The 111,060-nt window shown below is 71.8% G+C and carries 105 protein-coding genes and 2 pseudogenes (2 of these 107 cut by a window edge); 55 read left to right on the top strand and 52 right to left on the bottom strand.

Annotation, left to right across the window (positions count from 1 at the left end; all coding sequences use genetic code 11):
- Positions 1–70, bottom strand: partial view of a TetR/AcrR family transcriptional regulator gene (locus ACFY6U_RS19305; protein WP_390039681.1) — the 5' end (the start) only. Its footprint begins 644 nt before the window's first position; 70 of the gene's 714 nt are visible here — the first part of the coding sequence; it begins with the start codon at positions 68–70; the stop codon falls past the left edge of the window.
- 58 nt (positions 71–128) lie between these two features.
- On the opposite strand from ACFY6U_RS19305, the gene ACFY6U_RS19300 reads away from it, so the two are divergent.
- The 3 genes from ACFY6U_RS19300 to ACFY6U_RS19290 all read left to right on the top strand — a co-directional run bounded on the left by ACFY6U_RS19300 (position 129) and on the right by ACFY6U_RS19290 (position 2,332).
- Positions 129–806: a class II aldolase/adducin family protein gene (locus tag ACFY6U_RS19300; RefSeq protein ID WP_390039679.1), complete on the top strand. Its 678-nt coding sequence runs from the start codon at positions 129–131 to the stop codon at positions 804–806.
- Positions 803–1,732, top strand: coding sequence for a carbohydrate kinase family protein (locus tag ACFY6U_RS19295; RefSeq protein ID WP_390039677.1), 930 nt, complete (start codon positions 803–805; stop codon positions 1,730–1,732). The genes ACFY6U_RS19300 and ACFY6U_RS19295 overlap by 4 nt, the downstream gene beginning before the upstream one ends.
- A 204-nt stretch (positions 1,733–1,936) precedes the next feature.
- Complete coding sequence (locus ACFY6U_RS19290) at positions 1,937–2,332, top strand: luciferase family protein (protein WP_351494871.1); 396 nt, start codon at positions 1,937–1,939, stop codon at positions 2,330–2,332.
- 36 nt (positions 2,333–2,368) lie between these two features.
- On the opposite strand, the gene ACFY6U_RS19285 is transcribed toward ACFY6U_RS19290, so the two are convergent.
- The gene (locus tag ACFY6U_RS19285) at positions 2,369–3,148 is read right to left on the bottom strand and encodes a DeoR/GlpR family DNA-binding transcription regulator (RefSeq protein WP_390039675.1); all 780 of its coding nucleotides are present in this window, start codon (positions 3,146–3,148) and stop codon (positions 2,369–2,371) included.
- A gap of 133 nt (positions 3,149–3,281) precedes the next feature.
- On the opposite strand from ACFY6U_RS19285, the gene ACFY6U_RS19280 reads away from it, so the two are divergent.
- Positions 3,282–4,175 (top strand): SIS domain-containing protein, encoded by an 894-nt coding sequence (locus ACFY6U_RS19280; RefSeq protein ID WP_390039673.1) that lies wholly within the window; start codon positions 3,282–3,284, stop codon positions 4,173–4,175.
- Between the two features lie 2 nt (positions 4,176–4,177).
- Entirely contained in the window at positions 4,178–5,044 is an 867-nt protein-coding gene (locus ACFY6U_RS19275) for a ketose-bisphosphate aldolase (protein WP_390039672.1), read from the top strand.
- On the opposite strand, the gene ACFY6U_RS19270 is transcribed toward ACFY6U_RS19275, so the two are convergent.
- Positions 5,031–6,161: a methyltransferase gene (locus tag ACFY6U_RS19270; RefSeq protein ID WP_390039670.1), complete on the bottom strand. Its 1,131-nt coding sequence runs from the start codon at positions 6,159–6,161 to the stop codon at positions 5,031–5,033. The genes ACFY6U_RS19275 and ACFY6U_RS19270 overlap by 14 nt on opposite strands.
- 67 nt (positions 6,162–6,228) lie before the next feature.
- Here ACFY6U_RS19270 and ACFY6U_RS19265 point away from each other — a divergent pair, with 67 nt between their 5' ends.
- Together ACFY6U_RS19265 and ACFY6U_RS19260 are read left to right on the top strand one after the other, a co-directional pair.
- The gene (locus ACFY6U_RS19265) at positions 6,229–6,894 is read left to right on the top strand and encodes an alpha-ketoglutarate-dependent dioxygenase AlkB family protein (protein ID WP_390039668.1); all 666 of its coding nucleotides are present in this window, start codon (positions 6,229–6,231) and stop codon (positions 6,892–6,894) included.
- Positions 6,895–6,982: 88 nt separating this feature from the next.
- Positions 6,983–8,218: an ROK family protein gene (locus ACFY6U_RS19260; protein ID WP_390039666.1), complete on the top strand. Its 1,236-nt coding sequence runs from the start codon at positions 6,983–6,985 to the stop codon at positions 8,216–8,218.
- A gap of 18 nt (positions 8,219–8,236) precedes the next feature.
- Here ACFY6U_RS19260 and ilvY read toward each other — a convergent pair whose 3' ends face one another.
- The gene (gene ilvY / locus ACFY6U_RS19255) at positions 8,237–9,091 is read right to left on the bottom strand and encodes an HTH-type transcriptional activator IlvY (protein ID WP_390039664.1); all 855 of its coding nucleotides are present in this window, start codon (positions 9,089–9,091) and stop codon (positions 8,237–8,239) included.
- Between the two features lie 88 nt (positions 9,092–9,179).
- Between ilvY and ACFY6U_RS19250 the strand changes: the two genes are divergently transcribed.
- Positions 9,180–10,652 carry a ketol-acid reductoisomerase gene (locus ACFY6U_RS19250; protein ID WP_390039662.1) on the top strand — a complete coding sequence of 491 codons (1,473 nt, stop codon included), beginning with the start codon at positions 9,180–9,182 and terminating at the stop codon, positions 10,650–10,652.
- Positions 10,653–10,749: 97 nt separating this feature from the next.
- Here the strand turns inward: ACFY6U_RS19250 and ACFY6U_RS19245 are convergent.
- A pseudogene (locus tag ACFY6U_RS19245) lies at positions 10,750–11,089 on the bottom strand (phosphotriesterase); the annotation flags it as partial.
- A gap of 519 nt (positions 11,090–11,608) precedes the next feature.
- The gene (locus tag ACFY6U_RS19240) at positions 11,609–12,568 is read right to left on the bottom strand and encodes a helix-turn-helix domain-containing protein (RefSeq protein WP_390039660.1); all 960 of its coding nucleotides are present in this window, start codon (positions 12,566–12,568) and stop codon (positions 11,609–11,611) included.
- Positions 12,569–12,809: 241 nt separating this feature from the next.
- Between ACFY6U_RS19240 and ACFY6U_RS19235 the strand changes: the two genes are divergently transcribed.
- From ACFY6U_RS19235 to ACFY6U_RS19220, 4 genes are all read left to right on the top strand, one after another.
- Positions 12,810–13,655: an SDR family oxidoreductase gene (locus ACFY6U_RS19235; RefSeq protein WP_390039658.1), complete on the top strand. Its 846-nt coding sequence runs from the start codon at positions 12,810–12,812 to the stop codon at positions 13,653–13,655.
- A 20-nt stretch (positions 13,656–13,675) separates the two neighbouring features.
- Complete coding sequence (locus ACFY6U_RS19230) at positions 13,676–14,158, top strand: nitroreductase family deazaflavin-dependent oxidoreductase (RefSeq protein WP_390039656.1); 483 nt, start codon at positions 13,676–13,678, stop codon at positions 14,156–14,158.
- Between the two features lie 365 nt (positions 14,159–14,523).
- Entirely contained in the window at positions 14,524–15,504 is a 981-nt protein-coding gene (locus ACFY6U_RS19225) for an aldo/keto reductase (protein WP_390039654.1), read from the top strand.
- Positions 15,505–15,595: 91 nt separating this feature from the next.
- Positions 15,596–16,135 (top strand): NAD(P)H-dependent oxidoreductase, encoded by a 540-nt coding sequence (locus ACFY6U_RS19220; RefSeq protein WP_390039652.1) that lies wholly within the window; start codon positions 15,596–15,598, stop codon positions 16,133–16,135.
- A 255-nt stretch (positions 16,136–16,390) separates the two neighbouring features.
- Here ACFY6U_RS19220 and ACFY6U_RS19215 read toward each other — a convergent pair.
- The 4 genes and pseudogenes from ACFY6U_RS19215 to ACFY6U_RS19200 form a co-directional block, all read right to left on the bottom strand.
- Positions 16,391–16,540, bottom strand: a pseudogene (locus ACFY6U_RS19215) (phosphotriesterase); the annotation flags it as partial.
- Positions 16,537–17,121: a DUF4865 family protein gene (locus ACFY6U_RS19210; RefSeq protein WP_390039651.1), complete on the bottom strand. Its 585-nt coding sequence runs from the start codon at positions 17,119–17,121 to the stop codon at positions 16,537–16,539. The pseudogene ACFY6U_RS19215 and the gene ACFY6U_RS19210, both read right to left, overlap by 4 nt.
- A 24-nt stretch (positions 17,122–17,145) precedes the next feature.
- Positions 17,146–17,526, bottom strand: a complete 381-nt coding sequence (locus ACFY6U_RS19205; protein ID WP_390039649.1) for a cupin domain-containing protein — start codon at positions 17,524–17,526, stop codon at positions 17,146–17,148.
- 5 nt (positions 17,527–17,531) lie between these two features.
- Positions 17,532–18,101 carry a TetR/AcrR family transcriptional regulator gene (locus ACFY6U_RS19200; protein ID WP_390039648.1) on the bottom strand — a complete coding sequence of 190 codons (570 nt, stop codon included), beginning with the start codon at positions 18,099–18,101 and terminating at the stop codon, positions 17,532–17,534.
- A 160-nt stretch (positions 18,102–18,261) separates the two neighbouring features.
- On the opposite strand from ACFY6U_RS19200, the gene ACFY6U_RS19195 reads away from it, so the two are divergent.
- A complete protein-coding gene (locus ACFY6U_RS19195) occupies positions 18,262–18,552 on the top strand; it encodes an SHOCT domain-containing protein (RefSeq protein ID WP_390039729.1) in 291 nt (96 codons plus the stop codon).
- A 49-nt stretch (positions 18,553–18,601) separates the two neighbouring features.
- On the opposite strand, the gene ACFY6U_RS19190 is transcribed toward ACFY6U_RS19195, so the two are convergent.
- Together ACFY6U_RS19190 and ACFY6U_RS19185 are read right to left on the bottom strand one after the other, a co-directional pair.
- The gene (locus ACFY6U_RS19190; RefSeq protein ID WP_390039646.1) at positions 18,602–19,201 is read right to left on the bottom strand and encodes an ATP-binding protein; all 600 of its coding nucleotides are present in this window, start codon (positions 19,199–19,201) and stop codon (positions 18,602–18,604) included.
- Between the two features lie 214 nt (positions 19,202–19,415).
- The gene (locus ACFY6U_RS19185; protein ID WP_217544805.1) at positions 19,416–19,739 is read right to left on the bottom strand and encodes a hypothetical protein; all 324 of its coding nucleotides are present in this window, start codon (positions 19,737–19,739) and stop codon (positions 19,416–19,418) included.
- 367 nt (positions 19,740–20,106) lie between these two features.
- On the opposite strand from ACFY6U_RS19185, the gene ACFY6U_RS19180 reads away from it, so the two are divergent.
- Positions 20,107–21,231, top strand: a complete 1,125-nt coding sequence (locus tag ACFY6U_RS19180; protein ID WP_390039644.1) for a PLP-dependent cysteine synthase family protein — start codon at positions 20,107–20,109, stop codon at positions 21,229–21,231.
- Positions 21,232–21,235: 4 nt separating this feature from the next.
- On the opposite strand, the gene ACFY6U_RS19175 is transcribed toward ACFY6U_RS19180, so the two are convergent.
- Together ACFY6U_RS19175 and ACFY6U_RS19170 are read right to left on the bottom strand one after the other, a co-directional pair.
- A complete protein-coding gene (locus tag ACFY6U_RS19175; RefSeq protein ID WP_390039642.1) occupies positions 21,236–21,706 on the bottom strand; it encodes an SRPBCC family protein in 471 nt (156 codons plus the stop codon).
- 88 nt (positions 21,707–21,794) lie between these two features.
- Positions 21,795–22,613, bottom strand: coding sequence for a DeoR/GlpR family DNA-binding transcription regulator (locus ACFY6U_RS19170; protein ID WP_351494892.1), 819 nt, complete (start codon positions 22,611–22,613; stop codon positions 21,795–21,797).
- Between the two features lie 401 nt (positions 22,614–23,014).
- Between ACFY6U_RS19170 and ACFY6U_RS19165 the strand changes: the two genes are divergently transcribed.
- The gene (locus tag ACFY6U_RS19165) at positions 23,015–25,264 is read left to right on the top strand and encodes a hypothetical protein (protein WP_390039727.1); all 2,250 of its coding nucleotides are present in this window, start codon (positions 23,015–23,017) and stop codon (positions 25,262–25,264) included.
- On the opposite strand, the gene ACFY6U_RS19160 is transcribed toward ACFY6U_RS19165, so the two are convergent.
- From ACFY6U_RS19160 to ACFY6U_RS19145, 4 genes are all read right to left on the bottom strand, one after another.
- Complete coding sequence (locus tag ACFY6U_RS19160; protein ID WP_390039640.1) at positions 25,265–27,703, bottom strand: right-handed parallel beta-helix repeat-containing protein; 2,439 nt, start codon at positions 27,701–27,703, stop codon at positions 25,265–25,267.
- Between the two features lie 174 nt (positions 27,704–27,877).
- Positions 27,878–28,483, bottom strand: a complete 606-nt coding sequence (locus ACFY6U_RS19155; RefSeq protein ID WP_390039638.1) for a hypothetical protein — start codon at positions 28,481–28,483, stop codon at positions 27,878–27,880.
- Between the two features lie 207 nt (positions 28,484–28,690).
- On the bottom strand, positions 28,691–29,515 hold the full coding sequence (locus tag ACFY6U_RS19150; RefSeq protein ID WP_390039636.1) for an MOSC domain-containing protein: 825 nt from the start codon (positions 29,513–29,515) through the stop codon (positions 28,691–28,693).
- 42 nt (positions 29,516–29,557) lie between these two features.
- Complete coding sequence (locus tag ACFY6U_RS19145; RefSeq protein WP_351494900.1) at positions 29,558–30,016, bottom strand: DUF6643 family protein; 459 nt, start codon at positions 30,014–30,016, stop codon at positions 29,558–29,560.
- Positions 30,017–30,295: 279 nt separating this feature from the next.
- Between ACFY6U_RS19145 and ACFY6U_RS19140 the strand changes: the two genes are divergently transcribed.
- Entirely contained in the window at positions 30,296–31,645 is a 1,350-nt protein-coding gene (locus ACFY6U_RS19140) for a TerD family protein (RefSeq protein WP_390039633.1), read from the top strand.
- Between the two features lie 13 nt (positions 31,646–31,658).
- Here ACFY6U_RS19140 and ACFY6U_RS19135 read toward each other — a convergent pair whose 3' ends face one another.
- Positions 31,659–32,852, bottom strand: coding sequence for a glycosyltransferase (locus ACFY6U_RS19135; RefSeq protein ID WP_390039631.1), 1,194 nt, complete (start codon positions 32,850–32,852; stop codon positions 31,659–31,661).
- 39 nt (positions 32,853–32,891) lie between these two features.
- Between ACFY6U_RS19135 and ACFY6U_RS19130 the strand changes: the two genes are divergently transcribed.
- A complete protein-coding gene (locus ACFY6U_RS19130; protein ID WP_390039629.1) occupies positions 32,892–33,683 on the top strand; it encodes a glutamate racemase in 792 nt (263 codons plus the stop codon).
- Between the two features lie 89 nt (positions 33,684–33,772).
- A complete protein-coding gene (locus tag ACFY6U_RS19125) occupies positions 33,773–34,330 on the top strand; it encodes a hypothetical protein (RefSeq protein ID WP_390039627.1) in 558 nt (185 codons plus the stop codon).
- 151 nt (positions 34,331–34,481) lie between these two features.
- Here ACFY6U_RS19125 and ACFY6U_RS19120 read toward each other — a convergent pair whose 3' ends face one another.
- Entirely contained in the window at positions 34,482–35,510 is a 1,029-nt protein-coding gene (locus tag ACFY6U_RS19120; protein ID WP_390039625.1) for an O-antigen ligase family protein, read from the bottom strand.
- A gap of 185 nt (positions 35,511–35,695) precedes the next feature.
- On the opposite strand from ACFY6U_RS19120, the gene lnt reads away from it, so the two are divergent.
- The 4 genes from lnt to ACFY6U_RS19100 all read left to right on the top strand — a co-directional run bounded on the left by lnt (position 35,696) and on the right by ACFY6U_RS19100 (position 40,761).
- Complete coding sequence (lnt, locus tag ACFY6U_RS19115) at positions 35,696–37,309, top strand: apolipoprotein N-acyltransferase (RefSeq protein WP_390039623.1); 1,614 nt, start codon at positions 35,696–35,698, stop codon at positions 37,307–37,309.
- A gap of 67 nt (positions 37,310–37,376) precedes the next feature.
- The gene (locus ACFY6U_RS19110; protein WP_390039621.1) at positions 37,377–37,856 is read left to right on the top strand and encodes an NUDIX domain-containing protein; all 480 of its coding nucleotides are present in this window, start codon (positions 37,377–37,379) and stop codon (positions 37,854–37,856) included.
- 54 nt (positions 37,857–37,910) lie between these two features.
- Positions 37,911–38,717, top strand: coding sequence for a 3-hydroxybutyrate dehydrogenase (locus ACFY6U_RS19105; RefSeq protein ID WP_390039619.1), 807 nt, complete (start codon positions 37,911–37,913; stop codon positions 38,715–38,717).
- A 76-nt stretch (positions 38,718–38,793) separates the two neighbouring features.
- Positions 38,794–40,761, top strand: coding sequence for a helix-turn-helix domain-containing protein (locus tag ACFY6U_RS19100; RefSeq protein WP_390039617.1), 1,968 nt, complete (start codon positions 38,794–38,796; stop codon positions 40,759–40,761).
- 32 nt (positions 40,762–40,793) lie between these two features.
- Here ACFY6U_RS19100 and ACFY6U_RS19095 read toward each other — a convergent pair whose 3' ends face one another.
- From ACFY6U_RS19095 to ACFY6U_RS19065, 7 genes are all read right to left on the bottom strand, one after another.
- On the bottom strand, positions 40,794–42,170 hold the full coding sequence (locus ACFY6U_RS19095) for an MFS transporter (protein WP_390039616.1): 1,377 nt from the start codon (positions 42,168–42,170) through the stop codon (positions 40,794–40,796).
- Positions 42,171–42,390: 220 nt separating this feature from the next.
- Positions 42,391–43,251 (bottom strand): 3-hydroxybutyryl-CoA dehydrogenase, encoded by an 861-nt coding sequence (locus tag ACFY6U_RS19090; RefSeq protein WP_390039614.1) that lies wholly within the window; start codon positions 43,249–43,251, stop codon positions 42,391–42,393.
- 29 nt (positions 43,252–43,280) lie between these two features.
- Entirely contained in the window at positions 43,281–46,511 is a 3,231-nt protein-coding gene (icmF, locus tag ACFY6U_RS19085) for a fused isobutyryl-CoA mutase/GTPase IcmF (RefSeq protein ID WP_390039612.1), read from the bottom strand.
- Between the two features lie 81 nt (positions 46,512–46,592).
- Positions 46,593–47,558: a PDR/VanB family oxidoreductase gene (locus ACFY6U_RS19080; RefSeq protein ID WP_390039610.1), complete on the bottom strand. Its 966-nt coding sequence runs from the start codon at positions 47,556–47,558 to the stop codon at positions 46,593–46,595.
- Between the two features lie 19 nt (positions 47,559–47,577).
- Positions 47,578–48,768 carry an acetyl-CoA C-acyltransferase gene (locus ACFY6U_RS19075; protein ID WP_390039608.1) on the bottom strand — a complete coding sequence of 397 codons (1,191 nt, stop codon included), beginning with the start codon at positions 48,766–48,768 and terminating at the stop codon, positions 47,578–47,580.
- Positions 48,769–48,797: 29 nt separating this feature from the next.
- The gene (locus ACFY6U_RS19070) at positions 48,798–49,403 is read right to left on the bottom strand and encodes a histidine phosphatase family protein (RefSeq protein ID WP_390039606.1); all 606 of its coding nucleotides are present in this window, start codon (positions 49,401–49,403) and stop codon (positions 48,798–48,800) included.
- 38 nt (positions 49,404–49,441) lie between these two features.
- Positions 49,442–50,980 carry an AMP-binding protein gene (locus tag ACFY6U_RS19065; RefSeq protein WP_390039604.1) on the bottom strand — a complete coding sequence of 513 codons (1,539 nt, stop codon included), beginning with the start codon at positions 50,978–50,980 and terminating at the stop codon, positions 49,442–49,444.
- A gap of 194 nt (positions 50,981–51,174) precedes the next feature.
- Here ACFY6U_RS19065 and ACFY6U_RS19060 point away from each other — a divergent pair, with 194 nt between their 5' ends.
- The 3 genes from ACFY6U_RS19060 (at position 51,175) to ACFY6U_RS19050 (ending at position 54,046) form a co-directional block, all read left to right on the top strand.
- Entirely contained in the window at positions 51,175–52,413 is a 1,239-nt protein-coding gene (locus tag ACFY6U_RS19060; RefSeq protein ID WP_390039602.1) for an acyl-CoA dehydrogenase family protein, read from the top strand.
- Between the two features lie 67 nt (positions 52,414–52,480).
- Entirely contained in the window at positions 52,481–53,245 is a 765-nt protein-coding gene (locus ACFY6U_RS19055; protein ID WP_390039600.1) for an SDR family NAD(P)-dependent oxidoreductase, read from the top strand.
- A 3-nt stretch (positions 53,246–53,248) separates the two neighbouring features.
- Positions 53,249–54,046, top strand: coding sequence for a ThuA domain-containing protein (locus tag ACFY6U_RS19050; protein ID WP_390039598.1), 798 nt, complete (start codon positions 53,249–53,251; stop codon positions 54,044–54,046).
- Between the two features lie 36 nt (positions 54,047–54,082).
- Here ACFY6U_RS19050 and ACFY6U_RS19045 read toward each other — a convergent pair whose 3' ends face one another.
- The 4 genes from ACFY6U_RS19045 to ACFY6U_RS19030 are packed head-to-tail and all read right to left on the bottom strand — an operon-like array spanning position 54,083 to position 58,937.
- Positions 54,083–55,126: an NAD(P)-dependent alcohol dehydrogenase gene (locus ACFY6U_RS19045; RefSeq protein ID WP_390039596.1), complete on the bottom strand. Its 1,044-nt coding sequence runs from the start codon at positions 55,124–55,126 to the stop codon at positions 54,083–54,085.
- A complete protein-coding gene (locus ACFY6U_RS19040) occupies positions 55,123–56,259 on the bottom strand; it encodes an ABC transporter permease (protein ID WP_390039594.1) in 1,137 nt (378 codons plus the stop codon). Before ACFY6U_RS19040 ends, ACFY6U_RS19045 begins: the two co-directional genes overlap by 4 nt.
- Positions 56,260–56,286: 27 nt before the next feature.
- Positions 56,287–57,798, bottom strand: a complete 1,512-nt coding sequence (locus tag ACFY6U_RS19035; protein WP_390039592.1) for a sugar ABC transporter ATP-binding protein — start codon at positions 57,796–57,798, stop codon at positions 56,287–56,289.
- On the bottom strand, positions 57,795–58,937 hold the full coding sequence (locus tag ACFY6U_RS19030) for a sugar ABC transporter substrate-binding protein (protein ID WP_390039590.1): 1,143 nt from the start codon (positions 58,935–58,937) through the stop codon (positions 57,795–57,797). Before ACFY6U_RS19030 ends, ACFY6U_RS19035 begins: the two co-directional genes overlap by 4 nt.
- A 450-nt stretch (positions 58,938–59,387) precedes the next feature.
- On the opposite strand from ACFY6U_RS19030, the gene ACFY6U_RS19025 reads away from it, so the two are divergent.
- Genes ACFY6U_RS19025 through ACFY6U_RS19010 form a run of 4 tightly spaced genes read left to right on the top strand, consistent with a single transcriptional unit; the run spans position 59,388 to position 62,363 of the window.
- On the top strand, positions 59,388–60,794 hold the full coding sequence (locus ACFY6U_RS19025) for an SRPBCC family protein (protein ID WP_390039588.1): 1,407 nt from the start codon (positions 59,388–59,390) through the stop codon (positions 60,792–60,794).
- Between the two features lie 8 nt (positions 60,795–60,802).
- Positions 60,803–61,105, top strand: a complete 303-nt coding sequence (locus tag ACFY6U_RS19020; RefSeq protein ID WP_390039586.1) for a 2Fe-2S iron-sulfur cluster-binding protein — start codon at positions 60,803–60,805, stop codon at positions 61,103–61,105.
- 6 nt (positions 61,106–61,111) lie between these two features.
- Positions 61,112–61,327, top strand: coding sequence for a transposase (locus ACFY6U_RS19015; RefSeq protein ID WP_351488019.1), 216 nt, complete (start codon positions 61,112–61,114; stop codon positions 61,325–61,327).
- 4 nt (positions 61,328–61,331) lie between these two features.
- Positions 61,332–62,363 (top strand): NADP-dependent oxidoreductase, encoded by a 1,032-nt coding sequence (locus ACFY6U_RS19010; protein WP_390039584.1) that lies wholly within the window; start codon positions 61,332–61,334, stop codon positions 62,361–62,363.
- A gap of 52 nt (positions 62,364–62,415) precedes the next feature.
- On the opposite strand, the gene ACFY6U_RS19005 is transcribed toward ACFY6U_RS19010, so the two are convergent.
- From ACFY6U_RS19005 to ACFY6U_RS18990, 4 genes are all read right to left on the bottom strand, one after another.
- Positions 62,416–62,730 carry a putative quinol monooxygenase gene (locus ACFY6U_RS19005; protein ID WP_390039582.1) on the bottom strand — a complete coding sequence of 105 codons (315 nt, stop codon included), beginning with the start codon at positions 62,728–62,730 and terminating at the stop codon, positions 62,416–62,418.
- Between the two features lie 70 nt (positions 62,731–62,800).
- Positions 62,801–64,537 carry a PEP-utilizing enzyme gene (locus ACFY6U_RS19000; protein WP_390039580.1) on the bottom strand — a complete coding sequence of 579 codons (1,737 nt, stop codon included), beginning with the start codon at positions 64,535–64,537 and terminating at the stop codon, positions 62,801–62,803.
- Positions 64,538–64,568: 31 nt separating this feature from the next.
- The gene (locus ACFY6U_RS18995) at positions 64,569–65,360 is read right to left on the bottom strand and encodes an SDR family NAD(P)-dependent oxidoreductase (RefSeq protein ID WP_351564154.1); all 792 of its coding nucleotides are present in this window, start codon (positions 65,358–65,360) and stop codon (positions 64,569–64,571) included.
- A gap of 29 nt (positions 65,361–65,389) precedes the next feature.
- Positions 65,390–66,673 (bottom strand): aromatic ring-hydroxylating dioxygenase subunit alpha, encoded by a 1,284-nt coding sequence (locus ACFY6U_RS18990; protein ID WP_390039578.1) that lies wholly within the window; start codon positions 66,671–66,673, stop codon positions 65,390–65,392.
- Between the two features lie 155 nt (positions 66,674–66,828).
- On the opposite strand from ACFY6U_RS18990, the gene ACFY6U_RS18985 reads away from it, so the two are divergent.
- The 4 genes from ACFY6U_RS18985 to ACFY6U_RS18970 all read left to right on the top strand — a co-directional run bounded on the left by ACFY6U_RS18985 (position 66,829) and on the right by ACFY6U_RS18970 (position 70,775).
- Positions 66,829–67,284, top strand: coding sequence for a VOC family protein (locus ACFY6U_RS18985; protein ID WP_390039576.1), 456 nt, complete (start codon positions 66,829–66,831; stop codon positions 67,282–67,284).
- A gap of 97 nt (positions 67,285–67,381) precedes the next feature.
- Entirely contained in the window at positions 67,382–68,383 is a 1,002-nt protein-coding gene (locus ACFY6U_RS18980; RefSeq protein ID WP_390039574.1) for a thiamine pyrophosphate-dependent dehydrogenase E1 component subunit alpha, read from the top strand.
- Between the two features lie 5 nt (positions 68,384–68,388).
- The gene (locus ACFY6U_RS18975) at positions 68,389–69,414 is read left to right on the top strand and encodes an alpha-ketoacid dehydrogenase subunit beta (protein ID WP_351487998.1); all 1,026 of its coding nucleotides are present in this window, start codon (positions 68,389–68,391) and stop codon (positions 69,412–69,414) included.
- 5 nt (positions 69,415–69,419) lie between these two features.
- A complete protein-coding gene (locus tag ACFY6U_RS18970) occupies positions 69,420–70,775 on the top strand; it encodes a 2-oxo acid dehydrogenase subunit E2 (protein ID WP_390039572.1) in 1,356 nt (451 codons plus the stop codon).
- A gap of 8 nt (positions 70,776–70,783) precedes the next feature.
- Here the strand turns inward: ACFY6U_RS18970 and ACFY6U_RS18965 are convergent, their stop codons facing one another.
- Positions 70,784–71,389 carry a TetR/AcrR family transcriptional regulator gene (locus ACFY6U_RS18965; RefSeq protein ID WP_390039570.1) on the bottom strand — a complete coding sequence of 202 codons (606 nt, stop codon included), beginning with the start codon at positions 71,387–71,389 and terminating at the stop codon, positions 70,784–70,786.
- Between the two features lie 140 nt (positions 71,390–71,529).
- On the opposite strand from ACFY6U_RS18965, the gene ACFY6U_RS18960 reads away from it, so the two are divergent.
- Entirely contained in the window at positions 71,530–72,186 is a 657-nt protein-coding gene (locus tag ACFY6U_RS18960) for a TetR/AcrR family transcriptional regulator (RefSeq protein ID WP_351487992.1), read from the top strand.
- Positions 72,187–72,192: 6 nt separating this feature from the next.
- Here ACFY6U_RS18960 and ACFY6U_RS18955 read toward each other — a convergent pair whose 3' ends face one another.
- The 8 genes from ACFY6U_RS18955 to ACFY6U_RS18920 form a co-directional block, all read right to left on the bottom strand.
- Positions 72,193–72,543: an SDR family NAD(P)-dependent oxidoreductase gene (locus ACFY6U_RS18955; protein WP_390039568.1), complete on the bottom strand. Its 351-nt coding sequence runs from the start codon at positions 72,541–72,543 to the stop codon at positions 72,193–72,195.
- 124 nt (positions 72,544–72,667) lie between these two features.
- The gene (locus ACFY6U_RS18950) at positions 72,668–72,868 is read right to left on the bottom strand and encodes an SDR family NAD(P)-dependent oxidoreductase (RefSeq protein ID WP_390039566.1); all 201 of its coding nucleotides are present in this window, start codon (positions 72,866–72,868) and stop codon (positions 72,668–72,670) included.
- Between the two features lie 44 nt (positions 72,869–72,912).
- Entirely contained in the window at positions 72,913–74,067 is a 1,155-nt protein-coding gene (locus ACFY6U_RS18945; protein ID WP_390039564.1) for a thiolase family protein, read from the bottom strand.
- Positions 74,064–74,483, bottom strand: coding sequence for a Zn-ribbon domain-containing OB-fold protein (locus ACFY6U_RS18940; protein WP_390039562.1), 420 nt, complete (start codon positions 74,481–74,483; stop codon positions 74,064–74,066). Before ACFY6U_RS18940 ends, ACFY6U_RS18945 begins: the two co-directional genes overlap by 4 nt.
- Positions 74,484–74,501: 18 nt before the next feature.
- The gene (locus ACFY6U_RS18935) at positions 74,502–75,620 is read right to left on the bottom strand and encodes an acyl-CoA dehydrogenase family protein (RefSeq protein ID WP_390039560.1); all 1,119 of its coding nucleotides are present in this window, start codon (positions 75,618–75,620) and stop codon (positions 74,502–74,504) included.
- Entirely contained in the window at positions 75,617–78,211 is a 2,595-nt protein-coding gene (locus ACFY6U_RS18930) for a putative PEP-binding protein (RefSeq protein ID WP_390039558.1), read from the bottom strand. Before ACFY6U_RS18930 ends, ACFY6U_RS18935 begins: the two co-directional genes overlap by 4 nt.
- Positions 78,208–78,840 carry a hypothetical protein gene (locus tag ACFY6U_RS18925; protein WP_390039556.1) on the bottom strand — a complete coding sequence of 211 codons (633 nt, stop codon included), beginning with the start codon at positions 78,838–78,840 and terminating at the stop codon, positions 78,208–78,210. The genes ACFY6U_RS18930 and ACFY6U_RS18925 overlap by 4 nt, the downstream gene beginning before the upstream one ends.
- Before the next feature lie 94 nt (positions 78,841–78,934).
- The gene (locus ACFY6U_RS18920; protein ID WP_390039554.1) at positions 78,935–79,771 is read right to left on the bottom strand and encodes an enoyl-CoA hydratase/isomerase family protein; all 837 of its coding nucleotides are present in this window, start codon (positions 79,769–79,771) and stop codon (positions 78,935–78,937) included.
- A 117-nt stretch (positions 79,772–79,888) separates the two neighbouring features.
- Between ACFY6U_RS18920 and ACFY6U_RS18915 the strand changes: the two genes are divergently transcribed.
- Entirely contained in the window at positions 79,889–81,109 is a 1,221-nt protein-coding gene (locus tag ACFY6U_RS18915; RefSeq protein WP_390039552.1) for an acyl-CoA dehydrogenase family protein, read from the top strand.
- 129 nt (positions 81,110–81,238) lie between these two features.
- Here ACFY6U_RS18915 and ACFY6U_RS18910 read toward each other — a convergent pair whose 3' ends face one another.
- Positions 81,239–81,811 (bottom strand): hypothetical protein, encoded by a 573-nt coding sequence (locus ACFY6U_RS18910; protein ID WP_390039550.1) that lies wholly within the window; start codon positions 81,809–81,811, stop codon positions 81,239–81,241.
- A 158-nt stretch (positions 81,812–81,969) separates the two neighbouring features.
- Between ACFY6U_RS18910 and ACFY6U_RS18905 the strand changes: the two genes are divergently transcribed.
- Positions 81,970–84,798 (top strand): NACHT domain-containing protein, encoded by a 2,829-nt coding sequence (locus tag ACFY6U_RS18905; RefSeq protein ID WP_390039548.1) that lies wholly within the window; start codon positions 81,970–81,972, stop codon positions 84,796–84,798.
- Between the two features lie 438 nt (positions 84,799–85,236).
- Complete coding sequence (locus ACFY6U_RS18900) at positions 85,237–85,551, top strand: hypothetical protein (RefSeq protein WP_390039546.1); 315 nt, start codon at positions 85,237–85,239, stop codon at positions 85,549–85,551.
- Positions 85,552–85,847: 296 nt separating this feature from the next.
- On the opposite strand, the gene ACFY6U_RS18895 is transcribed toward ACFY6U_RS18900, so the two are convergent.
- The 3 genes from ACFY6U_RS18895 to ACFY6U_RS18885 all read right to left on the bottom strand — a co-directional run bounded on the left by ACFY6U_RS18895 (position 85,848) and on the right by ACFY6U_RS18885 (position 89,874).
- On the bottom strand, positions 85,848–87,116 hold the full coding sequence (locus ACFY6U_RS18895) for an MFS transporter (RefSeq protein WP_390039544.1): 1,269 nt from the start codon (positions 87,114–87,116) through the stop codon (positions 85,848–85,850).
- Positions 87,117–87,769: 653 nt separating this feature from the next.
- On the bottom strand, positions 87,770–88,948 hold the full coding sequence (locus ACFY6U_RS18890) for a DUF2235 domain-containing protein (protein WP_390039542.1): 1,179 nt from the start codon (positions 88,946–88,948) through the stop codon (positions 87,770–87,772).
- A gap of 14 nt (positions 88,949–88,962) precedes the next feature.
- Entirely contained in the window at positions 88,963–89,874 is a 912-nt protein-coding gene (locus tag ACFY6U_RS18885) for a DUF6424 family protein (protein WP_390039725.1), read from the bottom strand.
- A gap of 461 nt (positions 89,875–90,335) precedes the next feature.
- Here ACFY6U_RS18885 and ACFY6U_RS18880 point away from each other — a divergent pair, with 461 nt between their 5' ends.
- The 3 genes from ACFY6U_RS18880 to ACFY6U_RS18870 all read left to right on the top strand — a co-directional run bounded on the left by ACFY6U_RS18880 (position 90,336) and on the right by ACFY6U_RS18870 (position 92,942).
- Positions 90,336–90,626, top strand: a complete 291-nt coding sequence (locus ACFY6U_RS18880) for an ROK family protein (RefSeq protein ID WP_390039540.1) — start codon at positions 90,336–90,338, stop codon at positions 90,624–90,626.
- 156 nt (positions 90,627–90,782) lie between these two features.
- Positions 90,783–91,538 (top strand): IclR family transcriptional regulator, encoded by a 756-nt coding sequence (locus ACFY6U_RS18875; protein ID WP_390039538.1) that lies wholly within the window; start codon positions 90,783–90,785, stop codon positions 91,536–91,538.
- Between the two features lie 99 nt (positions 91,539–91,637).
- Positions 91,638–92,942 (top strand): PP2C family protein-serine/threonine phosphatase, encoded by a 1,305-nt coding sequence (locus ACFY6U_RS18870; RefSeq protein ID WP_390039536.1) that lies wholly within the window; start codon positions 91,638–91,640, stop codon positions 92,940–92,942.
- A gap of 32 nt (positions 92,943–92,974) precedes the next feature.
- Here ACFY6U_RS18870 and ACFY6U_RS18865 read toward each other — a convergent pair whose 3' ends face one another.
- Positions 92,975–93,391, bottom strand: coding sequence for an ATP-binding protein (locus ACFY6U_RS18865; RefSeq protein ID WP_390039534.1), 417 nt, complete (start codon positions 93,389–93,391; stop codon positions 92,975–92,977).
- Between the two features lie 201 nt (positions 93,392–93,592).
- Here ACFY6U_RS18865 and ACFY6U_RS18860 point away from each other — a divergent pair, with 201 nt between their 5' ends.
- The 8 genes from ACFY6U_RS18860 to ACFY6U_RS18825 all read left to right on the top strand — a co-directional run bounded on the left by ACFY6U_RS18860 (position 93,593) and on the right by ACFY6U_RS18825 (position 102,096).
- A complete protein-coding gene (locus ACFY6U_RS18860) occupies positions 93,593–94,360 on the top strand; it encodes an IclR family transcriptional regulator (RefSeq protein ID WP_351487952.1) in 768 nt (255 codons plus the stop codon).
- A gap of 55 nt (positions 94,361–94,415) precedes the next feature.
- Positions 94,416–95,936 carry a glycerol kinase GlpK gene (gene glpK / locus ACFY6U_RS18855; protein WP_390039532.1) on the top strand — a complete coding sequence of 507 codons (1,521 nt, stop codon included), beginning with the start codon at positions 94,416–94,418 and terminating at the stop codon, positions 95,934–95,936.
- Positions 95,937–96,112: 176 nt separating this feature from the next.
- Positions 96,113–96,508, top strand: a complete 396-nt coding sequence (locus tag ACFY6U_RS18850; protein WP_390039530.1) for a hypothetical protein — start codon at positions 96,113–96,115, stop codon at positions 96,506–96,508.
- A 59-nt stretch (positions 96,509–96,567) separates the two neighbouring features.
- A complete protein-coding gene (locus ACFY6U_RS18845) occupies positions 96,568–97,797 on the top strand; it encodes an acyl-CoA dehydrogenase family protein (RefSeq protein WP_390039529.1) in 1,230 nt (409 codons plus the stop codon).
- Positions 97,794–98,783: a hypothetical protein gene (locus ACFY6U_RS18840; protein ID WP_390039527.1), complete on the top strand. Its 990-nt coding sequence runs from the start codon at positions 97,794–97,796 to the stop codon at positions 98,781–98,783. The genes ACFY6U_RS18845 and ACFY6U_RS18840 overlap by 4 nt, the downstream gene beginning before the upstream one ends.
- Entirely contained in the window at positions 98,780–99,745 is a 966-nt protein-coding gene (locus ACFY6U_RS18835; protein WP_390039525.1) for a HesA/MoeB/ThiF family protein, read from the top strand. The genes ACFY6U_RS18840 and ACFY6U_RS18835 overlap by 4 nt, the downstream gene beginning before the upstream one ends.
- Positions 99,746–99,882: 137 nt before the next feature.
- Positions 99,883–101,310: an MFS transporter gene (locus tag ACFY6U_RS18830; protein ID WP_390039523.1), complete on the top strand. Its 1,428-nt coding sequence runs from the start codon at positions 99,883–99,885 to the stop codon at positions 101,308–101,310.
- Between the two features lie 51 nt (positions 101,311–101,361).
- On the top strand, positions 101,362–102,096 hold the full coding sequence (locus ACFY6U_RS18825) for a LuxR C-terminal-related transcriptional regulator (RefSeq protein WP_390039521.1): 735 nt from the start codon (positions 101,362–101,364) through the stop codon (positions 102,094–102,096).
- 75 nt (positions 102,097–102,171) lie between these two features.
- Here ACFY6U_RS18825 and ACFY6U_RS18820 read toward each other — a convergent pair whose 3' ends face one another.
- On the bottom strand, positions 102,172–102,696 hold the full coding sequence (locus tag ACFY6U_RS18820; RefSeq protein ID WP_390039519.1) for a helix-turn-helix domain-containing protein: 525 nt from the start codon (positions 102,694–102,696) through the stop codon (positions 102,172–102,174).
- 319 nt (positions 102,697–103,015) lie between these two features.
- Here ACFY6U_RS18820 and ACFY6U_RS18815 point away from each other — a divergent pair, with 319 nt between their 5' ends.
- Positions 103,016–103,195, top strand: a complete 180-nt coding sequence (locus tag ACFY6U_RS18815) for a hypothetical protein (protein ID WP_351487929.1) — start codon at positions 103,016–103,018, stop codon at positions 103,193–103,195.
- Complete coding sequence (locus tag ACFY6U_RS18810; protein WP_390039517.1) at positions 103,176–104,438, top strand: beta-ketoacyl-[acyl-carrier-protein] synthase family protein; 1,263 nt, start codon at positions 103,176–103,178, stop codon at positions 104,436–104,438. The genes ACFY6U_RS18815 and ACFY6U_RS18810 overlap by 20 nt, the downstream gene beginning before the upstream one ends.
- Here the strand turns inward: ACFY6U_RS18810 and ACFY6U_RS18805 are convergent.
- Together ACFY6U_RS18805 and ACFY6U_RS18800 are read right to left on the bottom strand one after the other, a co-directional pair.
- Complete coding sequence (locus tag ACFY6U_RS18805) at positions 104,428–106,164, bottom strand: alpha/beta fold hydrolase (protein WP_390039515.1); 1,737 nt, start codon at positions 106,162–106,164, stop codon at positions 104,428–104,430. The two genes, ACFY6U_RS18810 and ACFY6U_RS18805, sit on opposite strands and share 11 nt — an antisense overlap.
- Positions 106,165–106,432: 268 nt before the next feature.
- Positions 106,433–107,344: a LysR family transcriptional regulator gene (locus ACFY6U_RS18800; RefSeq protein ID WP_390039513.1), complete on the bottom strand. Its 912-nt coding sequence runs from the start codon at positions 107,342–107,344 to the stop codon at positions 106,433–106,435.
- Positions 107,345–107,481: 137 nt separating this feature from the next.
- Here ACFY6U_RS18800 and ACFY6U_RS18795 point away from each other — a divergent pair, with 137 nt between their 5' ends.
- The 5 genes from ACFY6U_RS18795 to ACFY6U_RS18775 all read left to right on the top strand — a co-directional run.
- Positions 107,482–107,565: a putative leader peptide gene (locus ACFY6U_RS18795; protein ID WP_350760414.1), complete on the top strand. Its 84-nt coding sequence runs from the start codon at positions 107,482–107,484 to the stop codon at positions 107,563–107,565.
- 127 nt (positions 107,566–107,692) lie between these two features.
- Complete coding sequence (gene sfnG / locus ACFY6U_RS18790) at positions 107,693–108,814, top strand: dimethylsulfone monooxygenase SfnG (protein WP_390039511.1); 1,122 nt, start codon at positions 107,693–107,695, stop codon at positions 108,812–108,814.
- A 39-nt stretch (positions 108,815–108,853) separates the two neighbouring features.
- Positions 108,854–109,411, top strand: coding sequence for an NADPH-dependent FMN reductase (gene ssuE, locus ACFY6U_RS18785; RefSeq protein ID WP_390039509.1), 558 nt, complete (start codon positions 108,854–108,856; stop codon positions 109,409–109,411).
- A gap of 6 nt (positions 109,412–109,417) precedes the next feature.
- On the top strand, positions 109,418–110,602 hold the full coding sequence (locus ACFY6U_RS18780) for an SfnB family sulfur acquisition oxidoreductase (RefSeq protein WP_390039508.1): 1,185 nt from the start codon (positions 109,418–109,420) through the stop codon (positions 110,600–110,602).
- A gap of 29 nt (positions 110,603–110,631) precedes the next feature.
- Positions 110,632–111,060 carry the beginning of an LLM class flavin-dependent oxidoreductase gene (locus ACFY6U_RS18775; protein ID WP_390039506.1) on the top strand. The gene runs 714 nt beyond the window's last position, so only the first 429 of its 1,143 coding nucleotides appear in the window; the start codon lies at positions 110,632–110,634; its stop codon lies off the right edge, out of view.

The raw sequence follows: 111,060 nt of genomic DNA, 5'->3' as shown, positions 1-111,060 counted from the left end.
CTTTGCTGCGGGCCTGTTGGGGAGTACGGCGCAGCACGGCCCCGGTCTCCTCGGCGGCCGGCCCGCTCACGTGACCACCCCTGAATCTGAACGTGACTTTGTTTCAGGTTTACGTTACCGTCGCGGCCATGACGGACTCAAGCTCCGCGCTGGTGCAGGAGCGGGCCGCGGTGGCGGACGTCTGCCGACGCCTGGGGGCGGCGGGCCTGCTGATCGGCACGGCGGGCAACGTCAGCGTGCGGGTGGGGGACCTGGTCGCGGTCACCGCGACCGGCGCGGTGCTCGCCCAACTCACCGCGGGCCAGGTGACGGTGGTCGATCTGGACGGCAAGGTCGTCGCCGGGACCCTGCAGCCGACCTCCGAACTCGACCTGCACCTGGGGGTCTACCGGCGCTACGGCGCCGGCGCGGTCGTCCACACGCACGCCCCCATGGCCACCGCCCTCTCCTGCGTCCTCGACGAACTGCCCTGCATCCACTATCAGTTGCTCGCCCTCGGCGGCACTGTGCGAGTGGCGCCGTACGCCACCTTCGGCACCCCGGAACTCGCCGAGTCGGTACTCATCGCACTCGACGGCCGCAGTGCCGCGCTGATGGCCAACCACGGCTCGGTCGCCGTCGGCCCGACCCTCGACAAGGCCGTCGAGAACGCCCTGCTGCTCGAATGGGCCTGCGGTGTCTACCAGCACGCGGCGGCCCTCGGAACGCCCCGCGTCCTGGACGAGCGGCAGCAACTCGCGGTGATCGAGGCCGCGATAGCCCGGAACTACGGCACCACCCGATCCCTGCAGGAGGGCAAGCCATGAGAGTCGTCACGATGGGCGTGCACGTGCTGGACGTGCTGGTCCGGCCGGTGGACGCGATACCCGAGGGTCAGGGCGCCACCCTGGTCGAGGACATCAGGATGACCGCGGCCGGGACCGCCGGCGGCACCGCACTGAGCCTCGCCAAGCTCGGCGCCACCGTGCGGAGTGCCGGGGCCGTCGGTGCCGACGCGACCGGCGACATGCTGGTCCAACTGCTCGGCAGGGCCGGGATCGACACCGCCTTCCTCGTCCGCCGTGCCGACACCGCCACCTCGGCGAGCGTGCTGCCCATCCGCCCCAACGGCGACCGGCCCTCCCTGCACCTGCTCGGCGCCAACATCACCTATGGCGTCGACGACGTGCCCTGGGACGCCCTCGCCGAGGCCGACCATCTCCACCTCGGCGGCCCGGAGTTGATCGGCGTCGAGGCCGCCGCGCGCATCCTGCACTTCGCCAAGGAGCACGGCGTGACGACCTCCGTGGACCTGCTCGCGCCCGGCGTGCTCGGCGGCTTCGAGCAGATCGCGGCCGCGCTGCCGTACGTCGACCACCTCCTCCCCAACGACGACCAGGTACTGGGCTTCTCCGGCGAGGACGACCTGCTGGCGGGCGCGAAGAAGCTGGTCGGCGCCGGCGCCGGGCTGGTCGCGGTCACCCGGGGCGGTGACGGCGCGCTGCTGGTCACCGCCGAGGGTGCCGAGCCGGTGCCCGCCTTCGAGATCGACGTCGTCGACACCACCGGTTGCGGCGACGCCTTCTCGGCCGGATTCGTCTACGGCATCGGGCTGGGCCGCACCCCGCACGACTCCGCCGTCCTCGGCAACGCCGTGGCGGCCCTGGTCGCCCAGGGTCTCGGCAGCGATCACGGGGACTTCGACCTCGCCGCCGCCGACGCGTTCGCGGCGACGGCCGTCAGGCGCGCGTAGGGCAGGTGTCGGACCTGCGTGCAACGTGACGCCGGCCACGGCCGTCCCGGACGCCCGAGAGGTACCTTCCGTCCCTCGAACCACTGAATTCCTGCGGATATGCACTCGTCCCGGGTGTCTGTGTTCGGACGGAGTCCGGCAACAGCTCGGTTAATAACTGCTCGCTAGTTGGTTACCGGAGAGTGAGCGGGCCATGATGGCCCCATGACGTTGGCCTCGCGCGCTCTGGCGCAACTGGCGACCTGGCCCGACCTGACCCAGGCCGTACCGAGCTGCGGTCTGGGGCAGGCCGTGAGCTCGGTGCAGGGCGAGATCGCGCACTTCCACTCCGACCGCGACGTGGACCTGCGTCTCACCACCCACGCCATCCGGCACTTCGCCAAGGACCTCAAGGGCACGGGGGCGATCCGGATCGTCCCGGGCTCGCAGTGGGTGACCATACGACTCGACGCCGCGAGCGACGTCGACCTGCTGCTGACCCTCGTAAGTGTCGCCCTCCAGGCCCAGCAGAGCTGGCCCGACCCGGCCGACCGGCCGGTGTTCGGCTGCAACGACCAGCGGGGCGCGGGATTCGTCAGCGCCGACACCAGCGGGATGTGACAGCGAGCCGAGTCGCAGGGCCGTACCGCGTCACACTCACACGGCCAGGACCCGGATCCCCGCCTCCTCGAACCGGCGCACCGTCTCCGGCGCCGCCGCCGCGTCCGTCACCAGCGTGTCCACCAGTTCCGCCGCGCAGATCCGGGCGAACGCCCGCCCGCCCAGCTTGCTGGAGTCGGCGGCGACGACCACGCGGGCCGCACGCTCGCACAGCAGCCGGTTGACCGCGGCCTCCGCCTCGTCATGGGCCGCGGCCCCGTGGACGACGTCGAAGCCGACCACCCCGAGCACGGCCACGTCGAGGGTGATCTGTCCCAGCACCCCGTCCGCGAGCGGCCCGATGAGCTCGTACGACTGCGGGCGCGCCACCCCGCCCGTCACCACGATCTTGAACTGGGGCCGCACCGCGAGCTCGTTCGCGATGTTGAGCGCGTTCGTGACGACCGTCAGCGCCGGCGTACCGGTGCCGAGGTCTCCGCGCACGGCCAGGGCGCGGGCCACCTCGGTGGTGGTCGTACCGCCCGTGAGCCCCACCGCCTCGCCCGGCGCGACCAGGTCCGCCACCGCCTTGGCGATCCGCTGCTTCTCCGAGGCCTGCCGGGCCGTCTTGTAGCGCAACGGCAGCTCGTACGACACCCCGTGCACCACCGCCCCGCCCCGGGTGCGCACCAGCATCTGCTGCTCGGCGAGCTGGTCGAGGTCCCGGCGGATGGTGGCCGCCGAGACCGCCAGCTCGGCCGCGGCCTCCTCGACCTCGAGGCGGCCGCGCTCGACCAGCAGCTCGAGCAGTGCCTTCCAGCGGGCGTCGCGGGACATCCGCCGCCTCCGTTCCTCGCACTCCTGGTGACCTTAGCGCACCTGGTTTTCGGCAGGATGCTTGATTGTGATTGAAAGCTGGCCTTATCTTGCAAGAACAATCACATTGGCCGTCCAGGGGAGGGGCAGTGGTATGTCACACATCACCGAGGAGCTGAACAGCCAGCCCGACTGCTGGACACGTGCCGCCACCGAGGCCACCCGCCAGGCCCACGCCCTCCCGGCCCCGGGCGAGCGGGTCGCGATCGTCGGCTGCGGCACCTCGTACTTCATGGCCCAGGCCGCCGCCGTCCTGCGCGAGTCCGCGGGGCACGGCGAGACGGACGCCTTCGCCGCCTCGGAGTTCCCGCACGGGCGGTCGTACGACCGGGTCCTGGCCCTCACCCGGTCCGGTACCACCACCGAAGTCCTTGAGCTGCTGCTTGAGTTGAAGGGACGGGTGCGCACCGCAGCGATCACCGCGGACCCCGCGACCCCCGTGACGGAGGCCGCCGACGACCTCGTCGTCCTGGACTTCGCCGACGAACGCTCGGTCGTCCAGACCCGGTTCGCCACCAGCGCGTTCACCCTGCTCCGCGCCCACCTCGGCCTGCACACCGACGCCGCGGTCGCCGACGCCCGCACCGCACTGGCGACTCCGCTGCCGCCGGGGCTGGTCGACTGCATCCAGTTCACCTTCCTCGGGCGCGGCTGGACCGTCGGACTCGCGAGCGAGGCCGGGCTCAAGATGCGCGAGGCCTCGCTGTCCTGGACCGAGGCCTACCCGGCGATGGAGTACCGGCACGGCCCGATCAGCATCAGCACCCGCACCACGGCCACCTGGATGTTCGGCCCGGCCCCCGCCGGACTCGCCGAACAGGTCGGCGCCACCGGAGGGTTGTGGATCCAGGGCACCCTCGACCCGCTCGCCGAACTGGTCCGCGCCCAGCGCCTCGCCGTCGCCGTGGCCGCCGCCCGGGGCCTCGACCCCGACCGACCGCGCCACCTCACCCGCTCGGTGATCCTCACCCCGACCGGCGAGGAGTGAGCGTGCCCCTCGCAGCCACCGGCACACTGCTGGCCCGCGCCGCCGAAGCCAGGTCCGCCGTCGCGGCGTTCAACGTCATCACCCTGGAACACGTGGAAGCCGTCGTCACCGGTGCCGAGGCCGCCGGTTCCCCCGTCGTCCTCCAGGTCAGCGAGAACGCCGTGAAGTTCCGGCACGGACGTCTCCTCCCGCTGGCCCGCGCCGCCACCGCGGCCGCCGAACGTGCGCACGTGCCCGTCGCGTTGCACCTCGACCACGTCCGCAGCGACGACCTGCTCCGGCAGGCACCCGACGCCGGATTCAGCTCGGTGATGTACGACGCGTCCCGGCTGCCGTACGCCGGGAACCTCGCCGCGACCGCGGCCGCCGTCGACTGGGCGCACGGCCAAGGCCTCTGGATCGAGGCGGAGTTGGGCGAGGTCGGCGGAAAGGACGGTCGGCCGGCCCTGGACGCGCACGCTCCCGGGGCGCGCACCGACCCCGCCGAGGCACGGGACTTCGTCGCCGGCACCGGTGTGGACGCGCTGGCCGTGGCGATCGGCAGCACGCACGCCATGACCACCCGCACCGCCGCCCTCGACCACGACCTGCTGGGACGTCTCTCGGCCGCCGTGCCGGTCCCGCTCGTCCTGCACGGCTCCTCCGGCGTCCCGGACGAGGGGCTGGTCGCCGCGGTCGGCGGCGGCATCGCCAAGGTCAACGTCGGCACGGCGCTCAACATGGCGATGACCGCGTCCGTCCGCCGTTTCCTCGCGGACCACCCCGATGCCGTCGACTCCCGTACGTACCTCGGTGCCGGCCGTGCGGCGATGGCCCGGGAGGTGACCAGGATCATCGGCGTACTGGCCGGCGGGACTACCCGCGGCTGACCGCCTTCAGCACCACGAACTTAGGGTCGCTCGCGACCAGTTGACTGTTGCCGAACAGGCGGCGCAAGGTCACGTGGTAGCCCAGGTGCCGGTTGCCGACCACCCACAGCTCGCCGCCCGGCCGCAGTGCCCGCTTCGCCCCGCTGAACATCCGCCACGCCGTCGCGTCGGTGGTCGCCTGATGGGAGTGGAACGGCGGGTTGTTCAGCACCACGTCCACGCTCCCGGCCGCGACCCCGGCCAGCCCGTCGCCGACCCGGAACTCGGCATGCCCGGGCACCCCGTTGGCCTTGTAGGTGGCCTCCGCCGAGGCGACCGCCTGGAACGACTCGTCCACGAACAGCACCTCGGCCGTCGGGTCGGCCAGCGCCACCGCCGTGCCCACGACCCCGTTCCCGCACCCCAGGTCCACGATCCGGCGGCCTCCCTCCGGCAGATGCGCCAGGAAGAACCGCGTACCGATGTCGAGCCGGTCGGCGCAGAAGACGCCCGCGTGGTTGACGACCGTACGCCCGGAGACCGCGCCGATCCCGGCGGGGAGCGCGTAGCTGTACGGCCACGGGTTCTCCGGGCGCTCCAGTGACGGATCCGGCGTGCAGTGGATCAGCCGGGCCTTCTGCTCGGCCAGCGAGGTCCGGGTCGGCCCGAGGATCCGCTCGAACAACCGGAGCGTCGACGTGTGGATCTCCTTGACCATGCCGGTGCCGATCACGACCGTCCCCGCGTGCACGGCGGGCGCCAGCCGCAGCAGCTGGTCCTCAAGGAGCGCCAGGCTCTTCGGCACCCGCACCAGCAGCACGTCCACCCGCTCCGGCGGCGGATCCTGGGTGGTCAGCAACCGCACGGCGCCCGGCTCGACACCCGCGCGCGCCAGGTTCGCGCGGGTCGCCTCCTGACTCAGGTACGAGTCGGTGATCTGCACCGGACGGTGCTCCGCCAGCGCGGTGACCATCGCGCCCCAGCGGTCGCCGAGCACCACGACCGTGCCGGACAGCCCGGTCCGGTCCTGGTCGAGATACCGCAGCAGGTACGCGTCGGAGGCGTCCCAGGCACGCAGCCGGTCGCGCGGATCCTCCGGGAAACGGGACAGCTCGAACTCGCCCCAGGCAGTCGTCATACGGTCGCTCATCGTGTGTCCAGGCTAGCGGAACCGCAGCTCAGGCCTGGTCGGGCAGGATGGGGGCATGGAGGACGAACTGTTCCCGAGGGCGTGCGCCCGCATCGCACCGGGCGCCGTGCACGTCCCCGACTGGCTGGACCCGGACCGGCAGCGCGCGCTGCTCGCCGCCTGCCGCGACTGGGCCCGGCCCCCGGCGGGCCTGCGCACGGTCCGCACGCCCGGCGGCGGCACCATGACCGCCCGCCAGGTCTGCCTGGGCTGGCACTGGCACCCGTACGCCTACGCCCGCACGGTCGTCGACGGCGACGGCAGCCCCGTGAAGCCGTTCCCCGCCTGGCTCGACGAACTGGGCCGCCGCGCGGTGACCGACGCCCTGGGGCCGGAGGCGGTCGGCGGGTTGTCGTACGACATCGCGCTGATCAACTTCTACGACGCCGACGCCCGCATGGGCATGCACCGCGACGCCGACGAGAAGTCGGACGCACCGGTGGTGTCGCTGAGCCTGGGGGACACGTGCGTGTTCCGCTTCGGCAACACCGAGAGCAGGGGCAGGCCGTACACGGACGTGGAGCTGCGGTCGGGGGACCTGTTCGTGTTCGGGGGAGAGTCGCGGCTCGCCTACCACGGGGTGCCGAGGGTGCACCCGGGCACGGGACCGGCGGAGCTGGGCCTGACCGGCCGGCTCAACGTCACACTGAGAGTGAGCGGCTTGGGAGGTGCCCTCACTTGAGCGCCCTTTCAGGGGCGCGGGGAACTGCGCGACCAGCCACAACGCACCCGCGGCGTTCAGGACTACGGATCATGGCAGACTCCCTCCCATGAGCGGAAAGGCGGCCCCCGGCCCGACGGGGAACGGAACCTCGAAACCCCGGTTGGACCGAGGACGCGGCGCACTCGGCCCCGCGCTGGAACTCGTGCACACCGGCCGCGCCCCCACCCGCGCGGTGCTCACCGCGGAGCTCGGCGTCACCCGGGCCACGGCCGGCGCCGTCGCCGCCGAACTGGAGGCGCTCGGCCTGATCAGGGTCGACGCCCACCCCGGCGCCGCCGCGGGTTCGCAGGGCCGCCCCTCCCACCGCCTGGAGGTCGCCGAGAGCGGTCCCGTCGCCCTCGCCGCGCAGATCCACGCCGACGGTTTCCGCGCGGCGCTGGTCGGCCTGGGCGGCCGGATCGTCGCGACCGCGCCCGGCTGCGAGGCCGTCGACGCCGACCCGGCGAAGGTGCTCGGCTCGGTGGTCGAGGCGGGCGCCGACCTCCTGCGCAGCACCGGCCGCCGCTGTGTCGGCGCGGGTCTCGCCGTGCCGTCCGCCGTAGCCGAACCGGAGGGCCTGGCCCTCAACCCCCTTCACCTGGCCTGGCCGGTGGGGGCGCCGGTGCGCCGGATCTTCGCGGAGTGCGTGCGCGCGGCCGGGATCACCGGCCCGGCGTTCGCGGGCAACGACGTGAACCTGGCCGCGCTCGCCGAGCACCGGCACGGCGCGGGCCGGGGCGCCCGGGACCTGCTGTGCGTGGCCACCGGGCATCGGGGCGTCGGCGGCGCGCTGGTCCTGGACGGCCGCCTGCACACGGGCAGTTCGGGCCTCGCCCTGGAGGTCGGCCACCTGGCCGTGAACCCCGAGGGCCGGCCCTGCCACTGCGGCAGCCGGGGCTGTCTGGACGTGGAGGCCGATCCCCTGGCACTGCTGATCGAGGCGGGCCGCGATCCCGGCCCCGAGGTGTCGCTGCTCCGGCAGGCCGAGGACCTGATCCGCGACCACTACGCCGACCCGACCGTCCGCAGGGCCACCGAGGCCCTGATCGACCGCCTCGGCCTGGGCCTGGCGGGACTGGTCAACATCCTCAACCCCGACCGGATCATCCTCGGCGGCCTGCACCGCACCCTGCTGGACGCCGACCCGGAGCGGCTGCGTGCCGTGGTAGCCGACCGCAGCCTGTGGGGCCAGAGCGGCAGCGTGCCGATCCTGCCGTGCACGCTGAGCCACAACAGCCTGGTGGGCGCGGCCGAGTTGGCCTGGCAGCCGGTACTGGACGACCCGCTCGGGGCACTTCGGTAACCCGCCACCGCGGCCCGGTCACCACTGTGCCGTCAGGCTCCACAAGGCCGCCACCAGCGGCCGCCTGAGGTCGGACCGGCGTACGCACAGCCCGATCGGGAAAGGCTCCGGCGCGGGGTCGGCCGGCAGCACCGCGATCCGGTCCCGCACCGCGCTGTGTTCCAGGACCAGCCGGGGGACCACCCCCGTACCGCAGCCCAGGGCGACCAGGGTCAACAGGGCCTCGTGGCCGTCCGGTTCACAGGCGACGGCCACGGGCCGCCCCCGCGCCCGGAACCAGCGGTCGGCCGCCTCGCGCACCAGTCCGCGCTGGGGGAGGACGAACGGGCCGTCCAGGCCGGGGTCCGGGCGGTCGAGTGCGGTGACCAGGACCAGGTCGGTGACCGTCACCGTGCGGCCGACCAGGGACTCCGGGAGCCGCGCCGGGATCCCGGCCACGGCCACGTCGGACTCGCCCTCGTCGAGCCGGGCAAGGGCGGCCGCCTCGTCCCCGGTGCGCAGATCCAGCCGTACCTGAGGGTGCGCCGCACGGAACGGCGCCAGCAGGCCGGGCAGCAGCGCCTGACAGGCGGTCACGGTGGCGAACACCGCGAGTCTGCCGCTGAGTTCGGCCGGGTCCGGGCGTTCGTCGCGGTAGGCCTGCCACAACTCCAGTGCCTGTACGGCGTATTCGCGGAAGCGCTGGCCCTCAGCCGTCAGGGACACCTCGCGCGGACCCCGGTCGAACAGCCGGTGGCCCAGTTCCGCCTCCAGCCGCTGCACGGTCCGGGTCAGCGTCGCCGGGCTGACGTGGCAGTCCAGGCTGGTGCGCCCGAAGTTCAGTGACTGCGCGAGGTGGAGGAAGAGCCGCAGCGCCCGGTGATCGTCCCGCACTCCCTGACCAGGCCCTTTCGTGATCCGCAACAGTCCGCTGCGGAAGTTGCGCTTGCCGCAACGTCCTTCCGGAGCCTACAACTCGGCCATGACCTCGACGACCACCTACACCTCCGGCGTCTTCGCAGTGGAAACCATGGACGTGCCCGGCGGCACGGAGACCATCCTGCGCGGCGGACGGCACCTCTTCCCCCTGCTGCCCCGGGCGTTCGCCGGGGTGCGCAGGATCGGCGTCCTCGGCTGGGGCCCGCAGGGCCGCGCCCAGGCCCGCAACCTGCGCGACTCCCTCGCCGGCACCGGCATCACGGTCACCGTCGGCCTGCGCCCCGGCTCCGCCTCGGCCGCCGACGCCCGCGAGCACGGCTTCACCGAGGAGAACGGCACCCTCGGCGACTGGCTCGCCGTCGCCGCCGACAGCGACCTGCTCCTGCTGCTGATCGCCGACGCCGCCCTCGCCTCCCACCACCGGGAGATCTTCGCGGCCCTCAAGCCCGGCGCGGTCATCGGCCTCTCGCACGGCTTCCTGCTCGGCCACCTCAGGGCGACCGGCGGCGACTTCCCGGCCGGCCACGGCGTGATCGCGGTCTGCCCCAAGGGCATGGGCGACTCCGTGCGCCGCCTCTACGAACAGGGCGCGGAGATCAACGGCGCCGGGATCAACAGCAGTTTCGCCGTGCACGCCGACCCCGACGGCCGCGCCACCGACCTCGCCCTCGGCTGGTCGGTCGCGCTCGGCGCGCCATACACCTTCCGCACCACGCTGGAGAGCGAGTACCGCTCCGACATCGTCGGCGAACGCGCCGTTCTGCTCGGTGCCGTGCACGGCATCGTGGAGAGCCTGTACGCCCGCTACCGGCTCGCCGGGGACGACGAGGTGACGGCGTACGAGCGGTCCTGCGAGAACGTGACCGGGCCCGTGGCCCGGACCATCTCCCGGGCCGGGCTGCGGGCCGTCCGCGAGGACCTCGACCCGGCCGGCCGGGAGGTCTTCGACCGGGCGTACACGGCGGCCTACGGGCCGGCCCGCGAGCTCGTCGCCGAGATCTACGACGAGGTCGCCGACGGCACCGAGCTGCGGAGCGTGATCCTCGCCGAACGGCGGCTCGGGAAGCGGGAGATGAGCCGGATCGGCGGCTCGCCGATGTGGGCGGCGGGGGAGCGGGTACGGGCCCGGCGGGCCGGACGGGAGCTGCCCGTCGAGCCGTTCACCGCCGGTGTGTTCGTGGCCACGATGACGGCGCAGATCGACGAGTTCGCCGAGCGCGGCCACCCCTGGTCGGAGATCGTCAACGAGTCCGTCATCGAGGCGGTCGACTCGCTGCTGCCCTACATGCACGCCCGCGACGTGGCGTACATGGTCGACAACTGCTCCCGCACGGCCCGCCTCGGCACCCGCCGCTGGGGCCCGCGCTTCCAGGCGGCCCTCGAGCAGATCGCCTACCCGGCGGCCCAAGTCCCGGCCGACCAGGACCTGCTGGCCGCCTTCGACGCCCACCCGGCGCACGAGGCGCTGGCCGCGGCGGCGAAGCTCCGCCCGTCGGTGGACATCTCGGTGGCCTGAGCGCATCGGGGCCGGCCACGACGGCGCCGCAGCCGGCACACGGCACACGGCACACGGCACACGGCACACGGCGGCACTGTCGGCGGAGCGCTCGGCGCCAGTCGACGGCGAAGGCCCGGGCCGGGTTGTCGGTGAGGATGCGGGCGACGTGTTCCGTGCCCAGCTCGACCACCAGCCGGGGCCGCACCCGCCGCAGCAGGTACGGCATCGCGGGGCCGCCGTCCACCGACTGCCTGCGCCACCACGGTGTCCCCGCCGAGCAGCACCCGGTCCCCGAACCCGGCCTCGGCCAGGGCCCGTACGGCCTCGGGCATCCGCCAGTCGGTGGCGTGGTTGGCCCGGGACGGCCCGTCGAAGGCCGGCCAGCAGCCGGAGGCGGCGGCCTGCCGCTGGACGACCATGTCGGGGGAGCGGTTGAGATGACCGGGGATCACCCGGAGCAGCTCCGGTGCGCAGTGGGCCGCTTGGTGGAGTCCCGTCGTTCTCTCGCCTGTTGCAAGCTGTTGCTCCCAAGGTCAAACGGTCAGTGCCTGCTTTCGAACTCCGGGGCGAGATCGCGCGAAGCATCGGTCTGATGTCCCGTCAGCGAGCCGCCGTTCGTCGTCCGTGAGAGTGGTGGTTGCATATTTCCTGGATGTCAGTGATGGCGCATCCCCCTGATGAGGACGCAGGCATGTCCCGCGGGTTCTTGGCCGTGGCCGCGCCGGAGGGCGAGGACGCGGTGGACGCGGTATTGCTGGTGGTGTCGGAGCTGTTCACCAACGCGGTGCGGCATGCGGGCGGGGTGACCGGGTTCCGGCTGGAGGCCGGGCCGGGATGGGTGACCGTGGAGGTCCATGACGCCAGCACCGTTTGTCCGCGGATCCTGCTCTTGGACGCCACCATGGGTGGTGCCGTCCGGGTGGTCAGTTGTGGTGCTCTCGCTGGCGGGCATGTCGCCTCGCGTGGCCCGTCGTTCAGTCGGGTGTCTCGCCCGAGTCGGCGGGCTCGGAGTCGTTGGCCGGCGCGGACCGCTCGATGTCCTCGTTGCCCGTGGCCCAGCTGGCCAGCAGGTTCAGGGCGTCCTGCGAGGGTGAGTGGGGCTCGGCGGTGTAGGTGAGGAGGAACTGGCTGGGGCCGTCGGGGAGCGGGAAGGTTTCGAAGGGCAGGTCGAGGTCGCCGACGACCGGGTGGTGGAGGAGCTTCACGCCCGTGGTGTGCATCCGGACGTTGTGGGCCGCCCAGCGGCGGCGGAATTCCTCGCTGCGGGTGGACAGCTCCCCCATCAGGTCCGTCAGCCGCCGGTCGTACAGATCGCGGCCTGCCTCGGCGCGCAGCATGGCGACCGTGTCGTTGGCGACTTCGTCCCAGTGGCGGAAGAACTCGGTCGCGTGCGGGCTGAGAAAGACGAACCGGGCGTTGTTGGGCGGCCGTACCGGGTCGGCGTAGACGGGGGAGAACAGGGCACGCCCGAGGTGGTTGGCGGCCAGGATGTCCCCGCGTCCGCTGAGGATGAACGCGGGTGTGCCGCTCATCGAGTCGAGGACGCGCTGCACCGTGGGCCGGACCCGCTGCTGGGCCGGGCGGCGGCGTGGCGGGCGGGTCGTGGCGGCGCCGCGTAGGAGGTCGAGCAGGTGGATGCGTTCGGCCTCGTCGAGCTGAAGTGCTTGCGCGATGCCGTCGATGACGCTCTCAGAGACGCCGGTGGCGTTGCCGCGCTCCAGCCGGGTGTAGTACTCGCTGGAGATGCCCGCGAGGAGGGCGACCTCCTCGCGGCGCAGCCCCGTGACCCGTCGGCGCTCTCCGCCGTACACGGGCAGCCCGGCCTGCTCAGGGGTGACCCTGGCCCGCCGCGTGCCCAGGAATTCCCGGATCTCCACACGGAAATCGGCACGAATGTCGCGGTTGCTGCCGTTGGGGTCGTTTCTGCCTGCCATGCGCTTCACTCTACGAGCGCTTCCGCCGGGTTGGGGGTCCCTGTCAGTGACCCCCTCATCAGGGACTCCCACCCTCGCGTGACAGCCGGTTTTGTTGGTGATGCACCGCCCACGGCGGTGTGAGCCGTCCAGACAGACGGCGCTCGTGCCGCCGGCCTCAGCCTCCTCTACGGCGCCGTCGGCGATGCATCTCCCCGCACACAGCGGGTGCCGGATCACGGCGCCTGAAAGGAACCCCCCCATGAGCAAAGTCATTCTCGTCACCGGTGCCGGACGCGGTCTGGGTACGGACATCGCCCGCGAGGCCCTCGCCGCGGGCCACCAGGTCGTCGCCACCGGCCGCCGCCCCGAGGAGGTCGAGAAGACCCTGGGTGGGCCGCAGGACAATCTGCTGGTCACCAAGCTGGACGTCACCAGCCTGGACGATGCCGAGGCTGCCGCGCAGGCCGCCGTCGACCGCTTCGGCCGTATCGACGTACTGATCAACAACGCCGGGAACCTCTTCACCGGCTACTTCGAGGAGATCTCGCCCGCGCAGATGCGCCGGCAGTTCGAGACCAACCTCTTCGGCCCGATGAACGTCACCCGCGCCGTCCTGCCGATCATGCGCAAGCAGCGCGCCGGCCACGTCATCACCATCACCTCGACCGCCGGGCTGGTCGGCATGGAGTTCACCTCCGCCTACGCCGCCTCCAAGTTCGCGGAAGAGGGCTGGATGGAGTCCCTGCGCTACGACGTGGAGCCGTACAACATCCACACCACGGTCGTGGAGCCCGGCTACTTCCGCACCGAACTCCTCGTGGACGGCTCCACCACCTGGCCCGAGCTGTCCATCGACGACTACGCCCCGCGCACCGCACCCCGGATCGAGGGCATGAAGAGCATGAACGGCAAGCAGCCCGGCGACCCCGCCAAGCTCGCCCGCGCCCTGCTCACCATCGCCCAGCAGGAGAAGCCGCTGCTGCGATTCGTCGCCGGTGCGGACGCCATCGAGGCCGCCGAGGCCAAGGCGAAGGAGCTCCTCGCCCAGGCCGAGGCATCCCGCGAACTGGGCGACAGCCTGGCCTACGACGACGCCCACGCCTGACCAGCACGCAGAGAGCCGACATGCCCCTCAAAGGCGAGTACGAGCCGAGCAAGGCGCAGTTTGTACGTGACCAGGTGGAGCTGTACGAGAGCTCCGGCGGTACGCAGGGAACGACGCTGAGTGTCCTGGTCGCACGGGAGGAAGACGAGAGGCTCCGGGACCTGCCCGTCGTCATCCTGACCACCCTGGGCGCGAAGAGCGGCAAGATCCGCAAGACCCCGGTCATGCGGGTGGAACACGACGGCGTCTACGCCGTGGTCGCCTCCATGGCAGGAGCTCCCAAGCACCCGGTCTGGTACCACAACGCGGTGACCGACCTCCGGGTCGAGCTCCAGGACGGCCCGGTGCGCCAGGACATGCTGGCACGCGAGGTGACCGGGGACGAGAAGGCCCTGTGGTGGGCCCGAGCCGTCGAAGCGTTCCCCGACTACGCCGAGTACCAGAAGAACACGGAACGTGAGATCCCGGTCCTCGTTCCGGAGCCGGCGGCCCACGAGCACTGACCCGGCGCAGCCGGTTCAGCCCCGGACCCACCGCAGCCCGGCCCTGGCAACACCGGCGTCGGACCCCACCTGACAGCGGCCAGCTCGAATCCCCCATGGCCGGCCCGCCCGGCCGCCTGGACGAAGCACATCACCGGCGACCGCGGCATCGATGTCCTCGGCAGCCTGACCTACGACGACACCCACGCCTGAGCACCATGCCCGGCCGAGGCCGGAAGCCGTCGGGTGCACCTACGGCGCTGACCCGCTACCCGGCAACGGCGCCCGCGCCGGCAGCGCGCGGACCACCGAAGCACGGTCCGCCAGCTGGTGCCGCACCCCATTGATCACACCGGCCTGACGGCCGTCACGAAAAGGAGTCCCTGATGAAGCACGTATCACTGGGCGGGCTCGATGTCTCCCGCATCGGGCTGGGAGCCATGACCATGGCCGGCATGTACACCACGGGCGGGGGGCTCGACGACGCAGAGTCGATCCGCACCATCCACCGGGCGCTGGACCTCGGGGTCACCCACATCGACACCGCCGAGATCTACGGCCCCTTCCACAGCGAGGATATCGTCGGCAAGGCGATCAAGGGCCGCCGCGACGACGTCGTCGTGGCGACGAAGTTCGGTCTCGTCTCCCACGCCGGCGACGGCCCCGGCGTGATCGACAGCAGCGCCGGCAACGTGAAGGCCGCGGTCGAAGGCTCGCTCAGGCGGCTCGGCACCGACCACATCGACCTCTACTACCAGCACCGCGTCGACCCGAACACGCCCATCGAGGAGACCGTCGGCGCACTGGCCGAGCTGGTTGCCGAGGGCAAGGTCCGTCACATCGGCCTCTCCGAGGCCGGTCCCGAGACGATCCGCCGGGCGCACGCCGTGCATCCGGTGGCCGCGCTGCAGACCGAATACTCGCTGTGGACCCGCGACGTCGAGGCCGAGATCCTCCCGTTGCTGCGCGAGCTCGGCATCGGATTCGTGCCCTACTCGCCGCTCGGGCACGGCCTGCTGACCGGGCAGATCCGCACCGTCGACGACTTCGCCGACGACGACTGGCGCAAGACCAACCCGCGCTTCATCGGCGAGAACTTCCAGCGCAACCTGCGCATCGTCGACGAAGTACAGGCCATCGGGGTCGACATCGGCGCCACCCCGGCCCAGACCGCGCTGGCCTGGCTGCTGACCCGCGGCGACGACATCGCCCCCATCCCCGGCACCCGGCGGGTCGCGCGCGTCGAAGAAAACACCGCAGCCGACGGCATCGAACTCAGCACCGCTCAGCTCGACCGCCTGAACAACCTCACACCGGCCGCGGGCGAGCGCCACGACGAGGCGAACATGGCCACCATCGACCGGTGATCTGACGCCCCGGCGACGTACTGACCCGTCGCACCCGACCGACCCGCTTCCCTTCACCCATTTCACTGATCACTGAAGAGGCTTTCTCATCATGTCCGAGGTTCTCCTTGTCGTAGGCCACCCCGACCTGTCCCAGTCGAAGGCCAACAAGGCTCTGGTGGACGCCGTCCGCGAGCTGGCCCATGTCACCGTGCACGACCTCTACGCCACCTACCCCGACTTCCAGATCGACGTCGCCGCCGAGCAGGCACTGCGGGCCGAACACGATGTGATCGTCTTCCAGCACCCGGTGTTCTGGTACAACACCACCCCTCTGCTCAAGCAGTGGCAGGACAAGGTCTTCACCCTCGGCTGGGCCTTCACCATGGACGGCTCTGCCTCGCAGCTGGCCGGCAAGAAGGCCGTCGTCGCCGTCACCGCCGGCGTCCCCGCCGAGCACTACACCCCCGAAGGCGCGAACAAGACCACCCTCGAGACGCTCCTCAGCAACTGGCACGCAACCCTGCGGCTGTGCCAGTTCGACATCCAGCCGATGGTCAAGCTGTACGGCACCGCCTTCGGCCTCTCCGACCAGGACCTGTCCACCGCCGCCAAGCAGTACAACGAACTGCTCGCTTCCTTCGCCGCCTGACCGCACTCCCACGTGAACGGCCGCCCTCGCCGACAGCGGCGCCACTCAGCACTGGGCCACCGCACCCCGATCGAATACGAACTACTCTCCGAACAAGACACCATCCCGCCGCCAGTTGGCCACCGCAGCTGGAACCCGAACAGTGGGGCAGGTCAAGATGTCACCCGATCGTGCGGCAGACCCCATCGATCATCAAAGAGTGGACATAAAGCCACCCACAGTCACTGAAATCCAAGCAACAGTTGCTTGTGGCTGGAGACCGCCTGCGCAGACCACGTGCACACCGGCGGACCGGGACAGCAGGGACAGGTCCGCGGCCCGCCGTCCCATCCCGTGGTCGTGCGCGTCGCAGACGCCCAGGTCCGTGGGCCGGATGTCACCGAGGACCGTACGGACAGCGCTCACCACTGCCGCCCGCGCGGCAGCGCGCCGCGCCCCGGCTCGGACAGATGCAGTACCTGGAAGACGTCGCCCTCGGCCTTGGGCGTGTCGTGCTCCCAGAGTGAGAAATGGACCAGTTCCCAGGCGTAGGTGTCCACGGCGGCCGCCGCCAGCACGGCCCCGTCCGCGGCCGCCAGCCGCCCCGTCTCGTCAGCCGCCCCTGCCATGAAGGCGGCCAACTCCACACCGTCCGGCACCGGTTGCCGCCGCCGCACGGCGTACGCGGCGGGGGAGCCGGCGGCGGTGCCCTCCTCGAAGGCCAGGCCCGTCCACTGCCGTACGCGCGGCCGCCCGAAGTCGTCGACAGGCCCCTGGAAGGCGCCTCCCCAGAGGAAGCCGTTCATGCCCTGCACGGTGTTCCAGAGATAGAACGGCCCGTACTGGTTCACCGGCGAGCCGTGGTGTCCCCGCTCGCGCATGAGGTAGGTCTTGATGCCGAGGCCGTCCCAGTCGTCCAGCAGATGCCCGACGCGCGCGACGCGGGAGCGGATGACGCGCATGTCGTAGTCGGCGGGCAGGGTGAACTCGTACTGCATGGCGTGCATCGCGCTGATCGCTCCTCAGGCCGGTTAGTCGGTCACGTGCTCGTGCCACTCGGTGGTCGTGCCGTCCTCGGCGGCCTCCACGACCGCGAGATGCGTCATGAAGCTGCGCGGTGCGGCGCCGTGCCAGTGCCATTCGCCCGGCTCGATCCACACCGTGTCACCCGCGCGGATCGCCTCCGGCTCGCCGCCCCTGCGCTGCACCAGCCCCGCGCCCTCCAGGACGTGCAGCACCTGGCCGTGCGGATGCCGGTGCCAGGCGGTGTGGGCGCCGGGCGCGAAGTGGACGCTGAACATGCGCAGCCGGGACGGTGCGGCGGGCGCGGCCGGCTCGTCCAGCCACACCGTGCCGGTGAAGTTCTCCGCCGGGCCCCGCCGGGTGTCCGGGCGCTCTCTGGTGATGTGCACGTACGTCAACTCCTCAGCAGGGACAGCAGTCCGCGCACCCCGGCGTCGAACGCGGCGGGGGAACCGGACGCCCGGGCGAGCACGTAGCCGCCCTGCACGGTCGCGAGCACGGTCGCGGCGATCTCCCCGCCGTCCAGCCGGGGCCCGAACTGCCCCTGTTCCTTGCCCTCTTCGACGATCCCGGCGATCAGCTCCCCGATCCGGTCGAGCGTGTCGTCGACCGGCGCGCGCAGTTCGTCGCTCGCGATGATGTCCGGGTCCATGGTCAGCCGGCCGACCGGGCAGCCGCGCAGCACGTCGCGCTCGCGCCGCAGATACGCCTCGATCCGCTCGTAGGGCGTGCCCGGTCCGGTGAGTACGGCCTCGGCGGTGGCCAGGAGCTCCTCGGCGGTTCGCCGGATCGCGGCCAGCGCCAGGTCCGGCTTGCCCTTGAAGTGGTGGTACATGCTGCCCTGGCCGGCGCCCGCGCGCTCCAGGATCGCCTTGGGACTCGTGCCGACGTAGCCGCGCTCCCACAGCAGTTCGCGGGTGGACTCGATCAACCGTTCCGACGTGCTCATACATCGACTGTACATACTAGTAGTTACAGAGTGCCGGCCCTTTCGGGGAGCAGGGCCCCACCCGCGGCGTACTCCCCGGGAGGTACGGCCGGTGCCGTCGGCCGCACGACGACCGAGACCCCTCCCGGCGGTCAGTCTCGGTACATCACACCGAGACCCTGGGGAGTTGACCGACATGCAGACCCTGGCGAACTGGAACGGCGGGCCCGGCCCGTGGATCCTGTTCTTCCCGCTGATCTGGGCGGCCGTCGTGATCGGCGTCGGCACGTTCCTGCGCCGCACCGGGTGGCGCGGCCGCGGCGGACCCTGGCGCCCGATGGACGCCGGCCGTCCGTCCGGTGACTCGCCGCTCGCGGTCCTCGGCCGCCGGTTCGCCTCCGGCGAGATCGATGAGGACGAGTACTGGCGGAGGCTGTCCGTCCTGGAGGAGCAGTTCGGCCGCATCGGCAAGGGCGGCGCGGTATGAGGAAGCGGTGAAGCCGGGGAGAGACTCGGCGAGGAGACTCACCGCCCGCTCAACTGGCGACAGCCGAGCGGGCGGGAGCGTGTGCGGCACCGGGAACGGCGGCGGTCGCGTGTGCGGGGGCCGGGGCGCCGACGGGTGCGGGTGCGACGGCGGGCGCACCGGCGGTCGTGGGTTCCGGCTCGACGATCCGGCGGGGTGCCGGTTCGGCGGCCCGGCGCTGCGGACGGGCGGCCGCCTTCGGCGTGGCCGTCGATGCCGGCAGGGTGAACCACACGACCTTGCCGTCGTCGTGCGGCCGTACCCCCCAGCTCTCGCTGACCGCGGCCACCATCGCGAGCCCCCGCCCGCAGGTGGCCATCGGCGCGATCTCCGTGCCGTCCCCGACCACCGGAAGGCGCGGATCGTGGTCGCGGACCGACACCGTGAGGCGGTCGAGCTGGAGCTCGATCTCCACGGTGCAGTTCTTGTCGGTCTGGGCGTGCCGGTGGACGTTGGTGAGCAACTCCGTCACACCGAGCGCGGCCCGGTCGATCAACGGGTCGAGATGCCAGTAGCGCAACTGCGCAGATACGATTCTGCGGACCTGGCCGATCCGCGAGGGCAGTGCTTGGAGCTCCACCGAGCAGTGTCTGCTTGGGTGTTTGATCACGGCTGCGACTCCCCGACGTGAGGTCCGGAAGAACACGGAGAACGGATCCAGCAGGGCGCCGCCGTCCATGGGGCCGCCTGCTGTCGTGTCCGGCGGGCTGGTTCGCAGCGTTATCGCCGGTAAACCCAGAGTGACGTGAGACAAGCGTGACCCAGTGCGTACGGTCCCGCAACTCGCCGTGGCCCGGCGGTCACGCCCCGCAGGTCCGTGCGGTTCAGCGGTCACGCCCCGCGGCCCGCCGTACCGCCTCGATGAAGCGGCGCGCCGCGGGCGGACCGGGCTCGCCCGGCGCGGGGTCGTGGTCACCCAGGGTGAGTGAGTAGCGCTGGCCGTTGAGGTCGGCCAAGGCCCGGTCCTCGGACGCGAACCACGGCTTGGAGGCGCGCACCGCCTGCACGGGCGCGCTGTCGATCTCGCTGCCGTAGCTCGTGAGCAACTGCAGCCTGCCGTCCCTTATCCGGACCTGCCCGGCCCGGGTGAGCGAACGCAGCCGCTTGTCGATCCGCACGCCCTTCGCCGTGAACTCCGGCTCCGCCATCCTGCCCCGCCCCTTTTCGAGTACGTCGGTCGCCGTCCGGAAGCTTGTGGCACCGGCCCGGCGCGCTCCGGCTCGTTCGTGATCCAGTGTGCGCCCCCGTTCGAGACGTTCGTCCCGTCCGGTGGCAGTCTGCCCGCCCTCGGCGCGGAGCACCAGTACGCACGGACCGCCGGGCGGGGGGCGCTCGGAGCACTCGTCGCCGTGCGCCCCCGGAGGGTTCGCGCCACTGTTCATCCCTGTTCCCCAGGGGTGCCTTTGAGGCGCCCAAAGATGCGTTTATGCAGGTGAGAAGCGTGCGGAAGGTGTTTATGATCGATGCGTCGGCCGCGTTCGGACGCCGTCGGCGCGAAGCGTAAGGAGTCCCGTCGTGAGCACCACCCCGCAGATCCGGACCGGCGCCACCCTCGACGTCGACCGCAGTGACGCCGCCTACCGGGACTGGCTCAAAGAGGCCGTCCGCAAGGTCCAGGCGGACGCGAACCGCTCGGCGGACACGCACCTGCTGCGCTTCCCGCTGCCCGAGGCCTGGGGCATCGACCTCTACCTCAAGGACGAGTCGACGCATCCGACGGGGAGCCTCAAGCACCGGCTGGCGCGCTCGCTCTTCCTCTACGGCCTGTGCAACGGCTGGATCCGGCCGGGCCGCCCGGTGATCGAGGCGTCCAGCGGGTCGACGGCCGTCTCCGAGGCGTACTTCGCCAAGCTCATCGGCGTGCCCTTCATCGCCGTCATGCCGCGCACCACCAGCGCCGAGAAGTGCCGGCTCATCGAATTCCACAGCGGGCAGTGCCATTTCGTGGACGACTCCCGGAAAATGTACGAGGAGTCCGCGCGCCTCGCGGTGGAGACCGGCGGCCACTACATGGACCAGTTCACCTACGCCGAACGGGCCACGGACTGGCGCGGCAACAACAACATCGCCGAATCAATCTTCCGTCAGCTGGAGTTGGAGCGGTTCCCGGAGCCGGCCTGGATCGTCGCCACGGCGGGCACGGGCGGTACGTCCGCGACGCTCGCGCGCTATGTCCACTACACCCAGCGCGATACGCGGATCTGCGTCGCCGACCCGGAGAACTCCTGTTTCTTCGAGGGCTGGACCACCGGCGATCCGGACGTCACCTGCGACTGCGGGTCCCGCATCGAGGGCATCGGGCGGCCGCGGATGGAGCCGAGCTTCGTGCCCGGGGCCGTCGACCGCATGATGAAGGTGCCGGATGCGGCGAGCGTGGCCGCGGTGCGGGCGCTGGAGCGGACGATCGGGCGGAAGGCCGGAGGGTCGACCGGGACCGGGCTGTGGAGTGCGCTGAAGATCGTCGCCGAGATGGTGGCCGAGGGGCGGCGGGGGAGCGTGGTGACCTTGCTCTGCGATCCGGGCGACCGCTACCTCGACAAGTACTACTCGGACACCTGGCTCGCCGAACAGGGCCTGGACATCGCGCCCTACGCGGCGGCGATCGAGTCGCTGCTGGAGACAGGGGTCTGGCCCGACTGAGGCGCTACCGCGCCAGGCGCCGGTCCAGTTCGGTGACCGCGCCCCGGAAGGCGCGGCCCAGCCCGGCGCGTGCCGCCCTGACCACGAGACGGAACGGTGCGTTGCCGTCCACGGCGAAGGTCCACTGCACCCGAGTGCCGCCGCCGGACGGCACGAGCCGCCACTCCTCCGCGAGGGCGTGCGCACCGGGCGCGTTGGTCAGGTCCACCCGGTAGGCGTACACCTCCGCCTCCTTGGCCGCGATGACCGTCTCCCGGAACCGCCCGCCGCCCTTGAGCCGGATGTCGCGCCCGGCACCGTCGTCGACGGACTCGGCGTGGGTCACCGCGGCGAACCACTCCGCCCAGCCGGGCACGTCGTCGTTGAGCGCGTGGAAGACCCGCTCGGGTGGCGCGGACATCTCCTGCGCGAAGACCAGGCGTACGGGCGCGGTCTCGACGAAGTCGAGCCCCACGGGGCGCAGTCGGCGTGCCATGGGCAAGAACCCCCTTGGCCGGTAAGGCGGTTGACCGGCGTCGCCACGATAACTGGCGGCCCGTCAGATGTCTGTACCGCCGACGCGATCAGGCCTCGGCCTCGCCCGCCACCACCAGCCGGCGCAGATGCTCCGAGATCTCCGCACGCGCGTCGGAGGGCAGTCCGGCGTCCGTGACCAGCGTGTCGATCTGCTCCAGCTTGGCGAACGAACTGAGGCCCACCGTGCCCCACTTGGTGTGGTCGGCGACCACCACGACCCGCCGGGCCGACTGCACCAGGCGGCGGTTGGTCTCCGCCTCCGCGAGGTTGGGCGTGGAGAGGCCGGCCTCGGTCGATATGCCGTGCACGCCGAGGAAGAGCAGGTCGAAGTGGAGCGCCGCGATCGCCTGGTCGGCCACCGGGCCCACGAGGGAGTCGGACGGGGTGCGCACCCCGCCGGTCAGGACCACCGTCGCCGCGCCCTGACGCTGCCCGGAGACCCGCTGGGCCGCGTGGAAGACGTCCGCGACCCGCACCGAGTTCGTCACCACGGTCAGGTCGGGGACCTCCAGCAGATGATGGGCCAGCGCGTACGTCGTCGTACCGCCGGACAGGGCGATCGCCGTGCCCGGCACGACCAGTTCGGCAGCTGCCCGCGCGATGTCCTCCTTCGCCGTCAGTTCCAGCCCCGACTTGGCCTCGAACCCCGGCTCGTGGGTGCTCGCCTCGACCACCGGCACCGCACCGCCGTGCACCTTCTCCAGCACACCCTGCCGGGCCAGCGCGTCCAGGTCCCGGCGTACGGTCATGTCCGACACACCGAGCTTGCGGGTCAGCTCGTTGACCCGTACGCCGCCCCGGCGCCGGACCTCGTCCAGGATCAGGGCGCGGCGCTGCTCCGCGAGGAGGTTCTGGTTCTCGCTCACGTACGCTCCGGTCCTCTCGCCTCAAGCCGTCCGACACGCCCTGCGTACCGGCTCCGACCAGGACATTCCGTCCGGCTCCGGTGTGCGGGCGCCCCATCCTTTCACGGGACCACACAGGTTGCGCTACTCCCTGTGTCGGTGCGCACATGTCATTTGGACACCACGTGTTGCCCTGGGTGTCACACACAACGGGGAGATTCCGTGGCGAGTGGTGTGTGTCACACCGGAATCGGCGATCCTGAGACCCGCACGGACACAGACCATCGGCGCGTCACGGGGGAAGTGCGACAAGAGTGGAACGCGCGCAGGAACGCACCACCGGCACAAGCCCCGCCGAGCGACTGACGGAGACGGGGACACGGACGGAGGCCGCGTCCGCGGACCGGCCCGCCGCACCGGAGATCGACCTGGAGCTCCTGGTCCACGGGGTCGGCGGTACCACGCCGGAGAAGATGCTCGACGATCCGCGCACGGTGCGGATCACCGGCGACGACACCGCCGCGGTCTTCCGGCGTGCCGAGGACGTCGACGCCGAGTCCCGGCCCGGCGACTACCGCGACCGGACGGTGTCCGAGGCATACGTCTGGTGCAACCTCACCTCGGGCAACGCCTCCCGCGCGCTGTGGCTGCTGCTCCTGCCGTTCATGGTGGTCAACCTCGCCCACTGGATGCGCCCCGCCGCCGAGGACCGGCCGCGCACCGTGCGCTTCTACGGCCTGCTGGTCCGGATCGCCGGGCTCACCCTGACCGTGCTGCTGGTCGCCGCCGCCTGCGAGGTCGCCCTGGACCTCGCCGCCTGGCAGTGCGCGGGCGTCACAGCCTGCGCCCGCCGGCACACCTGGCTCGGTTTCCTCTCGCCCGCCGGCTCCCACGGCGGCTGGTGGAGCGCACCCGGCCGCCGCCTCGCCCTGGCCGCCCTGGTCCCCACCGCCCTGACCGGCCTGCTCTGGTACCTCTCGCACCGCACCTGGAGCGCCTACGAGTCCACCCGTCCCCTGGCCAACGACACCGAGCCCGGCCACACCTCCCTCGGCAGCCCCGGCTTCTGGTACGGACGCCGGCTGGTCGCCCGGCTGCGTGCCGCCCACACCGCGGCGGGCCTGCTCACCGTCGCCGCCGCGGTCCTCGCGCCGGCGGCCGCCTTCGACCGCCGGCCGGGCGGAACCGCCAAACTGGACACCATCGGGTGGCTGCTGACCGGCGCCCTGATCGCCGGGGCCCTCGCCGCGGTGTGGGTGGTCTGCCGCCGGGGCCGCAGCGAGAACCTCCTCGACCAGGAGCTCGACCGGCATCTCGTACGACGCCTGCCGCTCGGCGCGCTCGCCCTGCTGGTGCTCGTGGTGGTGTACGCCGGCTGGTCCCGGCCGGGGTGGCGCTCGGTGGGGCGGCTCGCCGGGGACACCACCTTCGGCGGTCTGGCCCTGGCCCAGGGCGTGCTGGTGGTCGTCCTCGCGGCCGTCGCCCACGACCTGCACCGCCGGCTGCCCGATCCGCGCGCCGCGATGCGCGGCCTCGGCGGGCCCGCGGTCGCGCTGCTCGCCTGCGCGCTCGGCGGGGTGATCTCGGGCGGGGTCGCCCAGCGGGTCTCCGACTGGCTGGACGGCACCGGCACCTCCATCGCCGGCCCTCCGGTGCTGCTGACCTGGCAGGCGTCGGTGATCCCGCCGGTGCTCGTGGTGCTGCTCGCCGCGGTCGCCTGGCTGTCGTGGCGCACCTCTCGCCTCGGCCGCGTGGAACGCGCCGCCGTCGACCTCGGCCACCCCGGGGAGCCGCAGGACGCGGCCCGCAGCCGCCGTATCGCCCGGGTCCGGGCCATGGCGGTCCTCACCGACCGGACGCCGCTCGTGGTCACCGTGCTGAGCGCCGCCACGCTGGTGCTGGGCGCCGGGGCGCTGGTGGGCGCGCTGGCCACCGGCCGGACCCCGGACGCGGCGGCCGACCGGACGTACGCCCTGGTGCACGGCGCGGCCGAGACCTCGCAGGCGCTGGGCTCCTGGCTGGTCGGACTCGGCTTCGTACTCTTCGTCACCTGGGGCCGGCGCGCCTACAAGGACGCCTCCGCGCGGCGCACCATCGGCATCCTCTGGGACGTCGGCACCTTCTGGCCGCGCGCCGCCCACCCCTTCGCCCCGCCCTGCTACGCCGAGCGCGCGGTCCCCGACCTGACCTGGCGGATGGTCACCTGGACCCGCCGCACCGGCGGCCGGCTGGTCATCTCCGGTCACTCCCAGGGCAGCGTCCTCGCCGCGGCGGCCGCCTGGCAGCTGGCCCCGTCGGTCCGCAGCCGGGTCGCCCTGCTGACGTACGGCTCGCCGCTGGAACGGCTGTACGGCCGCTGGTTCCCGGCCCACTTCGGTCCCGCCGAACTCGGCTCCCTGCACCGCGAGGTCGCCTGCTGGCGCAACCTCTACCGCCTCACCGATCCCATCGGCGGCCCCGTGCGGATCCCCGACGGCGACGGCCCCGAGGTCGACCACGCGCCGCTGAAGGACCCCCTCGCCTACGGTCGCACCCCTGGTCACCCGCTCCCGGCCCCGATCCTGGGTCATTCCGACTACCAGGCGGACCCGGCCTTCGCCGAGGAACGGGAGCGGCTGCTGGCCCGGCTGCGCCCGGAGCTGCCCGGGCAGCGACCGCAACCGGGCGGCTGATCAGGCGAGTTCGGGCAGGTCCTCCGGGTACAGCAGGGTGAGGTCGTCGGTGGTCGGGTCGGCGAGCTGGGCGACCCGGCTCGCGTGCCGTTCCACCATCGCCTCGAAGGTCTGCCGGGCGGTACGGCCGTTGCCGAACGCGGGGCCCTTCGGGAGCACCGTGAAGTATTCCAGCAGTGCGTCGGAGGCACCCGGCGCCAGCCGGTACTCGTGCTCGTCGGCCTGCTGCTCCACGATCCGCAGCAGTTCGTCCGGGCCGTAGTCGCTGAAGGTGATGGTCCGGGAGAAACGCGAAGCGACACCGGGGTTGACCGAAAGGAAGCGCTCCATCTCCTCGGTGTAGCCCGCGACGATCACCACCACGGCGTCCCGGTGGTCCTCCATCAGCTTCACCAGGGTGTCGATGGCCTCCTTGCCGAAGTCCCGCCCGGCGTCCTCCGGCGACAGCGCGTAGGCCTCGTCGATGAACAGCACACCGCCGTGCGCCCGCTGGAAGGCCTCCTGGGTGCGGATCGCCGTGGAGCCGATGTGCTCGCCGACCAGATCGACCCGGGACACCTCGACCAGATGACCCTTCTCCAGCACCCCGAGGGAGGCGAGGATCTCGCCGTAGAGCCGGGCCACCGTCGTCTTGCCGGTGCCGGGGGAGCCCGTGAACACCAGGTGCCGCTTGACCGAGGCGGCCTTCAGCCCGGCCTGCTGGCGGCGCCGGCCGACCTCGATCATGTCGGTCAGCGCACGGACCTCCCGCTTGACGCTGTCCAGACCCACCAGCGCGTCGAGCTCTCCGAGCACGGCCTTCGAGGTCCGAGCCGGCTCCTCGGGCGCGGCAGGGGCGAGGAGCGGTTCCTGCTCGGTGCTGCGCTGGCCGGGGATCGCGCCCAGCAGGCCGGGTGACTGGTGCGGGGTCTGTACGACCGTCTCGCGCGCCGCGGGCGGGCGCAGGCTGCCGCTCTCGTCGCTGGTGCAGTCCTCCACCACCGGGCCGGTGCCCGCCCCCGCATCCGGACCGCCGTCCGCGAACTCGTAGCCCCCGCGCGCGCACCGCTCCGTACGGCACCTGCGCAGCGTCGTCCGGCAGCCGTCGATCACGTGGAAGCCGTAGCCGCCGCTGCCCGTGACCCGGCAGTTCTGGAAGGTGCCACGGCCGCCCGCCGACACGTAGAAGCCCGCCTCGGCCGGGGAGTCGACCGTGCAGCGCTCGATGGTGGGGTCCGCGCCCTTGGTGACGATCACTCCGGTCTGGGTGGCGTCCACCGTGCAGTTGTTGAGGGTGCCGCCGCTGCCGTGGTCGCGGAACCAGGCGCCGGTGGCCGCGTCCCGGATCCGGCAGTCGTCGAGCTGCGCGGTGGCGCCGTCGCTCACCGACACAGCCGTGTTGCGCACCTGGGAGAGATCGCTGTCGACGACGTCGGCGCGGGAGCCGCGGTCCAGCACGAACAGGGCGTCCGGCACGTCGTGCACCCGGCAGGAGTCCAGGACCACGGTGGCGCCGTCGCTGACCCACACCGCGGGATAGTCGCCCGTGCTGTCGAAGATCTCGCACTGGTTCGCGTCCACCCGGGTACCCGGGTCCCACACCGACAGGCCGTTGCGGCCGAACTGACGCACGGTCGTCCGGGTCAGCGTCAGCACTGACCGCGAGCGCAGGTCGACCGCGTTCTCCGGGATGTCGTGGATGCGGCAGTCGGCAAGGGTGAGCACCGCGTCGGTGTCGAGGGTGACCCCGTCGGCGGTGGTGCGGTGCACATCGCAGTCGGTGAGGTGTGCCGTGGCCCGCGCGGTGACCTGCACCCCGGAGCCGCGCACCTCGTAGATCTCGCAACCCACCGCTTCCAGCGCGGAGTTCTCCCCGGTCGCCGTCATGCCGGTGCCCGAGGCGTGGTGCACCCGGCAGCGGTCGAGCCGCGGGTGGCCGCCGCCGCGCACCGCCACACCCGCCTGGCCGGCCGCCACGACCTCGCACTCCTCGAACACCCCGCCGCCGCCGTCGAGTACGGCGATCCCGATGCCCGCCGGGTTGTCCACGGTGCACCGCCGCACGGTCGGCCGGGCTCCGCCGCGCACCTCGATCCCGGCGGCGGACCGGGTGACGATCCGCACGTCCAGCAGCTCGGGGGTGCCCTCCTCGACCAGCAGCGCGGGCGCGGCCGCGTCCTGGCCCTCGACATGCAGGTCCTGTACGACCGCCGAGGCGCGCACGGTCAGCGGGACCCCGTCCGCGGGGGCGATGCGCACCGAGCCGGGCGAGCCCTCGGGCCCGCGCAGCGTCACCGCGCGCTGGACGACGAGGTTCTCCCGGTAGGTGCCGGGCGCGACCGTGAGGACGTCGCCGTCGGCGGCGGCCTCCAGGGCGGCGGCGAGCGACGCGTACTCACCCGTGCGGCGCCGCCACCTCGATGTGCCGGTGTGCGTCACCTGGACCGTGCCCTGTGCCATGGCGTTGCCGTGCCCCCACCTCGTCGTACAGATCGCTCGCTCGCCTTGCGGGCGGCACCGCGGACGGTGCCCGGCCCTGTGGTCCGCTCGCGCGCGGGTCGATGCCGAATGCGCTTCGGCCGGTCCACCGTAGCGTGCGCCGAGGTGGTGGGTTGACCAGAGACGGAAAGGCCGTCAGCTGCCCGTCCCGGCCTTGCCCCAGTCCGGGCCCGCCCGGTCCCAGGCCTGGTCCCACCGTGCGTACCTGCGACGGACCATACGCCAGACGATCGTCCGTCTGCCGCCCTCGACCAGCCCCGCGGCCAGCAGGGCCGCGCCGAACCCGGCCAGCACGGCGTGCGTCGTCGCGGTCGCGGTGTCCAGCGGACGGGCCGTGACGACCCCCTGCCGGTCCGTCCAGACGTCGAAGTGGTCGCCCTTGTGCGGGGATTTGATGGTCGTCAGGACCGGGCCCTCTTGCCGGGTGCCGTCCGGTGCCGTCCAGTCGGCGAGGACGCGGCTGCGGGTGTCGTGGACGCTGGTCGCGTCGGGGTCGGGCTCCACCGGGGCGCCGCCCAGCTTGCGCACCACCGTGGCCAGGACCAGATGCCGGTCGTGCTGCTGCTGCCGGACCGACCGCTGGAGGCTGTCCTGGGCGGCGGCGCCGACGAACGAGCCGAGCAGTGGCGCGGCCACCACGATCAGCACCAGTGCCGCCATGGCCACCCAGGCCTCGGCCAGGTCGGTCGCGCGGCGCAGCGGATTGCGCCGCCAGCGCCACAGGCCGCGGATCGCTCGCACCGGCCACCACCCCCTTCCCGCTCCGTGATAACCCCCGCCCGGTCCGTTCACCTGGGACCCCGGCCGAAGAGAGAGCGAAATCACCCCCGGCAGGGACCCTCATGAACTTCTCACGACCCCCAACGACCGGGCCGCGGGCTCGGGTTCCCGGAACGCGACGGTGATCGCCCGACGCACGGTCACCGACATCGTTCGGCCCCCGGGGTCTCAGCCGAGGACCCGGACCGGGTCCCCCACCCGGATCGTGCCGGGGGAGCGCGGTACCAGGTTCTGGCCGAAGACCAGCTGGTTGCCGAACCTGCGGTGCCGCGCCAGCGTCCGCAGCGGCTCTCGGCCGCGCTCGGCGGTCGCCTGGTCGGTGGTGGTCACGATGCACCGCCCGCACCTCTTCGCGACCCGGAACTCGACCTCGCCGATGGCGATCCGGCTCCAGTCGTCCTCCGCCCAGGCCGGGGTGGACCGCACGACCACGTTCGGCCGGAAGCGGTCCATGGGCAGCGGGCCCTCGCCGGGGTGGTCGCCCTGCGCGACGAGGGAGTTGAGGGCGTCCAGCGAGGCCTGCGTGGTGACCAGCAGCGGATAGCCGTCGGCGAAGCTCACGGTCTCGCCCGGCAGCGCGTGGTCCGGATCGACCGGGCGGCGGCTCGCCGGGTCGTCCATGTGCGCGAGGCGGACGTCGGCCTCCAGATACGCGCCGCACCACGCATGGGCCGGCTCCGCGGCGAGGACCGCCTCCACCTTCGTGCCGAAGATGTCCACCGGCACCGTGACCCCCGGCTCCGGGACCGGCACGGTCAGGGGTGCGCGCCCGGGCGCGGACAGGCGTACGCCGCCGCCGGGCAGCAGCTCGGCAGCGGCGAGCGCGAGACGCGGCTGTACCCGCTGGGTGACGACCTTTCCCCCGTCGTCGATCAGAACCCAGCGTCGGTCACCGGCCAGCCCCCAGGGCTCCACGACGGCCTCCCGGGGCGAGAAGCCCCGGAGCGCCTTGACCGGGTGGACGTGGATCGACTGCAGTTCGGCCATTCCCATGACGCCATCGTGCCAGGCCGCACGGACATCGGGGGCTGCCGGTCAGTAGCCGCGGTACTGCTGCTGTTGCTGGTTGTTGTACGGGTCCTGGTACGGAGCCGTCGGCGCGGGGCGCGGAGCCGCCGGGCGCATCGCCTCGTAACCCGTGCCGCCCATCATCGGACGGGGCGGCTGCGGCTGCTGCGCGGGGTAGCCGCGCGGTCCCGTCGCCTGCTGCGGGATGTACGCCGTGGGCGCCTGCTGCAGCGGTGCGGGCTGCTGCATCTGCTGCGGGTAGCCGTAGCCCGGGGCCGGCTGGGAGGGGCCCGCCGGAAGGGCGGGCAGTGCCGACGGCAGCGCGGGCAGGTTGCTGAAGCTGCTCGGCGCGTCGTAGGCGGGAGGAACCCGGATCGGGGCGATCTGAGGGGTGCCCCGTTCGGCCACGAGCGAGTCGTAGATCGGAGTGTCCGGGAAGGAGGCGGAGTAGTAGCCGCCGCCATAGGTGGAGCGGGGGGAGGTCATGGCACATAAGTTAAGCCCACGATGTGCTGGTTGGGGAGACCGATAAGAGGGTTGTTTTCCGTGTCGGCGGTGACGCCGGATCCCCAATCCGAGCGAACTCGGCAAAAAAGGACGGCAATCAGCGTTCGGATCGTGTAAAGGCCGAGTTCCGAGCCGGTTACCGCCAGTTGGCCAGGGATCTTCCTGTGCCGCTCATGGGAGATCCCTGTCCCCGGGAATAGGTTGTGAGGGTAGGGATGACCTGGGGTGGCCGGGGCGCACCCGGCGTGCGGACACAAGATGGGGGCGGACATGTCAATGCCGAAAGGATCGAATACGCCGGTGCCGACCACGGCACTGCGTGTCGAATTGGGTTGGCGCTCCGGCCCGGGCGCCCCGGACGCGGACGCCTCGGCGCTCCTGCTGGTCGCCGGGAAAGTGCGCTCCGACGGGGACTTCGTCTTCTACAACCAGCCGGCGCACGCCTCGGGCGCGGTCCGGCACGAGGGCAAGCGGCGCTCCGGCGACCTGGTCACCGACACACTTTTCGTCGACCTCGCGCGCGTGGAGACCCCGATCGAGCGGATCGTCCTGGCGGCCTCGGCCGACGGCGGAACGTTTGGGCAGGTCCCCGGCCTCTACGTCGAGGTCCGGAACGCGGCCGACGGGCAGGTGGTCGCCCGGTTCGACAGCGCGGGCGCCACGGTGGAGACCGCTTTCGTGCTCGGTGAGTTGTACCGCCGCCAGGGCGGCTGGAAGTTCCGTGCGGTGGGGCAGGGGTACAGCAGCGGGCTGGAAGGGCTCGCCACCGACTTCGGGATCACGGTGGACGAGCCGCAGCACCCGGCGCGGCCGCCCATGCCGCAGGGTGCCCCGCCGACTCCGCCCCCCGCCCCGGCTCCGGTCGCCCCGCCGGTACCCGGGCCGGTCGCCCCGCCGTGGCCCGCCGGCCCGCCCACCTCGCAGTACCCGGCGCCGACCTCCGCCGCTCCGCCCGTCCCGCCGCCCCCGCCGGCCGCACCGGTACGGCTGTCCAAGGTGACACTCACCAAGGCGGCCCCCTCCGTGTCGCTGGCCAAACAGGGCGGCACCTCGGGCGCGCTGCGGGTCAACCTCAACTGGCAGGTCCGCAAACAGCTCCCGGGCTGGGGCGGCCGGCACGGCGGGGCGGGCGACCTCGACCTCGATCTGTGCGCCCTGTACGAGCTCGCCGACGGCCGCAAGGGCGTCGTCCAGGCGCTGGGCAACGCCTTCGGCTCCCTGAACCGGCCCCCGTACATCCACCTCGACGGCGACGACCGCACCGGTGCCGTGTCGAGCGGTGAGAACCTCACCGTCAACCTCGATCACAAACAGGACTTCCGGCGCATCCTGATCTTCGTGACGATCTACCAGGGCGCCACGTCCTTCGCCGACCTGCACGCCACCGTCACCCTCCAGCCCCAGCACGGCGCCCCGGTCGACTTCTCCCTGGACGAGTGCACGGTTCCCTCGACCGTGTGCGCGCTCGCCCTCCTCACCGGTGCCGGCGGCGACCTCGTCGTCCAGCGCGAGGCCCGCTACCTCGTCCCGGAACGCGGGGTGAGCCCGCAGCGCACCGTCGACCGCGCCTACGGCTGGGGCATGAACTGGACGCCCGGCCGCAAGTGACGGACGCGGGCGGTCAGCCCTCGTCGGTGACGGCGTCGGGACGCGCGTACGTACGGCCTTTCCAGGCCGCCCCGCGCCCCCCGTAGTGCTGCACCGCCGAGTCGACCGTCATGAGGAGGTAGAGGAACGCGGTGAACGGCAGCAGGGGAGCGAGCCACAGCGGCTGCCGGTAGTAGCGGAGCATCGGCAGGTACGTCGCGGTCATCACCAGCCAGGCCGCGGCGCCGACGAGCACCGCCGGCGTGCTGCCGGTGACCGCCCCTGCCAGTACCGCCGCCGGCGGCACCAGGTAGACCAGCGCGAGACCGGCGACCGTACCGAGGAGCAGCAGCGGGTTGTGCCGCAGTTGCGCGTACGCGCTGCGGGAGACCATTTGCCACAGGTCGTGCAGGCGCGGATAGGGGCGCACGCTGTCCACGCGGTCGGCGAGCCCCAGCCAGACGTGGCCTCCGGTGCCCTTCACCGCGCGGGCGAGCGCCACGTCGTCGATCACGGCATGCCGGATGGCGTCCGGGATGCGCGCCCGCTCCGCCGTGTCGGCGCGCAGCAGGACACAGCCGCCCGCCGCCGCCGCGGTGCGCGAGCCCTTCCGGCCGATCCGGCGGAACGGGTACAGCTGGGCGAAGAAGTAGACGAAGGCGGGCACCACGAGCCGTTCCCACAGGCTCGCCACCCGCAGCCGGGCCATCTGCGAGACCACGTCGAAGCCCCCGGTGCGGGCGGCCGCCACCAGCAGCCGCAGGCTGTCCGGCCCGTGCGCGATGTCGGCGTCCGTCAGCAGCAGGTACTCGGGGCCACGCGCGCGTGCCAGAGCGATGCCGTGCCGTACCGCCCACAGCTTGCCCGTCCAGCCCGCGGGCGGCTCACCGGGCGAGGTCACGGTCAGCGGCAGCCCGCCGTGGCGCGCGGCCAGCTCCCGGGCCAGCTCCCCGGTGCCGTCCGTACTGCCGTCGTCGACCAGGAACACCTCCGCCCGCCCCGGATAGTCCTGCGCCAGCAACGACGGCAAACTCAGGGGCAGTACGGCGGCCTCGTCCCGGGCCGGCACGACCACGCACACGTCCGGCCACTCCGCGGGCTCGCGCCGGGCCGGCAGCCGGACGTCGGTGCGCCAGAAGAAGCCCTGGCAGAGCAGCAGCCACAGCCAGGCGGCTAGGGATACGGCGGCGGTCCACGCGATGGCGCTCACCCGCGCAGTCTGCCCCATCCGACCTGCCCCCAACGGCCCATCGTCTATCGTGGCCGGGTGAAGATCGCGCTCATCGACTCCGGAATCGGCCTGCTGGCGGCCACCGCAGCGGTACGGCGGCTGCGCCCCGACGCCGATCTCGTCCTCTCCTTCGACCCCGAGGGCATGCCCTGGGGACCGCGCACCCCCGAGGGCATCACCGAGCGCGCCATGGCCGTCGCCGAGGCCGCCGCCGCCCGTCGGCCCGACGCGCTGATCATCGGCTGCAACACGGCGACCGTGAACTCGCTCGCGGCGCTGCGCGCACGTCTGGAACCGGGCATCCCGGTCATCGGCACGGTCCCCGCGATCAAGCCGGCCGCCGCCGGCGGTGGTCACGTCGCCATCTGGGCGACCCCCGCCACCACGGGCAGCGCGTACCAGCGGGGTCTCATCGAGGACTTCGCCGACGGCGTACCGGTCACCGAGGTGCCCTGCTGGGGGCTGGCCGAGGCCGTCGAGCACGCCGACCAGGCCGCCATCGACGCCGCCGTGACCGCGGCGGCCCGGCTCACCCCCGCCGACGTCACGACCGTCGTCCTGGGCTGCACCCATTACGAACTTCTGGCGGAACGTATCCGCACCGCCGTCCAGCGCCCCGGCGCCGCCCCCCTCGTCCTGCACGGCTCAGCCGGCGCCGTAGCCGCCCAGGCGCTGCGCCGGATCGGTGCGCAGCCTGCCCCCGACGCACCGGCCACCGGCACGGTGACCGTGCTGCTCAACGGCCGGGAGGGCGACCTGCCCGAGGCCGCGCTCGGCTACGCCGAGGCCCGGCTGCTCCGCACGGCCAGTCCTGCCGCGTCCCCGTGAACCGTCCGGGGCCGGGGATACCCCCGATGTGAGCAGTCACCCTCCGCAACGCGGTGCCCGCGCAGCGAAACCTGAGTAATCTCGTAGACATGAGGGACCACCCCCGCGACCACTCCCCGGACGAGGACGCCTCGCACTCGGACGTCTGGACCGGGCGCGCCACGAACCGGGTGCAGTGGCTGCTGGCGTTGGTCGGCGCGGCCTGCATGGCGCTCGGTATCGAACTGGCCGTGGACTCCGCCTGGACCTCGGGCGTCACCGCGCTGGTGATGGCCGTCGTGGGCTGTATCGCCGCCGGACTGCTGGTCCTCTTCGGCACCCTCGCCTTCGTCCACGTCGACCTCAGGCTCGACAGGGAGTGTCTCGAAGTCCGCTGCGGTCATATAGGAGTACCGCGCCGTCGTATTCCGCTCTCCCACGTGGTCGGCGCCGACTTCTCCCCGCAGATCACCCCGCGCCACTGGGGCGGCTGGGGCTACCGCTGGCGCCCCGAGAAGGGCACGGCCGTCGTCGTCCGCCGAGGCGAGGGCATCGTCCTGAGCCTGTGGGACGGCCACACCTTCACGATCACCGTGGACAACGCCGAGTCCGCGGTGCGGGCCATCCGGGAACGCCTGCGGACCATCACACCGGGCACAGCGCACTGACGCGGGCCGCACACAGGGCTGGACCACATGGGGCTGGGGCACATGTGCCGGGACCTTGCGTGGCGTGACCACATGTGGCTGGGCCATACGGCCGTACCTGTGGCTCGGCCACACAGCTCGACCACACAGCTTGACCCCACACTCGTACGGCCTAACTGCCTGGCACCCCCGCCACCCAGGGACGTGCCGTCGCCAGACCCGCCAGCAGGCCCGCGCCCGCCGACACCGTCGTGAAGCTCAGCGCGTTGCCGACCGCGGCGATCACGGCCAGGGCGGTCAGTGCAGCGCCGGCGGTGAGGGCGACCGGTGTGGAGCGGGCGGACCGCCACAGGGCGTAGAGGATCCAGCAGAACGCGGTGGCCAGGAGCAGGACGCCGACCAGGCCCTGTTCGGCGGCCAGCTGGAGCGGCGCGGAGTGCGGCCTGCCGTCGGGCCGCAGGGCCTCGGACGCGGTGCCGCTCAGCTCGCCGAAGCGCCCGGGGCCGACGCCCACGGCGGTGTTCCGGTGCGCGAGACGCACCGCGTCCCGCCAGAGCTGGACGCGGTGCTCCGTGAGGGGGCCCTCCAGGGCGGCGGCGAGGCCGGCGGGCAGAACGTCCGCGGCGACCGCCCAGACCGTACCCGTCACCAGCGCGGCCGTCAGTGCCAGCCCGGCGACGGCCGGCCCCCGCCGCCGCGTCCGGCCGGCGGCGAGGGAGCACAGCAGGACGACGGCACTGACCGCGCAGCCGGTCGCCGAACCCACGGCCGCCCCGGCCACCGCGATGCCGGCGGCCAGCATCCGCAGTCCGAACCGCAGCGCCGGAACCGGCGTCGCCCATGCGGCGCAGCACGCGCCGCCCGTCGCGAGTACCAGCAGCGCCGCGACGGCCCCGGCATGGCCGAGCGGCGTCCCGAACGGGGGGCCCGGCGCCAGCCGGGGCATCGCCACCGCGAACGCCAGCCCGGCCAGCGCGCCCGCACACGGCGCGGCCACCGGCAGCAGCGCCCCGGACATCCGGCCGGCGGCATAGCCCGCGGCAACCGCGAGCACGGCCAGCAGCACCCCCTCGGGCCGTCCGTCGCGGCCGGTCGCCGAGATCAGCGGCCACGCGGCGCACGCCCCGAGCACCACGACGCCCACCGCGTCAGAAACGTTTCGTCTGTCGCTGTCCGTGTCCCTGTCGGCAGCGGACGTCATCCCGGTCGATCCCACCGTCGCCCCCCGTACCCCGGTCCCCCGACCTGCGGCGGGCCCCGCCGTCCGCCTCGGCACACCGTAACCGGTGATGCCCGCTTTGTGGACGACTTGGACCGGAACGGTGCGGTTCCTGCATGCCGAGACCGTGCTGTCGACCGCAAGGTCAACCGCCGTACACTCCCCGGGTGACCGTCACCGCAACTTCCTTGGACCAGTCGGACCAGCTCACGCCGCGTCCCGCGCCCCGCGCCCGCGCCCTCCGGCTGCTCCGCCGTCTGGTCCCGGCCGCCGCCTCCGCGCTCAGCGGAGTGCTGCTGTACGTCAGCTTCCCGCCGCGCACCCTGTGGTGGCTGGCCCTGCCTGCCTTCGCCGGCTTCGGATGGGTGCTGCGCGGCCGCTCCTGGAAGGCGGCCCTCGGTCTCGGCTATGTCTTCGGGCTCGGCTTCCTGCTGCCCCTGCTGGTGTGGACCGGTGTGGAGGTCGGCCCCGGGCCGTGGCTCGCGCTGGTGGCCATCGAGGCCGTCTTCGTCGCGCTGGTCGGCGTGGGTGTGGCCGCCGTCTCCAAACTGCCGGCCTGGCCGGTGTGGGCGGCCGCCATATGGGTCGCGGGCGAGGCGACACGCGCGCGCGTGCCCTTCCGCGGCTTCCCCTGGGGCAAGATCGCCTTCGGCCAGGCGGACGGTGTCTTCCTGCCGCTGGCCGCGGTGGGCGGCACCCCGGTGCTGGGTTTCGCCGTCGTCCTGTGCGGGTTCGGTCTGTACGAGGTGGGCCGGCTGGCCGTCGAGGGCCGACGCACCCGCGAGATCCGGCGCGGGGCGGCGGCCGTGGCCCTGCTGAGCGTGGCCGTGCCCGTGGTGGGCGCGGTCGCGGCGCGGGGGCTGGTGAGCGACAAGGCCGAGGACGGCTCGGTCACCGTCGCGGTCATCCAGGGCAACGTGCCGCGGGCCGGCCTGGACTTCGCGTCGCAGCGGCAGGCCGTGCTCGACTACCACGTCAAGGAGACGCTCAAGCTGGCCGCCGACGTCAAGGCGGGCAAGGCCGCCAAGCCGGACTTCGTGCTCTGGCCGGAGAACTCCTCCGACGTCGATCCGTTCGCCGACGCCGACGCGGCCGCCGTGATCGACCAGGCCTCGAAGGCGATGGGCGTGCCCATCTCGGTCGGCGGGGTAGTCGAGCGGGGCGGCAAGCTCCTCAACGAGCAGATCCTGTGGGACCCGGTCAAGGGCCCGACCGCGACGTACGACAAGCGGCAGATCCAGCCCTTCGGCGAGTACCTTCCGCTGCGCGGCCTGGTCGGTGCGATCAACAAGAACTGGACCAGCATGGTCCGCCAGGACTTCAGCCGCGGTACCAAGCCCGGTGTGTTCGACATCGACGGCACCAAGGTCGGCCTCGCCACCTGCTACGAGGCCGCCTTCGACTGGGACGTGCGGGACACCGTCACGCACGGCGCCGAGATGATCTCCGTGCCGAGCAACAACGCCACCTTCGACCGCAGCGAGATGACCTATCAGCAGCTCGCCATGTCCCGGATCCGCGCGGTCGAGCACAGCCGTACCGTCACCGTGCCGGTGACCAGCGGCGTCAGCGCGGTCATCATGCCGGACGGGAAGATCACCCAGAAGACCGGCATGTTCGTGCCCGCCTACCTGGTGCAGAAGGTGCCGCTGCGCACCTCCGAGACGCCCGCGACCAAGCTGGGCATCCTCCCCGAGATCGCGTTGGTGCTGGTCGCGGCGGGCGGGGTCGGCTGGGCCATCGGGGCCGGGGTGCGCGGCCGGCGCACCGGTGACGCGTAGCCGTACACCCGCTGTACACCCCGTGGCTTCGGCCGGGTGCGGGGAGGCGGGCGGTTAGGGTCGCCTCATGGCTACTCCTGACTTCATCCGCACGATCCGGGCCGCCGCCGGCCACCAGCTCCTCTGGCTGCCCGGGATCACCGCCATCGTCTTCGACGACGAGGGCAGAGTGCTGCTGGGCCGCCGCACCGACACCCGCAAGTGGTCGGTCATCGGCGGCATTCCGGAGCCGGGGGAGCAGCCTGCGGCCTGTGCCGTGCGGGAGGTCTTCGAGGAGACCGCGGTGCGCTGTGTCGCCGAGCGGGTGGTCCTCGTCCAGGCGCTGAACCCCGTCACCTACCCGAACGACGACGTCTGCCAGTACATGGACATCACGTTCCGCTGCCGGGCCGTCGGCGGCGAGGCCCGTGTGAACGACGACGAGTCGCTGGAGGTGGCCTGGTTCGACGTGGATGCCCTGCCGGAGCTGAACGAGTTCGGGGTGTTCCGGATCAAGCAGGCCATGTCGGATGCACCCACATGGTTTGACCCTACGGCTTATAGCTGAAGTATGTGTGCCGACGCTATGTGGGAGTGGGGGGTCGGCACCTAGGGTCGCCCCATGAGCTCGCCCAGCACCCGTACCGCCCCCGCCCTCGACCTGCACGGCCGCATCGCCCTCGTCACCGGCGCCGCCGGGGGCATCGGCCGCGCCTGCGCCCTGCGTCTCGCGGCCGCCGGGGCCCGGGTCAGAGCCGTCGACCGGGACGAGCCCGGACTGGCCGAGCTCGTGGACTCGGCCGGGCAGGCCCTGGGCCCGGCGGGCGGCGGGGCCGTCGAACCGTACGTCCTCGACCTCACCGACCTGGACGCGGCCGAACGCGCCGCCGCCGGTACCGACGTCCTCGTCAACAACGCGGGCCTCCAACTGGTCCGCCCCATCGAGGAGTTCCCGCCGGACGCCTTCCACACCGTACTGACCGTGATGCTGGAGGCGCCGTTCCGGCTCATCAGGGGCGCGCTGCCGCACATGTACGGGCAGGGCTGGGGCCGGATCGTGAACGTGTCCTCCGTCCACGGGCTGCGCGCCTCCGCTTACAAGTCCGCTTATGTGGCAGCCAAACACGGTCTGGAGGGGCTGTCGAAGACGGCCGCTCTGGAGGGCGCGCCCCATGGGGTGACCTCCAACTGTGTGAACCCGGGCTATGTCCGCACCCCGCTGGTCGAGAAGCAGCTCGCCGACCAGGCACGGGCGCACGGCATCCCCGAGGAGCGGGTGCTGTCCGAGGTCCTCCTGACCGACAGCGCCGTCAAGCGGCTCGTCGAACCGGACGAGGTCGCCGAGGCCGTGGCCTACCTCTGCGGCCCCCAGGCGTCCTTCGTCACGGGCACCTCGCTGGTGCTCGACGGCGGCTGGACGGCCCACTGACGGACCGAGTACCCGGCGGCCCGCGAGTTTTCCACAGGCCCGACGGGCCGGAGCGGCGATGCGGAATCCTGTGACCATGTCTCGCAATCACGTGCAGTCCGCCAGGCGGCCGGCTCCGGCCCCCGCGGCCGGTGCCCTCGACCTGGGCGCCGAAGCGCCCGGGGGTGCCGAGCCGGCGTACCTCGAACTGCTGGCCAGGGGCGCCTCGGCGGAGGCGTACGAGCAGCCGGTGCTGCTCGCCCGCGCCGAGAACCGGCCACCGGAGCGGATCGCCGCCCTGGAGCGGGCCAAGCTCCTCGCGCTGCGGGTGCGCAGCGAGCTGGAGGGCAGACGCCGACGCGAGGCCGAGCTGTCCGCCCTGTTCGAGACCGCGCACGACCTGGCAGGACTGCGGGACGTGGACGCCGTGCTCCAGGCCATCGTCCAGCGCGCCCGCTCCCTGCTCGGCACCGACGTCGCCTACCTGAGCCTGAACGACCCGGCGCGCGGCGACACCTACATGCGGGTGACCGAGGGCTCGGTCGCGGCCCGCTTCCAGCAGCTGCGGCTGGGCATGGGGGAGGGGCTCGGCGGACTCGTCGCACAGACCGCGCGGCCGTACGTCACCGACGACTACTTCAAGGACGACCGCTTCCAGCACACGCTCACCATCGACGCCGGAGTGCGCGACGAGGGGCTGGTCGCCATCCTCGGCGTCCCGCTCATGCTGGGACCGCACGTCATCGGGGTGCTGTTCGCGGCGGACCGGCGGGCACGCGTCTTCGAACGGGAGCAGATCGCGCTGCTCGGTTCCTTCGCCGCGCTCGCCGCGGCCGCCATCGACACGGCGAACCTGCTCACCGAGACCCGTTCGGCCATGGCCGGACTGGAGCGGGCCAACGAGATCATCAAGGACCACAGCGCGGTCATCGAACGCGCCTCGGACATCCACGACCGGCTCGCCGAACTCGTGCTGCGCGGCGGCCAGGTCCACGACGTGGCCGCCGCCGTCTCCCAGGTCCTCGGCGGCACGGTCGAGTTCACCGACACCGCCGACGCACGGTCGCTGGAGACGTCGCGCACGGAGGGGCACGCGGTACGGCACGGCAGCGACTGGATCGTCCCGGTCGCCGCGGGCGGCGAACTCCTCGGCGCGCTGGTGCTGCGCGGCCGTGCCGGCCTCGACCCCGTCGACCAGCGCACCCTGGAGCGCGCCGCGATGGTCACCTCGCTGCTCCTGCTGGCCCGCCGCTCCGCCGCCGAGGCCGAACAGCGAGTGCGCGGCGAGCTGCTGGACGACCTCCTCGACGCCCGGGTCCGCGAACCGCGCCAGCTGCGGGACCGCGCCGCCCGGTTGCACGCCGACCTCGACGCCACGCACGTCGTGCTCGCAGCCCGCCCGGAAAGCCCGGTGGCGGACGCCGAGGAGGCGGCGGCAGTGCGCCGCCGGCTGTGGTCGGCCGCCTCCCACCTCGCCACCACCCGGCACGGCCTGGCCGCCGCCCGTGACGGCGGCACCGTCCTGCTGCTGCCCCTCGACCCCGGCGACACCGCCGCCGACGTGGCCCGGCGTACCGCCCGGCACCTCGGCACCGCCGTCCACCAGCCGGTGACCGTCGGCGCCTCCGCCCCCGTCGCCGACCTCGCCGCCCGCCCCGACGCCGTGGCGGCCGGCTACGCCGAGGGCCGCCGCTGCCTCGACGCGCTGAACCTCCTCGGCCGGGGCGGTGACGGCGCCGCCGCCGAGGACTTCGGCTTCCTCGGCCTGCTCCTCGCCGGTGAACGGGACGTCGCCGCGTTCGTCACCCGCACCATCGGCCCGGTGGTCGCCTACGACCGGCGGCGCGGCACGGAACTGCTGCGCACCCTCGACGCGTATTTCGCGTGCGGGATGAGCCCGGCCCGCACGAAGGACGAACTCCACGTCCATGTGAACACGGTGGCCCAGCGGCTGGAGCGGGTGGCCCGCCTCCTCGGCGACGGCTGGCAGAGTCCCGCCCGCGCCCTGGAGATCCAACTGGCGCTGCGCCTCCACCGGTTGGGGGCGCCGCCGGAGCGCCGCTGATCCCCCGGGGACGGGGGACCGGCGGCGCGGGCTCAGCGGGCGGGCACGTCTTCGCCGCGCGCCGGTTCGGTCGCGGCGCCGTCGTCGGCCAGGTCGCGCCGCCGGGTCTCCTTGGCCACGCCCACCGCGACCAGGGTGAGCACGGACGCCGCGATCACGTACAGGGCGATCGGGGTCGGGCTGTCGTAGTCGGCCAGCAGGGCGGTGGCGACGAGCGGGGCCGGCGCACCCGCGGCGACGGAGGCGAACTGGGCGCCGACGGAGGCGCCTGAGTAGCGCATCCGGGTCGCGAACATCTCGGCGAAGAACGCGGCCTGGGGCGCGTACATGGCGCCGTGCAGCACCAGGCCGACGGTCACCGCCAGTACCAGGTACCCGAACCGCCCGGTGTCGGCGAGCGCGAAGAACGGGAACATCCACAGTCCGATCCCGGCCGCGCCCAGCAGATAGACAGGCCGCCGCCCGACCCGGTCCGACAGCGCGCCCCACGCCGGGATCACGGCGAAGTGCACGGCGGAGCCGATGAGTACGGCGTTCAGCGCGGTCTGCTCGGAGACACCGGCGGAGGTGGTGGCGTAGACGAGGACGAAGGCGGTGATGACGTAGTAGCTGATGTTCTCCGCCATCCGCGCGCCCATCGCGACGAGCACGTCACGCCAGTGATGCCGCAACACGGCGACGAGCGGCGGCTGTTCGGCCCTCCCGGCGCTCCGCCGGGCCTCGGACCGGGCCAGCGCCTCCCGGAACACGGGCGATTCGTCGACGGAGAGCCGGATCCACAGCCCGACGACGACCAGCACTCCGGAGAGCAGGAACGGGATCCGCCAGCCCCAGCTCGCGAAGGCGTCGTCCGACAGGACGGAGGTGAGCAGCGACAGCACACCGGTCGCCAGCAGCTGGCCCGCCGGGGCCCCGGTCTGCGGCCACGACGCCCAGAAGCCGCGCCGGCGCGCGTCCCCGTGCTCGGAGACGAGCAGGACGGCTCCGCCCCACTCACCGCCCAGCGCGAACCCCTGGACGAGCCGCAGGAGGGTCAGCAGGACGGGCGCCGCACCGCCGACCGTCGCATGCGTCGGCAGCAGACCGATCGCGAACGTCGCCCCGCCCATCAGCAGCAGACTCAGCACGAGCAGCCGCTTGCGCCCGAGCCGGTCGCCGTAGTGCCCGAACACCAGGGCACCGAGCGGCCGGGCCGCGAACCCGACGGCATACGTCAGGAACGACAGCAACGTGCCGACGAGCGGGTCGGAGCCCGGGAAGAACAGCTTGTTGAAGACGAGGGCGGCCGCGGAGCCGTAGAGGAAGAAGTCGTACCACTCGATGGTGGTGCCGATGAGGCCGGCGGCGACGATGCGCTTGAGACTGGCGAGGGTGACGGGCGTCGGTGGAGCGGATGCTGCGGAGGTCATGTGCGCCACTTCCTCGTGTGCGGTGGGGACGGGTACGTGTCGGCACACCGTAGGAAGAGGCAGGTCAGGCGGACATGTGGTGGGACTACATAGTTCGGGGGGAGTGTGCGTGCGCCCCCTATGCCTCCACTTCGAAGTCCGAGTGAGGAGCTTTGTGCCCATCACGTAGCGTCACGACGGTACTGGGCAGACCTGGGCTTTGTGGGCGGTCTGCCTTTGTTCAGGCGTCGTACGCGTAGAAGCCGCGGCCGTTCTTACGGCCGAGGTGGCCTGCGGCGACCATGCGGCGCAGTAGTGCCGGCGGGGCGTACAGCGGTTCCTTGAACTCCTCGTACATCGACTCGGCGACGGCTTGGGCGGTGTCCAGACCGATGAGGTCGAGCAGGCGTAGCGGGCCCATGGGGTGGGCGCAGCCGAGTTCCATGCCTTGGTCGATGTCCTGGGGCCGGGCGCCGCCGGACTCCACCATCCGGACCGCGCTGAGCAGGTAGGGCACGAGGAGGGCGTTGACGACGAAGCCGGAGCGGTCGGGTGCCTGGATGGGCTGCTTGCCGAGTTGCGTGACCAGGCCGCGGGTGCGCTGCACGGTGTCCGGGCTGGTGGTGAGGGCGGGAACGAGTTCGACCAATTTCTGTACTGGAACGGGGTTGAAGAAGTGCATGCCGATGACCTGGCGGGGCCGCTCGGTGGCGACGGCGAGGTCGACGACGGGGATGGAGGAGGTGTTGGTGGCCAGGATCGCCGCGGGGTCTTCGACCGCCTTGTCGAGGGCGCGCAGGACGTCGGTCTTGATCTCGCGGTTCTCGGCGACGGCCTCGACGACGAACTGACGGTCGGACAGGTCACCGAGGTCGTGGGTGAACGAGAGCCGGGCGAGGGCATGGTCGCGCTGTTCCTCGGTGATCTTGCCGCGCTGCACGCCTCGGTCGAGGGAGGCGGTGACTCGACGGCGGCCTGCCTCGACGGCATCGGGGGTGGCTTCGGCGACGCGGACGTCGAGGCCGTTGCGGGCGGCGACTTCGGCGATGCCGGAGCCCATGAGGCCGCAGCCGACGACGCCGAGACGGGTGACGGAGTCCATGTGATGTCCTATCCGGTCAGTGGTCGTGGTCAGACGTTGCGGCGGTATTGGCCGCCGACCTCGAAGAATGCGTCGGTGATCTGCTGCAGCGAGCAGACGCGGGCGGCGTCCATGAGGACGGCGAAGACGTTGTCGCCGCCCACCGCCGCGTCCTTGAGGATGGCCAGGGCGGCGTGAGCCGGCTCCTGGTGGCGGGCCTGGAAGTCCTGCACGCGCGCCAGTTGGGACTGCTTCTCCTCCTCGGTGGCGCGGGCGAGTTCGATGACGCCGGTCCCGGCGATGTCGGCGTGGGGGCTGCGGAAGGTGTTGACGCCGATGATGGGCAGGGTGCCGTCGTGCTTGCGCTGTTCGTAGAGCATCGACTCGTCCTGGATACGGCCGCGTTGGTAGCCGGTTTCCATGGCGCCGAGCACGCCGCCGCGCTCGTTGATCCGCTCGAACTCCGCCAGGACGGCCTCCTCGACCAGGTCGGTGAGTTCGTCGATGATGAACGACCCCTGCAGGGGGTTCTCGTTCATGGCCAGGCCCCATTCCCGGTTGATGATGAGCTGGATGGCCAGGGCCCGGCGGACGGAGTCCTCGGTGGGGGTGGTGACGGCCTCGTCGTAGGCGTTGGTGTGCAGGGAGTTGGCGTTGTCGTAGATGGCGATGAGGGCCTGCAGGGTGGTGCGGATGTCGTTGAAGTCCATCTCCTGGGCGTGCAGGGAGCGTCCGGAGGTCTGGACGTGGTACTTCAGCTTCTGGCTGCGTTCGTTCGCGCCGTACTTCTCCTTCATCGCGACGGCCCAGATCCGGCGGGCGACGCGGCCGAGGACGGAGTACTCGGGGTCCATGCCGTTGGAGAAGAAGAACGACAGGTTGGGGGCGAAGTCGTCGATGCGCATGCCCCGGGCGAGGTAGGCCTCGACGTAGGTGAAGCCGTTGGCCAGGGTGAAGGCGAGCTGGCTGACGGGGTTCGCGCCGGCCTCGGCGATGTGGTAGCCGGAGATGGACACCGAGTAGAAGTTGCGGACCTTGTGCGCGATGAACCACTCCTGGATGTCCGCCATCATCCGCAGGCTGAACTCGGTCGAGAACAGGCAGGTGTTCTGGCCCTGGTCCTCCTTGAGGATGTCGGCCTGGACGGTGCCGCGCACGTTCGCCAGCGCGTGCGCGCGCAGTCCGGCCGCTTCGTCGGGTGACGGGTCGCGGCCCTCGGCGGCGCGGAAGCGGTCGAGCTGCTGGTCCACGGCGGTGTTGAGGAAGAACGCCAGGATGGTGGGGGCGGGTCCGTTGATCGTCATGGACACCGAGGTGGTGGGCGCGACCAGGTCGAAGCCGTCGTACAGCGCCTTCATGTCGTCCAGTGTGGCCACCGAGACGCCGGAGGTGCCGACCTTGCCGTAGATGTCGGGGCGTTCATCCGGGTCGCGGCCGTAGAGGGTGACGGAGTCGAAGGCGGTGGACAGGCGGGTGGCCGGCTGGTCTTCGGAGAGCAGCCTGAAGCGCCGGTTGGTGCGGAACGGGTCGCCCTCGCCGGCGAACATGCGGGCCGGGTCCTCGCCGTCGCGCTTGAAGGGGAACACCCCGGCGGTGAAGGGGAAGTGGCCCGGCAGGTTCTCCCGGCGCCAGAAACGCACGAGCTCGCCGTGGTCGGTGAAGCGGGGCAGGGCGACACGGGGGATCCTGTTGCCGGAGAGGGACTCGCGGGTCAGCTTGGTGCGGATCTCCTTGTCCCGCACCTTCACGACCTGCTCGTCGCCGGAGTACGCCTTCACCACGGCGGGCCAGTTCTCGATCTGCTCCGTGATGTCGCGCGGGAGCCGCCTGCGGGCGTCCTTGAGCAGCGACTGCACGTTCGCGGGGTCGGAGCCGGCCTCCACGAGCTCGCCCCTGACCGCGTCCAGGCGTTGCACCCGCCGTGCCGCCTCGGCCAGTCGACCGGTCTCGGTGTGGTAGCCGCGGACGGTGTCGGTGATCTCGGCGAGGTAGCGCACCCGGTCCGCGGGGACGACCTGCCGGATGCCGGAGGAGTGGCGTACCTCGACCGGTGCCAGCGTGCCCTCGTACAGTGGCAGCCCCTTGCCGGCCAGATCGGCCTTGAGGTGCTGGTAGAGCGCGGTGACGCCATCGTCGTTGAACGTGGCCGCCGAGGTGCCGTACACCGGCATGCCCTCGGGCCGCATCCCGAACGCCTCGCGGTTGCGGACCAGTTGGCGGCCCACGTCGCGCAGCGCGTCCTTGGCGCCGCGCCGCTCGAACTTGTTGATCGCCACCACGTCGGCGAAGTCGAGCATGTCGATCTTCTCAAGCTGCGAGGCGGCGCCGAACTCCGGTGTCATCACGTACAGCGAGATGTCGACGAACGGCACGATCGCCGCGTCGCCCTGTCCGATGCCCGGCGTCTCCACGATCACCAGGTCGTAGCCGGCGGCCTTCACGACGTCGATCACGTCGGACAGGTGCTCGGGCAGCTCGCGGCTGCCTCGGGTGGCCAGGCTGCGGAAGAAGACCCGGCTGCCGTCGAGGGAGTTCATCCGGATCCGGTCACCGAGCAGGGCACCGCCGCCGCGGCGCCGGGTCGGGTCGACCGCGATCACCGCGATCCGCAGCTTGTCCTGCTGGTCGACCCGGAACCTGCGCACCAACTCGTCGGTGAGCGACGACTTCCCCGAACCACCGGTGCCCGTGATGCCGAGCACCGGAACCGACCCGGCGACAGCCGTGGCACGCAGCTGTGCGAGGAACTCGGGAGGCAGTTTGCCGAGTTCCGCACCGGTGATGGCGCGGGCGATCGCGAACCGGTCACCGGCCAGTACGGCGGCCGCGTCGGCCGGCTTGCCGTCCCAGAGGCCGAAGTCGCAGTCCCGCACCACCGAGTTGACCATCCCGGCCAGGCCCATTCGCTGGCCGTCCTGCGGCGAGAAGATGGTCACCCCGCTGTTGCGCAGCCGGGCTATCTCGTCGGGCACGATGACGCCCCCTCCGCCGCCCACCACGCGGATGTGGTCGGCGCCCTGCGCACGCAGCGACTCGACCAGGTACTCGAAGTACTCGACGTGCCCGCCCTGGTAGGACGAGACGGCCACGCCGTGTGCGTCCTCCTCCAGCGCCGCGTCCACGATCTCCCGCACCGACCGGTTGTGGCCCAGGTGGATCACCTCGGCACCCTGCGACTGGAAGATCCGCCGCATGATGTTGATCGAAGCGTCGTGCCCGTCGAACAGAGCTGAAGCGGTGACCAGGCGAACAGGGTGCACGGGCCGGTGCAGATCGCTCATGAGGGCCTTCCCGGACGGAGCGGGGTACTGCTGACGCGGAAATACTAGGACGTCCTAATAAATTGCTGGAGGTGATCGCCGTCACAGGTCGAGGACCAGGCGCGGCCCGCACGAGCGGGAGACGCAGATGAGCATGGTGTCGCCGGCGGCCCTCTCGTCCTCGGTCAGCAGCGAGTCGCGGTGGTCGGGCTTGCCGTCGAGTACGTCCGTCTCGCAGGTGCCGCACGTGCCTTCACGGCACGAGAAGTCCACCGCGACGCCTGCCTCCTCGACGGTTTCGAGCACCGAGCGGTCCGGCGGCACGGTGAGGGTGAGCCCGGAGCGGGCGAGCACCAGCTCGAAGGCCTCGGCCGGGCCCGCCCCCGTTGTCTGCGCCGGGGCGAACCGCTCGATGCCCAGCGTGCCGGGGGGCCAGCCCGCGCACTGCTCCTGTACCGCTCGCAGCAGGGGTTCGGGACCGCAGGCGTGCACGAGGGTGCCCTCCTCGGGTACGCCGAGATGGGCGGCGAGGTCCAGCAGGCCGTACTCGTCCTGCGGACGGATGAGCACGCGGTCCCCGTGCGGGGCGAGACGGTCGAGGAACGCCATGGAGCTGCGTGTGCGGCCGCCGTACAGCAGAAGCCAGTCGTCTCCCGCGGCCTCGGCGGCCTCGACCATGGGAAGGACGGGCGTGATGCCGACGCCGCCGGCGATGAACAGATGGCGTGCGGCGGGCCGCAACGGGAAGGTGTTCCGCGGTCCGCGGACGCGCACGGTGGTGCCTGCGTACAGGTTGTCGTGGACGTACGCGGAGCCGCCCCGGCTCCGCGGCTCGCGCAGCACGGCGATCTGCCAGGCCGCACGGTCGGCCGGGTGCCCGCACAGGGAGTACTGACGGATCAGGGCGCCGTCGTCGCCGTCCAGGAGTACGTCGATGTGGGCGCCCGGCGTCCAGGAGGGGAGCACACCGCCGTCGGGGCGGCGCAGGGTGAGGGAGACGACGCCGTCGGCGGCGGTGGTGCGGGTCGCCACGGTGAGGGTCGTCCAGGCGGGCAGTTGGTCGTTCATGGTGGGTCAGCTCCGGGGTTCAGGCCTGCGTCGGCACATGAAGCAGCAGCGCGTCGCCCTGGCCGCCGCCCCCGCACAGGGCCGCCGCTCCGCTGCCGCCTCCGCGCCGTCGCAGCTCGGTCGCGAGGGTCAGCACCAGCCGGGCTCCGGTCATGCCGACCGGGTGCCCGAGCGCGATCGCGCCGCCGTTGACGTTCACCTTGTCCAGAGGGATGTCCAGCTCCCGTACGGAAGCCAGGGCCACTGAGGCGAACGCCTCGTTGATCTCGAGCAGGTCCAGATCGGCGCACTTCAGCCGGCCGTCCCGGGACAGGGCGTCGCGGACCGCGCCGGCAGGCTGGACGAGCAGCGAGGGGTCGGGGCCCGCGACCGTGCCGTAGGCGCCGATCTCGGCGAGCGGGGTCAGGCCCTCCCGGCGGGCGCGCTGCGCGCTCATCACCACGACGGCCGCGGCGCCGTCGGACAGCTGTGACGAGTTGCCCGCGGTGATGGTGCCCGCGCCGGAGAAGGCCGGCTTGAGCCGCCCCAGGCTCTCTTCGGTGCTCCCCGGCCGTACGCCCTCGTCGGTGTCGACCACCGTCTCGCCCCGGCGTCCGGTCACGGTGACAGGGGTGATCTCCTTGGACAGCGCACCCGACTCCTGCGCGTGGGCGGCCCGTTGATGGGACAGCGCGCTGTACTCGTCCTGTTCCTCGCGCGTCAGGGCGTACGGCTGCTGGTACCGCTCGGTGGCCGCTCCCATGGAGACGCCGTCGAAGGCGCAGACGAGGGCGTCACGGTCGAGAGCGTCGTCCACCGCGGCCGAGCCGTACTTCCAGCCGGTGCGTGAACCGCGCAGCAGGTGCGGGGCGCCCGACATGGACTCCATGCCACCGGCGACGACCACCTCGTGACGGCCGGAGGCGATCATGAGGTCGGCCAGGGCGATGGCGTGCAGACCGGACAGGCAGAGCTTGTTGACGGTGCTCGCGGGGACGGTGAACGGAATGCCGGCGCGGATGGCGGCCTGCCGTGCCGGGTTGGGGCCGGCCCCGGCCTGCACGACGTGGCCCATCACGACGGCTTCCACGGCTGCCGGGTCCAGGTGCACGGCGGCCAGCGCCGCGCCGATGGCGTGGGCGCCGAGGCCGACCGCGGACACGGTGCTCAGGGTGCCCATCAGCTTGCCGATGGGTGTCCTTGCTCCGGCGACGATGACGGATCCGGGCATGGCCGGGACCTCCTGGAAGTGGGATGGAGTCAGGCGGCCGCGTCGACGGCACGTCGGGCGATCATGTGGGCCGTCTCGTTCACCGAGTGCAGAACGATCCGGCCGCCGGGCATGCGCCGCACCCGGCTGACGGACGTGTAGCCGGGGTGGAACCAGAACATCGTGGGCAGGCCGAGCACCGTCGCCAGGTAGGTGTTGGTGATGCCGCCGTGGCACACGGCGGCGACCCGCCCGCGGGGATGGGCGTCAAGGATGGTGTCCATGGCCCGTACGGCACGCGCGCGGAAGGCGTCCCAGTCCAGATCGGGCACGAAGTCCTCGTAGCGTCCCTCGGCGAGTGCCGCCGCGCGGGGATCCTCCGCGCCGATCTGCTCCGGTGGCAGGTAGGGGTGGGAGACGTCGGTGTCCCACTCGCGCAGGTCGTCGAGGACGGTGGCGGTCATGGCGGTGAGCCGTTCCAGGGGAGCCACCGTCTCGCGGGCACGCTTGAACGGGCTGGTGTACAGGGCGTCGACGTCCTCGTGCACGAGCCAGGCGGCGAGACGCTCCGCCTGGGCGCTGCCCTCCGGCGACAGCCCCGGGTCGAACACGCCCGCCAGGGGGAGGCCGTGCCGGATGAGGAGGAGTTCGGTCATGGTGATCCTTCGTACGCGTGAGGGGCGGGCGGGTCGGCTCAGCCGGCGATGGTCCGTTCCGAACGCCAGTAGGGGCGGCGCATCGCACGCTTGTCGAGCTTGCCCATCGCGTTGCGCAGCAGCTCGGGGACGAACTCGTACGACTTCGGGCACTTGTAGGCGGCGAGGCGGTCGTGGCAGAACCGGTCCAGCTCTTCGGCCGGCGGCGTGTCCGCCGCGGCCACGACCAGCGCCCGCAGCGACTCGCCGAAGTCCGGGTCGGGCACGCCGATGACCGCGATCTCGGCGACCGCCGGGTGCTGCCGCAGGACCGCCTCGCTTTCGGCCGGGTACAGGTTCACGCCGCCGGAGACCACGACGTCCGCGGCCCGGTCGGTGATGAAGATGTAGCCGTTCGCGTCGACGTAGCCGATGTCGCCGAGCGTGAAGACGCCGGGGGAGAGATAGGCGGACCTGGTCTTTTCCGGGTCCGCGTGGTAGCGGACGCCCTGGTCCTCCGGAGCCCGGAAGGCCAGCAGTCCGCGTTCGCCGGGCGGCAGTTGCCGGCCGTCGTCGTCGGTGACCAGGACCTCGAACGGGGGCCGGACCCGCCCGACCGAGCCTGGGTGCGCCAGCCACTCGGCGCTGCTGATGCGGGCCACCGTTCCCGCCTCGCTGGCGCCGTACGACTCGGTCAGCACCGGGCCGAACCACTCGATCATGGCTCGCTTCACGTCCGGCGGACAGGCGGAGCCGGTGTGGGAGACCTGCCGCAGGCTGGAGACGTCGTAGCGGGCGCGGGCTTTTTCCGGGAGGGCGAGCAGCCGTTGGAAGTGGGTGGGCACCATCACCGTGGAGGAGACTCGCCACATCTGCACTCGGCTGAGGAACGTTTCCGCGTCGTACCTGCCGAGGACGACCACCGGTTGACCGGCCGCCAGATGCCGCAGTGAGGTCAGTGGCGCGTTGTGCTGAAGGGGGCCGCACACCAGGTGCGGTCCCGGCGGGAATCCCGGCCGGGCGGCCATCGCGGCGAGGTAGGCGGAGCTGTCGGCGACCGGGCCGCTCACCCAGCGCACCTCGGTGCCGCGCGCCCGCCCGGTGGTTCCCGAGGTGTAGACGAGCGGAGGCCGGGCGGGCCGGTCCGTCGGGACCGTGCGCCCGGCGGGCGCCGCCGCGAGCCATGCGTCCCAGGCGAAGGCGTGCCCGATCGCCGGGGTTCCGTGCATCACGACCGGAAGGCCCAGTTCCCGGGCCGCGTCGAGGGCGGCGCCCGCGCCCACGGGTCCGGCGATGATTCCGGTCACGCCCGCGTCGATGATCTGGTCGACGAGTTCGCCCGACGTGAGGTTCCGGGACGCGGCCACGGTCCCCACCCCGGCACGCAGGCCCGCCAGATGGGCCACCAGCGTCGGGATCGCGTTGTCGCCGAGGACGGCGATCCGGTCGTCGGGGCCGGGCGCGAGCTCCAGCAGCCGTGCCGTCGCCCGCGCCACCTGGTCGGCGAGGCCCGACCAGGACAGCACGCCCAGGTCGTCCGCCAGGGCAGGCTCGTCGGGTGTCTCCTGGGCGCGACGGTCGAGTGGCAGCAGCGACATTGGCTCCTCCGGCGGCTCCTCGGCCTCTCCCGATTCGAGGGGAGAGGGGATGCGGAGACTGTAGCGTTTATCAAGAAAGTACGGAACACTCTGATCCCAGACGCAGTCATTCCCCATGTTTCAGCAGTTGGTGGGCTGCACACCCCGATCACTGTTACTGAAACTGTCGTCTGGTAAGTGTCCTAGGAGGAGCCATGTCCCAGCCCGATCCGGACGCATGGCGCACGCAGGTTCGCCAGTGGCTGGCCGGCGTGCTCGAACCGGCGCGGGCGCCGCAGTCCGCCACCGGGGCCGCCGACCTCGCCGTGTTCCACAATCTCCCGGAGGACGAGGAGCGCCTGCTGCTGGAGCGCTGCCGCGTCTACCAGCGGGCCCGCTTCGACGCCGGGTACCAGGCGCTGACCCTCCCCGTGGACAAGGGCGGCGCGGGCCTGACCGCCGCCCACGTGGCGGCCTTCGCCGAGGAGGAGTCGGCCTTCGATGTGCCGGCGTCCACCGAGCTGATCAGCGTCACCGTGCGCCTGGTCGCGATGGCCGTCTCCCTGTTCGGGACGGCCGAGCAGCGTGAGACGTACGCGCGCGGGTTCCTGCGCACCGACCTGCTGGCCTGCCAGCTCTTCAGCGAACCCGGTGCCGGATCGGACCTCGCGGCCCTGCGCACCCGCGCCCGGCAGGAAGGCGACGCGTGGGTGATCGACGGTCAGAAGGTGTGGACCTCGGGCGCGCAGTTCGCCGACTACGGTCTGCTGCTCGCCCGCACCGACCCGGACGTGGTCAAACAGGCCGGGATCACCGCCTTCCTGGTCCCGATGGACGCCACCGGGGTGGAGGTGCGCCCCATCCGTCAGATGAGCGGCGGCGCCTCCTTCAACGAGGTCTTCCTCAGCGGCGTCCGTGTTCCGGACCGGCTGCGGATCGGGCGACCGGGCCAGGGCTGGGAGGTCGCCACCACCACCCTCGCCTTCGAGCGGACCGCGTCCGGCGGCGGCAACCGTCGCAAGGGCGGCACTTTCGCGGACGTCCTCGCACTCGCCCGCTCCCTCGATCGCACCGAAGACCCGCTGGTCCGCCAGCGCCTCGCCGACCTGTACGTACGCGCCGCCCTGCGCGCGGCCACCGTGGACCGCGTCGCCAGGACGAGCGCCGCCGGCGGCCGGCCGGGCCCGGAGTCGTCGCTGACCAAACTCATGGCCTCCGACCTGCTCACCCGCACAGGACAGGTCGCCGCCGAGCTGATGGGCGCGCGGATCAGCGCCGACACCGGGGAGGCGGGCACCTTCGCCTGGGCGCAGCACCTGCTCGGCGCACCCGGCTACCGGCTGGCCGGAGGCACCGACCAGATCCAGCGCAACCTGATCGGCGAACGGGTGCTGAAGCTGCCGCCCGAGCCGCGGGTGGACCGGGTGCCGTTCTCGCAGCTTCCCGGCAACTGAGGCACCAGGACCTTTTCGGCCGTCGCATTCGGCCGTCGCATTGGGCAATCACAAAGGAGTGACATCGATGGATCTGGGACTGACAGGCGCGAAGGCGCTGGTGACCGGCGCGAGCCGGGGCATCGGCCGGGCGATCGCCACCACTCTGGCGGCCGAGGGCTGTGCGCTGGCGCTGTGCGCCCGGGGCGAAGAAGGCCTGGCCAAGGCCGCGGCCGAACTGCGGGCCGAGGGAGCCACGGTGTTCGCGGAACCGGTCGACGTCACCGACCCGGCTGCGCTCGCGGGCTTCGTGGAGCGGGCGGCCGGTGAGCTCGGCGGCCTGGACCTGCTGGTGTCCAACGTGTCCGCGGGCAATGTGAAGGGCCCCGAGTCCTGGGAGGCCAGCCTGCGCGGCGACCTGATCCCGTTCGCAGGACTCGTCGAGGCGGCCCTTCCGCACCTGGAGACCTCCGACCGGGCCGCCGTCGTCGCCATCGGCACCACCAACGCCTCCGACACCGCGCGCCCGGCCGGCGCCAACTCGTACTCCGCGCTCAAGGCAGCTGTGGTCCAGCACGCCTCGGCACTCGCGCACGCCCTCGCGCCGAAGGGCATCCGCGTCAACACCGTCTCCCCCGGCCCGATCGACTTCCCCGGCGGCGCCTGGGAGACCATCCGCACCAGCCGCCCGGAGGTGTACGAGGAGGTGCTCGCCAGGCTTCCGATCGGCCGTTACGGCACCGCGGCGGACGTGGCCTCGGCGGTGGCGTTCCTGCTCGGTCGGACCGGCTCCTTCTGTGTCGGGGTCAACCTCGTGGTGGACGGCGGGCTGCTGACCCGCGTCCAGTACTGAGCCGTGGCGGGCCCGGTCGGCCGCCTGGACGCCGTACTGGTCTGCGGCGGCCGCTGGCACGACTTCGACTACGCGCGGCTCCGGCTGCTGGAGATGCTCGGGGAGCATCCACGGGTGCGCACCACCGTGTATCAGGACTACGACTGCGTGGCCGCACTCGAGAGGGCCGACCTGCTGGTCACCTACACCTGTGACGTCCGGCCCCGCCCGGCGCAGGGGGCCGCACTTGCACGGTTCGTCGAGCGGGGCGGCCGCTGGCTCGCCCTGCACGGCACCAACTCGGTGATCGAGCCGTCGACGAGTGGCGGGCCGCGGTTGTTCACGACCCCGCGGCTCCTGGGGGAAGTGGCGCCGGTGCTCGGCAGCCAGTTCCTGGCCCATCCGCCGATCGAGCCGTACGAGGTGCGCGTCACCCGGCCCGGCCATCCGCTGGTCGCCGGGATCGGCCCGTTCACGGTCACCGACGAGCTGTACGTGTGCGAGCTGCACGGGGAGTTGGAGGTGCTGCTGCACGCCGAGTACACGGGGCCGTGCCGCGGTTTCGCCGAGGGCGACACGGCGGCCCTCGACGGCGCGCCCCGACCGGTGCTGTATCTCAAGCGGCACGGTCTCGGCGAGGTCTGCTACTTCACCCTCGGGCACTGCAGGGGCCGTTACGACGTACAGGACCTGGGCGTGGACGACACCGGCCGGGTGGACCGGGGGCCGTGGGAAACGCCGGAGTTCATGACGGTGCTGCGGCGGTGCGTGGAGCGGACGGTGAGTGGGCGAAACCCGGCAGAGGAGCGGGCCGACACCTGAGCGGGACTCGGGCGCCGGCCCTGCACGGGGCGCGGCTCAACCGTGTGGCAGTACCACCGCGCGGCCGTTGATGTCGCCGGCGTGCAGACGCTCGTAGGCCGCGGGCGCCTCGTCGAGGGGGAAGGTCTCGACGTGGGACGAGATCAGGCCCTGCCGCGCCAGCTCGACGACCTCCATGAGTTCCGGGCGACTGCCCCAGTACGGGAACGAGGCGGAGACCTCGAACGGCAGCCCGCCGCCGAAGCCGACCGCCAGGGTGCCCCCACCGATGCCGACGATCGTCACGTCGCCCGCCACCGCCACCGACGCCGCGGCCACCGCGAGCGTCGCCTCGGCGCCCACGAAGTCCAGCACCACTTCCGCTCCGGTCCCGCCGGTGAGCTCCCGGACCCGTGCGGCCGCCGCGCCGTCGGAGAGGAGCGTCTCGTGGGCACCGACGGCGTGTGCCAGCTCGAGCTTCTCCTTGCTCACGTCGAGAGCGACCACCCTCGCCGGTGTCAGAGCGCGGAGCAGCTGTACGGCGAGGTGACCCAGGCCTCCGACACCGATCACCACCGCCGTGCTTCCCGGGACCAGTTTGGGCAGTGACTTCCTGATCGCGTGATAGGGCGTCAGCCCCGCGTCGGTGAGCGGGGCGGCCTGCACCGGGTCCAGTCCGTTCAGCGGCACCAGGTGGTGGGGCGAGTCCACCAGCATGTACTCGGCGAGAGCACCGGGGGCGCCGAGTCCCGGCGGCAGGATGCCGAGCCCGGCAGCACGATGGCAGGAGTTCTCCTTGCCCTGGGCGCAGTTGTGGCAGTGCCCGCAGCCCCACGGGCCGTACACCGCCACGTCGTCGCCTTCCGCCACTGCAGTGACACCGCTGCCCACGGCCGCGACCGTGCCGACACCCTCGTGGCCGAGGGTCATCGGCAGCGGGTAGGGGAACTGCTCCTCGGGCCAGCCCATGACCGCCAGGTCGGAGTGGCACAGCCCCGCCGCCGTCACCTTCAACAGCACCTGGCCCGGGCCCGGTCCGGGCACGGGAACGTCGACGACCTCGGGGGCGTGTCCCACCGTCCGGTACTGCACAGCCTTCATGGTCGGATCTCCTTGCCGGTGACAGGCGGGGGGCCGCTCTCCGCGGGCGTCTCGGCGCCGGAACTCGAGGGGATTCCCTTCCGGCGGCGCAGCACGGCAGGCAGGGCGATCCGGCCGCCCGTGAGGACCAGCGCCACGATGAGGACCGAGCCGGTGAACAGGCTCGCGGCCCACTGCGCGCTGGTGGCGAGTCCGAGTCCGGTGATGCCCGTACCGAGCAGGAGGACCGCGAGCACCGTGCCCCAGGCGTTGAAGCGGCCCGCGCGCAACTGGGTCGCCCCGACGAAGGCGGCGGCGTACGCCGACAGCAGATACGGGGTGCCCGCGGTCGGCGAGCCGGATCCGACCGAGGACGCGAAGACGATGCCGGCGAAACCGGAGAGCAACGCGGAGGCCACCAGGGTCAGAAAGCGCAGTCGGTGGGTGCGTACGCCCTGCAGCCGGGCCGCGTCGGCGTTGAAGCCGGTCGCGTACAACCGGCGCCCGGTGGCGGTGTGTTCCAGCAGGAACCAGATGGCGAGCGCGGCGAGCAGCAGATACAGCACCGGCAGGGTGATGCCGCCCGTGTCCAGCTGGGCGATGCTCGCGAACGGCTTGGCGAGCAGCTGCACCCCGGTGATGGAGCTGTCGTCGGTGACCATGGTGATCAGTGACTGGATCAGCGCGCCGGTGGCCAGGGTGGCGATGAACGAGTCGACGCGCAGGACCACCACCACGATCCCGTTGACGACTCCGATCAGCAGCGCGGCGGCCATCGCCAGGGTGATCGCCGCGCCGGGACCGAGTCCGGCGGAGACCAGGAAGCGGGCGGTCAGCACGCTGGTGAGCGACATGGTGTAGGCGACCGAGAGGTCGAAGACGCGTGCGGCCAGTGGCGGTACGACGCTGAGTGCCACCAGGCCGGCCACGGCGTTGCCGTTCAGTACCTGCTTGACCGTGATGGTGGTCGGGAACGTGTCCGGCGCCCACACGGAGAAGAGCACGACGATGACCAGCCACACGTATACGGCGCCGATGTTCCGGAACGACAGGGCGGCCACCGCCCGTCGGCCCAGTGCCCCGGGGACGAACACCGCGGACCTTTGTGGTGCGGACGGCGGCAGCTCCGCCGCCCGTGTCGGTGTGGATGTCATGTCAGAGAGTCCCTTCCAAGGCTCATGTCACTCGGTTCCTTCCATGGCGTGCACGAGCGCGGACTCGGTGATGTCCCGGCCACTGATCTCCCGTGCGATCCGGCCGTCGCGCACCACCAGGACGCGGGTGCACAGCGCGAGCAGGTCCTGCGTGTCGGAGGAGCACACGATGACGCCCATGCCCTCGTCGGCCTGACGCTCTATCAGGTCGTACAGCTGCAGGCGGGTGGCGACGTCCACGCCCGCCGTGGGTTCGCACAGCGCCAGCACCGGCGGGCGCTGTGCCAGACAGCGGGCCATGACGACCTTCTGCTGGTTGCCGCCGCTCAGGGTGGTGATCCGCGCCCCGGGTCCTGCCGTGCGCACCCCGACCCGCCTGATCCAGTCCTCCGCCAGGGCGGACTCGCGGCGCCGGCGCAGCCGCCCGGCCCGGGCGCGCAGCCGGTGCAGGAGCGGGAGGGTGAGGTTCTCGCCGACCGAGAAGTCGCCGATCACTCCCTCGACCGCCCGGTCCGCCGGGACCAGGGGAAGGCCCAGCGCGCCGGCGTCACGCGCCTCGGTCCACCGCTCGGAGCGTTCCGGCAGCCGCAGCCTGCCGCTCACCGGCCCGGCATGGGCCCCGCACACCACGTACGGCACGATCTCGTGGCCGGCGCCGACCAGACCGGTGATGCCCAGACGCTCACCCCTTGCCAGGTCGAGGTCGACTCCCCGCAGGGGCCCGGCCCACAGGTCACGCACCTCCAGCACCGGGTCGGCGGGACCGGCGGAGGGTGCCGGGCGGTGGTCGGTCTCCGTCTCCTCGCCCGCCATCAGTTCCGCCAGCGAGCGCGGAGTGAGCTCGGCGACCCGGCGTGTGGCGATCCGGCGTCCGCCGCGGATGACGGTGACCCGGTCGGCGAGGGCGAAGATCTCGTCCATCCGGTGCGAGACGTACAGGACGCCGGCGCCGGCGTCGCGGACCTCCCGCACGATGTCGAAGAGGCGGGCCACCTCGCCGGGCGGCAGCACGGCGGTGGGCTCGTCGAGCACCAGGACACCGCGGCCGCCCTCCCAGCCCTGCAGCGCGGCGGCGATGGCCACCACCGCGCGCTGCACGGGGGTCGCCGTCACCAGGGGGCGGCGCACGTCGATACCGAGTCCGAACCGTTCGATGAGGGTGGTCGTGCGTCTCTCCATCTCCGGCCAGCGGATGTTGCCGAACGCCGTGCGGGCGAAGCCGTGGCTGAGCGCCAGGTTGTCGATGGCGTTCAACTCGCCCACCAGCCCCAGCTCCTGGTGGACGAAGCGGAGCCGGTCGTGGCGGGAGGCCGTGACATGGCCGAGGTCGAAGGGCTCGCCGTCGAGTTCGGCCACCGCACCCGGCTCCGCGGGGTGGAAGCCGGCGAGGATCTTGATGAGGGTGGACTTGCCGGAGCCGTTGGGCCCGATGAGGGCGTGGATCTCGCCGGGCGCGACCTCGAGGTCCACGTCCCTCAGGGCCTGGGTGCCGCCGAATCTCTTCGACAGGGCGGCCACGCGCAGTACCGGCCCGGTCAACTCAGGCCCCAGAGCGCCTTGAACTGCTTCTGGTAGCTCTCGACGATCGGGAAGTCGCCGTCGGCGGAAGGCAGGTTGTCCTTGGTGACGAGCATGTTGGGCAGCGCCGCCTTCTGGTCCACGGCCATGGACTGGCCGGTGAAGTGCCGGGCCAGGGCGTCGACCTGGAGCCAGGCCGTCTCATGGGAGTTCAGCGCCATCGCGCCGTCGGTGAGACCGCTCTGGATGTACTCGTAGTTCTGCGCGTCACCGACGTTGACCACGATGTGCTTGCCGGTGAGGCCGGCCGTCTTCAGCGCGGCGGGCACGCCCACGTTGAGCAGGCCCAGGGAGAAGACGACATGGGTCACCTTCGGGTGTGAGCGGAGATACGACACCACGCGGTCCGGCATGTCCTTTCCCACCGCGGTGATCGGCACGTCGACGTTGTCCAGCGCACAACCGGAGCACCAATCCTTGTAGTTGGCCGCGAAGGAGTCCTTGACGGGCTTGAGGATCGTGTACGCCGGCAGATCGAAGTACACGGTGTTCGCCTGGGCGCCGCTGTTCGACACCACCCACGAGGCGAGCATCCGGCCCTGGACGCCGACGTCCTTCGGTCCGTTCTTCAGCAGGGAGATGCCGTCGCCGACCACGTCGTCGGCGTTCGACTGGATGACGGGGATACCGGCCGCCTTCAGCTGTGCCAGCTGCTTGGCGTAGACGGCACGCGGGAAACCGGAGGCGACGACGGCGTCCGGCTTGTCGCGTACGGCCTGTTCGTAGGCGGCCTGGACGGACTCCGGCGTGCCCTGGGTGGCGATCTGCTCGACCTTCCAGCCGAGTTGTCCCGCGGCTTCGGTGAAGAAGTCGGCGAGGTCCTTGCAGGACTGGACGCCGCACAGGATGAAGTCGATCTTCTTGCCCGTGGGGATCTTCTTGCCGACCGGCTGGGTGACGGAGATCGCGGCGGGGCGCTGCGCGTACGACTTCAGAGCCGCGCGGGCCGCCGTCAGGCCGGGCGATCCGGGCGCCGCCGCCTGCGAGGAGCCGGCGGCCGGGGTGGTGGCACTGCCGCACGCCGCAAGGGTGAGCAGGGCAGTGACAGGGACGATCGCGGTGAGGGCGCGGCGGACCGCGCGACCGGGTCTGGAACTCATCGTTGAGTACTCCCGTGGTGTGGCGCCTGGGCTGCCGCGGCCCGCGTCGCTTCCGCGTGTGCGGTGGTCGGCTCCGGTCAGGCGGATCGATGCCGTGCCGTCCCGGGGCGGGACGGCACGCAAGAGGTGCCGGGGGATACAGGGCTGCGTCGATCGCCGGCGTGGGGTACGGCGCGGGCCTCCGGGGTGAGACCCCCGGGGCGCTGGGGCCGGGACGGGCAAAGACCGTTCCGGAGACGGAGAAACTTGTGAGGAACTACAGCCTCAAGTGGGTCGGAGTGTGACACGCCCCGGCGTCCTTGGGGAGAGGGCCGCCGCAAGAAAATCCAGGATCTCAGAACGATTCCCCCATGACCTCGGGAGATGCGGGTTCATTCACCGTCGCGAGTGTTGCTCCTGAACGCGACCCGTAACTACACTCACTCTAAAGTTTCTGCCGGAGGAGAGATGATGGACGAAACATCGGAGCTGGGCACGGCGCGGTGCCCCGGGCCCAGCGTCCAGGACTACCTCGACCGGGACAGCCGCCCTGTTCCCCCCGCCCTGAGGTACGAGAGGAACGACCACCTCGGCAGCGAGGACATCGACACCGCCCGCTTCACCTCCCGCGCATGGGCTGAACGCGAGATGAGGCAGGTCTGGCGCCGCGTCTGGCAGTTCGCCTGCCTGGAGAGCGAGATTCCCGAGGTCGGCGACCACGAGGTCTACGAGATCGGCGACGACTCGCTCATCGTCGTGCGCACGGCCCCCGACGAGATCCGGGCCTTCGTCAACGTGTGCCTGCACCGCGGACGCAAACTGCGCACCGGCGGCGGCAACGTCAGCGAGTTCCGCTGCTCGTTCCACGGCTTCGCCTGGAACCTCGACGGCACGATGCAGACCCCGCCCTGTGCCTGGGACTTCCCGCACGTCACCCCGGAGAAGTTCGCCCTCCCCGAGGCCCGGGTGGCCACCTGGCGCGGCTTCGTCTTCATCAACATGGACCCGTACGCGGAGTCCTTCGACTCCTACCGCGGCACCTTCGACGACTACTACATCTGGCCGCTGGAGAACCGCTACAAGTCGCTGCACATCGCCAAGGTGCTGCCCTGCAACTGGAAGATCGCGCAGGACGCGTTCATCGAGTCCTTCCACGTGATCGCCACGCACCCGCAGATGCTGCCGTGGCTCGCCGACGCCAACTCCCAGTACGACGTCATGGCGGACCAGCCGAACTGGAACCGGATGATCAATATCCAGGGCGCGCCCAGCCCGCACGTGGCGGACTCCGTCACGGAGGAGGACGTCCTCGAGACGTTCTACGACTCGCGCGCGTTCTACGCCGCGGCCCAGGGCCGTGACCTGGTGATGCAGGAGGGCGACGAAATGCCGGCGATCCCGCCGGGCGGCACCGCCCGCCAGGTCCTCGCCGAGCGGATGCGCGCGCAACTGGCGGCCACTTCGCAGCAGGACTTCTCGCAGACCGCCGACACCGAACTCCTGGACGCCATCAACTACTTGCTGTTTCCCAACTTCAACCCCTGGGGCGGCGCCAAGTCCAACATCATCTACAGGTTCCGGCCCAACGGCCTGGACCCGGACTCCTGCACCGCGGAGATCATCTTCATGTCCTCCCCGAAGCAGCCCGGCGACATGCCGCCCCCCGTGAAGATCCGCTGGGTGCCGGAGGACATGCTCTTCGCCGACGTCCCCGAACTCGGCGTGCTCGGCCCCGTCTTCGACCAGGACTGCGAAAACCTCCCCTACGTCCAGCAGGGCCTCAAGGCGATGCGCAAGCCGGGCATCACCCTGGCCAACTACCAGGAGAGCCGCATCCGCCACTTCAACCGGACGCTCGATCAGTGGATGGACAAGTGACCCACCGCGTGGCGGTCAGACCCCTGGGCGTCGAGCTCGAAGTCCTCGACGGCGAGGACCTGTTCACCGCCGCCCAGCGGCTCGGCTACCGCTGGCCCACGGTCTGCGGCGGCAAGGGCACCTGCCGTACCTGCTTCGTCCAGGTGGAGGAGGGCGCCGAGAACTGTTCCCCGGTGGGCGCGTTGGAGCGCGAGGGCATCGAGGCCCTGCGCAGGCCGGTGGACGGCCTGACCCGGCTCGCCTGCCGGCTCCGGGTCGAGGGCCCGGTGACCGTGACCAAGCGCGGCGTGCGCCGCCGAGTGCAGGAGTAAGGCCCCATGTCCAAGCAAGTGATCCATCCGTTGACCGGGCATGTGTACCGGCTCACCGAGGACGGTCTGGTCGAGGTGACCGACCCCGGGACGGGGGCGCAGGGCGTCTTCGACTTCCAGGCCCGGTGGCAGTCGGGCGAACTGCGCCACGCCGACCTTCAGATGGCCGGCTGGGTCGGCCGCCTCGCACAGCGGCGCACCCCGCCTCGGCCGGAGGGGTGACGCCGTGTCCCCGCGCACCACCCGCGTGGTCTGTCTGGTACGCCGCCCCGAAAAGGAGCCGGCCCCCGGTGACTTCACCGTCGAGGAACGCCCCTTGCCACCCCTCGGTCAGGACCAACTCCTCGTCCGCAACCTCTACATGAGCGTCGACCCGTCCATGCGCGGGCGGCTGGAGAGTACCGAGAAGCACTACACGCACAACTTCACCCCCGGATCACCGCTCGACGGCCGGGCCCTCGGTGTCGTGGAGGAGAGCCGCTGTCCCGGCGTGCCGCCCGGTGCCTACGTCCGCCACCAACTCGGCTGGCGGGAGCGGGCCGTGCTGGACGCGGCGGACACCGACGGAGCGGATCGCATCGACCCTCGACTCGCCCCGCTGCCCACCTGGCTGGGGCTGCTCGGCCAGACCGGATTCACCGCGTACGTGGGCCTGACCCGGATCGCGGCGCTGCGCCCCGGCGACACCGTCTTCGTGTCGGCGGCGGCCGGGGCCGTCGGCACCGCCGCCGGCCAGTTCGCACGCCTGCTGGGCGCGGACCGAGTCGTCGGCACCGCAGGCGGGCCGGACAAGTGCGCCCTGCTGGTCAAGGAGTTCGGCTACGACGCCGCCGCGGACTACCGTGCCGAGCCGGTGCGCGACGCCCTGGCCCGGATGGCACCCGACGGCATCGACGTGTACTTCGACAACGTCGGCGGAGAGCAGCTCGCCGCCGCCCTGCACGCGCTGCGGACCGGTGGCCGGGTCGCCCTGTGCGGCATGATGTCGCAGTTCGGCGGCGCCCGACGGACCGTGGACATCAACCATTTGATCCAGGCGGTCCTCAAACGGCTGACGCTGTGCGGTTTCATCGTCCGCGACCACGACGACCTGCGGCCGGAGTTCGAGCAGCGCGTCGCGGGCTGGCTCGCCGAGGGCCGGATCACCGCGCGCGAGACGGTCGTGGACGGCCTGGAGAACGCCGCGGCGACGCTGCTGTCCCTGCTCGGCGGCGGAAACGTCGGCAAGATGCTGGTCAGCCTGGGCGATTCCGGCTGAACGGCACTCGTCCGGCAGGCTGAAACGGCGCCCCCGGCCGGAGGGCGCCGTTTCAGCGCATGGGGTGTGACGCGGCGACGGTGTGGGCCGTCAGGGAGACCCCGACTCGGGTCAGCCCCGCCACGGCTGCCCGGAAGTCCTTGATGTGCGCGGTGGTGAAGTGCTCGTCGAGGGCCTGCCGGGAGGACCAGTGCTCGTACACCCGGATACGCCGCTCGTCGGTGGGATCGGCGGTCATGGCGTAGTCCAGACAACCGGGTTCCTGCTCGCGGGTGCGCCGGCCCAGCTCGACGAGGGCCGTCAGCATGCCGGCGCGGTCGTCGGGCTCGTAGTCCATCCAGCCGGCGACGATGACTTCCTCAGCCACGGGATTCCTTTCGCGGTCGTGCCCGCGGGCCCGTCGCCCCGGTGCAGGGGAGCGACGGACCCGCGGTGTCTCAGATGCCCAGCGGCGCCGGAACGCTGTCCACGGTGACCGTGCCCCTGTCACCGTCGACCGTGATCACCATCCCGTCCCGCAGGCGCTGTGTCCCGCCCTCGACGGAGATGACGGCCGGGATGCCCAGTTCGCGGCAGACCACCACGGCGTGGCTGTTGAGCGCGCCCACGTCGACCACGGCCGCTCCGGCGACCAGGAACAGCGGGGTCCAGGCCGCGTCCGTGATCGGCGCGACCAGCACCTCCCCGGGCTCCAGCGCCTCGCACGAGGCCGGGTCGGTGACCACCCGCACGCGGCCCGTGTAGGTGCCGTGGCTGCCGCCCACACCGCCGAGGACATCACCCTCGACGGCTGCCTGCGTCCGCTCCTCGGCGCGCCGCGGCCAGGTGCCGACGTCGGTCTGGGCGTCGTCCGCGACGAAGAACGGCGGTTCCAGGTCGTGCAGGGCGGCGTACTCCTCGAGTCGCCGCGCGATGACGGGGCCGAAGGACTCCGGGGCGGCGACATAGTCGTTGAGCTCGGTGTCCAGAAGCATCATCACGTCCTCGGGCCGGGCGAAGAGGCCCGCCTCGACGCCGCGGCGACCGAGCTCCCGTACGGCCATGCGGATCTCGTTGACGACGGTGACGCAGTTCGCCTTGGTGCGTTCGCGGGCCGGGATCCACACCTGGGAGGCGTGCATGCCGGCGTCGAACATGGGCTGTGTCTCCTCGGGCAGCACGGCCCGGATCTCCTGCGCCGTCCGCTCGCGCCGTTCGGTCAGCCGTGCGCGGCGGGCGGCGGGGGAGTCGTCGTCGGGACTGTGGCGGATGCGGTCGACCAGGGCCAGCGCCTGGACGGGCGCCGCCTCCCAGGACAGCGCGTGGATGTCCCACTCGTTGGGGCCGCGGTCGCCCGACTCGGCCAGGAACTCCTCGAACGCGTCGCGGAACGTCTTGACGTCGCCGGTCGCCCCGTCGAGGGCCTGCTCCACGGCGGCCGGACCCCGGTCGAACAGCGCGCTCAGCTCGGCCGAGGCCGCCACCTGGCGGGACAGTGTCCACAACCCGGTCGAGGGGGAGGCGGAGTCGACGTCGCCGAGACCGCCGATGAGATCCAGCATGGCGCCGGGTCGGTCCACGCTCGCGCACAGCGGGCCGAGGATCGCCGGTCCGACGGACGCGGGCAGCGAGGACTCGACGTGCCGCTGGAAGGTCGTCTCCACCTCGTCCAGCAACGACCGTGCGTACGCCACCAGTTCGGCCTCGGACAGCCGTGTCGGGTCGGGCCGGGAGCGGCGCAGTGCGCGCAGACGCCGCCGGTCGGCGTCGGCCTCCGGGAAGCTGCTCTGGCCGAGCATCCGCTGTAGTGTCCCGCCCGCTTTGGCGGTCAGCTCCTCGTCCTGGTCGTCCGGGTGCGCCAGGTACACCGGCGTGTCGGAGCGCTGTCCGACGAAGGCCGCGTCGATCTGGTCCGCCGTCTGGCCCATACGGATGCCGAACAGCCGCATGTGGGACAGGTTGAGGTAGAAGTGGCCGCCGAACATGCCGACGAACGGCGGTCGGGGGCCGGCGACCTCCTCCTCGCGGTAGATGCCGAACCCGACGAAGCCGCGACGCCAGCCCTGCAGGCCCTGCCCCCACACCAGGGTCCAGCCCAGCGGGCTGGCGGGTTCCGGCAGCGTCTCACCCGCGTTGGCGCGGGTGTAGTGCGGCAGCCGCTCACTGCGCTGCCAGTCCGTGATCCAGCTCTTCATGACCCAGGTCTCCCGCTGTCCGTACCCGCGCCTACCACTGCGCCGTTCCGCCGTCGACGCTGATCAGCGCGCCGGTGATTCCTGTGCCGGCCTCACTCGCGAGCAGCGAGGCGACAGCCGCGATCTGCTCCACCGTGGTGATCTTCTTGGTGGCGGCGTGCTCGGCGAAGCGGCTCAGCCACTCCTCGTAACTGATGCCCTCGGCCTCGGCCGCGGCCGGCCCCGCGGCACGCATCAGGTCGGTGTCGACGGCGCCGGGGCAGATGGCGTTGCAGGTGATGCCCTGGGTGCCGTACTCGAAGGCGGTCGCCTTGGTCAGGCCGTGGATCGCGTGCTTGTTGGTGATGTAGTGGCTGATCCCCGGCTTGTTGGCCTGCTTGCCCTCGACGGAGGAGATGTTGATGATGCGGCCCCAGCCGTGCTCCAGCATCTTCGGCAGCGCCCGGCGGGTGCCGTAGAAGTAGCCGTTGACGTTCAGTTTGAGGGCGTCGTGCCATGCCTCGTCGCTGAGCTGGTGGATGGGGGCGAAGCCGGAGCTGCCGCCGACGTTGTTGACCCAGATGTCGAGCCGGCCGAAGCGCTCGGCGGCGAAGTCGGCGAGGCCCTCGATGTCCTCCTGGCTGTTGGCGTCGCAGGGGTGGAAGACGGCCCGGTCCCCGGCGCCCATCTCCTCCAGGGCCTGCTTGCCCTTGATCTCGGAACGGCCGCTTATGACGACCGTGGCGCCGTCGGCCACGAAGGCCTCGGCGATGGCACGGCCGATGCTGCGCGTGCTGCCCGTGATCACCGCGACACGTCCGTCGAGGCTGCCCGTAGCCACCATGCTGTTCTCCCGCGAGTGTCGTTGGTTCGTCACCTGGTGGCTCTGGCGGCCTGGGCGCCGTCTTCCAGGTGTTGGTGGATGGTGCGGTGGAGGTGCTGGAGTCCGGGCTCGTTGCGTCCGAAGACGAATTCGGTCCCGTCGAGGGCCTTCAGACCCTGCTGGACTCCGTAGGTGGTCGCGTAGTCCTCGTCGCGGACCACCTCGTGGAACCACTCGCCGAACCGGTCGGCGGCCTGGCGCTCCTCCTCGCTGACCGCCGGCTCCCGCAGCAGGATGATCTGCTGGGTCACCGACTCGGTGGCCGTCCGCGGCAGCACCAGGGAGACGGCGATCTTCTGGCGCCAGCCGCCGGCGATCGCGAGGCCCGGGAAGAGCCAGTAGATGGGCCCGACGCAGTCGCCGGGATCGCGTTGGTCCGGGGGCAGTTCGACCGCCTGCGCGATGGGGCGCAGAGCCGGTGCGATGCGCTGGTGGGGGCCCCAGGTGTCGTGGGCCATCATGTTGGAGAGGTTCGTCTCGAACACCGTCTTCGGGTGCAGCGAGGCGAAGTGGTACGTCTCCAGATATCCGTCGAGGGTGACCTTCCAGTTGGGACTGGTCAGCTCGCGGGTGGCGTAGTGGTGGCACTCCGCCAGCCGGAGCCCCTCGAGGAGCGGCTGCAGATCGCCCAGCCAGGCGTCCAGGTCGGGCTCGGCCGCCGGGGCCAGCGAGACGAAGACGATCCCCGCCCGCTCCCCGGCAGGAAGCCTGACCAGGCTGCGCCCCTCGCGTGGAACGTCGCCGAAGGTCTTCTCGGCGTAGACGCCCCGCAGTTCGCCGGCCAGGTCGTACGACCACGAGTGGTACGGGCAGGTGAGCCGCCTCGACACCCCGCAGCCGGGTTCGAGGAGCTTGGCTCCCCGGTGCCGGCAGGCGTTGATCATCGCGTGTACGGCGCCCTGGCGGTCCCGGGTGATCAGCACGGGGATGCCGAGCACGTCGATCGCCTTGTAGGTGTTCGGACCGGGCAGCTCGCAGGACATGGCGAGCGGCAGCGGGACGCTCCGGTGGACGGCGTCCGTCTCGCGTTGCCAGCGGTCGGCGTCGAGGTAGTTGGCGATGGGTTCCGTCCACTGACCGTCCGCCTCGTGCGTCGTGTTGGCGCGGTAGTGCGCCATCACGCGCTCGACGAGTTCGGCGGCCTCCCGCCGCATCGTCAGGGACGCGGCGTCGGTGGACCGGACCTGGCTGATCCACGAGGAGTATTCGGGGGCCGAGGGCGGGTTGCGGTCGGCGTCTGTCTCCCGGATCTCCGGCGAACTGGTCTGGACCACGATGTCCTCACAATCCTCCCAGCCGCGAGCCGGTGACCGGCTTCGGAATGCGACAGCTGGGCTGTGTCCGAAACTGCAACAGGACTTAGTGTGGTCTGTCAATAGAAAGTGGCGAAGTTTCGGCTCGGTCTCCCGTAGGGGTGGGTGCGATGGTCATGGTCCGACCGTTCGAGGTGGGCGTGGTGGTACGGGACTTGGGGTCGATGGAGCGCTTCTACCGCGACGTGATCGGTTGTCGCGCCGTGCACCGTTCGCGCGTACCGGTGGGTGTGGGCGGCCCGGCCGGACTGGGCGGCGAGGTGGTCGTCGTCTGGCTGCAGGTGCCCTCCGGGGGATGCGTCAAGCTGATTCTTCCCTCGTCGCCCGCGGTGCCGGCCCGCGCGGCGCATCCACTGGCCGGACGTCAGGGGCTGTCGTATCTCACCTTCCATGTCGACGACGTGGACCCGGTGGTGGCGGCGCTGGGGGCCGCCGGTGCCAAGCCCCTGTCGGACCCGGTCGTCGTCCGCGCGCACGGTCGGCGGATCAGCTTCTGGACGGATCCGGAGGGTAACGCGGTGGAACTGGTGGACGGTCGGGGCGAGGAGTCGGGTCCGGGGCGTAGTAATTAGAGAGCCCGTTCAGTAAGGTGCCTGGTGCTGGTTACTGTAGACAGACACTAGAAAGTCCACGTGTGTGGCACACCTCCCTCGGGCGAAGGGGCGGACGATGGCTCAGAAGAAGTCGGCCGATGCGGCCGCGCACCAGGTATCCGCGCAGGTCATCAGGGATCTGCACGAGCGCATGGTGCGCATCCGGCTGTTCGAGACCGAGGCGGGCAAACTCATGGAGGCGGGCAAACTGCCCGGCTTCCTGCACCTCTACGTCGGCCAGGAAGCCGTGGCCGCCGGCGTCATGGCGGCCCTGCGCGACGACGACCAGATCACCTCCACCCACCGGGGTCACGGGCACGCCGTGGCCAAGGGCGTCGGCCTCCGCGAGATGTACGCCGAGCTGTACGGACGCGTCACCGGCGCCTGCCTCGGTCGCGGCGGCAGCATGCACATCAACGACCTCACCCGCGGCATGCTCGGCGCCAACGGCATCGTCGGGGCGGGCGTCCCGATCGCCGTGGGTGCCGCCTTCGCCGCCCGGTACAAGGGCGAGGACAGCGTCGCCGTGACCTTCTTCGGCGACGGCGCCACCAACATCGGCGCCTTCCACGAGGGCGCCAACATGGCCGCGATCCTCGGCCTGCCCGTCGTCTTCGTCTGCGAGAACAACGGCTACGCCGAATTCACGCCACAGTCCGGGCACATGCTGCTCACCGACGTGGCCGACCGGGCCGCCGCCTACGGCATGCCCAGCGTGATCGTCGACGGCATGGACGCGCTCGCCGTCCACCGCGCCGCCGCCGACGCCGTCGAACGGGCCCGGGCCGGCGAGGGCCCGATGATGATCGAGGCCAAGACCTACCGCTACTTCGACCACCAGGGCGTCAAGGGCCTCCGGCACCCCTACCGCTCGGACGAGGAGGTCGCCGAGTGGAAGGCCCGCGACCCCATCGACCTGCTGGAGACCCGGGCCGTCGCCGACGGCGCCGCGACCCGCGCGGATCTCGACGACGTATGGCAGCGCACTCGCGACGAGATCGCCGAGGCCGTCGCGTACGCCGAGGCGAGCCCGCTGCCCGACCCCGCCGACCTGCTGCTCAACGTCTACTCGGGATGACCGCCATGACCACCACCACCGAAGCACCGGCCGTCGCCCCGAACGCCGCGGCCCGCAAACTGACCTACGTCAAGGCCTTCAACGAGGGACTCGCCCAGGCCATGCGCGAGGACGAGAACGTCTTCGTCGCCGGCGAGGACGTGGCCGGATACGGCGGCGTCTTCCGCATGTTCGACAACCTGCTGGACGAGTTCGGCCCCCGCCGCATGATCGACACCCCGATCTCCGAGGCCGCCCTCGTCGGCCTCGGCGTGGGCGCCGCCGCCCGCGGCCTGCGCCCCGTCGTCGACCTCATGTTCATGGACTTCATCGGCGTCTGCCTCGACCAGATCGTCAACCAGGCAGCCAAGATGAAGTACATGTTCGGCGGCGCGCTGTCCGTGCCGCTCACCATCACCACCGCCTCCGGAGCCGGCCTCGGCGCCGCGGCCCAGCACAGCCAGAGCCTGGAGGCCTGGCTGGCCCACGTGCCCGGCCTCAAGGTCGTCATGCCGTGCGACGCGTACACCGCCAAGGGCCTGACCGTGTCGGCCATCCGGGACGACAACCCGGTCGTCGTCATGCTCAACAAGGTCCTGCTCGGCAGCGCCGGCGAGGTGCCGGAGGAGATCTACGGCATCCCGCTGGGCCAGGCGCACACCGCGCGCCAGGGCAGCGACGTCACCGTGATCGCCTTGGGCCGCATGGTGGGGGAGGCCCTCGCGGCGGCCGGCGAACTCGCGGCCGAGGGCGTCGAGATCGAGGTGATCGACCCGCGCACCGTGCAGCCCCTGGACACCGAGACGATGTTCGCCTCCGTCCGCCGCACCAACCGGGTGCTCGTGGTGCACGAGGCCGTCACGTTCGGCGGGCTCGGCGCGGAGATCGCCGCCCAGATCCAGGACGCCGCCTTCGACCACCTGGACGCGCCGGTTCTGCGCATCGGCGCTCCCTTCTCGCCCGTTCCCTTCTCCCCGGTCCTCGAGAGGGCGTACGTCCCCGATCGCACCCGGATCGCCCAGGGCTGCCGGCGTCTCCTCGAAAGGTCGTGACCGACGTGGCGGTCGAGGTTCTGCTGCCGAAGATCGGCCTGACGATGCAGGAAGGCACGATCGACGAATGGCTCGTGCCCACCGGCGCCGCGGTCGCGGAGGGCGACGCCCTGCTGCGGCTGGCCACCGACAAGGTCGACGTGGACGTCGAGGCGGAGGCCGGGGGACTGTTCCACCCGGTGGTCGCGGCCGGGGCCACCGTGCCGGCCGGGGCCCTCATCGGCTGGCTGCTGGCCGAGGGCGAACAGCCACCGGACCCGGCGGGCACGCCCACGCCGGTCGGGTCCGGGACCACTGCGCCCGCCCCCGACGCCGGCGCGGCGCCCTCCGTGAACGGCACGGGTGAGAAGGGCGTCGGTGACCGGCTTCTGTCCTCACCGAACGCCCGGAGGGTCGCCGCGGCTGCCGACGTCGACCTCACCGCCGTACGGGGCACCGGTCCCGGCGGGCGGATCGTCTCCGAGGACGTCGAGGACTTCCTCGCGGCCCTCCCCGGCGACCTCGTCACCCTCGTCCCGTCGGGCGACACCCCCGCCTCACCGCTGGTCCGCAAGCTGGCGAAGGAGCGGGGCATCGATCTCTCCGGGGTGAACGGCACCGGTCCCGGCGGCCGCATCCGCAGGGCGGATCTGGAGGGAGTCACTCCGGCGCCCGAGCCCCCTCTCGCTCGTCCCGGCAAGGTCATCCCGTTCACCGGGATGCGCGGCACCATCGCCCGCAGGATGCACGCCAGCCTGCAGGAGATGGCGCAGCTGACGCACGGCTACGAGGTGCGGATGGACGCCGTGGTGTCCCTGCGGGACCGGCTCAAGGAGGAGTGGGCCGGCAGCGATCTGCCGGTACCGAGCATCAACGACTTCCTGCTGAAGGCCGCGGCCCTGGCGCTGCGCGAGCACCCGCTGCTCAACGCGACGGTGCGGGAGGACGGCGTCCATCTGCTCGACGAGGTCCACCTGGGCTTCGCGGTGGCGGTTCCGGGCGGCCTGATGGTCCCCGTGATCGAGGACGCGGTGGCGCTGCCGCTGCCCGAGGTCACTCGCCGGTCGAGGTCCCTGGCCCAGGCCGCGCGCGAGGGACGGATCTCGCCCGCGCAGCTGGAAGGGGCCACCTTCACGGTCACCTCGCTCGGCGGATACGGCGTCGACTTCTTCACCCCCGTGATCAACCCCGGCAACGTCGCGATCCTCGGGGTGGGCAGGCTCAGGGACGGCGTCGAGTGGGTGGACGACCGGCCGCTGCGCACGCGGGTGCTCACCCTCAGCCTCACCTTCGACCACCGTGCCGTGGACGGGGCACCCGCCGCCGAATATCTGCGCACCGTCGGCGAGTTGCTGAGCAAGCCCCTCCGCCTGCTGGTGTGATCCGAGGCCTATGTGGCCGGGTCGGCGATCCGCTCCGCGAGGTTGCCGACCTCGCGGACGAAGGAGCGGTGCCCCAGCGACCGGTAGACGTCGTCGCCCCGGACCTGCGAGATCGCCGCGGTCTCCAGCAGCGCCAGCAGGCCCAGGCCGATCACCGCCGCCTCGGCGTCGGAGACCGGCCCGCCTGCCTTGCGGATCAGTCGTACCAGTTCGTCCAGCAGTTCGGTGCGGCTCTCCTGGCGCAGTGCCTCCGCGTCCTGGCTCATGCCGGCCGACGACACGAAGAAGACGGTGGCGGCGGACCGGTGTTCGCCCAGCCAGCCCAGCAGCGAGGTGATCGCCGTGCCGATGTCCGAGCCCGGTGGGTGGGCGTGAGTGAGTGCCTGCACCTGCTCGCGCAGCGCGGCGGCGAACACCCGCATACCCTCCGCGAGGACCTGGTCCTTGGAGGAGAAGTGGTAGTACACCGCTGCCGAGGTCATCTCGGCACGAGCGGCGATGTCGGCCACCGTCACCTCGTCCGGCGGCTGGGTGGCGAACAGCTCCGTGGCTGCGTCGATGACCCACTGCTTGCGCGACGGACGATGAGCGGCGCGGGTTCCGGATGTCGTCATGGTGTCAAGTATGCCGGGAGCCCGGTGCTCCGGAGGCGCTTGTGGAGCAGGAATTATGCCGTCGGGCGGCAGTAGTAACTGGATACAATGGTCAGTACGCAGGGCCCACGGACGCGGGTTCACGGCAGTCGGCAGGGAGCATGATGGCCACCACGAAGAACGGCAAGCAGCCCGCCCACCGGCCCTCGCGGCGGCAGCACATCATCTCGGCCGCCGTGCGGGTCTTCGGCCGCAACGGATTCGCGGAGACCAGCATCCAGGACATCGCGGACGAGGCACAGGTGGTGCCCACCGCCGTCTACTACCACTTCGACGGCAAAGAGGAATTGCTCGAACTCGCGATGCGACGGGTCTTCGACCAGCTGAACGCGGTCGTGGAGGCGGCGCGTCCGGAGTCCGAGCCGGGTGATGCGGAGGGTCTGGTCCGCGTCATCGACGCGGTGTGGGACTGGGTGGAGCAGAACCCGGACGAGGCCCGTCTGTACCAGGTCCAGGTCGCCTCCGCCAACGGCAGCGTCAAGGTGCTGCGGGACGAGTTCGAGCAGCGGCACATCCAGCGTGGCTACGACTATCTGCCCGAGGGCACCACTCGCAGCCCCCGGGCGGCGAAGGCCCGGCACGCGGGGCAGGCGCTCGCGGTCCGCACACTGATCAGCACGACCATGCTCGTCACCGCGCTGCGGGCGGAGGGCGGACCGCTGTCCCAGCTGCCCTCCCGGTCCGTGCTTGAGGCGGTCAGGGCGCTGGCGCTGCGCATCGTCGGCGCCGAGGAGAAGCCGGCCCCGTCCCGGACCTGAGGCGGTTCACCAGGGCAGCGGCCTCCGGTCGGCGAACAGCCCGCCCGAAGTCTCGTCGCCTTCGGGAAGGGTCGCCAGCCAGACCGGCGTGTCCGCCCCTTCCTCCGGGCCGCGCGGAGCGGACGGCCCGCCCATGCCGCTGCGGGTCCAGCCGGGGTCGGCGGCGTTGACCAGCACACCCGTGCCGGAGAGCTCGGCGGCGAGCATACGGGTCAGGGCGTTGAGCGCCGCCTTGGAGATCCGGTAGGCGGGGTGTCGACCGGAGTCCATCAGCGCCAGCGAACCGTACGAGCTGGTGACGTTCACGACCCGCCCGTAGCCGGCTTCCACCATGCCGGGGACGACGGCCTCCGCCACCCGCCAGGCGCCGGTGAGGTTCGGTCCAGAGTCGCCCGCAGGATGTCCTCATCGACATACGGGGGCCGCAGTTCCCGGTCCAGGGACACGCCCGCGTTGTTCACCAGCACGTCGATCCCACCGGTCAGCCCCGCCGCCTCCGGACCGCTTCCGTGACGCTCTTCGAGGACGTCACGTCCAGGGCCAGCGGCAGTGCCGCCGGGCCGATGACGCGGCACGCCTCTGCGGCGGCCTCCCGTCCTCGCGCCCCGACCAGGACCCGCAGCCCCTGGTCCGCGAGCTGTCGGCACATCTCCAGGCCGATCCCGCGTGCCCCGCCGGTCACCAGTGCTGTTCTCCCGCCGTGCCGCATACTTCGCCCGCCGCCTCTCATACCGTCAGGACCGAGCAGGCGCTGATCCCGGGCGCCCCGTACACATGGGTGAAGCCCACCCGGGGAGCGCCCGGCACCTGCACACCGGGCGCCCGGCCCTGCAACTGCCGTACAACTTCGTGGAACTGCCGCAGACCCGAGGCGCCGACGGGCTCTCCGCCCGCCAGGCAGCCGCCGTCGGTGTTGACCGGTATCCGGCCCGTGGCCTCGGTCTCCCCGGCGGACAGCAGCTCCTCCTGCTCGCCGTGACCGCACAGCCCGGTCTCCGCCAGATGGATCAGCTCCGAGCCGCTGTCGGTGTCCTGCAACTGGGCGACCTGCACGTCCGCGGGCCGCACCCCTGCCGCGCGGAAGACCGCCTCCGCGGCGTCGACACTGGGGCTGCGGTGCGGTCCCGGCGGCAGCCAGGGCGAGAACACCTCGAAAGAACCGAATCGCCGGGTCCGGAAAGCCAACGACGCCAGCCTGACCGGTTGTTCACACAGGTCGAAGGCGCGGTCGCCGCGCGCCAGCACCAGCGCGGCCGCGCCCTGACCGGGGGAACAGAACATGTACCCGGTGAGCGGGGGACTGACCTCGGCGGAGTCGAGGATCTCCTGCTCGGTCAGTGGTTTGCGCCGCCACGCCAGCGGGTGGTCCGAGCCGTTTCGGAAGGCTCGCGCGGCGATCATCGCCAACGCCCGCTCCGAGATCCCGTGCTCGTACAGGTACCGCCGGGTCTTGAGGGCGAAGAACTGGGTCGTGAGCATCATGCCGGTCTCGGCGTACCAGTCACCCAGACCGTAGCGGGCCGCGGAGACATGGAACGCACCCCGCTCGTGCTTGTCGAACCCGACCGCCAGCCCCAGGGAGGCCTCGCCCGCGCGCAGCGCGTTGGCGACCGCAAGGACGGTGGAGGCACCGGTCGCGCAGCCGTTCTGCACATTGACGAAGGGCACGCCGGTCAGGCCCAGGCGGCCCACCAGCGTGTCGGGCTTGCCGGACACGTCGGAGCCGCCGGCCGCGTAGCCGATGTCCGCCCAGGCCACACCGGCGTCGGCCAGCGCCTCGCGTATCGCACGCTCGGCCATGTCCATGCCGGTGACGGTCTCGTCGCGGCCGAAGGGATGCATACCGCACCCGATCACGTACACCTCGTCGGTCCGCCTCATCGCTCTCCGTCCAGGTCAGGACGGAACGCGAAGGTCAGGACCTCGGTTCCGTCCTCGTCCCGGTACGCGGGCACCGTGGTGAGCCGGACCGGCAGACCGATCCGTATCTCCGCGCGGGGAACCGCCAGCAGCGCCTCGACCAGCACCTCACCGAGGTCCACGTAGCCCACGTGGTACGGCCGGTGGCCGCCGGACGGCGGGCGGTACGGCGGCTTCGGCGCAAAGGCCTGGAGCGTCCACGACCACACGTGCCCGCTCACCGCCAGCACATGCGGGGACATGGCGCCGTCCGAACACTTGGGGCACGAGTCCTGCCGGGGGAAGACCACGGTGCCGCATCCGGAGCAGCGGGCGCCCGCGAGACGCGGTGGGTCCCCGTCGTCGAACAACACCTCGTCGATGACTCTGGTGGTCATGCCGTTCCGCCTTCCATGTCACCAGCCCAGCAGCCCGGCGAGCCGCTCCCGATGGTGTGCGGCGCCGCCCAGCAGGACGGCGTCGGACTGGGCGCGCCGGAAGTACAGGTGTGCGTCGTGCTCCCAGGTGAAGCCCATGCCGCCGTGCAGCTGCACGCACTCGGCGGCGACGGACACGAACGCCTCGCCGCACCACGCCTGTGCCACCGCCGCCGCCTCGGCCAGCGCCTCGGGCGAGCCGGCCCCTCGCACCGCGCGCACCACGGCCGACCGAGCGGCCTCGACCTGGAGCAGCATGTCGGCACAGGCGTGCTTGACCGCCTGGAAGCCGCCGATCGCCCGGCCGAACTGGGTACGGTCGCGCACATGGGCCACCGTCATGTCCAACGCGGCCTGCGCTCCGCCCAGTTGCTCGGCGGCCAGAGCCACCAGGGCCACGTCCAGGGCGCGGGAGACGACGTCCGCCCCCTCGCCGCCGGCGGTCAGCGCCCGGGCCCGGGCACCGGAGAAGGCGACCACCGCCTGGCCCCGGCCGAGGTCCAGGGTCGGCACCCGGCGCACCGTGACCCCCGGCTCGCGCGGGTCGGCGAGGAAGAGGTCCACGCCGTCGGCGCCGGCCGCGGCCACCACCAGCGTTTCGGCGTCGGCGCCGTCGAGGACGAACGGCGCGGTGCCGTCGAGCAGCGGCACGCTGCCCTGCCAGGAGACGGCCACCGGCACGGCGTCGGACCGCCACGCTCCGTCGGGGGCCGCCACCGCCAGGGCGTGCACCGTGCCCTCGGCCAATTCGGCCAGTGCCCTGTCGGCGGTGCCGCAGCCGGCCAGCACCTGCCCGGCCAGCACGGTGGAGGAGAGCAGCGGTACCGGCGCCAGCGTCCTGCCCAACTCCTCGCAGACCACGGCGATCTCGGCGAGCCCGCCGATGCCGCCGGCCGGCTCGGGCAGTCCGAGGGCCGCGAGGCCGACCTGCCGGCCGAGCGTGTCCCACAACCCGGCGTCGATGCCGGGGGCCTCCTCGGGCATCCGGCGTACCGCGGCGGTGCCGCCGGCGTCAGCGCACACCGACCGAACGGTCTCGCGCAGGTCGTCCAGTTCGGTGTCCGACAGGGCCGTGCCGTCTGTCACGGTGCTCGTCATCGTGCGCTCCCGCTCTCGCCGCGCCGCTCCCGCAGGGCGCTGTGCGCTGCCGCCATCCGGGCCACCGGCACGCGGTGCGCGGAACACGAGACGTAGTCGAGGCCCAGGTCGTCGCAGAACGCGATCGACTCCGCGTCACCGCCGTGCTCACCGCACACGCCCAGCTTGATGCCGGGTCGTACGCTCCGCGCCCGCTGTGCCGCCAGGGCGATGAGGGCGCCCACGCCGTGCGGGTCGAGCCGGGCGAACGGGCTGGCGGCCAGGAACCCGCGCTCCTGGTAGGTGGCGAGCACCTGGCGCTCGACGTCGTCCCGGGAGAATCCGTAGGTGAGCTGCGTGAGGTCGTTGGTGCCGAAGGAGAAGAACTCGGCATGCTCGGCGAGTTCACCGGCCAGCAGCGCGGCCCGCGGGGTCTCGATCATCGTGCCGAGCCGGTACGGGACATCCGCTCCGGTGCGGGCGGCGACCGCATCGGCGGCACCGCGCACGTACGCGGCCGCGGCGGCCAGCTCCTCCGGCAGGCTGACGAGCGGGATCATCACCTCCAGCTCCGGGCGGACTCCGGTGGCGGCGACATCGGCCCAGGCGGTGAAGAGCGCTTCGGCCTGCGCCGGGTAGAGCCGCTCGTGCAGCAGCGCCAGCCGCACTCCGCGCAGCCCGAGCATCGGGTTCGCCTCGCGCAGCGCGGCGGCCCGTTGCTCCTCGGCCGTGTCCAGGGCCTGTCCGGGGGCGGGCAGGAACTCGTGCAGCGGGGCGTCCAGCAGGCGCACGGTCACCGGGCGGTTGCCCACCGCCGCCAGCAGAGCCCTGAAGTCCTCGTGCTGGGCGTGCTCCAGCGCCGACAGCGCCTCCTCGCGGGCCGTCGGGTCGGCGGCCAGGATCACCCGGCGGATCAGCGGCAGCCGCCCGCCGAGGAACTGGTGTTCCGTACGGCACAGCCCGACGCCCTCCGCGCCCAGGGCGATGGCGGTGCTCACCTCCGCGGCCGTGTCGGCGTTGACCCGCACACCCAGCCGACGCATGCCGTCCGCCCACTCCAGCAGGGCGGACAGCTCGGGCGGTGGTCCGGCGACACTGACGCTCAGCGCCCCCGCGTAGACGGCGCCGGTGCGGCCGTCCAGAGAGACGGGGTCGCCCTCCCGCAGCACCCGGTCCCCGATCCGCACCGTCCCGGCGGCCCGGTCCACGCGCAGACCCTCGGCGCCGCACACCGCGGGCTTGCCGGCGCCCCGCGCCACCACGGCGGCGTGTGAGGCGATGCCGCCGCTGCCGGTCAGCACGGCGACGGAGGCCAGCATCCCGGGGACGTCCGCCGGGTTCGTCTCGGCAGCCACGAGCACGACCTGAGTACCGTCCGCGGCCAGTTCGAGGGCACGCTCACTGGACAGCACGACCGCTCCGGTCGCCGCCCCCGGAGATGCGGGCAGCCCCCTCACCAGGAGCTCCTCCCCACCGGTCAGCCGGAGCTGGGGGTGCAGCAGTTCCTGCACCTGCACGGGGGTGATGCGCCGTACGGCCTCCTCATGGCCGAGTGCCCCGTCCCGGGCCAGGTCCGCGGCCAGACACACCGACGCCCGAAGCGGTGGGCGCAGCTGCGCCGCAGCGGCGAGCAGGGAGATCTCGTCGTCGCGTACCTCGAAGTCGACGGACACCGGTGCCTGCAGATGGCGCTCCAGGGTGAGCAGGGAGTGCTCCAGCAGCGCGGTTCCCCCCGCGAGTCGCTCGAGCGGTTCACCGGTGTGGGGCGGCGGGGCGCTGCGGCGCACCCCGCGGAAGAAGCAGCCCTGCGGTGCGAGGCGCCCGGTCTCGGGGTGGCGGCTGACCGCCGTGCCGTAGCCCGAGTGGTCCGCCGGGCCGATGCGCAGCGCCTGCACGTGCAGGGCGACGGCGAGATCGGCGGGGAGCCGCTGGGCCCGGCGGGACCTTCTCGCACGCGGCGAGTCCCATCGGCCGAGGAGGGCGCGGGCGGCCAGCGCGAGCTGCTGCGCCGGGTCGTCGGGGAAGGGCCCGGATCCGCGCTGCGCCACCAGCGCCAGCAGTGCTTCGACCCGTGCCCGCGGCTCGGGCGTGTCGAGGAGGGCGTCGTCGAGCACCGCACCGGGGACGTCGAGGGCGTACTCGGCGATCATCCGCACGGTGGCGGCCCACACCTCGTGCAGCGCCTCTGCGCGTCCGATGACGGCGCACAGGTCGCCCGCATTGCCGGGAGTCACGCCGAGACAGGCCAGGTCGGGCGGCAGTCCGGCGATCTCGGTCGGCGCGCTCGCCGACAGGCGCAGCAACAGCGGCCGGGTCGCGTCGCCGATCCGCCGTCCCGAGAGCTGTTCGACCAGATCGACGGCGGATCCGGCGGTGTCGGGTTCGCACAGCGAGGCGGAGGCGCCGGTGGGCACGGTGAGGCCCGGCACGACCGGCAGCCCGAGGGCCACCAGCCGGTCCATCGCCGCACCGTGCGCGCCCAGTTCAGCCGCGTCGAGGCCCCGGATCCGTCCCTGCCCGTAGGGCACCAGGCTCCGGCCAGGGGTCTCGGACGGTGTGCGGGGAGCCTCGGACTGTGCGAGCGGGCCCGCTTCGCGGTCGGTGACGCTCAACCCCGGCTCCTTGTGACCAGCTCTTCTTCGCGGGCCTCGTCCTGGGCCCGGCTGATGCCCAGCGCCAGCAGCAGTTCCTGGTGCAACCGCATCCACACGGTGTGGTACGAGTCGCACAGCGGCGACGCCAGCCACTCCAGTGCGCCGTCGTCGAAGCGGTCCAGGGCTTCCTCCAGGGCCGTGAGGTACCGTCCGCTGCCCGCGAGCACCCGTTCCAGCCTCCGCAGCACAGGCTGGATGGCCTCGTGCACGTCCTCCAGCGACTCGCGCACCTCGGCGTCGTAGCCGCTGTCGGAGTGGTCGTTGGCGGTGCCGTCGGGGCGGCACTGCCAGGCCGTGCACACGTCGCGGATCTGCCGGTTGACCGGCAGGAAGGCCTCGTACGCCGCGGTGATCCGCTCCTCCTGCTCGGATCCCGAGGCAACCCGCAGGATCCGCGAGGCGGCGGTCTTGGCCCGCTCGGTCGGCAGCACCACGGGACCCTTCACCATCGCCAGTCCCGCGTCGACCAGAGGGCGGTGCTCGGACTCGGGCCGGCCGCGCCACATGCCACGCAGAACGAGGTCGACGACGGCTTCGGTGAGGCTCTCGTCGGGAGCGTCCGGAAGGTCCACGGCAGCAGATTGCATCGCCACACCTTTTCCCCGGTTCAGTGGTGACCGGTTCCTCGGTTCTGTGTTGCCCGGAGGTTACGCTCCGGGCGGGGCGTTAGTGAAGAGGGATTCAAGAAACACTTTCGGGTTCCCTGGCCCCGGTCCCGCTGTCGCCCGCCTTCGGGCGGCCGCGGGCGCCGAGGAACGACGCCATGCGGTCCTGTGCCTCCCCGCCGTCCGCCAGCAAGGCGATCAGCCGCGCCTCTTCGGCGAGGTGACGGCGCAGCTCTTCCCCGGCGCCGGCGCGCAGCAGGCCCTTCGCGGCGCGCAGCGCACCGCCGGCGCCGGCGGCCAGACCGGCGGCGGTCCGGTGCGCCGCGTCGTCCAGTTCCTCCTCGTCCACGGACCGGGAGACCAGGCCCGACCGTTCGGCGTCGTCGCCGGTCAGGACCCGGTTGGTGAGGATCAGGTCCGCCGCCAGGCGGGGACCCGCCAGGCGCGGCAGGAACCACGAGGCCCCGCAGTCCGGCGTGAGCCCGATCGCCGTGTACGCCAGCCGGAAGCGCGCGGACCGCGCCGCCAGGACGATGTCACCCACCAGGGCGAGACCGATCCCGCCGCCCGCGGCCGCGCCGCGCACGGCGGTGACCACGGGCACCGGCAGGTCGTGCAGGGTCTGTATCGCGGCGTGTGCGGCGGTTGCCACGGCGTGCACATAGGCACCGGTCTCCGTGCCGCGACCGGCGAAGGCCCGCAGGTCACCGCCCACGCAGAAGCTGCCGCCCGCCGCCCGCAGCAGGACCGCGCCGCCCGGGTCCGCCGCCACCTCGGCGGTCGTGTCCCGCAGTGCTCGCGCGGTCCTGAGGTCCAGGGCGTTGCCCCGCCCGGGATCGTCCAGCCTCACCTCGACGACACCGTCGGGGTGGCGCACGATCCGGACCGGATCGGCGTTCGCGGGGAGGCTCATGGCTTTCTCCTGTCGTCTTCCCGTCACCGGGTGCCTCTCGGCAAGATACTGAAGAAGCTATACAGTTTCTAGGACGCGACGGGCGCCGATGCCCGATGCCTGTCGGCGGGAGGTCCCGTGCCCATCCAGTTCGATGTCGATCCGCCCGTTGCCCAACTTGCGGCGTCCACCGCCGAGTTCGTACGCGAAGTGGTGATCCCGGCCGAGCGCGAGTGCGGCGGGTCCGTGCACGACGCTCCCGAGGCCCTGCGGGAAGCCCTGCAGAAAGGTGCGCGTGAGGCGGGTGTCTTCGCTCCTCATGTGCCGAGGCAGTGGGGCGGGCACGGGCTCGACCTGCGCGGGCAGGCGGTGGTGTTCGAAGCCGCGGGCTACTCGTTGCTCGGACCACTGGCGCTGAACTGCGCGGCCCCGGACGAGGGCAACATGCATCTGCTGGAGAAGGTGGCGACCGAAGAGCAGAAGCAGAAGTATCTGCGTCCGCTCGCCGCGGGTGAGGCACGGTCCTGCTTCGCCATGACCGAACCGGCTCCCGGGGCGGGTGCCGATCCCCGCTCCTTGCGGACCACCGCGACCCGGGTTCCCGGTGGCTGGCGCATCGACGGCCACAAGTGGTTCATCACCGGAGCCGACGGCGCCGGCTTCGCCATCGTCATGGCCCGTACCTCCGGCAGTCCCGGCGACCCGGGCGGTGCCACCATGTTCCTGGTCGACGCCGGCACTCCCGGCATGCGCATCGTCCGGACCATCGAGACCTTGGACGAGTCGCTCTTCGCGGGGCACAGCGAGATCGTCTTCGAGGAGTGCGTGGTGGGGGAGGAGCAGGTGCTCGGCGCGGTGGACCGCGGTTTCGACGGCGCCCAGGTCCGGCTCGGTCCCGCCCGGCTGACCCACTGCATGCGCTGGCTGGGAGCCGCTCGCCGTGCCCAGGACGTCGCATTGGAGAGGGCGGCCAGCCGGACCGCGTTCGGCTCGGTGCTGGGAGACCTCGGCATGGTCCAGCAGATGCTGGCCGACTCCGAGATCGACATCGAGGCGAGCCGCGCGCTGATCCTCCGTACCGCCTGGGAGTTGGACACCGGCTCCACCGCCGCCTCGCAACTCACCTCCGTGTCCAAGACCTTCGTGGCGGAGGCGGTGAACCGGGTGGTCGACCGGGCGGTGCAGATCTGCGGAGCGCTCGGCATCTCGTCAGCCGACGCCCCGCTGGCCCGTCTGCTCAGGGAGGTGCGGCCGTTCCGGATCTACGACGGCCCTTCCGAGACGCACCGTTTCGCCATTGCACGCCGCGCCGTGCGGCCCTACCGACAGCCGCGAACCGGGGCGGCCGACGGCTCATGACGGCGTCGCCGTGGGAGGCGTTCGGTGCCCGTCTCGCCCGAGATCCGCGGGTCAGGCCATGTCCCGCCGCGCAGCCCGGACGCGCACCGCGCGGTTCTGTGCACCGGACGGGCGGTCGACTGCTCGCGACTACGTCGGCGACTGGAATCCGGAGATCAGGGAGGGGGGACAAATGATCCGAACGGGTCGTTCGGGCCGCCGTGCCAGGGCGTCGTCGACGACCCGGACGATGGCGACCTGGGGTGAGGAGCGGCGGATGGCGTGGAAGGCGTCCCGGCCGCGGCCCACGTGGGGAGGCAGAAGATGCAGGCCGACTCCTCGGACGACTGCATCGGCGTACCGGCCGGTGATGATCCCGCCGTCGGAGCGGCCACCCGGCTTGTCGAGGATCAGGCCCTGGTGTTCCCAGGTGGTGAGGCCGTCCGAGCGCAGGACTCCCTGGCCGCGCCACTCGTCGACGATCGTCCGACGGCGGCCGCCAAGTTCGAAGACGTTCGGGCCCTCGTGCGGGCGGTGGCTGACCGCGAGACCGATGGGCTGCCACTGGTAGAGGTCAGGGCTGTCGGCGGCCGCGGTGAGCGAGCCGTGCGACGGCCCTCTCGCGGTCTGTGCGGCGAGGGTGTGCCGAGTGGTGTGCCCTGCTGTTCGGCCGGACTCGCCGTGGGGGTGGATGTGCATCCTGAACGGAAAAAAGTCGGGCACGTTCAGCTGCGTGCGCCGGGAATGACCGACTCTCACCTGGGACAGACGGAACACCACCAGCCCGGTGGGACCGGACACCGGTTCCCAAGACCGAGGCACGTCGGAACGGAACGGTGACTACGCTGGCTGCGGCGGTTCACAGGCTTGGGGGGCGTCGGATGGATCCCGCAGTCATCGGCACACGCCTTGCTTCGAGCGTGGTTGCTCCGCTGGTGAAGAAGCTGCTCGTGAAGGAGGAACCGGGCGCCGGGCTGGTCGACAGGCCCGTGCGGCTGTCGGCCCTCGTCTCCTTCCGTGGCGAGAAGCGGTCCTTGACGGAGAAGGACGTGCGTGTGCTCGCCGCCCGCCTGGTCCGGGAGGCAGTGGAGTCGCCGGGAGAGCCGCCCTTCCCTCCGGATGAGGAGGCGGCGGTCACAGATGCGCTGACGGCCAAGTTGCTGGTGCTGGGCGAGCTCGACATGGATGACGTGCAGGCGGTACGGCTCGGCTACCGGGAGCTGGCGCGCAAGCTTCACCACGGGGCTCCCACCCGGGACCTGTCCGTCGACGCCTCACTGTTCCTGGACTCCCTCACCGAGTGGGCCTGCGTCCACATCATCAACTTCTTCACGCAGCGCTCGACCTTTGTGGCCCGCACGCTTGTGGAGCAGAGCCGTGATCAGGCCGAGGTCATCGCGAAACTGGACGAGCTGATCACCCGGAATCCACGGCCGGACGCCCGTGACGCGGCCTTCGAGCGACGCTTGCTCTCTTACCTCACCAAGAAACACGGCCGGTTGCAGATCTACGGCATCGACCTGATCAACTCACCAGGCAAGTGGCCGCTGGACGTTGCGTACCTGCGTCTGGAGGCCACGTCGCCCGTGGAGGCGTACGAGGACTTCCTGCGTCGCCGCCCGCGGTTCCAGCAGGGTCATCAGCCCGCTGACGAGGCCCTCGCCGACCACGACCGCGTCCTTCTGCGCGGCGAGGCCGGATCAGGGAAAACCACGCTCATCCAGTGGCTGGCCGTCTCCGCCGCACGCCAGGACCGCGACGACCGGATGGCGTATCTTGCCGGCCTGATCCCCTTCGTTCTCCCACTGCGCACCCTGACCCGCCACGGTGGTCGCCTCCCCGCCCCCAAGGATTTCCTTGCCGCTGTGGGCGCGCCCCTGGCCGGTGAGGAGCCGCCCGGCTGGCAGTCCCGGGTCCTCGCGGCCGGACGCGGACTCCTTCTCATCGACGGCATCGACGAAGTCCCGGAGAGCGAGCGAGCACATGCACACGGCTGGCTCGGCGATCTGGCCGAGGCATACCCGGGCAATCGCTGGCTGGTGACGTCCCGCCCGTCCGCCGTGGCCGAGGAGTGGCTGGCGGACGAGGAGTTCGTCGAACTGAGGCTGGCGCCGATGCGCCCTGCGGATGTCCAGTCGTTCGTCGGACGTTGGCATATGGCCGCGCGCACGGGAGCGTCCGAGGAAGACGAGGCTCTCGCCTCGTACGAGACTCAACTCCTGCACGCCATCCGGACCAAACCCGATCTGGGGCGACTCGCCACCAACCCGCTGATGTGCGGCCTGATCTGCGCCCTGCACCGGGACCGCCATGGCTTCCTGCCGATCGGCCGCAAGGAGCTGTACCAGGCCGCGCTCAGCATGCTCCTCACTCGCCGTGACCGCGAGCGCGGAGTGGCGGGGGCCGAGCTTCGGGAGGAACCGCAGCTCCAGATCCTCCAGCGGCTCGCGTACTGGTTGATCAAGGACGGCCGAACGGAGATGACCCGCGACCGTGCTCTCACCGAGATCGGCAAGGCACTGCCCGCCCTGCCCGAGATGGCTGCCCTGGGCGAGCCCGAGAACGTTCTTACCCGCCTGCTCAATCGCAGCGGCCTGCTGCGCGCCCCGACCCCTGAGACCATCGACTTCTGCCACCGCACTTTCCAGGATTTCCTGGGAGCGCGGGCCCTCCTGGACGAGGGCACGTTCGGGATGGTCCGTAAGCATGCTGCCGACGACCAGTGGGAGGACGTCATCCGCATGGCGGTGGCGCAGGGGCGTCCTCGCGATCGGGCGGACATCCTGCGGGAGCTGTTGCAGGACGGGTCGGCCCGGGCCGTAGTGCTCGCCGCATCCTGCGTCGAACAGGCTACGGAACTGGACCCGGTTGTACGGGCCGAACTCGAACGCGGCATGTCCGCGCTGGTTCCGCCACGTACACCCGAAGCGGTGAGTGAACTCACCTCGGTGGGACCGCTCGCCCTCGACTTCCTACCGGGGCCGGAGGAACTGGCCGGCACGTGGCCTGCATCGGACAGCGACGAGTATGCCCAGCTGTGCGTCAGAACGGCGTCCCTGATCGGAACCGACGAGGCGATTGCATACCTGGCTCGCTTCAGAAACCACCCATCCCAGAGGGTGCGAAGTCAACTAGCCCTGTTCTGGCACCGGTTCGCAATAGAGGCCTACGGCAGGGAGGTCATCGCCGACCTCCCGTACGACGACCTCTACCTGATAGCTCACTCCGTGGCGGAACTCCGTGCCCTACGGGAACTGGGCGGCCGCCCGTGGATCAGGCTGGTGGGCGATTTCAAGGCCATAAGCCTCCTCGTCTACCTGGATCCGGGCCAGCTCGCCCGCCTCGACCTGCGCGGCACCGTCGACGACATGTCGGTGCTGGGCAGATTCCCGCTCTTGGAAGTCTTCTCGATCTCCGAGTGCCCTGAGCACACCTCGTTGGCGAGTCTGCAGGAACTCCCCATGCTGCATCGGCTGGGGCTGTCGGCACGGCACGCCTCCTACGCCGCCAGATCGGGTCTGCGTCTTCCCCGGATCCGCCATCTCGACCTCCTCGGCGCGGAAGCCGAAGCCGTGCTGGAGCCGCTCCCGCAGGCTTTCCCCTCGGTGGAAGCCCTGAGTCTGTCCGTCGGCCCGGGGCCGGGCCACCGCATGGCCCGTGCCAGCCTCCGCGCCCTTTTCCCTCACGCGTCGATAAGAGTGGCCGAGTAGGTCACCACCGGGATCGTTGGCACCGGACCAGCCTTGACGCCGGTGCAGGCTGGGCTCAGCGCACACATGTCGAAGGGCGCCTCGTGCCGCTGCCGGGTGTGATCGCGGCAAAAGCCGGTGGTCACCGTAGGAACGTGCAGGTGAGAGGCGTATGTGGTCGGACGCCATAGTTTTGGGCGGAGAGGCGCGCGTGCCCACCATGGAGGCGTCGCCGAGGCCCGGCGACTGCTGCGTCGTGTGATCCGCCGGTGAAACAGTGGACGTCGGCAGCCTGACGGCGGGCCAAGGGCCGAGTGCGCCGTACCGGCGGGCGAACCGGTGGGGGGAAAGGCCGTCCGTTTATGCTGCGCCTGGCATCTCGCCGGCGCCTCGTCAAACCGCATCCGCCGGACGCGCGTCCTGAAAGAACAGCCGTCTTCCGCGAAAGGAATGCGAGAGATGGGCAAGAGCGACAACATCGTGGTGATCCGGGACGCGCAGGTGGTGACGGCGGCACTGCGCGAGGCGCTCGCCGGCGCCTCGGCCGAGACTCGCGCGGGCCTGGAACATGCGGTCACCATCGCCGAATCCACCGCTGCGGTCACCGAGAGCCGGCTGCGTGGCGACTGGGTCCGCGCCCGCCTGGCCGATGTCGGCTTCTCGGGAGACCTCACCTCCGCCGCGGCTGTGAAGGCGCTGCGGCAGGCCGAGCCCGGGCTGAGCCTGTTGGCGGCGGTGCGGTTGCGGAACGACGCGGTGGACCATCCCGCGTGACGCAGCGCGGCCCCCACGGACGTCTCCGGTCCCTCCCCGCCGACGTGTTGCCGCCGCAGGGCGCCGGTGACGGCCCGCGGCAGGAGCGTGCTCGGCTGGGCCGCGCCCTGCCGTGAATGCTGGTTCTGCCGGCCTGACGAGCCGTGGCTGCGCATCGCGGTCGAGGGCGTCTTCAGTCTGCCCGGCGGGCAGTTCCATGGAACCGCAATGGCCACCGAGCTCCGGGGGAGTGCAGTCCACAAGGTCCGGAAGCGCTGCTGGGATTGGTCCTGTCCGTTGAGTGAAAGCGCAGTCCTTCACCTCCGGCTGGCGACCATGCGCAGCGTGGGTTCGTTGCGCAGCCTTGTGAAGGTGGTGAGCAGAGCGGCAGCTTGAACGAGAGCGCAGGCCACTATGACGTTGCCGAGGTGCGGTGGCGGGGTGAGCGCCACGAGGATGCCCGCCGCGGGAAAGGGCAGCAGCAGGAGGAGCATCGTCAGTGAGAGCGTGGCACCGAGTGCTGTCGTGGGGATGATCAGCGAGCGGACCGTGCGCAACACGACCGTGAGGCCACCGTCTCCCGCCATGAAGATCGATATCAGGACGGTGTAGGCAGCGAAGGACGGAGCCTGGGTAATGGCGAGACACGCGGCGGAGGCGAGCGTCGCGGACACCACGCCCACTCCCCAGAGGTCGAGGCGGCTCAGCGCGAGTCGGCAGCACGTGATGGCCAGAAGGGTCGCCACGGCGGCGGCGGACCACATGGCGCCGACATCGGCGGAAGAGCGCCCGAGAGTCTTCACCACGATCACAGGGCTGGCGGACTGGAGCAGTCCGAGTGCGAGGTTCGAGCAGGCCAGCCCGGCCACCAGCCAGCCCAGAGCGGGCAGCTTCCGCAGCGTACGCAGGCCCAGGCGCAGCGCGCTGTCACTTCCTGTGGCATCGGCACGCGCGGCGCGGAGCGGAGTCGGCGGAGTCTGCAGACCGAGGACGGCGGCGATCAAGGACACTGCGCTCAGGCACCCGAGCATCCATCCCGGTCCGGCCAGGAGAAGGAAGCCGGCCAGCAGCGGACCGACGACCGTGGCGGTCTGGTCGATGCCGACGAGGACTGCCTGGACCCCATGAGGCCGCGCCTGGTCCCGCCGGGTGACGATCGCTCCGACCGCCTCGTTGGCAACGAAACCGAACTGGGAGAGCGTGCCGGTGACGGCCGCCAGGGCCAACACGACCGCGGTCTCGGCGGTGCCCCGTGGAAGCATGAGAAGGGCGACTGCCGAGGCTGCCACCACCGTGGCCCGGGCGAGAGAGGCGATGAAGCAGACGATCGCCGCACCCCGGCGGTCCACCGCGTTGCCGGCGGGGACGAACGCCGCGAGCCGCGGAGTCCACTCCAATGCGAACGCCAGGCCTGTCAAGGACGAAGAACCGGTAATCGTCAGAACCAGGAGCGGCATGGCGTACGTCGCCATGGAAAACGCTATCGCGTCACTCGCGCGCGGAGCATAGATTCGCCGGAAGAGACTGCCGGACGGAACGGCGGCATGCCGACCGACAGGCCGGTCCTCGTGCACGGTGATGGCCACGAAAGAGGGAGGCTTTCGATAGATGTATCGGGGGGAGGGCGAGGAGAGATCCCGGTCACCTGCGTGGAAATCCGTGTGCGGAAATAGACCAGGCTGCGGCAGGTTCTCGTGACGGTTGTTCAAGCCGGTCCGCAGTAGCCCGAGTTGCATCTGCGCCCATCACGGGACGCGCGAAGGGCACCTGGCCTCCGCTCTGAGAAGAGAAGGGGAACTGGCGTGCAGGCAGCTGCAGTTGACGGCTGAACTATACCGCTCCCAGGGCGATGCGGCGTATACGGCGCGGGAGTCCCCGGTGGAAAGCGTTATGCCCTTCTCCGCCCTGAAAGGTCCCGCCTTCAAGATATGGGGCGCGGAGATCTGCAGACATCGGAAATCCGCCAAGGCGAAACACCGTGACCGGTCGGATCGGCCCTCTCGGCTGACGGAACCGGAGCCATGCTTGATCCGCTGCTGCCCGGTGCCGCCGGCCCGGCCGACGTCGCGGACGAGGTCCATCTGTCCCGAAGCAGGTTCCCGAGGTGCGGGCCATGACCGACCGGCGTCTGCGGAACCGAGCATCCAGTCGGCCGGACACGTCACCCGGCTCGGCCACCGCCTGCACCGCGCGGACGGCGGTCTCGGCCTCGACGGCACAGACGGGTGGCGCCCGGCCTTCACCACGCTCGCCGGGGCAGATGCGGTTTCCCGTGGCCGGGTTCCGGTGACGGAGGCTGAACCGCTGAGGGCGGGACCGGCTTGGTCCAGTCAGGATCGGCCCACCGTTCCGGCTGCTGTGGATCCGGCAGGTCCGGGCGGTACCCGGGGTCCCGTTCGCGGCGCAGTCGCACGCTGCTGTGCAGTACGGCGTCTTCGGGCAGGGGGCGGGTGCGCCGGCCGACGAGCATCCACAACGGGCCGTTGTGGTGCACGGGAGCAGCGGCGAACTCCTCGGTGACCGCGCACGTCGTGTCGTACGCCTTGTCTCGGAACACCAGGTTCCCCGTGACCCCGTCGACGATCCACTTCAGCGGGATCGTGGAGAGCAGAGGCGCGCCCTCGGCGTGCTCGAAGGTACCGCCGACATCGCAGTGCACTCCGGCGAACCACACCTCCTCGGCGGTGTCCGGACGCTCCGGGCGGCGTGTCACCAGGAACTCGCGGTAGGGGCGGCGGGTCTCGTCGAGCGACACGGCGTGCCGGATGCGGGCCGCGTTCGGCAACTGGTGGGTGTACGGCCATTGCAGGGTGCCCAGGCGCAGGAGCCCGGCCGCCTTCACGGTGTCCCACACGCCGAGGTACGCCACGGGCAGGGCGTGGTGTGAGACCTGCCGTCGGTTGTTCTGCTTGACCTCCTCCCACAGCGGTTCGCCGTCGGTGCGTCGGCAGAACGTGTGCGAGAACCTGGCAACCTCCTGTTCGCTCCTGTCGATGTCCTGGTTGAAGGCGTACTTCGCCACTGCGTACGGCACGAGGTTCTCCGAGCCGGGACGCATGAGGCCGGGCTTGTTGAGCATGCCGACGAGCGCGCGGGCGGTGTAGGCGCCGCGGCTGAAGCCGAAGACGTACACCAGGTCGCCTGGATGCCACTGGCGCATGAGGTATGTGTAGGCCTCGGCGAGGTTGGTCCGCAGTCCGCTGCCGAAGGCGAGCCCCCAGAGGCGGGACAGGCGACGGCCGACCGGGCCGCGGGCGGAGGGCGACGACATGGTCCCCACGCCGGGGTCGTAGTAGACGAGTTGCCGGGTCGGATCGTCCGCGTCCAGCATCTCCGTCAGCCGGACCACATTGGTGGGGTTGTTCGCGCCCACCTGACAGCCCGTGCCGTCGAGGCAGACGACGATCGCGCGGGGCATGTCAGTGCTCGGCTCTAGCCCTGGACACGGTTGCCGCGCCGTGTCGCGCCGGCCGCGAGCGGACCGGCGGCGGTGTGCCGGCCAGGAGGTATCTGCCGGGCGAAGGCCTGCATGGCCACGTCGCTGTCGGCTGGCAGTACCGCCATCAGGCTGTGTTCCTGGGCCTGCGCGATCGATGGCGCGGCCTCACTGCCCTCGGGGACGAAGGTCAGCCGGACCGACCCGTCGCCCGAGCCGCGACGGTCCACCGGAGCGACGGCTCCATGGGTGCCGTCGGGCAGTGTCACCCACAGCTGGAAGTCGTCGTACCGGACGAAGTCCGCGCCTTTCACCGGCCAGGGGTAGTGGTGCTCGCCGGGCACCGTGGGGAGGATGCCCTGGTGGTTTCCGTGGCTGAGAGGCACGCACGAGTTGAACAGCGAGTCGGTCCACGCCTCGACCCCGTCGGCGTCCTTGACCGGCGTGCGCAGCAGGTCCTCGGCCTGTTCGTAGCCCAGTTGTGCCAGGGCGGGCAGCGTGAGGGGGAAGGCGGCGATCAGTTCGGCGGCCTCCTGGCGGAGCCGGTCGACCTTCGCGGGGTCCGCGCAGAACTGCATGCTCCACTCGATGCCGACCCGGGCACGGAACATCAGCCAGCGGTCGGCTCCCTTGACCCAGAGGCTGCCGCCGTGGTGCATCTCCCAGCGCTCCGAGCTCTTCGGCCCCGGCCCCGGATCGACGGGTCGGGGACCGTAGGGAAGGTCGGCGTCGTTCATCTGGTGGAGGATCTTGTGCGCCGTGTTCTTTGCGGCACGGAAGTGCGCTGATTCGAACCGCTTCGGATGTTCGACGAGGCGGATGTGCCACGGATGGTTCTCCGATTCGACGCCACCGGGCTGGAGTTCGGGTTGTGCCATGGCTGGCCTCCTCGGCCCGGCCCCACGGATTGCTCCCCGGCTCGCGAGGCGAACCCCCCTTGTCCCGTCTGCCGAGCCACGTGCGCGGCAGCCACTTGAGACCGCTTCGGGCGCCCTGACAACGGCAACTCTGCCAGCCTACTGCGGCTTGCGCCCGGCGTCGAAGCGATCAACAGCCCGGGCGGCCTTGTTGACCAGCGCCGACGACAGCGGAGCGGGGCATGGGCAGAACTCGGGAATTCCGGCCGAACGCCGAGTTGAGGGAGATCGGTCCCGCGTATCGGTCCCGCGTAGCGATCGAGTCGAGCATGCGGAAGCAGGCCTCCCAGGGCACGTGGCTGTCGCCGAGGAGACGAAGTCCCAGCTGCCCCAAGGCAGTTGGGATCCCAGGTGGTCGCTGCGGCCGTCGGGGCGGCGTACCGCGTCCTCGCAGTCGACGGCTTCCCGCAGGGCCCGGTGCGGGGGAGTCCTCCGAGGAACGCGGTGCTCGTGTGGTCCGGCGCGCCGAGCGAGGTGACGAGACTGCGCTGAGCGCACTGGCCCGGCTCGCGGAGTACGTCGGGGCCGGCCGCGCCGGAAACGCGGCGCTGTTCGACCCCGACGTGATCGTCCGCGGCGGGTGCTTCACCGCGGTGGCCCGCTGGATCATGGATCCCGTCCGTACCGCGCTCGCGGCCGGGCTCCTCGCGTCCCCGAGCCGGGAACGGGCGAGCCGGCTCTCTTCGACCTGGGATGCGCCGCCGCGGCCCGGGACGGCGCCACGCACATCATCGACTGCATGATCAGCGGCCCCCCCACGTTCTGCTCGTCCCGGAGGGGCTGACGCTGACACGTCGCACCCACCGGCTCACGTTGCGCTACACCGGTGTCGGCCTGCGTACACCGCCTCAGGAGCCCCGCGTCTTGCCCGTGCCGCAGGTCGGGGGCACGCTGGTGGCATGAGCGTTCACGAGCCCACGCTCATCATGTCGGTGCAGCGCGCCTTCCGTCTGCTGGAGGCGGTGAGCGCACACGAGAACGGTGCGCCCGCGAAGCAGCTTGCACGCGAGACGGGCCTGCCCCTGGCCACCGCGTACCACCTGCTGCGGACGATGGTCCATGACGGCTACCTGCGGAAGCTGGCCGACGGCGGCTTCGTCCTCGGTGACAAGCTGGGGAGCCTGCATACCACGGGCCACAGCCAGGCACTGCTCAGCCGGGTCCGGCCGACGCTCGCCGCGCTGCGGGACGAGCTGGGCACCGCCACCTACCTCACGTTCTACGAGGGCGGCGAGATCAGTGTCGCCGAGATCGTCGACGGCCCCCGCACGCCCCGGGTCGACCTCTGGGTGGGGTTCGAGGACGCCGGGCACGCCACCGCGCTGGGCAAGTCCGTCCTGCGCGAACTGGACGAGGACGCCCGCCGTGACTACCTCTCCCGGCACGACCTCGCCGACCTGACGCCCCGGACCATCACCACCCTCCCGGAGCTGCTTCGCAACCTCGACGCCTCGCCCATGGCACCGGCCGTCACGGACCTCGAGGAGTACGCACTGGGCACGGTGTGCGTCGCCGTGCCCATCTACCGCGGTGACGTCCTCGGCGCGCTCGGCGTCTCCTTTCCGGCGGAGCGGCTCTCCCGTCTCCCCGAGGTCAGGGCCCGGCTGATCCCGATCGCGGACCGCGTGACCCGGGGCCTCTCGCTCACTATCTGAAAACCCTCGCCTTGTGGCCCGCCGACCTTACCCCTTTTCCTGGATGAAACGGATAAGTCGGGCTTAAGGCCCGTCTGGGTGAGGATTACGGACGGATACATGAGGCAGGCGCGAGACCATGGTGGCAACCAGTGGCCGTTGCGGCCGCTCAGGAGACCAGTGGCCGGCCCTGGAGCACCGGCGACCAGGCGGGCCGCCTCACAGCTGGCCGCCGGAATGCCCGTGGTGCCGGTTCTGATCGTCTCCGGCATCGCGCTCTTCGACCTCCTCGGCGGGTCAGGGATGTTCTGGCTGCCGCTGCTGGCGGCCGGCCCGGCGCTGGCCGCCAGCACCAACGGCCCCCGAGGCGTCCTGTGCGTGGGGTTCCTCGCCGCGGTGCTCGGCGCGACGCTGGGTGTCAGGGAGGCGGGTCCGGGGCACGAGCTGGCGGCCGTGCTCTCGGCACTGCTGGCCGTCACCCTGGCGAGCGCCCTGGCCAGCGCACTGCGCGGGCGCCGGGAACGGGTGCTCGCCGCCGTCCGCTCGGTCGCGGAGGCCGCCCAGCACGCCGTTCTCAAGCCCATCCCGGAGACCGTCGGCCCGTTCCGGGTGGCGGTCCGCTACAGCGCGGCGGCGGCGGAGGCCCGCATCGGCGGTGATCTCTACGCCCTGGTGCCCACCCCGCACGGGGTCAGGCTGATCGTCGGCGACGTACGCGGCAAGGGGCTGCCGGCCGTGGAGATCGCGGCACTCGTCCTGGGCGTCTTCCGCGAGGCCGCCTACGACGAGCCCGATCTCCTCGCCGTCGTCGGCAGGATCGAACGGAGCCTGGCGCGCAACCTCGGCCCCGACGACTTCGTCACCGCGATCGTCGTGGGACACCCGCGCGCCCGGCAGCTCGAGGTGGTCAACTGCGGACACGCGCCTCCGCTGCTGATATCCGCGTCAGGGGGCGTGACCGCGGTCGAGGCCACCCGCCCGGCTCCGCCGCTCGGTCTGCAGGTCCTCGTCGACGAGCCCCCCTGCCTGGAGATCCTGCCCTTCGCCGAGGGCGAGCAGCTGCTGCTCTACACGGACGGGGTCATCGAGGCCCGCGACCGGGCCCGTGAGTTCTACCCGCTGGCCGAAAGGCTGGCCCATCACGTGTCCGGCGAGCCGGAGCACACCCTCTCCGCGGTCCACGACGAACTGCTGGCACATGTGGGCGGCCGGCTGCACGACGACGCTGCACTGCTCCTGCTGTGCATGCAGGGCATGGCGGAACCGGTCCCGTCCGCATCGGAGGCACGGGGAACGGCCGTCACGGAACCGGAGGGGCGTGACGGCAACGAGTTCCTCCCCGTGGTGTCGCGCATCCGGTCCGCCGGCGGACCGGACAGGGGAAGGCGGCCGGCCGCCGTGTTCTCGTCGGGACCCGGCCGCTGACGGGAGGGGCGCCCAGATCGGCACCCGCCCTCTCACACCGCGACGAGATCGGCCCACCGGGTCACCGCGCCCGGACGCGTCTCGATGCCGTACCGGGTCGCCAGCGCGTGGACGATCTCCTCGCCCCGGCCGTGCTCGTCCGGGTCTATGCCCGCGGGCGGCTGGCCGGCGGGACCCGCGTCGGTGACCTCGATGCGCAGGGTGCCGAGGCCGGCGTCGCGCATCCAGGACAGCCGCAGCACCGCCGGGGGCAGTGCGTGGACGATCGCGTTGGTCAGCAGTTCCGATACCACCAGCAGTGCGTCCTCGATGACGTCCGGGGACACCTTCCAGGCGGCCAGGACTGCGCCGGTCCGTCGACGTACCTCCGAAACGGCACCGGCGACGGGCGGCATCGGGAAGACGTACTCGCTTGCTTCCCGCACCCGCGTGTTGAGCTGTACCGCCATCTCGTGTCTCCAGGGGTCAGTGCCACAGGCCCTGCATCACGCACCTCGGCACGTGGCCAGGCCTCAAAGCACGCTAAAGAGACACACCGGGTCGGGTCAATGAACGTAGGTCGGCATTACCGAACGCCACCCCTCACTCCGGTGCCCCGTCGGCCCTGCGCACGCACGGCAGACCTTCCGAGACGGTAATAAGCTCGCTTCATGACCGGTCCGGTCCAGTCGATCGAACGGGCGGCCGCGATTCTGCGCCTGCTCGCCGGTGGGCCTCGCCGACTCGGCCTCGGGGAGGTGGCGGCCTCCCTCGGGCTGGCCAAGGGAACCGCCCACGGCATTCTGCGCACCCTCCAGCACGTGGATTTCGTGGAGCAGGACGCGACGACCGGCAAGTACCAGCTCGGAGCCGCCCTGCTGCATCTCGGCACGAGTTACCTCGACGTCAACGAGCTGCGGTCCCGGTCCATCAACTGGGCCGACGCCCTGGCCGCCCGCAGCGGTGAGGCGGTGCGCCTGGGCACCCCCCTGGAGGGCATGGTCCTGGTCGTCCACCACGTGTTCCGGCCGGACGACACCCTCCAGACCCTGGACGTGGGCGCGCTGCTGCCCCTGCACGCCTCCTCGCTGGGCAAGGTACTGCTGGCCTACGGGACCGCGACCCTCGACTCCGCCGTGGAGTCGGGGCTGGACGCGTACACCCGGCACACCCTGGTCACCCAGGAGCAGCTCACCCGGGCGCTCGCCGAGGTCCGGGAAGCGGGCTGGGCCGTCGAGGTGCAGGAGATGAGCATGGGCGAGGCGGGGCTCGCCGTGCCGATCCGGGGGCACGGCGGTCTCGTCGTGGGCGCCATCGGGCTGTCCGGCCCCGTCGAGCGGATCTGTGACAGCCAGGGCCGCCCCCGACCCAACCTGATCACACTGATCCGGGAGGCCGCGCGAGCGATCTCCCGAGACCTGGGAGCCGCCCGCTGGTAAGCCCCCTCGCCCCCTCGACGCTCACTCCGCGACCCATCGGAAGGCGGACCCGATCATGGTGGAACGCTATGTGATGTCCATCGATCAGGGCACCAATTCCACGCGATGCATCCTGTTCGACCGGGGCGGGCGGCTGGTGTCGGTCGCGCAGCGGGAGCACCAGCAGCACTTCCCGCGGCCGGGCTGGGTCGAGCACGACGCCGTCGAGATCTGGCAGAACCTGCGGCGGGTGATGACCGAGGTCCTCGCGGGCGGCGGTACGGCCGTGGACCCGGGCCAGGTCGCCGCCATCGGCCTGGCCAACCAGCGGGAGACGACGGTGCTCTGGGACCGGCGCACGGGCACCCCGCTGGGCCGGGCGCTGGTCTGGCAGGACACCCGCACGGCGCCGCTGGTCGAGGAACTCAGAGTCCGCCCCGGAGAGGAGTTCTTCCTCGACCGGTGCGGCCTGCCGCCCTCCACCTACTTCTCCGCGCTGCGCATCCGCTGGCTGTTCGACCATGTCAAAGGCCTGGAACAGCGGGCCAAGGACGGTGAGGTGCTGTTCGGCACGATGGAGAGCTGGCTGATCTGGAACCTCACCGGCGGCGCCGACGGCGGTCTGCACATCACCGACGCCACCAACGCCAGCCGCACCATGCTGATGAACATCCGCACGCTCACCTGGGACGAGGAACTCCTGGAGTTCTTCGGCGTCCCCCGTCCGATGCTGCCCGAGATCCGGTCCTCCGCGGAGACCTACGGCGAGGCCCGCGCGCAGCTTCCCGGCGTTCCCATCACGGCCGCCCTCGGCGACCAGCAGGCGGCGCTCTTCGGCCAGACCTGCTTCGCCCCGGGCGAGGCCAAGTGCACGTACGGAACGGGCAGCTTTCTGCTGCTCAACACCGGTACCGATGTCGTACGGTCCCGGCACGGACTGCTCACGACGGTCGCCTACAAGATCGGGGACCGGCAGCCGGTCTACGCCCTGGAAGGGTCGATAGCCGTCACCGGCGCGCTGGTCCAGTGGTTCCGCGACCGGCTGGGACTGATCAACAGCGCGCCGGAGATCGAAACACTGGCGCGGACCGTCGACGACAACGGCGGCTGCTACATCGTCCCCGCCTTCTCCGGCCTCTTCGCGCCCCGCTGGCGCAGCGACGCGCGCGGCGTCATCGTCGGCCTCACCTCCTACATCACCAGCGGGCACCTGGCCCGGGCCGTCCTGGAGGCCACCGGCTGGCAGACGCGTGAGGTCGTCGACGCCATGAACGCCGACTCCGCCGTGGCCCTCAAGGAGCTGAAGGTGGACGGGGGCATGACGGCGGACAACCTGCTCATGCAGTTCGTCGCCGACGTGCTCGACGTGCCCGTCGTACGGCCCATGGTCTCCGAGACGGTCTCCCTGGGGGCGGGCTACGCCGCCGGGCTCGCCGCGGGGTACTGGCCGGACCTCGAGGTCCTGCGCCGCAACTGGCACCCGGCCGCCCGGTGGCTGCCGGGAATGGACCCCGGCCACCGGGAGTCGGAGTACGACAACTGGCAGCGGGCCGTCGAACGGTCGCTGGGCTGGATCAGGCAGCCCGGGTCCCCCTGAGAGTCTCCCTTTCCGTTATCTGTTTTCCGTCACCCGGTTTCCGCGCCTTCTTTCCGTGTCCTTTCCGCTTCCCTTCGGTCTTATGTTGGCGCGGTGGTGGCCGGTCGGGGCGGCCCCTAACGTTCTTTCACGGGCGCTTTCGTGCCGGAGAAGCGAGCGAAGAGCGAAGGGGGAACATGTCCGTTTTTCCGTCCAGTGAATTGGCCGTGAAGGTCTTCAGCAGTCTGTTCACCGTATTGCTGGAGGACGACGATTTCGTGGCGCGGGCCCGGCAGGAGGGGCTGTCCGTCCGGCTCGTCCACACGAAGCCCGACTGCGAGATCCTCGTGTCCCCGCAGCACGGTGTCCGCGTCGGCGCGGAGCAGGCGGGACCCGCGGCGATCACCCTCCGGATGTCCTGCGACACGGCGCACGCGCTGTGGATGGGGCGGCTGCTGGTGCCCGTCGCCATCGCCACGGGCCGGCTCCGGATCCGCGGCCGGGTCGCCAAGGTACTGGAGCTGGTGCCCATGCTGCGGCCCGCGTTCGACCGGTACCCCGACATCGCGGCGGCCGCCGGCGTGGGCGCGTGAACCGTCGTGGGGCGACCTGTCCCGAACACCGAACCGACGCACAAGGAGTGACACCGCACGTGAACACCGCTCTCTCCGAATCCGTGTCCGAGGCCGCGCTGAATTTCGACGTGCTGCCGGACGACGTCGAGCAGTTCCGGGAGGCCGCGAGGGAATTCGCCAGGAACGTCGTCGAACCCCGCGTCCAGGAAATGGACCAGAAACCGGCCGCGTATTTCGACTGGGACCTCGTCGGCCACGGCCACCGGATCGGCCTCACCCGCGCGGCGGTCCCGAAGGAGTACGGCGGCCTGGGGGTGGGGATGCTGGGCGTCGCCACCGCCCTGGAGGAGGTGGCCGCGGTCTGCCCCGGCACGGCACTGATCTTCGGCGCCACCCTGCTCGGCCAGGCGCCGATCCTGCTGTCCGGCGATCCGCGGCTGCAGGCCCGCTTCCTGCCGCTGTTCTCGGGCGACGAACCGGTCCTCGCCTGCAACGCGGTCACCGAGGAGGACGCCGGCTGCGACCTCATCATCCCCTCCCAGGCCGAACACGCGCGCAACGTGACGACCGCCCGCCGGGACGGGGACGACTACGTGCTGACCGGCCGCAAGCGGTTCATCACCAACGCCGAGGTCGCCGCGTTCGCCTCCGTGTTCGCCACCATGGAGGGCAGCCGCGGGGCGACCGGCCTCACCTCCTTCATCGTCCCCCTCGACCTGCCCGGAGTGGTCCGCGGGCCCGTGGCGGACAAGATGGGATACCGCGCCTGCCTCGGCAGCGAGCTGGAGTTCCACGACGTCCGGGTGCCCGCCGAGTACATGATCGGCGCGGAGGGCGAGGGCATGGCCATCAACATGGCGCAGAGCAACATGGCGCGCGCCGCCGTGGCCGGGATCTCCACGGGCGTGGCCCGCAGCGCCCTGGAACAGGCGATCGCCTGGTGCGGCGAGCGGGTCCAGGGCGGGCGCCTGCTCAAGGACCAGCAGTTCACGGCGGCGAAGCTGGCCGGCATGGCGGCCAGGGTCGACGCCGCCCGCATGCTGTACCTGCGGGCGGCGGACAAGGTCGACAACGAACTCCCGCCGCCGGTCTACGAACCGGCCGCGGCCAAACTGTTCGCGGACCGGACCGCGATCGACGTGGCGGAGGCCGCCCTCTCCCTGCTCGGCGCACGCGGCTACCTGCGCTCCTACGGCCTGGAGAAGACGATGCGGGACGCGCTGGGCACCCGGATCTACGAGGGCACCCCCGAGGTCCTGGCACTCGCCGTCACCGAGAGCCTCTACGCCGGGACGGACGAGTGGTGAGCGCCGCCGGCCGCGCCGCCGGCCCCGTCTTACGCGGCGCCCCGGCCCCGGAGCCCGCCGCCACCCGCGACCCCCGCGCCCGGCGCTACGCCCGGGACATCATCAGGCTCCACGACCGGCTCAGCTACCGCCGGCTGCCCCTGGAGCTGAGGGGCGACCCGCTCTCCCTCGTCGAGGACCCCGACGGCGCACTGGTCACCGTCACGGGCCGCGACAGCCAGTTCCCCTCCCGCTACCTCAAGGGGATGCTGGGGTTCCGCCTCGCCCAGTACCTCCGGCTGAACTGGATCTCCGCCGACGCGGTCCACCGCGCCGCGGCCTTCCACGAACCACTGCCGCACTCGCCCGTGGAGAACATCCACACGGTCACGCTGTGCGCGCGCTCCGGCAAGATCCGCGGCTACGTCGGACTGGCCTGCTCGGCGGACCCCGAGAGCCTGCCCCTGGACTCCCCGTGCCGCACCCCGTTCCCGACGGAGGCGGCGCACGGCATCGACCTGCTCGGCAGGTACGCACGGCCGGGCCTCGGCACCCACCAGGCCTTCGAGTTCAAGCGGTTCCTGCGGGACCAGACGATGCCACGGGACGAGCAGCACAGCCGCGTCCCCTGGCACCTCATGCTCGGCATCGGCGAGGCGCTGCTCGCCCTGGGCGACGGCGTGCGCGTCGTCCTCGGCGACGCCAAGGAGCACGTCGCCCTGCGCCATCTGCGGCTGGTCGGCTTCGACCTGCACGTCGTCGAGGGCACCTCGCCGTACCTGTGCCCGTCGGATCCCATGGCGCCGATCTACCGGCAGACGGTCGTGGCCAAGCCGTTCGCCGCCCCGGTGCCCGCCGACATCGCCTGGTACCGCGACGTGGTCCGCTCCTACCTCGACGGGACGAGCGACCTGGCCTCGTGGCAGGCCGTGATCACCACCCTGGCCGCACGCAGGACGAGTACGGGACACCGTCCCGATCCCGCACGAGAAAGGGCCGGCAGGTGACGAACGGCGACGGGGAACGGATGCCCGAGACGGCCGCGGGGCCCACCGCGAAAGCCCGGTTCTACGCCGAGCTGACCGCCCGGAACGCCGGCGTGGTGGCCGAGGCCGATCAGTGGGCGCTGCGCACGGCCACCGTCCTGGTGGCGGGCTGCGGATCGATCGGCGGTGCCGCCGTCGAACCACTGGCCCGGCTCGGCCTGCAGAGATTCGTCCTCGCCGACCCGGGAACGTACGAACTCAACAATCTCAACCGGCAGTCGGCGACCGTCGCCGACCTCGACCGGAACAAGGCCTCGCTGGCCGGGGACCGGGTACGGGCGATCAACCCGCACGCCTCGGTCGAGGTCTGCACCGAAGGGGTCACCCGGCAGACCGTCGGGAAACTGACGGCCTCCTGCCAGGTGGTCATCGACGGGGTGGACGTGACGACCCCCGAGGGCTGGCGGGCCAAACTCCTGCTCCACCGCCACGCCGTACAGCGGCGGCTGCCCCTGATCACCGGCTGGGACATGGCAGGCACCCAGTACGTCCGCTGCTACGACTACCGGCACGTCCGCGAACCGTTCGCGGGGGCCGTCGGCCCGCACGACGCGGACCGCTACGACATGTGGGACCTGCTGCGCCGGGCCGTTCCGCTGCGGCACGTGCCGACGGACATGCTGGCCGAGATCCGGGCCAACCACGCCCGGACCGACTACAGCTTCCCGCAGGTCGCCTACACGGCCATGGCGTTCGGCGTGATCAGCTCCCACATGGTGGTGCGGCTGCTGGCCGGGCAGCGGGTGCGGCCCGAGGTCCGTCTCGACGTGCACCAGCAGGCCAGGCCGCTCGCGGAGCGGTGGCGCAGCCGGGCGCGGTGGCCGGTGGAACTGGGGTCGCTGCTGCCGGAGTTGCTGCGGCTGGCCCGGCGTTCCGGCGCGGGCCGGGCACCCCTGGCCGCGGTGGACCGCGACGTTCCCTGACCCCCGGCCCGAAGCACCGACCCCGGGCCGCGCGTTCACCGGCGACGAACCGGACGCGAACGCGCGGCCTCATGACGCAGGCCGGGCGAGGCCGTGCCGCCGGCGCCCGCGCAGCCATCGCGACCACGGAGGTGGACATGAGTGTTCGGCAACGCAACGTGCTGTGGACGTTCTTCTGCTGTGGCCTGGGCGTGGCCATGGTCTCGCTCGACAACCTCGTCGTCATCACGGCCCTGCCGTCGATCCGCGAGGACCTCGGCGGGAGCATCCAGCAACTGGAGTGGACCGTCAACGCCTACACCCTCACCTACTCGGTGCTCATGCTGACCGGCGCGGCCCTCGGGGACCGGTTCGGCCGGCGGCGGATGTTCGGCATCGGGCTGGGCGTCTTCGTCGTCGCGTCGGCCGGGGCCGCGCTGGCCCCCGGCATCGGCGCCCTGATCGCCGCCCGCGCCGTACAGGGGCTGGGCGCCGCGCTGCTGATGCCGCTGAACCTGACGATCCTCACGGAAGCGGCGCCCGAGCGGCGGCGCGGTGCCCTGCTGGGCGCGATGAGTGCCGTGGAGGGCCTCGCGATCGCCATGGGCCCGCTCCTCGGCGGTGCGGTGGTGGAGCACCTGAGCTGGCAGTGGATCTTCTGGATCAACGTGCCGATCGGCGCGCTGGTGCTGCCCGTCGCCCGGTGGAAGCTCACCGAGAGCCACGGCCCCAGCCCGCGCCTGGACCTGGTGGGCACGGTCCTGGCCAGTGCCGGGCTCTTCGGGATCGTCTTCGGCATCATCAACGGTCACGCGGACCACTGGACCAGCGTGCGCGTCCTGCTGTCGCTGGCCGGTGGGGCGGCCGTCCTGATCGCCTTCGTCCGCTGGGAACTGCGGGCGGAGCACCCCATGTTCCCGATGAAGCTGTTCCGCCACCGGACCTTCAGCGCCATGAACGCCGCCGGGCTGCTGATGTTCGCGGGCATGTTCGGCTCGGTCTTCCTGCTCACCCAGTTCCTCCAGGGGCCGCGCGGCTACACACCCCTGGAGGCGGGCCTGCGGATCCTGCCGTGGACGGCGGTGCCCATCTTCGTGGCGCCCCTGGTGGGTCTGGTCTCCGACCGGGTCGGCGGCCGGACCATCGTCGCGCTCGGCCTGGCCCTCCAGGCCCTCGGACTGGGATGGATCGCCGCCCGGGTCTCGCCCGAGGTCCCCTATCCGTCGCTGGTTCCCGCCCTGGTCCTGTGCGGCCTCGGCATGACCTGCTACTTCACGCCCACCGCGAACATGGTGATGAGCGCGGTCGGCGCCGGGGAGCGCGGCATGGCCTCCGGGTCGATCAGCGCGCTGCGCGAACTCGGCGGTGTGCTCGGCATCGCGGTCCTCGCCTCGGTGTTCTCCGCGCACGGGGACCTCAGCACCGCGGACCGGTTCACGGACGGCATGGTTCCGGCGGTGTGGACCGGCGTCGCCCTGATCGCGTGCGGCGCGCTGGCTGTCCTGCTGGTACCGCGGCGCCCCCGCGACGGCCGCCCCGCCGATCCCGAACCGGCGGTACCGGGGTGTGTGGGCGACCTGGTGTGACGGCATGCCCGGCGGCGGCGTGCCGGCCGGAGGGGACGGGAGGGGACTGCGATGAGTTCACCGATCCGGGTCCTGCTGGCGGACGACCGGTCCATAGCCCGCACCGGCATCCGGTCCGTCCTCGAGGGGGACGGCGGCATCGAGGTGGTCGGCGAGGTGTCCGACCTCGCGAGTGCGGTGGGGAAGGCCCGCGAACTCCGGCCTCATCTGTTGCTGGCCGGCGTCCTCGCGGGGTCCGCCGGCGCCGTGGAACTGGTCGGCGAACTGTCCGCGTGCTGCGGCCTCGAAGGGCCGGGCGTTCTGCTCATGGCCCACGAGGGCGGTCCGGACGCGCGGCTCGCCCTCCGGGCCGGAGCGCACGGAGTCGTGCTCCACCGGGTCACCCCGGAACAGCTGCTGTCCGCGATTCACGTCGTGGCGGCCGGCTACCGGATCTTCTTCGAGGAGCGGGACCCTTCGGGGGGCGGTGACGGCCGGAATCCCGGGGCCGCGGAATTCCCCGGCGTCCCGGCGGCGGGGGCGGCGGGATTCCAGTTGCTGACCCGGCGGGAGCGGGAGGTGTTCCGGCTGCTCGCCGAGGGACTGAGCAATACGGAGATCTCCGCGGTGCTGGTGCTGAGCGAGAACACCGTGAAATCCCATGTGCAACGGCTGCTGGAAAAGCTGAACCTGCGCAACCGGGTGCACGCGGTCATCCACGCCTACCGTACGGGCCTGATCGCGCCGCCCTGCCCGGAGCCCGTCCCCCCGTGGACCGGCTCCCGCGCTCCGCGGGCGCTCCAGTGAGCCCGCGGTGCTCCGCGCGAGCCCTGTTGAGCGCACGGCGCTCAACAGGGCTCGTTTGGTTGGCTGTTGTGAAGATCAGTCGTTTGACTCGAGGAGATATCCGCGGCCGTTGGCGGTCCGGACGCGCAGCCCGAGGGAGACCACCTTGCGCCGGATTCTCATGATGTGCAGGTCCAGGGCGTTCTGGCTGGCCGTGCCGCGCCGGTCGCGGAGCAGGGCGATCAGTTCGTGCCGGGCCACGAGGGTGCCGTACCGCTCGACCAGCGGTTGCAGCAGGTTCATCTGGGTCGGTGACACGGGCACCATCCGGGTGCCGTAGCGGAGCAGCCCGTCCTGGTCGAGGACGGGGATCCGGTGCGTGCCGGCTCTGGCCCGGAGCGCCGCGACCCGGGCGGCGAAGTCGGCCCTGCTGACCGGCGCCCGGATCCAGTCCTCCCGCGAGTCGCTCGGAACCGGCGGCGTCGCGCCGTTCTCCACCACGAGGAGCCGGAGGATTCCGCGGCGCCGCAACTGCTCCAGTTCCTGCACCTCGACCGGCCAGCGCAGGACACGTACGTCCTGGGTGGCCGAGAATAACTGCCCCTCACTGTATTGAGGCACGAATTGACTTCTCCTTTCGAGTGGGTGGAATAATGCAAGGTCCCGCTGGTTTCGCTCCCCCTGCGGCATTACTACCTCACTATGCAGGGTGTTCAAGCGTCGCGGCAACAAGCGCATTAGAGGGGGCACTGTCGGGTTATCTGCATAAAATAGGACAGGTGGCAGGCTGTTAATAGTTCTAATGGTCCTTTGTGGGGTCCCCCGGACCTGCCCCGATCTCGTGAAAAGGAGTGAAGCGCCGGATCGTTCCGGGCGAGTAGATTTCTCCGGGCAGGTATACCGAAGGAAAAGGTCGATATTCGAGGAGCCCGGGAAAGGCATGGAAAGGGCCGAAGAAATTCTCACCTCCGGGGAATTACTGATCGCCATCATGGCGCTGGTGACGGCCGGGCTCCCCCCGGCGTCCTGGGAGACGCCGGAGAACCTCCCGCCGGCGACGCAAGGCAAGGGACAGGAACACCGCGCGGAAGGAACCCGTCATGCTGCCCGCGACCACTGAGCCGGACCGGCCCCACGCCGGCCGGCGCACACCCCCGGGTGCCGAGGTACTGGTGACGGGCCTCGGAGCGACCACCCCGCTCGGCGGTGACGTGCCGTCCAGCTGGGCGGCGCTGCTGTCCGGCCGGTCCGGCGTGACCCGGCTGGACGCCCCCTGGGCCGAGCAGTTCCCCGTCCGCATCGCAGGGGGCATGTACGAGGACCCCGCCTTCCGGCTGGACCGGATCAGTCGGCGGCGCCTCGACCGCAGTCAGGCGGCCGCGGTCGTGGCGGCCGGGGAGGCGTGGACGGACGCCGGTGCGCCGGAGGTCGAGGCCGAGCGCCTCGCGGTGGTCGTGGGGACCGGCATCGGCGGCGGGCTCACCCTCCTCGAACAGGACGACCGGCTGGAGCAACGGGGCCCACGCGCCATCTCGCCCTACACGGTGCCCATGCTGATGCCCAACGGCAGCGCCGCGGCGGTCGGCCTGCTGCTGGGGGCCCGGGCGGGCACGCACGCCCCGACCAGCGCCTGTGCGTCCGGTGCGGAGGCGCTGGCGGTCGGCACACTGCTGATCCGGTCCGGCCGGGCGGACGTGGTCGTCGCGGGCGGCACGGACGCCTGCCTGCACCCGCTGGCGCTCGGCGCGTTCGCCCGGATGCGCGCCCTGTCCCTGCGCAACGACACCCCGGACCTGGCCTCCCGGCCCTTCGACCGGGAGCGCGACGGGTTCGTCATGTCCGAGGGCGCCGGCATGGTCGTCCTGGAGCGCGCCGACTTCGCGCGGGCGCGCGGCGCGCAGGTGCACGCGGTCCTGTCGGGCGCGGGAGTCACCTCGGACGCGTACGACGTGACGCTGCCCGCCGTGGAGGGTCAGGTACGGGCGATCGGGGCGGCGCTGCGGGACGCCGGTCTGTCCGGGGCAGACATCGACCACGTGAACGCGCACGCCACCGGCACGCCCCTGGGCGACGTCACCGAGGCCAGGGCCGTGCAGGAGGCCGTGGGCCCGCATCCGGCGGTCACGGCGTGCAAGTCGGCCACCGGCCACCTGCTGGGTGCCTCCGGTGCGGTCGAGGCCGTCTTCACCGTCCTCACCCTCGTGCACGGCCTGGTCCCGCCGGTCCGCAACCTGGACAAGGCGTCGGACGGGATCGAGCTGGACCTGGTGTCCGGCGGGCCGCGACGGGCGCCCGTCTGGGCCGCCCTGTCCACGTCCTTCGGGTTCGGGGGACACAACGTGGTCCTCGCCTTCACGAGGTAGTGCCCGGGGTGGCGGCCCGGTCCCGGCAGGACGCCAGCAGGTCCGCGACGGCCGCCGGACGGGTGAGCTGGGGACAGTGCCCCGCGGCCTCGATCACCGTGACCGGCGTGTCCACCGGCTCGGTGAGCGGATCCGCCGACCCGACGACAATGTCCACGGGCATCCGCAGCTCCCGCAGCAGACGGCCGAGTTCAGCGCGCTGCCCGTGGGCGTCGCGCAGGGCGGCGACCACCCGGCGTGCCGCCCCGGTCCGCCGCAGGTCCAGCGCGAGCGCGTCGAGCCCCGGGTCCTCGGACAGACCGAGTGAACGGGCCAGGCGGGAGGCGGGAGCCGTGCGCAGCAGCGGTACGGCCAAGGGCGAGCGCAGCACCGCGGCGGTCGGGCGCTGGAGGAAGGCCGGCGCGACCAGCACGAGCCCCGCGACCCGGTCGGGCCGGGCCGCGGCATAGCGCAGGGCGGGGCCGCACGCGAGCGAGTGCGCCACCAGCACCGGCCGGGTCTCCACCGGGCGCAGCAGGTCGGCGAGCCAGTCGTCGAGAGTTCCCGCGCCCGCTCCCGACCTCCCGAAGCCGGGCAGGTCGGGAGCGAGCACGGGCGCGTCCAGGCGGTCCGCCGTCCCCGCCCAGGCATCGGCGCTCAGCAGGAGTCCGTGCAGCAGCACGTATCCGGGGCGCCGCCGCTCTCCGGTCACCCACGTGCGGGTGCCCGCCACAGTCCGGAAGCCGTAGGGGCGGCGGGACGGGCCGGAGCGGCCGAAGCGCGTGGCGACCAGGTCGTCGGCCCACTCGCGCAGCGCCTCCTGCACGGGCGCCATGGACAGTCCGTGCGCCGCGGACAGGGCGCGGGCGGAGGCCGTGTCGTAGCGGTCGGTCGACAGGAACGACAGGGTCTCGGGATCCGCCCGGGTGATCGCACGCGGCAGCCTGCGCAGCAGACCCAGCGGGATCGAGCGGCCGGGGGAGCGCACCCCCATGTGCTCCGCCAGCAGGCCGACCAGTGCGGGCAGTTCGGGGGTGGAGTCGTCCAGCACCCAGTAGGTGCGGCCCGCGGTCTCGGGGTCCTGCGGAAGAGCCGCCAGGAACCGGACGAAGTGGTCCAGGGGCACGACCGGGAGGAAGACGCCGGGGCCGCCGGGCAGGGCCCGCAGCCGGCCCTGCCACAGCGCGGAGACCACCTCGGCCAGGCCGAGGTACTGGCCCGGGCCGATCACCGTACTGGGATTGGCGATGCTCAGCGGAACCCCCAGCTCGCCGGCGCGGGCCCGCACCGCGGCGTCGCCCTCCTGCTTCGACGCCTCGTACGCGCCCAGCCGGCGGTAGTCCGGCGGCCCCCCGTTCGCGGCGGCCATGCGGTAGCCGCTGATGTGCACCACCCGGCGCAGCTTCGGCAGGCCCGCCGCCCAGGCGACCACATGGACGGCCCCCGTCACGTTGACCGCCCGCGCCTGTGCCGCCGTGATGCCGAACGCGAAGCGCGCGGCGGTGTTGTAGACGTCACGGACCCCGGACAGGCCGTCCTCGGGCAGCCCCAGACCGGGCGCGGTGATGTCGGCCCGGACCACCGTCAGGGCCGTACGGTCCACGCCCTGCCCGTCCAGCCACGCCGTCAGCCCGTCACCGGAACCGCGCACGGCGGCCGCCACCCGGTGGCCCCGGCGCAGCAGTTCCGCCACCAGGGAGCGGCCGATGAAGCCCCCGGCGCCGAAGACGATCGAGTCCGAGAGCATGCTGTCTCCTTGCCCGGTCAGTGATGCCCTGTCAGCGTTCGGGGAACCGGACCGGGCCCCCGGTCCGCGAAAGCGGCTCCCACCGTACCGAAACACCGGGGGCGAAGCGGACGAATCGTGCGCGCACCGCGCGATCGGGACGATGCGCCCACGGGCGCCGGCCGTTGTCGCCGCACGTGTGTTCAGAGAGCACCCCCTCGGCGAGCGGGCCCGTCACGACGGTGCCGCAGCCGGCCGACGGCGCATCGCGGCACTTCCGGCGGAGCGCTCAACGGGCGTCCGCGCCCAGTTCGGCCGCCCGTCGTACGAACGTCTCGTACAGGTCCCGCGCGGCCTGCGGCACCGACTCGGCCCGCCTGCGCTGGAGCATCAGCACCACCTCGGTGGCGTCCCCGGCCAGCGGCCGGCACACGATCGTCCCGCCGCGCTCCAGCGGGTCCCCGACCACACTGAAGTCCGGGAGCACCGTCGCGCCCAGCCCCTCCGCGACCATCAGCTTGCCCATCTCGGCCCCGTCCGTCGAGTACGAGAAGACCGGGGTACGGTCCGCCAGCAGCCGGTGCACATAGCGGTGCATCACATATCCGGTGCGCATGGCGATCAGCGGCACGGTGAGCAGGTCGTCGGCGGACACCTCGGCCCGGCCGGCGAGCGGACTGTCCGGCCGTACGCACACCACCGGCCGCCCGCGCAGCAGTTCGGTGGCCTCGAAGCCGGCGGGCACGTCGTCGCCGTCGAGACGGTTCACCAGCCCGAGGTCGAAACCGCCCTCGGTGAGCCCCCGGTGGATCTCCGTCTGCTGTGCGCCCACCACCTCGACCTGGGTGACCGGATGCGTGGCCCGGAAGTCCCGCAGCACCGGGATGAGCAGCGGCACGGTCGCCGCGTTGACCGTGCCGACCCGCACCATCCGGCTGATCCGGTGCTGCTCGCCCGCCGCCACCCGCAGCCGGTCCACCGCCTCCAGTACCTCGACGATGTGTGGCAGCAGTTCCTGCCCCGCCGCGCTCATCGTCGCGCCGGTGCGCTTGCGCTCCAGCAGATCGATGCCCAGCTCCCGCTCCAGGTTCCGCACGGTCTCGCTCAACGCGGGCTGCGAAAGGCGCAGTTCGTCGGCCGCCCGGCGCAGCGAGCCGAGCCGGGTCACGGCCGCTATGTATTCCAGCTGTTCGGTCCGCACCCCGGCAGAATGCGCCGCCGTTCGAGGTGTGTTCAAGGGTTTCCCTGTCACACGTTCGTGAAATTCAATGGTCCGCGATGCGAGAACGGTCGGGTTTTCCTTGACGCCCGTCGACGCCGACTGCGACCATCGACGGCATGAAGATGCGACTGGACCTCACGCGGCGACGCCACGTCGACCTCGCGCGCGTCTCCAGCGCCTCCTGTTGCGCCGCGGCCTGATCACCCCACCACGATCCGTCGCGCTCCCTCCCTCTCCTTTTCCCGCCTGAATTCAGCGTGCCGAGCCCGCACCGCGCGCGGGCCCGGTGAATTCTCGCGTGCCCGAAAACCGCAACAGGAGTTCCGCATGCCCGCCGCACCCGTGAAATTCGCCTACTGGGTCCCCAACGTCAGCGGAGGTCTCGTCACCAGCAGGATCGAGCAACGCACCGACTGGGGATACGACTACAACCGCGAACTCGCCGTCCTCGCCGAGAACAACGGCTTCGAGTACGCGCTCAGCCAGGTCCGCTACATGGCCAGCTACGGCGCCGAGTACCAGCACGAGTCGACCAGCTTCAGCCTCGCCCTGCTGCTCGCCACCGAGCGCCTGAAGGTGATCGCCGCCGTCCACCCCGGGCTGTGGCACCCCGGTGTCCTCGCCAAGCTCGGCGCCACGGCCGACCACCTCTCGAACGGCCGGTTCGCCGTGAACGTCGTCTCCGGCTGGTTCAAGGGCGAGTTCACCGCGCTCGGCGAGCCCTGGCTGGAGCACGACGAACGCTATCGCCGGGCGGAGGAGTTCATCCGCGCGCTGCGCCAGATCTGGACCGAGGACCACACCGAACTGGCCGGTGACTTCTACCGGTTGCGGGACTTCTCCCTCAAGCCCAAGCCGCTCAACACCCCCGAACGCCCGCACCCCGAGATCTTCCAGGGCGGCAACTCCACCGCCGCCCGCGCCATGGCCGGCCGCGTCTCCGACTGGTACTTCTCCAACGGCAAGGACTTCGACGGGGTCGTCGAGCAGCTCAACGACGTCCGCAAGTCCGCCGCCGAAGCGGGGCGCGCGGCACCGAGGTTCGGCCTCAACGGCTTCCTCATCGCCCGCGACACCGAGGCCGAGGCCCGCGACACCCTCCGCGAGATCATCGCCAAGGCCGACAGCGAGGCCGTCGCGGGCTTCGGCGCCGCCGTCAAGCAGGCCGGGCAGTCCGCCGCCGACGGCAAGGGCATGTGGCAGGACTCCACCTTCGAGGACCTCGTCCAGTACAACGACGGCTTCCGCACCGGCCTCGTCGGCACCCCGGAACAGATCGCCGAAAGGATCGTCGCCTACAAGAAGCTCGGCGTCGACCTCTTCCTGCTCGGCTTCCTGCACTACCACGAGGAGGTCGAGTACTTCGGCAGGCGCGTGCTGCCCCTGGTCCGCGAACTGGAGGCCCGGCTCCCCGACGGCGAGCCCGAGGCCGCCGGGGCGCACGCCTGACCCTCCCTCCCCTGCGAAGCCACCGAAAGAGGCAGCTCCATGGCCACCGTCCTGTCCGTCTCCGGCAGCCCCTCCGCCACCTCCCGCACCGGCCGCCTGCTGCGCCACCTGGACCAGCGGCTGACCGCCCAGGGCCACGAGGTCGTCCCGCTCGACGTCCGCACCGTCCCCGCCGAGGCCCTGCTCGGCGCCGACTTCCGGCACCCGGCGATCGTCGAGGCGACCGAACTGTTCGCCCGCGCCGACGGGGTGGTGGTCGGCACCCCGGTCTACAAGGCCTCGTACTCCGGGGTCCTCAAGGCCCTCCTCGACCTGCTCCCGCAGTACGCGCTCGCCGGCAAGACCGTGCTGCCGCTGGCCACCGGCGGCTCCGTCGCGCACGTCCTCGCCCTCGACTACGCGCTGCGCCCGGTCCTCAACTCCATGGGGGCCGCCCACATAGTCCAGGGCTGGTTCACCCTCGACAAGGACATCACCGTGGGAGAGGACGGCACCCTTACCCTCGCACCGGCCGCCGCCGAGGCGCTCGTCCCGGTCGTCGACCGGTTCTCGGCCGCGCTGCCCGGCCGTACGCCCGTCCTCGCCGCGGCGAGCTGACCCGCGATGACCGCCCACGTCATCGCCGACGCCACCGAGGCCCTCGCCGTGGCGAGGGCCCTGGCCGACGCCTTCCGGGCCGGGGCCGGCGAACGGGACGCCGGACGCAGGCTGCCCCGGGCCGAGCTGGAGCGTCTGTCGGCCTCCGGCCTGCTGGGTGTCACGGTGCCCGCCGAGTACGGCGGCGCCGACGTCGACGCCCTGACCCTCGCCGAGATCTTCCGGCTCCTCGGCTCGGCCGACGGCAGCCTCGCCCAGATCCCGCAGAGCCACTTCGTGTACGTCAACGTGATACGCCGTCAGGGAACCGAGGAGCAGCGGAAGTTCTTCTTCGCGGAGCTGCTCGCCGGCGGCCGCCTCGGCAACGCCCAGTCCGAGGCGGGGACGAAACACGTCCAGGACGTCCGGACCCGGCTGGAACGCCAGGGCGACGGCGGTTATCGGCTGACGGGGGTCAAGCACTACTCCACCGGCGCCCTCTTCGCCGACTGGATCCCGGTCCTGGCCCGCGCCGAGGACGGCAACCTGCACGTGGCGTACGTCCCCCGGGGCGCGCCCGGGCTCACCGTCGTCGACGACTGGGACGGCATGGGGCAGCGCACGACCGCCAGCGGAACCGTCCGGCTGGACGGCGTGGCCGTGCCCGCCGACCGCGTGCTGCCGCACCATCTGACCTTTCGGGGCCCCCAGATTCACGGTGCGGTCGCCCAGTTGCTGCACGCCGCCATCGACGTGGGGATCGCCGCAGGAGCGCTGGCCGAGGCCGCGGAGTTCGTACGGACCAGGAGCCGCCCCTGGTTCGAGAGCGGGGTGGAGACCGCCGCCGAGGACCCGCTGCTGATCCAGCGGTTCGGAGAACTCGCCGTCCTGGTCAGGGCGTCCGAGGCCCTGCTGCGGGAGGCCGCCCGCGCGGTCGACGCGGCCGGCGCCGGCCTCACCGACGCGTCGGCCGCCGAGGCCTCCGTCGCCGTGGCCGCCGCGAAGGTGCAGGCGGCCGAGGCGGCCGTGACCGTCGCCGGGGCGCTCTTCGAGGTGTCCGGCACCCGCTCGGCCCTCGACTCCCTCAACCTGCACCGGCATTGGCGGGACGCCCGGACCCACACCCTGCACGATCCCGCCCGCTGGAAGATCCAGCACATCGGCCGGTACGTCCTCAACGGCACCCGGCCGCCCCGCCACGGCCTGCTGTAACCCCCGTCCCCTTCGATCGGAGACCCCCCGTGTCCCTCACCTTCCACTGGTTCCTGCCCACCAACGGGGACAGCCGGCATGTCGTCGGCGGCGGCCACGGCACCCCGGCGACGGCCTCCGGACGGGACCGGCCGCCGACGGTCGCCTATCTCAGCCAGATCGCCAGGGCCGCGGAGGACCTCGGTTTCGTGGGGGCGCTCACCCCGACCGGCGCCTGGTGCGAGGACGCGTGGCTGACCACGGCGATGGTCAGCCAGCACACCGAGCGGCTGAAGTTCCTGGTCGCGTTCCGGCCGGGATTCGTCTCGCCGACGCTCGCCGCGCAGATGGCGTCCACCTTCCAGCGGCAGACCGGCGGACGGCTGCTGCTCAACGTGGTGACCGGTGGCGAGAGCCACGAGCAGCGGGCCTACGGGGACTTTCTCGACAAGGACGCGCGGTACCGCCGTACCGGTGAG

This window comes from Streptomyces sp. NPDC013157 (assembly GCF_042899865.1).
Taxonomy (GTDB): Bacteria; Actinomycetota; Actinomycetes; order Streptomycetales; family Streptomycetaceae; genus Streptomyces.
This window is presented reverse-complemented; position numbering and strand designations above follow the sequence as displayed.

Bases quoted from the DNA above. Each gene is read 5' to 3' on its own strand.
- ACFY6U_RS18945 (WP_390039564.1), bottom strand. From the start codon at position 74,067: ATGAGGCGGACCGACGAGGTGTACGTGATCGGGTGCGGTATGCATCCC.
- ACFY6U_RS19065 (WP_390039604.1), bottom strand. From the start codon at position 50,980: ATGTCGCTGCTGCCACTCGACCGTCGCGCCCAGGAGACACCCGACGAG.
- ACFY6U_RS19210 (WP_390039651.1), bottom strand. From the start codon at position 17,121: ATGCACGCCATGCAGTACGAGTTCACCCTGCCCGCCGACTACGACATG.
- ACFY6U_RS18965 (WP_390039570.1), bottom strand. From the start codon at position 71,389: ATGACGACATCCGGAACCCGCGCCGCTCATCGTCCGTCGCGCAAGCAG.
- ACFY6U_RS18980 (WP_390039574.1), top strand. From the start codon at position 67,382: ATGGCTCAGAAGAAGTCGGCCGATGCGGCCGCGCACCAGGTATCCGCG.
- ACFY6U_RS18900 (WP_390039546.1), top strand. From the start codon at position 85,237: ATGGGCAAGAGCGACAACATCGTGGTGATCCGGGACGCGCAGGTGGTG.
- ACFY6U_RS19070 (WP_390039606.1), bottom strand. From the start codon at position 49,403: ATGACCGAACTCCTCCTCATCCGGCACGGCCTCCCCCTGGCGGGCGTG.
- ACFY6U_RS19300 (WP_390039679.1), top strand. From the start codon at position 129: ATGACGGACTCAAGCTCCGCGCTGGTGCAGGAGCGGGCCGCGGTGGCG.
- ACFY6U_RS19175 (WP_390039642.1), bottom strand. From the start codon at position 21,706: ATGGCACGCCGACTGCGCCCCGTGGGGCTCGACTTCGTCGAGACCGCG.
- ACFY6U_RS18850 (WP_390039530.1), top strand. From the start codon at position 96,113: ATGTCCGTTTTTCCGTCCAGTGAATTGGCCGTGAAGGTCTTCAGCAGT.
- ACFY6U_RS19125 (WP_390039627.1), top strand. From the start codon at position 33,773: ATGAGGGACCACCCCCGCGACCACTCCCCGGACGAGGACGCCTCGCAC.
- ACFY6U_RS18815 (WP_351487929.1), top strand. From the start codon at position 103,016: ATGGAAAGGGCCGAAGAAATTCTCACCTCCGGGGAATTACTGATCGCC.
- ACFY6U_RS18995 (WP_351564154.1), bottom strand. From the start codon at position 65,360: ATGGTGGCTACGGGCAGCCTCGACGGACGTGTCGCGGTGATCACGGGC.
- ACFY6U_RS19290 (WP_351494871.1), top strand. From the start codon at position 1,937: ATGACGTTGGCCTCGCGCGCTCTGGCGCAACTGGCGACCTGGCCCGAC.
- ACFY6U_RS19000 (WP_390039580.1), bottom strand. From the start codon at position 64,537: ATGAAGAGCTGGATCACGGACTGGCAGCGCAGTGAGCGGCTGCCGCAC.
- ACFY6U_RS19240 (WP_390039660.1), bottom strand. From the start codon at position 12,568: ATGGCAGGCAGAAACGACCCCAACGGCAGCAACCGCGACATTCGTGCC.
- ACFY6U_RS19105 (WP_390039619.1), top strand. From the start codon at position 37,911: ATGAGCTCGCCCAGCACCCGTACCGCCCCCGCCCTCGACCTGCACGGC.
- ACFY6U_RS19015 (WP_351488019.1), top strand. From the start codon at position 61,112: ATGTCCAAGCAAGTGATCCATCCGTTGACCGGGCATGTGTACCGGCTC.
- ACFY6U_RS19185 (WP_217544805.1), bottom strand. From the start codon at position 19,739: ATGGCGGAGCCGGAGTTCACGGCGAAGGGCGTGCGGATCGACAAGCGG.
- ACFY6U_RS18985 (WP_390039576.1), top strand. From the start codon at position 66,829: ATGGTCCGACCGTTCGAGGTGGGCGTGGTGGTACGGGACTTGGGGTCG.
- ACFY6U_RS18960 (WP_351487992.1), top strand. From the start codon at position 71,530: ATGATGGCCACCACGAAGAACGGCAAGCAGCCCGCCCACCGGCCCTCG.
- ACFY6U_RS18780 (WP_390039508.1), top strand. From the start codon at position 109,418: ATGACCGCCCACGTCATCGCCGACGCCACCGAGGCCCTCGCCGTGGCG.
- ACFY6U_RS19295 (WP_390039677.1), top strand. From the start codon at position 803: ATGAGAGTCGTCACGATGGGCGTGCACGTGCTGGACGTGCTGGTCCGG.
- ssuE (WP_390039509.1), top strand. From the start codon at position 108,854: ATGGCCACCGTCCTGTCCGTCTCCGGCAGCCCCTCCGCCACCTCCCGC.
- ACFY6U_RS18825 (WP_390039521.1), top strand. From the start codon at position 101,362: ATGAGTTCACCGATCCGGGTCCTGCTGGCGGACGACCGGTCCATAGCC.
- icmF (WP_390039612.1), bottom strand. From the start codon at position 46,511: ATGAGCGATCTGCACCGGCCCGTGCACCCTGTTCGCCTGGTCACCGCT.
- ACFY6U_RS18810 (WP_390039517.1), top strand. From the start codon at position 103,176: ATGCTGCCCGCGACCACTGAGCCGGACCGGCCCCACGCCGGCCGGCGC.
- ACFY6U_RS18905 (WP_390039548.1), top strand. From the start codon at position 81,970: ATGGATCCCGCAGTCATCGGCACACGCCTTGCTTCGAGCGTGGTTGCT.
- ACFY6U_RS18925 (WP_390039556.1), bottom strand. From the start codon at position 78,840: ATGCAATCTGCTGCCGTGGACCTTCCGGACGCTCCCGACGAGAGCCTC.
- ACFY6U_RS19195 (WP_390039729.1), top strand. From the start codon at position 18,262: ATGCAGACCCTGGCGAACTGGAACGGCGGGCCCGGCCCGTGGATCCTG.
- ACFY6U_RS19045 (WP_390039596.1), bottom strand. From the start codon at position 55,126: ATGAAGGCTGTGCAGTACCGGACGGTGGGACACGCCCCCGAGGTCGTC.
- ACFY6U_RS19075 (WP_390039608.1), bottom strand. From the start codon at position 48,768: ATGCCCGGATCCGTCATCGTCGCCGGAGCAAGGACACCCATCGGCAAG.
- ACFY6U_RS18865 (WP_390039534.1), bottom strand. From the start codon at position 93,391: ATGGCGGTACAGCTCAACACGCGGGTGCGGGAAGCAAGCGAGTACGTC.
- ACFY6U_RS18870 (WP_390039536.1), top strand. From the start codon at position 91,638: ATGAGGCAGGCGCGAGACCATGGTGGCAACCAGTGGCCGTTGCGGCCG.
- ACFY6U_RS19200 (WP_390039648.1), bottom strand. From the start codon at position 18,101: ATGTACAGTCGATGTATGAGCACGTCGGAACGGTTGATCGAGTCCACC.
- ACFY6U_RS19270 (WP_390039670.1), bottom strand. From the start codon at position 6,161: ATGACGACTGCCTGGGGCGAGTTCGAGCTGTCCCGTTTCCCGGAGGAT.
- ACFY6U_RS19100 (WP_390039617.1), top strand. From the start codon at position 38,794: ATGTCTCGCAATCACGTGCAGTCCGCCAGGCGGCCGGCTCCGGCCCCC.
- ACFY6U_RS19285 (WP_390039675.1), bottom strand. From the start codon at position 3,148: ATGTCCCGCGACGCCCGCTGGAAGGCACTGCTCGAGCTGCTGGTCGAG.
- ACFY6U_RS19120 (WP_390039625.1), bottom strand. From the start codon at position 35,510: ATGACGTCCGCTGCCGACAGGGACACGGACAGCGACAGACGAAACGTT.
- ACFY6U_RS18830 (WP_390039523.1), top strand. From the start codon at position 99,883: ATGAGTGTTCGGCAACGCAACGTGCTGTGGACGTTCTTCTGCTGTGGC.
- ACFY6U_RS19280 (WP_390039673.1), top strand. From the start codon at position 3,282: ATGTCACACATCACCGAGGAGCTGAACAGCCAGCCCGACTGCTGGACA.
- ACFY6U_RS19140 (WP_390039633.1), top strand. From the start codon at position 30,296: ATGGGGGCGGACATGTCAATGCCGAAAGGATCGAATACGCCGGTGCCG.
- ACFY6U_RS18935 (WP_390039560.1), bottom strand. From the start codon at position 75,620: ATGACGAGCACCGTGACAGACGGCACGGCCCTGTCGGACACCGAACTG.
- ACFY6U_RS19225 (WP_390039654.1), top strand. From the start codon at position 14,524: ATGAAGCACGTATCACTGGGCGGGCTCGATGTCTCCCGCATCGGGCTG.
- ACFY6U_RS18890 (WP_390039542.1), bottom strand. From the start codon at position 88,948: ATGCCCCGCGCGATCGTCGTCTGCCTCGACGGCACGGGCTGTCAGGTG.
- ACFY6U_RS18875 (WP_390039538.1), top strand. From the start codon at position 90,783: ATGAGCGTTCACGAGCCCACGCTCATCATGTCGGTGCAGCGCGCCTTC.
- ACFY6U_RS19265 (WP_390039668.1), top strand. From the start codon at position 6,229: ATGGAGGACGAACTGTTCCCGAGGGCGTGCGCCCGCATCGCACCGGGC.
- ACFY6U_RS19160 (WP_390039640.1), bottom strand. From the start codon at position 27,703: ATGGCACAGGGCACGGTCCAGGTGACGCACACCGGCACATCGAGGTGG.
- ACFY6U_RS19025 (WP_390039588.1), top strand. From the start codon at position 59,388: ATGGACGAAACATCGGAGCTGGGCACGGCGCGGTGCCCCGGGCCCAGC.
- ACFY6U_RS19230 (WP_390039656.1), top strand. From the start codon at position 13,676: ATGCCCCTCAAAGGCGAGTACGAGCCGAGCAAGGCGCAGTTTGTACGT.
- ACFY6U_RS19090 (WP_390039614.1), bottom strand. From the start codon at position 43,251: ATGGACTCCGTCACCCGTCTCGGCGTCGTCGGCTGCGGCCTCATGGGC.
- ACFY6U_RS19250 (WP_390039662.1), top strand. From the start codon at position 9,180: ATGACCTCGACGACCACCTACACCTCCGGCGTCTTCGCAGTGGAAACC.
- ACFY6U_RS19110 (WP_390039621.1), top strand. From the start codon at position 37,377: ATGGCTACTCCTGACTTCATCCGCACGATCCGGGCCGCCGCCGGCCAC.
- ACFY6U_RS19145 (WP_351494900.1), bottom strand. From the start codon at position 30,016: ATGACCTCCCCCCGCTCCACCTATGGCGGCGGCTACTACTCCGCCTCC.
- sfnG (WP_390039511.1), top strand. From the start codon at position 107,693: ATGCCCGCCGCACCCGTGAAATTCGCCTACTGGGTCCCCAACGTCAGC.
- ACFY6U_RS18860 (WP_351487952.1), top strand. From the start codon at position 93,593: ATGACCGGTCCGGTCCAGTCGATCGAACGGGCGGCCGCGATTCTGCGC.
- ACFY6U_RS19220 (WP_390039652.1), top strand. From the start codon at position 15,596: ATGTCCGAGGTTCTCCTTGTCGTAGGCCACCCCGACCTGTCCCAGTCG.
- glpK (WP_390039532.1), top strand. From the start codon at position 94,416: ATGGTGGAACGCTATGTGATGTCCATCGATCAGGGCACCAATTCCACG.
- ACFY6U_RS18805 (WP_390039515.1), bottom strand. From the start codon at position 106,164: ATGCTCTCGGACTCGATCGTCTTCGGCGCCGGGGGCTTCATCGGCCGC.
- ACFY6U_RS18795 (WP_350760414.1), top strand. From the start codon at position 107,482: ATGAAGATGCGACTGGACCTCACGCGGCGACGCCACGTCGACCTCGCG.
- ACFY6U_RS19150 (WP_390039636.1), bottom strand. From the start codon at position 29,515: ATGGGAATGGCCGAACTGCAGTCGATCCACGTCCACCCGGTCAAGGCG.
- ACFY6U_RS19055 (WP_390039600.1), top strand. From the start codon at position 52,481: ATGGATCTGGGACTGACAGGCGCGAAGGCGCTGGTGACCGGCGCGAGC.
- ACFY6U_RS19080 (WP_390039610.1), bottom strand. From the start codon at position 47,558: ATGAACGACCAACTGCCCGCCTGGACGACCCTCACCGTGGCGACCCGC.
- ACFY6U_RS19030 (WP_390039590.1), bottom strand. From the start codon at position 58,937: ATGAGTTCCAGACCCGGTCGCGCGGTCCGCCGCGCCCTCACCGCGATC.
- ACFY6U_RS18920 (WP_390039554.1), bottom strand. From the start codon at position 79,771: ATGAGCCTCCCCGCGAACGCCGATCCGGTCCGGATCGTGCGCCACCCC.
- ACFY6U_RS19135 (WP_390039631.1), bottom strand. From the start codon at position 32,852: ATGGGGCAGACTGCGCGGGTGAGCGCCATCGCGTGGACCGCCGCCGTA.
- ACFY6U_RS19260 (WP_390039666.1), top strand. From the start codon at position 6,983: ATGAGCGGAAAGGCGGCCCCCGGCCCGACGGGGAACGGAACCTCGAAA.
- ACFY6U_RS18940 (WP_390039562.1), bottom strand. From the start codon at position 74,483: ATGACCACCAGAGTCATCGACGAGGTGTTGTTCGACGACGGGGACCCA.
- ACFY6U_RS18975 (WP_351487998.1), top strand. From the start codon at position 68,389: ATGACCACCACCACCGAAGCACCGGCCGTCGCCCCGAACGCCGCGGCC.
- ACFY6U_RS19040 (WP_390039594.1), bottom strand. From the start codon at position 56,259: ATGACATCCACACCGACACGGGCGGCGGAGCTGCCGCCGTCCGCACCA.
- ACFY6U_RS19095 (WP_390039616.1), bottom strand. From the start codon at position 42,170: ATGACCTCCGCAGCATCCGCTCCACCGACGCCCGTCACCCTCGCCAGT.
- ACFY6U_RS19235 (WP_390039658.1), top strand. From the start codon at position 12,810: ATGAGCAAAGTCATTCTCGTCACCGGTGCCGGACGCGGTCTGGGTACG.
- ACFY6U_RS19060 (WP_390039602.1), top strand. From the start codon at position 51,175: ATGTCCCAGCCCGATCCGGACGCATGGCGCACGCAGGTTCGCCAGTGG.